Source organism: Variovorax sp. R-27 (genome assembly GCF_049913215.1).
Classification (GTDB): Bacteria; Pseudomonadota; Gammaproteobacteria; order Burkholderiales; family Burkholderiaceae_C; genus Variovorax.
Genome location: NZ_CP183984.1, coordinates 866,791 through 982,133, shown reverse-complemented (window position 1 = coordinate 982,133; position 115,343 = coordinate 866,791). Strand labels below are relative to the sequence as shown.

Here is a 115,343-nt window from a genome sequence, read left to right as displayed (position 1 = left end):
CGAGCCCCAAGGGCTTCGGTGCCAATCACAACCAGGCCTTCGAGCGCTGCGGCACGCCGTGGTTCCTGGTGCTCAACCCGGACATCCGCTTTGACAGCGACGTGCTGACGCCATTGCTCGCGCAGGCCGCGGCCGACGCCGGCCTGCTGACGCCGCGCATCCTGGAGCCCGGCAAGGCCGAGCCGGAGCCGCACCGGGCGATGCTCACGCCTCTTGAAATCGTGGGAAGAAGGAAGCCCGGCTATGTGCGGCCGACGGTGCCCGCGTGGATTCCGGGGCTGTTCATGCTGTTTCGCAGCGAGGTCTACCGGCAGCTCGGTGGCTTCGACGAGAAATTCTTCATGTACGGCGAAGACTTCGACATCTGCGCCCGCACCCGGCTCGCGGGGTGGAAACTGCAGGTCGGCGAAGACCTGGTCGCCCGGCACGACGCGCAACGAGAAAGCCACCGGAGCAAGAAATACCTGTACTGGCACGTGACCAGCCTGCTGAAGGTGTGGCTTTCGGGGTCGTTCTGGCGGTACTGGCGGCTTCGCGGTTGACCGATCAAGTCTGTCAGCCGCGTTCGAGCAAGTCTTGCGCGATGGCGTGCCCGCCGCGGCCGAAACGCGCATAGCGGCCGCGCGCCGCCTCGATCAGGATCGGCAGCAGACGCAGCGCCCGCGCCGCAGGAAGCTCGGCCCGGAACCGCTGATGCTCGACCTTGGCGCGCTGTGCCTCCAGATAAGCCGCCGGCACCTGGGCGCCCAGCTGCTGCAAGCGCAGTAGCAGTGCCTCAGCCCGACGCAACCGCGCCACGTGCTTGTCGCCGCGTTCGGCAAAGGCCTTGGCCATCTTCTCGGACAACGTGAGCCGCCGTGCGCCGATCTGGTTGCTGGCGTGCTGGCGGTAGTCGATGGTCGGCTCGGGCAGCACGTCCACGCGGCCGATGGCTGCCGCCACAGCGGCCAGCCATTCGTCGTGCACCCACTCCGGCGCGAACGGCAGCGCCGTGTCGAGCAGGGTCTTGCGGAACATCGTGGTGGCGCCGGTCACGAGGTTGCGGCGCAGCAGCACACCGAAGGCCTCGCCGTTCGCGATGGCTGCCAATTCGGCCGGCTGCACTTCGAGCGCGTGGAAAAGTGTGGAGCCCAGGGGTTTCAGTTCGGCATCGACGAGGCGCGCGTCGGTGTGCAGCAGCAGCAGGTCGGGCCGCGCCTCGAACTGCGCCACCATGCGCGCGAGCCGGCCTGGGTGCCAGGCGTCGTCCTGGTCGCACAGGGCGATGAGTTCATGGCTGCAGGCCCGCACGGCCTGCTCGAAGTTACGCGTGACGCCCAGGGGCGGCGTATTGCTGAACACGCGCAGCGCGACTTGGTCCGCTACGCCGCACTGCGCGAGGGTGTCGCGCACGACGGCCAGCGTGTCGTCGGTGGAGCCGTCGTCGGACAGCACGATCTCCCGCGGCAGCGGCGTCTGCGTGCAGATGCTGCGGATCTGCTCGGGAAGATAGCGCGCGCCGTTGCGGGTGCAGAGCGCGACGGAAACGTCGAGGGCCATCAGACTGGAGGCAGGCGGGGCGGCCAGGCGTAGCTGAAGTCTTCGCGGGCCAGCATGAGGTTGGGGCTGTAGGCGGGGTCGTTCTGGATGAGGGCGCCCCAGCGCTGGTGCATGTAGGCGGCTTCTTCCTGGAACTGTGCCTGCTTCTGCGACGAGACATCCTTGGCGCGGGTAGCGGACTCGTAGTGGAACAGCTCCGCGTAGGGCGTCCAGACGTTGCGCAGGCCCGCTTCGCGCAACCGGAGGCAGAAGTCGATGTCGTTGAAAGATTCCTTCAGATGCACTTCGTCAAGGCCGCCGACTTCGAGGTAGTGGCACTTCTGGATCACGAGGCAGGCCGCGGTGACCGCGGAGAGCGTCTGGATCAACGCCGCGCGGCCAGCATAGCCTTCGCGGCCCATCGGCATGCGGCGGTGCGAATGCGCGGCGATGCCCCCCACGCCCAGGATCACGCCGGCGTGCTGCAGAGTCTTGTTGGGGAACCACAGCCGCGCCCCCACGGCGCCCACGCCCGGCTGCACCGCAAGACTCACCATTTCGCTGAGCCAGTCCGGCGTGATGACCTCGATGTCGTTGTTGACCAAGGCCACCAGTTCGCCATTGGCCGCGGCAACCGCGCCGTTGTTCAGTGCCGCGTAGTTGAAATCGCGGTCGTCGCGCAGCACGCGGACATTCGGCTTCTCTGCGGCAATGCGCTTGAACCAGGCCAGCGTGTCCGGATCATCGGAGCCGTTGTCGACGATGATGATTTCGTAGTTCGAATAGCTGGTTTTCTCCAGAATCGACTCGACGCATTGCCGGGTCAGCTGCAAGGCGTTGCGTGTCGGGATGATCACGGAAACCAGTGGTAAGACATCGGGCAAGGCGTAATGCACGCGGTACCCGAAATCGAGGTGTTCGGCTGTGGCACGCACGCCTGTGCGCATGAAATGCTCGTTCAGCGCGCGCTCGCCTGCGATGGCCGCATAGGGCTTGGCGCTCATCGAACGGGCCGTGCTCTCGACGTGCACGCGCCAGTGGTACAGCACGCGCGGAATGTGCTGGATCTGGCTGGGCTGTATCCGCTCCATGCAGCGCAGCACCAGATCCCAGTCCTGCGAGCCTTCCATGCCGACGCGGAAGCCTTCGACTGAACGCATCAGTTCGGTCGAAAGCACGCCTAGATGGCTGAACATGTTCTGCGAGCGGAAGAGATCGACGTTCCAGTCCGACTTGAAATAGGGCCCGAACCGGTGCCCCCCCTCGTCGACCTTGTCTTCGTCCGAGTAGATCAGCTTCACGTCAGGATGGGTCGCGATGCAATCGGCCACCCAGAAAAGCGCGTGGGCCGGCAGCAGGTCGTCGTGGTCCATGAGCGCAACCCAGGAGCCCGAGACCAGTTCCAGCGCACTGTTGGAAGCGGCCGAGATGTGACCGTTTTTCGGGCGAAATACCACCTTGATGCGCGGGTCGCTCTCGCTGTACAACTTGAGGATCTCGCGCACCTCGGCCGAAGGCGACGCGTCGTCGGCGATGCAAAGCTCCCAGTTCGGATAGATCTGGCTGCGCACCGACTCGATAGCCTCGCGCAGCCACGCGGGGTTGGGGTTGTAGGTGGGCATCACGACCGAAATCAGCGGCCTGTCTTTCAGGGCAGCCACGCGCTGGGCGATCTTGTCGCGCAATTCGGGAGTCAGGGTGTCATAGCGCTGCACCCACTTCGTATAGTCGTTGTAGCCGCCGAAGCGCCGGCCCAGTTCCCAGCGGATGCCCGCCCAACCCGACTTCTTGAACATTCGCAATGCCCGCTGCACGCGCCCCATCATTCCGGGGCCTTGCCAGAGTCCGGCCAGGCCGAGGATGAATCGATAGACAGATTTCATAGAAATTGCGCACCCGCGAGGCGGATGAGGCGGAGCTTGTGAGGAAATACCTGAAATAGACAGGGCGATGCCGAAACATGGCGTCGCTGGCCTTGCGGGAGGGGATTATCTTCGCAACCAGCCGCCGCAAAGGACGACGGCGGCCGTTTCACTCCTACGCCGGACGTCGGGGGGCTGCCCGTAAAATTGGTCGGTCAAAAAGCTAAAGGAAAACAATGAGGCTACTCTCTGTGGTGCTCTCGGGAGGCGCCGGCTCCAGGCTCTGGCCTGCTTCGCGTCAGGCTTTTCCCAAGCCATTCATGAAAATCGGCGACTCCACGCTGCTTCAACAGGCTGTCGAGCGTGGACAGGCCTGCGGGACCGGTGACCTGATGGTCGTAACCAACAAGGACCATCTGTTCCTCACGAAGGACGTGCTCGGGCAGATGAGCGACCCGCCAACCACCACCTTTCTCCTTGAGCCCAAGGGGCGCAACACCGGTCCGGCCATCGCGCTTGCAGCGCTTCAGTGTGTTCGGCAGTTCAGCGGTGACACGGTGATGCTTGTCCTGTCCGCGGACCACCTCGTGCCGGACGTGGAAGCTTTCGTCGCCAGTGCAACAGAAGCCTTCCGCCTTGCCCAGGAAGGCAATCTCGTGGTTTTCGGAGTGAGCCCGACGAGCCCGGACACGGGCTTCGGCTATATCGAGGTCGAACATGTCTCGCGCGAGAGCCAGGAAGTCAAGCGCTTCGTCGAGAAGCCCGACCTCGGGACGGCGCAGAAGTACCTGGCCACCGGCCGTTACTACTGGAACAGCGGCATGTTCGCGTTCACTGCCGACACCATCATCGCGGCGCTCGAGAAGCACGCCCCCGAGGTGATAAGAGCGGCAAGGCGCGCACTCGAAACCGCCAAGACCTCTGGCGCATCGGTCAATTTCGATCTGCATGCGTTCGGTTTGCAGCCGGACATCAGCATCGACTACGCGGTGCTGGAGCACGCCTCGAATGTCCACGTGGTGCCCGCCAAGTTCAGCTGGAGCGATGTGGGTTCGTGGCCTGCGGTGTCCAATGCGCTGACGCCTGACGCCAGCGGCAACACGCTTCCCGACGATGTCGTAGCCCTCGACACGACGGGCACGCACGTGCAGATCGAAAGCTATGGCCCGAAGGTCGTTGCCACCATTGGCGTTCACGATCTCGTGATCGTCGACACGCCCGATGCGCTGCTGGTGCTTCACAAGGACAGCGCACAAAAGGTGAAGAAGGTCGTCGACGTGCTCAAGGCTCGCAAGCACGACACAGTGCATCTGCCGCCGGTGGTCCACCGTCCGTGGGGCACGTATGCCTCGCTCAAGGAAGAGGAAGGCTACAAGGTCAAGCGCATCACCGTCAGACCCGGCGAAGCGCTGTCCCTGCAATACCATCACCAGCGCGCGGAGCACTGGGTGGTCGTACAGGGGCGCGCCATCGTGCAAATCGGAGACACCGAGCACGAGACGCTCCCGGGCCAGTATCGGTACATTCCCCTGAAGGAAAAACACCGCCTGACCAATATCGGCGACGAGGAGCTCGTGCTCATCGAAGTCCAGTGCGGCGGCTACCTGGGCGAAGACGACATCGTCCGCCTCGCAGACACTTACGGCCGTACATGAGTCAAGTCCATTCCAATCTTCACCGAAGCGCCCTGTCCGACTGGTGGCAAGGCACCCGCCGCACCGATATCTGGTGGACCCTTGCCTGGTTCGACATCGTCCTGCGCTATCGCCGCTCCATGCTCGGCCCGATGTGGCTCACCTTGAGCATGGGCGTGATGATCGGTGGCATGGGGCCGCTGTACAGCTCGCTGTTCGGCACCGAGCTCTCGCGCTTCTTTCCTCACCTGGCACTGGGCATCATCTTCTGGGGCTTTTTCTCCAGCATCGTGACCGATGCCTGCAACGCCTTCGTCGGGTCGTCGAACTACCTCAAGCAGGGTTACTTTCCGATCAGCCTGTTCGTCTGGCGAAGCCTGGCGCGCAACCTGATCCAGTTTGCTCACCAGATCGTGCTCTACATTCCAGTGGCGATCTGGGCCGGCATCTCGTTGTCCTGGTCTGTGCTGCTCGTCCTTCCTGCCTTCGCCATCCTGATCGTCAACGCGCATGCGCTGGGCCTGCTGCTGGGACTGATCTGCACCCGCTATCGCGACGTCACGCAGATCGTCACCAGTGTGATGCAAATGCTGATGTTCCTCACGCCGGTGTTTTGGCTACCCGAAAGTCTTCCTGGACGTGCCAAATACGTACTCTGGAACCCGTTTGCACAAATGCTGGACTTGCTTCGAACCCCATTGATGGGGGGAGTGGCGCACATCCACAGTTGGCTGGGCATCCTGTTCTGGACGGTCCTGTGCCTTGCCGCAGCCACACTCCTGTTCTCGAAGTACCGCCGTCGCGTCGTCTACTGGCTCTGATCCATGGCATTCATTTCACTCAAAAACGTCGCCGTCAACTTCCCGATCTATGGCGCTGGCGCCAACTCCCTAAAGAAAACGCTTGCAGCCTCCGTGACCGGTGGGCGCTTCGGCAAGGAAACCGGCGTGACAGTGGTGCAGGCGCTCAGCGGCATCAACCTCGAGCTCAAGAGCGGTGACCGGCTCGGCTTGGTGGGCCACAACGGCGCCGGCAAGTCGACATTGCTGCGTACGCTGGCCGGAGTCTATGAGCCGTCCTCGGGAGAGTTCGCGCGCCAAGGCTCGGTCGCCAGTCTGATCGATCCGTCTCTCGGCATCGAGATGGACGCGACGGGCGTGGAGAACATCATGCTGCGCGGCCTCGTGATGGGCATGAGCAAAAGCCAGATCGACCGGCTCACACCTGACATCTGTGAATTCAGCGGCTTGGGCGAGTATGTGAACATGCCCGTGCGTACCTACTCAACCGGCATGATGATGCGCTTGGCGTTCTCGATCTCGACCAGCGTCGAAGCCGACATCCTGCTCATGGACGAATGGCTGTCCGTCGGCGATGCCGCCTTTACAGAAAAGGCAGAAAAAAGGATGAAGGACGTGGTGGCCAAATCCGGCATTCTGGTGCTCGCCTCGCACTCGCCGGATCTGATCGCCAAGGAGTGCAACCGGGTGATCCACCTCGAGCATGGACGAATAGTCGAACGATAGTCCTCACTCGCGCGACGCACACCGTCGAAGCACCTCAATTTCATCAAGGCGCCCGGCAATACGACGTCCTGCCGCGTCAAGCGACAGATTGATTTCAGCGCTTTGCTTGCCGCGAGCCCCAATCTCGCGCGCCCATTTCTGATCTTCGTACAAGCGGCGCATCAACCGGGCCGCATGTTCGACCGAAGGTTCGGCCCACTCCAGATCGGCGTCGTACGGTGGGATAGGCCGACCGACCTTCACCCGCTCATAGGGCACCAGAAGACTGTTCTCGTCGTTCATGAAGTCCATGTTTCCCGAGAAGGCCGTTGCAATCACGGGCTTTCCCATCAGCATCGCTTCAGCCATGGTCAACCCAAGCCCTTCGCTGCGATGGAGCGAAACATACGCATCACATGCATTCATGAGCGAAAGCACCTCGTCGGAACTCAAGACTTGGTCAATGATCTTGATCGTCGGGAAATCGGCGGCAGCATCGCACAACTCCTGAAACTGGACGGGATACCGATCCCCGAACGATGTCTTCAACACCAGCGTCACTGCCTCGTCGCCGCGAAACGCCATCTTGAATGCGCGAATGAGTCCGAGCGGGTTCTTGCGCTCCATCACACTCACCATGTGAAAAGTGAAGAGGAAGGTGAAGCGCCTCTCATCCAGGTTGAAGTACGCGCGATCACGAACCTGGAAGGGAGCCAGGGTCACGCCAGGAAAAAGTGTTCGCACGGGCACGGACAACTGCTCGCGCAGACCGCTTGCGATGAACTCTGTCGCAGTCCAGACCTCGTCGACCTGATCAGCGTGAGCACACCATGACTGCGGTATCGAATCGAATTCCCAGTACCAATAGGCGATGCGATAGGTGCGTGGCGTACGTTCAGCCAGGTCCGCCCTGGCGTAGGCTCGTGCAAAGAACGGCTCGGGCTGCACGTGGATGATCGTAATGTCGGCCGACTCAAGTCCAGTGAAGCGCACGTGGCGCGGATCATCGCGCGCATCCGTCCGGACATCGCGCAACGATGTCTGAATGCCAACCCGCGCCATAGCCTCGGTCATGGCCTCTACGGAAACACGCAACCCTGAGGGATAGCAGAAATGGCCAATGACATTGACTCCACCATGAACCAAGCCGGGGATCAGTGTGTCGATATCGAGCCCGGCACACCACGTGTGCGCCTCCGGCGTAATGGATCCCTCCGCGCCGGACGCGAGCCATTCGAGCAACGCCCGAGCGGCAGCGACGCTCGAAAATGCATCGGGATGTGCACGCTGCCATGCAGCTTGCGCCAAATACCCCATACGCACTTGCAGTGCTGGCTCCGGAAACCCAGAAATCTCGGTCGAGCCCGACGGAAACCGGTCAGCGCCATAGGTATTCGCAACCCAGGCCGAAAATCGGGTCCAGCCAAAAACTGTCAGTGCGTCAGGGAAGCGCTGCTGCCATCCCGGTGTAAACAGAAAGGCCCGCACCAACTCGGCTTGCGGGTTCTCCTGCGCCTGCAGGAACAGCCACCAGACTTCTTCGAGCGCCAAGTCACCAGTTTCCAACCCGTGCTGCATGAACCACCGAAAAAGACCACGTCGGCCCGACGGCATCAGCCCGTGTGGCATGACCGCGCGAACATCGTCATTCGCCAGAAAAAACTGCCTCGCCCGCTCGGCAAAGTCTTCCGAAAGAAGTGCAACCAGATGCTGCATGCTCTCGGGGGTCAACTCCAGAGCCTGTTGTCCGTTGCGACTGTGCAGCCATTCGGCAAAGCCATTTCCGCCTGGGGCGGAGAACACGTAGGGAAAACGATCACGAAGATCCCCTCGCTGACGTAGCGTATCCATCAAAAAGCGCGCTGCACTCTTTCGATCTACGACTGACCGGGCGTTCGTCTGCGGCCAGAAAACCTGGTCTCGCGGCAAACCCGCGGCTTCGAGGACGTCGTCGGCACTATAAAGATCGAGGGCGGCCACGAAAGTCCCCTCTCCTTCCTGCTGCAGAGCCTTTTGGCGTGAGTGCTCCTCATCAAACAACAGCTTCAGAGACTGCGCTCTTGCCTCACGGATAGCGCGTTCCCGAAGAAACTGCAGTCGTTCCGGCATGCGCCAAGGCGTCATCAGCCAGTAAGCGGCCTTGGGAACCTTGCGCGCGACTCGGCGCAGCACATCAAGCCTTCGCATAGCGGCACGGCAATTTCGCTAACAAACGTAACTTCATCATGGCGGGTCTTATTCGAGTGCGGTCATCATGCTAATGATCACCTGTTTCCGCCTCGTAAAATGGCGGTATGCGCGAAAGCATGCATTTCCCTGGGAGGACCATCGGCTCAGCCGCAAGTCGCACATGACTCAAAACAACAGTTCCAAGGTTTTTACTTCGTACGCACAGAACTTCGAGGACGTAATGCTCTGGCGGGCGTTGAAGCATGTGCCTGCGGGCGTCTACGTCGACATCGGTGCCCAGCACCCCGTGGTGGACTCCGTCAGCAAGGCTTTCTATGAGCAGGGGTGGCGCGGCGTGCACGTCGAACCTGTTCCGCGCTATGCGGAATTGCTGAGGCAGGATAGGCCCGACGAGGTCGTCCTGCAGGTTGCGCTTTCTGACGCGGCGGGCATCCTTGAACTCCACGTGATCGAGGATACGGGTCTCAGTACGGGTGTGAAGGCCTATGCCGACATCCATCAAGCCGAGCATGGCTTTGCATACAAGACAGTACCGACACCCATGCTGCCGATGAAGACCGCCTTGGCATCGCTGGACGGCCGTCCTGTGCATTGGCTGAAGATTGACGTCGAGGGGCTGGAGGAAGAGGTGCTTCGAGGTTGGGACAGCAAGACGCTGCGGCCCTGGATCATCGTGATCGAGGCCACTGTGCCGATGTCGACCGAACTCCGCTACGACGGCGCTGAACGTATTCTGGTCGACGCAGGCTATCAATTCGCCTACTTCGATGGGCTCAATCGCTTCTACGTGGCTGTGGAACATGCGAATCTGCTGCCAGCACTGAAGATCCCGCCCAACGTGTTCGACTACGCCGAACTCAGCGGGCAATCCGGAACGTGGTGCAACGGCCTCATCGCGCGCCACAAGGAAGAATTGCGCGTGTGTGCGGCTCAGCTCGAAGCCGAGCGTGCCGAACGGGTACAACTCGAACTGAGATTCCACGCCGAACTCCATAGCGCACGCACGGCGCTCGAGGATGCAAAGAATCGGGCCCACGAAGCAGCCATGCGCACCGTCAAGGCCGAGGCGCGGGCAACCATTGCTGAAGCAAGTGCCACTCATGCAAACGAGCGGGCCCTCGATGCCGAGGCGCGCGCGTCGCTAGCGGCGACGACACCGCTGCGGCGGCTGGCTTCCGCTGCGATGGAAGGCCGCATTACCAGTGGCATCAAGCGTCGCATCAAGACTGTCCTTCGCGTTGTGGCGATTACGGTAGGCCGCCACCCTCAGCTCAAGCGAGCGGCAATACTCACCTTAAGCTGTGTCCCACCGCTGAGGCGGCGCCTGCAAGCGATGCTCGCGCCCCCCCCTTCTTCTGCATCGCATAGCCCGTTGGAGAAACCTCTGTCCATGTCTCCCGACACCGCCCTGGTGTACCGGCAGCTGCGTCAAAGCCAGCAAAGTTCGGGGCACGCCTGATGCGGATCCTCATTGACCTTCAGGGCGCCCAATCCACCGGCAACAGACATCGCGGCATTGGACGTTACTCCCTGTCTCTGGCGCAGTCGATGGCGCGGCAAGCGGGAAAGCACGAGCTTCTGCTTGCGTTGAATGGACGTTTCCCAGAAGCGGTGGACGACATCCGAACCGCCTTCAATGGGCTGATCGATCCGGCGAACATCAAGGTTTGGTACCCAGCCGCGCAGTCAGGCGCCGGCGCCCGGGCGCCGAGCGAAGTACTTGCCGACGAGAAACTCTACGAAGCATTCCTGGCCAGCCTTAAGCCCGACGCGGTGCATGTGTCGAGCCTGTTCGAAGGCTTGGGCGATGCCACGGTCACCAGCGTAGGCCGCTTCGCACGCACACCCACGGCCGTCACGCTCTACGACCTCATCCCGCTGATCAACCCGCAGCCCTACCTCGACAACCCGGTCATGCGCGACTGGTACATGGGCAAGGTGGAGGCGATGCGCAAGGCGAACCTCTGGCTCGCCATTTCGGAGTCGTCGAGACAGGAAGGCCTTTCCCACCTGGACCTGGACGCGACACGCTGCGTCAATGTGTCCACGGCCGCGGGCGACCATTTCAGGAAGCTCGACGTGGCTCCCGAGCGCGCACATGCATTGCGTGCCCGGTACAACCTTCACAAGCCGTTCGTGATGTACACAGGCGGTATCGACCATCGCAAGAACATTGATGGGCTGATCCGGGCGTTCGCGTTGCTTCCTCCTGAATTGCGTTATGAGCACCAACTCGCGGTGGTGTGTTCAGCGCGACCCGAGGACCGCGAGGCGTTGATGGCGCTGGCCCGCCAGCAAGGGCTGGCCAAAGAAGACGTCGCAGTCACGGGGTTTGTGCCGGAAGAAGACCTGGTCGACCTCTACAACCTGTGCGCGCTGTTCGTTTTTCCATCGTGGCACGAAGGGTTCGGGCTGCCGGCGCTCGAAGCGATGTTATGCGGTGCCCCCGTGATCGGTGCCAACACGTCCAGCCTGCCTGAAGTCATTGGGTGGGAAGACGCGATGTTCGATCCGCGAGACGACAAATCCATTGCAGCAAAGATGTCGCAAGCGCTCAGTGATGACGCTTTCCGACGCACCCTGGTCGCGCACGGCGAGCAGCAAAGCAAGAAGTTCTCGTGGGATGAGTCGGGACGGCGCGCGCTGCGGGCCTTCGAGCAGTTGCACGATTCGACACACACTGCGAAGCCCGGTGCCATGGGCACTCCAGCCGGTGCAGCGCGCCCTCGTTTGGCGTATGTGTCGCCGTTGCCACCTGAGCGCAGTGGCATCTCGAACTACAGCGCCGAGCTGTTGCCGGAGCTTGCCAAGTTCTACGACATCGAACTGGTGACCGACCTCAAGGCCGTCGACAGGCGCGAACTGAGCAAGTCGTTTCCGCTGCGCAGCGTCGAATGGTTCCGCCACAACGCATCCGCTTTCGATCGGGTCCTCTATCACTTCGGGAATTCCGAGTTTCACCAGCACATGTTTTCGCTGCTGGAAGAGATTCCCGGGACCGTTGTGCTGCATGATTTTTATCTGAGCGGAATCCAGGCACACAGAGAGAGCGTCGGCGGCGAAGCGTTTGCATGGACACGCGCACTCTACGAGTCCCACGGGTATGGCGCCGTCGCCGAGCGTGCAAAGGCAGCAGACACGGCGGACGTGATCTTCAAATACCCGTGCAACTTCGACGTGCTGCGGCTTGCGTCGGGTGTCATCGTTCATTCGCCCTACTCGCTGGAACTTGCAAGGCAATGGTTCGGCAGCAAGAGCACGGACAACTGGACACTGATTCCCCTGCTGCGAGTGATGCCTGAATCGATCGACGAGGCAAGACGTCGCGCACGCAAGGAATTGGGCCTGGACGACTACCAGTTCATGGTTTGCGCATTTGGCCTGCTCGGGCCAACCAAGTTGAACCACCGCCTGCTCGACGCATGGCTGCAATCGTCCCTGGCCACGGACCCAAAATGCCGGCTCGTGTTTGTCGGAGAGAACGACAAGGGACGCTATGGGGCGCAGCTCGAGCAGGTCGTTGCCCGTCGCGACCGAGCCGCGCAGGTGAGCATCACCGGCTGGGTTGACTCCGCAACATTCCAGCGCTACCTGAGTTCGACAGATGTCGCGGTTCAACTGCGAACACTTTCGCGCGGCGAAACCTCGGCCGCCGTCCTGGATGCCTTGGGTCGAGGCGTTGCCACGGTGGTCAACGCCAACGGATCGATGGCATATCTGCCGTCCGACGCAGTCGTGATGCTGCCTGAAGAGTTCAGCGACGAAGCGCTGATCAAGGCACTGGAAAATCTACGCCAATCGCCTCCCACCGCGCGCGCTCTTGGAGAGAAGGGCAAGGAGTTGATCAGCACGGCGCATGCGCCGGCCGATTGTGCTCGGCAGTATGCCCAGGCGATCGAATTGTTCGCATCGCGCGCGAAGTATGCACGCACGGGGCTGATCAAGTCGATCGGGGCAGACACTTCGCTATCCGACGAAAGCTTGACCGAAGCCGCGCAGAGCATTGCACGGGCCCTGCCGATGCCGGCCGCGAAGCGCCAATTCTTTGTCGATGTGTCGGAGTTGGTGCAACGCGACTGGCAAAGCGGCATTCAACGGTTGGTTAGGTCATTGCTCCGATCGTTATTCGACAGCCCGCCGGAGGGCTATCGGATAGAACCGGTCTACGCCCTGAAGGGCGAACCAGGATACAACTACGCACGGAAATTCTCGTTGCGTTTTCTCGGTTGCTCGCCACAGGGCCTCGATGACGCGCCCATCGACGCGCGAGATGGCGACATCTTTGTAGGCTTGGATCTGCAACCACACATCGTCCCGGAGCAAGCCGATTTCTACAAGGCACTGAGGCAACAGGGAGTCCGTGTCGAATTCGTGGTGTACGACCTGTTGCCGGTCTTGTTGAGTCATCGATTTTTCCAGGATGCAAAGGCTGTGCACGAGCGTTGGTTGAAAGTGATTGCCGAGAGCGATGGTGTTCTTGCGATCTCCAACGCAGTCGCGGACGAGTTCACGGCATGGGCTTCCGAGAACGCGCCCGAACGTATCGGGGCAGGTCTCAAGGTGCGTGCCTTCCACCTGGGCGCGGACATTTCGTACTCGTTGCCGACGAGCGGTCTGCCGCTCGCTGCCAAGTCAACGCTGGCCCAGATCGCGGCTGCGCCGGCCTTCCTGATGGTCGGCACAGTCGAGCCTCGCAAGGGGCATGCACAAACGCTCAATGCGTTCGAACAGCTCTGGCGCAACGGCATCAACGTCAATCTCGTGGTTGTAGGCAAGACAGGCTGGATGGTCGAGGAAGTCATCGAGCGGCTGCAACAACACCCGCAGCGGGGCCGACGGCTGTTCTGGCTCGAAGGGATCAGCGACGAATACCTGGAGCGGCTCTACGACGACAGCGCTTGCCTGATCCTGGCCTCCGAGGGCGAGGGCTTCGGACTACCGTTGATCGAAGCCGCTATCCACAAGCTGCCGATCCTCGCGAGGGATCTACCTGTCTTCAGGGAGGTCGCAGCAGACCACGCACTTTACTTCGACGGCATGAAGGGCGAAGACATTGCAGCGGCCGTGATGCGATGGCTCGAACTATTTAAGTTGGACCAGCATCCGCGCTCGGAGACAATGCCGTTCCTGACTTGGCAGCAGAGTGCGGAACAGTTCAAGGCTGCTCTTTTTGACCAGTCTTGCCCCCGGACTGCACCACAACGGTCCAATTGATTTCAATCAGAGGTGCATTGCGCAGATCTTGAATCGGCATCCAAGAGATGTCACCCCAGGCTGCTCATGCACAACCCAGTCATTCAGTTAGAAAAGGAAAGAGGACTTCGATGAAAAAGCGCGCTGTTGTAACAGGCATCACAGGCCAGGATGGTGCCTATCTGGCGGAATTGTTGTTGTCCAAGGGCTACGTAGTCTACGGAACCTATCGCCGCACGAGTTCCGTCAACTTCTGGCGCATTGAAGAACTCGGAATTCAAGGCAATCCCGATCTTCACCTCGTGGAATACGACCTGACTGATTTGGGCAGTTCGATCACGCTGATCAAGGATGCGAATCCTGACGAGATCTACAACCTCGCCGCACAGAGCTTCGTTGGCGTGAGCTTCAACCAGCCTGCCGCAACCGCCCAGATCACCGGCGTCGGCGCACTCCATCTGCTTGAGGCCATTCGCCTAGTCAACCCGAAGATTCGTTTCTATCAGGCATCGACCTCCGAGATGTTCGGCAAGGTTCAGGCCATTCCACAGATCGAGAGCACGCCGTTCTATCCGCGCAGCCCCTACGGCGTGGCAAAGCTCTACGCTCACTGGATGACGATCAACTACCGCGAGAGCTACGACATCTTCGGCTCCAGCGGCATCCTGTTCAATCACGAGAGTCCGCTGCGCGGCCGTGAGTTCGTCACGCGCAAGATCACCGACAGCGTCGCCAAGATCAAGCTCGGCAAGCTCGACGTGCTTGAGCTCGGCAACCTCGACGCCAAACGCGACTGGGGCTTTGCCAAGGAATACGTCGAAGGCATGTGGCGCATGCTGCAGGCCGACGAACCCGACACCTTCGTGCTGGCCACCAACCGCACCGAGACCGTGCGCGACTTCGTCACGCTCGCGTTCAAGGGCGCGGGCATCGATGTCGAGTTCAAGGGCGCCGCGGAATCCGAGATTGCGGTCGACACCGCCTCCGGCAAGACCGTGATGCGCGTGAATCCCAAGTTCTACCGGCCGGCGGAAGTCGAGCTGCTCATCGGCGACCCCTCCAAGGCCAAGGCCAAGCTGGGCTGGGCGCCGGCCACCACGCTGGAGCAGCTGTGCCAGATGATGGTCGAGGCCGATCTGCGGCGCAACGCACAAGGCTTCTCGTTTTGAAGATCCTGCTGACCGGGGCGGAAGGGTTCACCGGTCGCCTGTTTGCCGAGCATGCAGCCGCGGCGGGTCACACCGTGGTCGCGCTGCAGGCCAACCTGACGAACGCGGATGCCCTGCGCGACGAAGTCCTGAACACCGCGCCGGATGCCGTCGTGCATCTTGCCGCGATCAGTTTCGTCGGCCATGCCCACGACGAAGCGTTCTATGCCGTCAACGTGATCGGCACGACCAACCTGCTCAACGCGCTGGTGCAGCTACCGGTTCGCCCGCGGCGCGTGCTGCTAGCCAGCAGCGCCAACATCTACGGCAATACGGCCGAGTCGCCCATTGGCGAGACGCACGCACCGGCACCTGTCAACCACTACGGCATGAGCAAGCTCGCCATGGAGTACATGGCGCGAACGTATGCTGACCGGCTGGATCTCGTGATCACGCGCCCGTTCAATTACACGGGGCCCGGCCAGGACGACCATTTCCTGATTCCCAAGCTTGCGATGCACTTCGCGGCCCGCGAGCCTTCCATCGCGCTGGGCAACCTGGACGTGGAGCGCGAGTTCAACGATGTGCGAATGGTCTGCGACGCGTACCTGCTGCTGCTTTCGCACGGCGAGCCCGGCGAAACCTACAACATCTGCTCCGGCCAGCCCTACGCACTGCGTTTCGTCATCGACACCTTTGCGCGTCTGACGGGATATTCGCCGCGCATCGAGGTGAACCCCGCGTTCGTCCGGGCCAATGAGGTGCACCGGCTTTGCGGCAGTGCGACGAAGCTGCAGGCACTTTTTGCAACGCACGGCGTCACGCTGCTCAGTCCGCCGCTGGAGGAAACGCTGCAGCGAATGCTGCAGGCGGCCGGATCCGGCAAGGCTACTTGAACGTCAGCATCCGGTGGCCGAAGTAGCTCGTGACGACCGGCACGAGAACACCGATCAGGTGCGCCACGGCCTCGGCATGCTCGACGATGCCCAGCTTCGGAAACACCCAGCGGGCAAGAACGAGGCTGATAGCCAGCGTCTGCAGCACAGCGAGCACATTCACGCCGACGAACTTCATGATCTGCGGGCCGAGCGCGCTCTTCTTTGCGTCAAACACATGCTGGCGCATCAGCACGAAGGCGACCACCATCCCCACCAGGTAGGCCAGGACAATGGCCGTGCCGTAGCCCAGCCAAAGACTGAACAGGAAGCGCGACCCATAGTTTGCGGCGGCGGCAATGCCGCCGGCCATGAGAAACCGGAGGAACTGCGGCGTCAGCAACGCGCTATTCATCGGGTTTGCGCGGCCGCGGCCGACTTCGCCAGTTCGCGTCCGAATCCGATGCTCTCCGAGATGCCTCGGTCTTCGGGGTAGTAGTACGACGTATCCGCCACCCACAAACCCTGTACCGGCAAGGCGGCAGGCGGAAGGCGATCCAGATAGCCCGGGTCACAGATCGGCTGCGCGTAACGGTAGCGGCTGGCGCGCATGTCGATGAAGTCGTCTTCCGTCAGCGCCGGATTGATCTTCATGCAGTACCGGCGAACCTTGGCCAGGAAGACTTCGTCCGCGTCCTGGAACTTCGGATGCTCACCCGGCATGTAAAACGGAACGTACAAGACATGAGGGTCCAGGGGCCGCAAATTGCTGTACTCCACCAACCCCGGAATGTCCATCTCGGGGTCGTTAATGTTTAGCCAGAAATTCTCGGTCAGGGGCTTGCGCAGCTTGGCGATGACGCAGACCACGGCGATGTTCTTCAGTGCGGCAAAAGCTTGCAACGTCTGCGCCGGCAGCTCCGGCATCAGGCGCGGCACATAGGGCAAGGGAACGGTGCTGACGATCTTGTCGAAGACCTCCATCCCCGCCGCCGTTTGCACCCCCTTCACGGCGCCATCTTCGATCACCACCTTGGAGGCCGGAGACGCGAGACGGACCTCGCCACCCTTGGCCTCGATCGCCGCCTTCAGCGCATCCAGCAACGTTTGCGATCCGCCGTCCAGGTAGCCGAGCTTTTCCTTGAACAAGCTGTAACGGGAACGCCCGATGCGGCGAATGCGGCTCCAGATCCACGCGGCCGACAGGTTAGAGCTGTGCTCGTAGAACTTGTAGTCGAACAGACGCTTCCACAGCACCTCGTAGGCTTCGGTACCGACCCATCGCTTGATCCAGCCGGTGGCCTCGACGTGGTCGAGCGGCTTCCAGTCGTTTCGCTTGGTTGAAAGAAAAGCGTGCAGGCCGTAGCGGAACTTGGCGACCAACCCCAAGCCTTTGAACGTCAGCAAGGCCATCGGATTTCCCCATGGCTGAAGACGGTTCTGGTACCAGTAGCCCATCTTCGTGGCCACCCAGTGCATCTTCGAGGAGAGGCCGAGTTCTTCGAGCATCTGGAAAAAGGCCGTGTCCGAGGTGCAATGAAAATGGTAGTAGCGCTCGATCTGCAGCCCGCCGAAATCAAAGGCCGCGGTCATTCCGCCCACGCGGTCGTCGGCTTCGAACACGACGGGCCGATGCCCGTCGAGGGCCAGTTGGTAGGCGACAGCCAGACCCATAGGGCCGGCTCCCAGAACGGCGATGCGTTGCCCGCGCGGCGAGCCCGGAGCGACAAGGTTCGATTCCGCCACGTCAGAACTCCAGTGCGATCTTGCTGTAGACCGGATGATTGAACGTCTCCTCGACAGCCTCATTGAACGGCGTGCTGCGCACACCGAAGATTCCGGGCCAGTCGATCACCTCGAACTCGTCGCGCGCCACCAGGGCCTGGAGCTGCTGTGTGGTGAACGGCGGATTGCGATCGAACAACGACCAAGTCCACAGCAAGCCGTAGAACAAGCCATAGGGAATCTTGACGATCCGAGCCTTCGCCTTCGTGGCGCGCTTGATCTCGCGAATGATGTCGATGTAGTCGACCTGCTGATGCCCGGTGATGTTGAAGATCCCGGTGCGGACGGTGTTTTCGATGCAACTGATGATCACGTTGCAGAAGTCGCCGACGTACAGCGGCTGGCGCATGAACTTACCGTTTCCCGGCACGGGAAACACGGGCACCTTCGCCATGAAACGCGACAGCCATCCGAGATGCTTTCGATCGAACCAGCCGAACATCAGGGTCGGTCGCAGGATCGGGCATTCGATGCCGCTGTCCAGGACCATACGCTCCTGGTCCTTCTTGCTGCGGGTATAGAAATCGTCGGCCACGGACTCCACCACCGATGAGCTGATATGGACCAACTGGGGCACCTTGTTCTTCTTGACGGCTTCGAGGATGAGTTCCGTGGAAGTCACGTTGTTGTCCACGAATTCTTGGTAATCGATGCCGCCGATCTGTGCTTGCAGCATGACCACCACGTCAGCACCTTCGAAATGCGCAAGCCAGTCGCCGCGCTTGGAAACATCCGCGTATTCCGCAACCACGTCGGGATGCGCTCGCGCCAGCACCTCGAGGTTGGGACGGTGCTTGTCCAGCACGACGATCTGCGTGAATTTTTCGCGATTCAGGCGGGCAACCAGGTTTTGCCCGACGAGACCGGCCCCTCCAGGAAGAATTATTTTCATACCGAAACCCTAACAAACAAAATGAGGCACATGCTATTGCGCGTAGCGAACGCCAACGCCGAGCAATCCGATGGAGAGGCGCCGGTCGTCGCCGGAAAGACCCAGTTCTTTGGGAGACTGCTTTCCATCGAGCTTCAGCACGACCGTCGTGATGGGAGATCTGTTCCACAGCGACGGGGCGACGCTCACATGCACGACGCCCTGACCTGAAACTTCCTCGCTGCCGATTTCCTCGCCATTGACAAGCACACCCACGTGCTGCGACTTGATCTTTCCGTTGCCCAGATAAGGAAAGACCTCAAAGCTCAGGTCGACTGGCTTCGACGCGCTCTTTGACTTGAATTGCAACGCGATCATGTTGGCGGACAACCATTCCCATTCGTCCGGCCTGCCGGGACGCGCGGACGGTGCAGCAACGATTTCGCATTTCGCTTTCAGCGGATTGAATTTTTCGATCTCGCCGCGGGTGTCCAGGATCGGCGAATCGTCATGGATCCGGCAATAGTCGCTCTCGGTGAACTCGGGAGGAAGATGGTCCACCTTCGCGGTCCAGATTTCCATCGAGTTGTTCTTGTTTCTCAAGAGCTCTTCGGTGTAGCCGGTTCCCCAGCCGAAGACATAGGTCCAGTCGTTCGGGACGAAGTAGGGAACGTTTGATCGGGTCAAGCGCACGGCCAGGCCGGTATTGATGCCCCAATCCTGTCCGTCGATCTGGTTGATAGCGATCCGGCTGCCGGACTTTTCAAAATGAACCGGCTCGCTGCCACCCAGTATCGTCGAGTGCTTGCTGAAAACCTCGAAGTTCGCGTTGTACCGCGGCACGATGAAAAAGGCGGCCGCGATCCAGAGAAGCGAAAAAACCAGCAACACCGGGCGAGGCAGCCGCGCGATGAGGCAGTAGACGACCAGCAATCCCAGCAGGCCGACGATCGAGTACACGAAGAAGGAGTTGAATTCGTAGAGAGGCCCCGTGATCCGAAGCGCCCACAGCGTCGAGAACGCCAAGGCCAGAATGCAGAACAGGGCCAAGCGCTGCAGTTCGACCCTCGACGTCTTCAGGTTCAGCAGCCATTTCGTCGGAAGCACGAGTGCGGCGGCCACCATGAGCAGTTCGAAAAGAACCTTGAGGCTGCCCAGCTTCACGTCTCGGGCCGTGTCCAGCCACTCCGGCTTTCTGTCGAAGATGAAATAGGAAGCGACGTAGTTCATCGCCTGGTTGAATTTGGGCGTCTGACCATGGTTCGACTTCATGTACGTCAGGACTCGCACCGCGTTGCAATCCGGGCAACGGGTCAGGTCGATGATGATAGGAATCAGGAAGATGCCCATGATCACGAACGAGGCAGCAAAAACCCCTGTGCGCTTGCGGCCGGAAGTCCACGCAGGATCGATCACCTGCCGCGCCTTCGCCGCCCATGCAAAGCTCAGGATTGCGGCAAGAAAAACCGGGAACGTGAGCACCGGCTGCGCGATGTGCCCGTGGCACAGGACGCAGACACAGAAGACGCACACGGGCAGGAAGCGGAACCAGCCCAGGCTCAGCGCCGCCGAGGAAATCAGAAGCAGCAGATACGGGCCGAACAGCACATGCGGCGCCCAGATGCTCGATACCGCGATGTAGCCAATGCCCGCGCCCAGGCACGCCACCAGAATCCATGCGAGAAGAATTCTCTTGTCGCGCACCAGAAACAATGAAATGGCGACCGAACTCGCAATGAATCCGCTCTGGAGAATGATGCCGAAGAACACGTGCGCCTGATGCGGCGAGGGAACGAAGTGCAAGAGGTCGACCAGAACCATCTCGCCGAAGGCATACACATAGAAGAAGAACGGGCCCGGATGGTTGAACTGCCATCTCGAGTAGTTCCCGTAGATCTCATGGAAACTCTTGGCGCGGATGATGTTCAGCGCATTGGCCGCAAAATCGCCCACCTCCAGCCTGTAGGGGCCGAAGACGAAGCCAGCCGCAGTTGCCAGGACGATCGCAAAAACGGCAAAAAATACGATCCACCAATATCGCCATTCGACACGGGCCGCAGAATTGCCTCGAACTGACTCACTCATCAGGTTATCCCTCACCCTTACAGCCCAAGTTTCTTGAAAATGAATGTCGGAATCATCTTGATGATCGTCATGATGATTTGCCAGAACCAGGGCACGTAGATGACGGCCTTCCTTGCGCTCACCGCATCGACGATCGTCCGGGCCACGCGCTCCGGCGTCGCGGTCAGCTTCTTGGGCAGATCGAGCCCGGCCGTCATGGGCGTGGCAACGAAGCCCGGCTTGATCAGCAACAGGTTGACGCCGCGCTTGAAAAGCCTTCCCCGCATGCCGGAAGCAAAAGCCTCCACGCTGCTCTTTGCGGCGCCATAAAGAAAGTTGCTCGGCCGGCCGCGATCTCCGGCCACGGAGCCGATCACCGCCAGCGTGCCCCTACCTTGCGCTTCGAACCGAGGCGCCAGCGCGAGCATGCAGACGATCGCGCTTTCGCCGTTGGTACGGAACTGCTCGATGGCATAGTCGAGGTCTACTGCCGCACGCGCCTGATCGGGCAGTGTGCCGTGGGCAATCAGCGCCACGTCGACCTCGCCGAGGTCGCGCCATGCGCGCTCGACGACATCGGGAAACTGCTTTGGCTCGGCCGCGTCCCACACATAGCTGAACACCCCCGTGGCGCCGCGGGCGCTCAGGTCGCTTGCGACGACCTCGAGTTTGTCCTGTGCGCGCGCCACAAGCGCAAAGGTACAGCCTTCGGCGGCATATTGCCGCGCCACGGCCTCGGCGATACCGGAGGTCGCACCGACGATGAGGATCTTTTTTCTTGTTGACATGGAATGGGTCTCAGGGAGTTACACGGTTCCAGAACCGCGATTTCAGGTGCGGGTCGCGAAGCGCTTCGACTTGGGGCCAGGCCGGGTAGGCTTGCTGAAAATGCACCGCGCTCATGTGCGCGTCCTTCGCCGGGTAGAGGCGTCCTCCGGCCTCGTGAATCAATGCATCGAGCTTGGCGAACAACCGTGCGTTGGCAATGTCGCGCTGCGCGAAGTCGAGCGCCAGCGAGACGCCCGGCAAGGGGAAGGACAGAAGTCCGGGCGACGGAACATCGCCGCACCGCTTGAGCACCGCGAGGAAAGATCCGCTGCCGCTGCGCGCGATCTCTGCGAGCACCGCACGAATCGCGTCCCGCGAACTGGCGAATGGCACAACGCACTGGTATTGCTGAAACCCGGCCCGCCCGTACATCCGGTTCCAGTGCAGCAGCTTGTCGAGCGGATAGAAGAACGGGTCATAGCCGACCGCCGCGTGGACCTGCCTGGCTTGCTGCCGGTGGTAGTAGAGCGTGTTGAAGATCCGCAGGCTGGCCGCATTGACCAGCGACACAGGAGGATCGACCGGCATGCTCTTGGGCTTCGCGGAAGAGACCTGCAAGCCACCTTCCTGTGCATGGTTGCCCACGATGTAGTGCCCTCGCCCCGCCTGCCGGCCGGTGGCGAGGCAGTCGACCCAGGCCACGGCATATTCGTGCTGCGCATCGAGCTGCTCGGACAGGTCGAAAAACTCGTCCAATCCACCGAACTTGATCGAGCGCTGCGCCATGTAGGCAGAGGGCACGCGACGCAGCTGGATTTCAACCGACAGCACGATGCCGGTCAGGCCCAGCCCCCCGACGCTCGCACGGAACAGCTCGACGTTGTCCTGCGGCGAGCAGTCGACCACCCCGTCCTGCGTCCTGAACAGCGCCAGCCGCCTGACGTGGCAACCGAAGGTGCCCATCACATGGTGATTCTTGCCGTGCACGTCGTTGGCCACGGCGCCGCCGAGCGTGACGAACTTGGTTCCCGGTGTGACCGGCAGGAACCAGCCCCGAGGCAGCGCGATGTCGATGAGCGCTCCCAGGGTGAGGCCGGCTTGTGCGACGACCACGCCGGTTTCCCAGTCCACTGCGATCACGCGGTCCATGCCTGCCATCGCCACGACATGGTCGGACGCCGCCATACAGGAGTCGCCGTAGCTGCGCCCCATGCCGAACGCGAGCGTGCCACCGCTGCCTTGCGCCAGCGCGGATGCGGCAGCGCCTTCGACCTCGGACGGCCAATGAACGGCGTGCGCCGTTTGCGGGTGGTGGGGATACCGCCCCCACGACAGGCGTGCGGACGAGTTCAAAATGCGGCTGCAACAAAAGTGGCGGCGAACGCAATGCCGATCCAGCGGCTGACACGGTCACGCAGTGCGAAGACGATCGGATCGTCATTCATGCGCCCCCGGTGCGCGATCAACCAGACCCGGCTCAACCAGAACAACAGCAACGGGCACGCCACCCACAGCACCTTCGGGTGTCCATACAGGTGCAGCGAGGCCACGTCGTTGATGTAGAGGGCGAGCACGAGCACCGACAGATACCCCGACGACCCGCCCAGGGACGCCAGAAGCTCGAAATCCTGGACCTCGTAGCCTCGCCCCGGTGCGGCGTCGTCCCGCCCTTGCTCCCTGGCTTCATAGAGTTCGGTGTACCGCTTGACGAAGGCCAGGCTCAGAAACATGAAAATGCAGAACGCCAGGATCCAGAACGTCAACGGCGCGACGATCGCGGCGGCGCCGGCGACGACGCGCACCGTGTACAGCATCGCCAGCGTAACCACGTCGAGCATGACCACGCGCTTGATCCAGAGCGAATACGCCAGCGTCAGGAGGTAGTACACCCCGAGGACCACCGCGAATCTCGCTGGCAGCCACAGCAGCGACGCACCGAACGCGAACACCAGCAGCGCGGGCATCCAGACCATGGCGTGGAAGACCGGAAATGTCCCGGCCGCCAGCGGCCGATTGCACTTCGTGCGGTGCCTTCGGTCGTCCTTGAGGTCGAGCAGGTCGTTCAGCAGGTACACGCTGGAGGCACAAGCGCCGAAGCACAGGAACGCGAGCACACAATCGCCCAGCAGTTGCCAGTGGCTCAACTTGTGCGTTGCCAGCAATGGTACGAACACGAGAAGGTTCTTGGCCCATTGGTGCAGCCGTAGTGCCTTGCGCAACACACGCAGGTATCCCACGCGATCGTCGAACACCTCGCCCAAGCGTCCGAGACGGCGCGCGCGCGCCAACACATTGAACTCGGGGTTCACCACGTGGGCGACGTTCGCGGAACGCCAGACGTCCAGGTCGGCGGTCGAATTGCCGACATATTCGAAGCGCTGTTCGCCGTAGCGGGAAACCAGGGCATCCCGCTTGTGTGCAGAAGCAAGGTTCTTCGCCTCGGTGCCGAGCACCTCGTCGAAGATACCCAGATGGTCGGCCACCTGGCGTGCAAGCCGCGCGTCGGAAGCCGTTGCGAGCACCAGATGCACGTCGCCCAGGGCTTTCTGGCTCTCGAGCCAGGCCACCAGAGGCTTGTTGTAGGGAAGCGTGGCGATGACCGGCGTTGCCACGTCGGCGACGCGCCGCTTGAAATAGGCTTTTCCCTTCAACAGCCAGAACAGCGCCTTCAGGAACAGCAGGGGCTGGTAGCGCAGCATCAGGAAGACGCTCTCGACCAGCAGGTCCGATCGAATCAGCGTTCCGTCGAGGTCGACCGCGATAACCCGGCGGCCCGCAGTGGCGCGGCCCGATCGTGCATCGCCCAGGCTCATCGTTTGCTCAAACGCAGTCATGGGAACAGATCGGCCTTTTCCAGCGAAACGCCGGCGGCATCCTTGGCGGACAGTTGAGGGGACATGTCAGGCCAGGCGATGTTCAAGGTCGGATCATTCCACGCGATGCAGCGCTCGTATGCCGGCGCGTAGTAATCGGTGGTCTTGTAGAGAAACTCGGCCGTGTCGCTCAACACCAGGAACGCATGGGCAAACCCGGCAGGCACCCAGAGCTGCTTGTGGTTTTCGTCCGTCAACTCCACGCCCACCCAGCGCCCAAAGGTCGGAGACGACTTGCGGATGTCGACGGCGACATCGAACACCGCCCCGCGCACGACACGCACCAGCTTGCCCTGCGGCTGTTGGATCTGATAGTGAAGACCGCGCAGCACGCCCTTGGCCGAGCGCGAATGGTTGTCCTGGACGAACTCGACGTGCTTCCCGACGGCCTCGTCGAAGGCCTTGCCGTTGAAACTCTCGAAGAAGAAGCCGCGCGCGTCACCGAAGACCTTGGGCTCGATCACCAGCACGTCGGGTATGGCGGTCGGTGTTGCTTTCATGATTTGTCCAAAACTCAAATGGGTCAGGCCACGCGGCGAAGGTAGCCGTCCGGGGCCACGCTGACGAGAAGCTTGTTGTCGATGGCCCGGTCGATCTCGAACACATGCGCATGCGTTTTGAGGAATTCGTGAACCGCTGTCTTCGGATTGTCGCCGGGGCCCCATGGGCGGTCGGGAAACAGGCTGTCGGGCAGATCTTCCACGATGGTGTCGAACACGACGCAGTAGCTGCCGACGCTCACCAGCGGCGCGTAGGCGCGTAGTTCGTCGAGCACGTGGGCATGGGTGTGGTTGCTGTCAAGGCAGACCAGGACGGACCGCTTGTCTGAAGCCGCGGCCTTGACCTTGTCGATCACGTCCTGCGCGATGCTCGAGCCTTCGATCATGGAAATGCGCTTCATCATGGGATGCGCCTCGATGGCCTTGCGATTGTGCGAACGGATGTCGATGTCGATACCCAGCACCCGTGCATCGGCCGGGCCGCCGCACGCCGCATTCAGCTCCAGCATCGCCGCGGAGAAGATCAGCGAGCCGCCGTGCGCGATGCCCGTCTCGATGATCAGGTCAGGCTGCACACGCCAGATGAGCTCCTGCATTGCCACGATGTCCTGCGGATACTGGATGATGGGGCGTCCCATCCAGGAGAAGTTGTAGGAATAGCCCGCACGAAACGAAGATTCCATCAGTGTCTTCGCATCCGCCTGCAAGGCCGGATTGGTTCCGTTGGCCGCAACGCGCGCGGCTACTTCATTGTCAAACGTCATTTTTTAGTCCACCTTTATGAGTCGAAATTTGCCGTGAAACTGCACCACGACCTCTTCGAAATACTGAAGTTCATCACGAACACAAGCGCGCCCGGCGCCAACGAGTCAATCGCGTTATCGGCAGAGGCTAGCAGTCATCGATGCGCAAGAGTTCACGATGCATCGGCCACCTCGCGCGTCAGTCGAATCAGTTTGGCATTGCTGCCCCAGAACGCCATCGGCTCGTAACTCGGATAGGGAAAGTGTCCCAGGGCGAGCTCGATCGGCGAGCCAAGGGAATCGCGCCAGCCCTCGACGAGCGAGCGCACCGAGGTGGGCCGGCCCGAGCAGATATTGACGATCCCGTGCGCCGCGTGGCCGAGGGCCAGGGCCACGAGGTGCTGCGCCACTTCGGCCACGGGCAGGAAATCGCGCAACTGCTCGCCGCCGGACATCCGGAACTCGGCATCGCCACGCCCGGCGGCCGCCATGAACTGGGTGTACAACGCGCCCGGCGCCTGCCCTTCGCCGTACATGTAGAACAGCCGCGCCCACGTCAGGCGAACCTGGCTGTCCGCGGCCAGGAACTCGAGCTCCCGACGCAATGCATCCTTCGCGAAGCCGTAGGGGTTGCAAGGATCCGTCGGAAGCGATTCGTCGAGCTCGCCGGATTGCATGCCGTATTCGAAGCAGGTGCCGGCACACACCAGCGTTGACAGCCCGGCCTTCACGAGCTGTTCGAGAAACCGGTACTGCTCGCCCAGGTGCGTGTCGAAATGATGCCGCGATTGGTAGTTCGGCAAGCCGCTCCACGCCAGATGAATGAGTGCATCGGGCCGCCCCAGCCATTCGAAGGCGCCTTCGGAAGCCGCGCTCATGTCGACCGCCACATGCGCGACGCCCTCCGGCAGCCAGGCGCCCGCGCCGCGCCTCGACACGGCGACGACGTGGACGCCGGGCAGCAAGGACAACCGGTGAACCACGTGCCGGCCGATGAAACCGCTGGCACCGGTGACTGCGATCTTCATAGGACTTCCAGGCCGGGCACGGCGCAGACGAATTGCCCACCCCACTCGCGGATGTAGGCCAGCTGGCTCATCACTTCCGCCTTGAGGTTCCAGGGAAGGATCAGCACGTAGTCGGGCTTTTCGCGCTGAAGGCGCGCCTCGTCCACGATCGGAATGCGGCTGCCGGGCATGTACTGGCCCTGCTTGGCGGGATTCCTGTCGACGACCCAGGGCAGCAGGCCGGACCGAATGCCGGCGTAGTTGAGCAAGGTGTTGCCCTTGGCCGCGGCGCCATAGGCGCCAACGCGCTTGCCGGCCCTGCGGGCCTCGATCAGGAAGGTGACGAGGCCGTCGCGCACGTCGTCGGCCCGCGACTGGAAGCCTTCGTAGTAGGCCGGGGTCGTCAGTCCGGCATTCAATTCGACGGCCAGCAGGCGCGCCACGGTTGCCTCGACCGCACGCTCGCCCGTGTCGCGACGTTGCGCGAAGACCCGCAGGCTGCCGCCATGCGTGGCGAGTTCCTCGACGTCGAAGACGCACAAGCCATTGGCCTCGAACAGTCGATGCACCGCGCTCAGGGACAGATAGGAAAAATGCTCGTGATAGATGGTGTCGAACTGACAGTCGGCCACCAGCCGCATCAGGTGCGGAAACTCGAAGGTGGCCACGCCATGCGGCTTCAGCAGCTCAGCAAAGCCGGCCACAAAGTCGTTGATGTCCGGCACGTGGGCCAGCACATTGTTGGCAGCGGTTAGGTCCGCGGCCTTACCCTCGGCAACAAGTTGCCGGGCCAATGCCACGCCGAAGAACGCCTCCACCACGCTCAGGCCCTTCTCGCGCGCAGCGCGTGCAGTGCTGGCCGTCGGTTCGATGCCTGTGCAGGGGATACCGGCCTGCTGCACATACTGGAGCAGGTAGCCGTCGTTGGCAGCCACCTCGACCACGTGCGATGCTGGTGACAGTACAAACCGCTGCACGACCTCATCGACGTAGCGCTTGCTGTGCGCGAGCCAACTCGTCGAATACGAACTGAAGTAGGCGTAGTCACTGGAGAAGAGCTCCGCGTAGTGCGCGTAGTCCTCGGTCTGGACGAGCCAGCATTGGGAACAGGCAAGCACGCGCAACGGATACCACTTTTCGGGTGCTGCGAGTTGCGCGGCGCCCAGGTAGGCATTCGAAGGCGGGGATGAGCCCAGGTCCATGAGTTGCAGCGACAGTTCTGCGTGGCAATGGCGGCACTTCATGTCAGACACCGCGGAAGTCGGAAGGGATGAAAGGGTGCGCGGCATCGCGTGCGGACAGGTCTGCGAACGCGAGCGGCCAGGCGATGGCAAGCGCGGGGTCTGCGGGGTTCAGCCCGCCTTCGGCGCCTTGCACGTAGGGAGTGGTATGCAAATACAGCAATTCGGTGTCGTCGGCGAGTGTCTGGAAGCCATGTGCGAATCCCTTGGGGATGAACAGGCTGCGCGCGTTCTCGGCGCTCAATTCTTCGGCGTGCCAGGCCAGAAAGGTCGGCGAATCCCTGCGCAGATCGACCGCAACGTCGAAGACCTTGCCGCGCAGGCAACTGACCAGCTTGTCTTCGGCATGCGGCGGGTACTGGAAGTGCAGCCCGCGCACAGATCCGCGCCGGTGCGTCAAGGTGTGATTCATCTGGACCACCGGCTGCGAAAACCCCGCGCAGGCCAGTTCCTCGGCACAGAAGAAGCGGCTGAAAAACCCGCGCGAGTCTTCCAGCTTGTGCCGCTGTATCAGCTTGAGCCCGTCGAGGCGGGTGGCGGTGACGTCAAACCTCGGCATGCGCTGCCCCGCGTTCGTGCGCCGCGATCTGCCCCAGGCTGACCGCCTGCATATCTTCACCCGCACGCCAGGCACGATCCCATTCGACGATCCTGTCAAGCGCCTCGTCGAGCCTCCAGCGGGGCTGCCATCCCAGTTCGCTGCGTGCCCTGCTGCTGTCGAGCTTGAGGTAGCCGGCCTCGTGCACGGTCTTGGCATGCGTTTCTCGCCACTGCGTGCCTGGCACCTTGCCGACCAGGCGGTCCAAGAGCTGACGCACGGGGATGGCGTCCTCGTCGGCGGGGCCGAAGTTCCAGGCAGAGGCCGCCAGCGCGTCGCCCTGGACGAGGCGCTCGGCCAGCATCAGATAACCCGAGAGCGGCTCCAGCACATGTTGCCAGGGTCGGGTGGCACCGGCATAACGCACATCGAGCGCACGTTGTGCCTGGAGAGCGCGGAAGAAATCGGGAACGAGTCGATCGTCGGCCCAGTCGCCGCCGCCGATCACATTGCCGGCCCGTGCCGTGGCGACCGCCACGCCGGCCTGCGCGAGGAAAGAAGTCCGGTAGGCAGCCGTCACCAGCTCGGCGCACGCCTTGCTGCTCGAATAGGGGTCGGCCCCGCCAAGCGCTTCGCTTTCCCGGTAGCCCCACAGCCACTCGCGGTTGTCGTAGCACTTGTCGGTCGTGACATTCACGACCGCGCGCACGCCCTCGCAGGCGCGGACAGCCTCCAGCAGGTTGACGACGCCCATCACGTTGGTGGCATAGGTCTCGACCGGTTCCTGGTAGGAGTACCGAACCAGGGGCTGCGCGGCCAGATGAAAAACGATCTCCGGCATCGCCTCGCGAACGGCTTGCTTGAGCGCTTGGCCGTCGCGCACGTCCGCAATCGCATGGCCCCGCAGCAGATCGGCGACGCGTGCCTGCGTGAACAGGTTGGTCGGCGTCGGCGGCGGCAGCGAGAAGCCGTGGACTTCGGCACCGAGCGCATGCAGCCACATCGCCAGCCAACTTCCCTTGAAGCCGGTATGCCCGGTTACCAACACGCGGCGGCCCTGCCAGAACGAGGGGGTCACGGCCACACCTTCCACGGCGCCGAATGGGTGGACCAGAGCTGCTCCAGGTGGTTCTTGTCGCGCAGCGTGTCCATCGGCTGCCAGAAGCCGGCGTGTTCGAAGGCCATCAGCTGGCCCTCCCCGGAGATGCGGGCCAGCGGCTGCCCTTCCCAACTGGACTGGTCATCTTCGATGTAGTCAAGGCATCGGGGCGACAGGACGAAGAACCCGCCGTTGATCCAGCCGCCGTCGCCGCGCGGCTTCTCGATGAACCCCCGCACGACATCGCCATCGCGTTCGATCGCGCCGTAGCGCCCGGCGGGCTGCACCGCCGTGACCGTGGCCAGGCGCCCGTGGGCGCGATGAAAGTCGATCAGCTTGTCGATTCGCAGATCGGCCACGCCGTCGCCATAGGTAAAGCAGAAGGCATCGTCGTCCTTGAGGTATTGGCCGACACGCTTCAGACGTCCACCCGTCATCGTCTCGTCGCCGGTGTCGACGAGCGTGACCTTCCAGGGTTCGGCCTTGCGCTGGTGAACGTGCATTTCGTTGCTGCGCATGTCGAAGGTCACGTCGGACATGTGCAGGAAGTAGTTGGCGAAGTACTCCTTGATGACGTAGCCCTTGTAGCCGCAGCAGATGATGAAGTCGTGGATGCCGTAGGCCGAGTACAGCTTCATGATGTGCCACAGCATGGGCTTGGCACCGATCTCGATCATGGGCTTCGGCTTGAGATGCGTCTCTTCGGAAATGCGCGTCCCCAAGCCGCCCGCCAGAATGACTGCTTTCATGCGCTACAGGCCCCGCAAACAACGCTGTTCATCGAAAGAATCGACGAAGGCCAAGCTTCGTCGCCATTTTTACCAAGGGATGGCTGCGCCATCGCTGCACCTTTTGCGCCAATTCCAGGAGTTGGAGCTCCGATGTGTCGGCACGTGCCAGCGCATCCGCCTCGCTGCGCCTGCAGATCGACAACTCGAGTGCCACTTCGTTGCGCTGCCACTCGAGCCGATCGATTTCCGCCGACAGTTGAACGCGCTGCTCGTCCTTCGCCTGTTCCAATCGATCAGCATCCTGTTCCAGTTGCGCGATGGCTTCGCTCGCCTGCTTCATCCACCCGACGACGTGGTCCAGCAACTCATCGGCGTCGGCGGCGGTGCCGGCCACTGACGCGGTCGCCATGCGACCGACGAGCGGAAGCCTGAACACTTCGCGTCCCACACTTCGTGGCTGCACCTTGACGCCCTCGATCAACGAAAACGCCGTCTTCCAGTCACCGAGGCGAAACCCGGCGACCTGGGCTGCAATGACTTTTTCCCGGTCCGGCAGGCTGACGCCGGCCGGCGCGCTCCAGGCTCCCTTGTAACGCTTTTCGGCGATCGCGCGAAGCGACAGATACTCTTCAGGCGAAAAGAGGCCCTTGCGCGCGATCTCGCGATCCAGCCGTGCGAACACCGAATGCCACGAAGTGATGTGCGAGACATTAAACCCTCGGCTGGCCTGATCGGCATGCGCGAAGAAAACGGCGCCGGGCTGATTGCGCAGGTAGACCGGATACTCGCAAAAGATCTGGGCCTGGAAGTCGACGTCGCTTGGCAGGCCCGTGCACAGGTAAGGCGCTCCCAGGCACGCCAGGGTCTCCTGGCGCCAAAGTATGGAAGTCCATACATAGTGGCCGTGGAGCAGCCACTCCGTGAGGTGCTCGCGCGGTTGCAGCAGGCCGAAGCGAAACTGGTCGAGCGGCGAGGGATACGTGCCGTGCAGGACGCCCTCGGCATCTCGCACCTCGGTCACGAACACTGCGGCACCTACCTCGGCACGTGCCTCGAGGATCTGATACGCGTCGTGCAAAAAGTCGGGCAGCAGCCAGTCATCGTCCGCCAAGGGTACGAAATAGGCCGTCGAAACATGCGCCAGCGCGTCCTGGTAGTTGCCGGTGGAGCCGATATTCTCGGGCCGCCTCAGGTAGCGTACGCGAGGGTCCTGCGCCATGAGAGAACACACGTACGCCTCGGTTTCGTCCGTCGAGGCGTTGTCGAACACGTGCACCAGCACCGGCACACGGCGTTCCTGCAGGACGCTTTCAATTGCCTTCTGCAGCTGCACCCGCCGATTGAAGGTGGGAATGATGACCGTGATTGTGTGAGTTGACTCCTTGGTCAGCAACTCATGACCGCTCACGAACGCACCTTGTCCGTCAACAGGTGCCTCAGGTATTTGCCATACCCGCTCTTCTCAAGCGGCGCGGCGAGCTTCTCGAGCTGGGCACTATCAATGAATCCATTGCGCCACGCGATCTCTTCCGGGCAGGCAATCTTCAACCCCTGACGATGCTCCAGCGTCGCAATGAACTGCCCCGCTTCCAGCAGGCTGTCGTGCGTGCCCGTGTCCAGCCATGCATAGCCGCGCTGCATGATTTGCACATTCAGCTGATCGCGATCCAGGTAGGCTTGGTTCACCGCGGTGATCTCCAGCTCCCCACGCGCGCTTGGCTTTACAGCCTTGGCGATGTCGACAACCTGGTTGTCGTAGAAGTACAGCCCCGTCACCGCATAGCTGCTCTTGGGCTTCAGCGGCTTCTCTTCGATGCTGCTCGCCTTGCCCTTGGCGTCGAAGGCCACCACGCCGTATCGCTCCGGGTCCTGAACGTGGTACGCGAACACCGTGGCCCCGGAAGTCTTCGTGTCCGCCTCGGACAGCAGGTGCACAAGGTCATGCCCGTAGAAGATGTTGTCCCCCAGCACGAGCGCGCTGGGATCGTTGCCCACGAACTTGTCCCCGATGATGAACGCCTGCGCCAGCCCGTCAGGACTGGGCTGCACCGCGTACTGCAGGTTGATCCCCCACTGGCTCCCATCGCCCAGCAGTTGCTGGAACCGCGGCGTGTCCTGCGGCGTGCTGATGATCAGGATGTCGCGCATTCCGCCCAGCATCAGCGTGCTGAGCGGGTAGTAGATCATCGGCTTGTCGTACACCGGCAGTAGCTGCTTGCTGAGCGCCAGGGTCGCGGGGTGCAGGCGGGTGCCCGAGCCACCGGCCAGGATGATGCCTTTGCGTTGCGTCGTCTTGGTCATGTTCTTTTTCTCGTGAAAGTTCAAAGAATCTCGCGCAGCATGCGCGCGACGCCTTCCTGCCAGGGCGGCAGGCGCAGGCCGAACGTGGCCTGCAGCTTGGTGGTGTCCAGGCGCGAGTTGTGCGGGCGCTTTGCCGGGGTCGGGAAGGCACTGGTCGGCACGGCCTCGACGGCCTCCGGGCCGGCCTTGAGTTCGACACCCGCCGCCTTGGCTTGCTCGATCACGAAGCGCGCATAGCCGTGCCATGTCGTTTCTCCGCCAGCAATCGCGTGATAGAGCCCGGCCTTCGCCGGATCCTGCAGCGTCGCCCGGATGGCATGCGCCGTCACGTCGGCCAGCAGCTCCGCACCCGTGGGCGCGCCGAATTGGTCGTCGATGACGGTCAGCTTGTCGCGCTCCTTCGCCAGCCGCAGCATCGTCTTGGCGAAGTTGCCGCCGCGCGCCGCGTACACCCAGCTGGTGCGGAAGACCAGGTGACGGGCGCAGTTCTGGGCCACCAGTTGCTCGCCTTCGAGCTTGGTGCGGCCGTACACGCTGAGCGGGCCGGTCGCGTCGTCTTCCTTCCAAGGCCTGGTGCCGCTGCCGTCGAAGACATAGTCGGTGGAGTAATGCACCATCAGCGCGCCGATCTGCTGCGCCGCTTCGGCCACGATCCCCGGAGAGGTGGCGTTGAGCTTGCGCGCAAAGTCCGGTTCGCTCTCGGCCTTGTCGACGGCCGTGTGCGCCGCCGCATTGACGATCACGTCGGGGCGAACCTTCAATACTGTCTCGGCCAGTTGCTCCGGCCGGCTGAAGTCAGCGTTGAAATCGGTGCTGTCGAAGTCGAGCGCGACCAGTTCACCCAGGGGCGCCAGGCTGCGCTGCAGCTCCCAGCCGACCTGTCCGCCCTTGCCCAGCAGCAGCAACTTCATGCCGCAGCCTTCGTCGTGTCGTATTGCTTCTCGACCCACTCGCGATACGCGCCGCTTTGCACGTTGCGCACCCACTCGCCATTGGCCAGATACCACTCGACGGTCTTGCGAATGCCGGTGTCGAAGGTCTCGGCGGGCTTCCAGCCGAGCTCGGCCTCGAGCTTGCGCGCATCGATGGCATAACGGCGGTCGTGACCGGGGCGATCGGTGACGTAGGTGATCTGTTCCTTGTACGGCTTGCCGTCGGCCCTGGGGCGCAGCTCGTCGAGCAGCGCACACACGGTGTTGACGATCTCGATGTTGGGCTTCTCGTTCCAGCCGCCCACGTTGTAGGTCTCGCCCAGCTTGCCGGCTTCGAGCACGCGGCGGATGGCGCTGCAGTGGTCCTTCACGTAGAGCCAGTCGCGCACCTGCATGCCGTCGCCGTACACGGGCAGGCTCTTGCCGGCCAGCGCGTTGACGATCATCAGCGGGATGAGCTTCTCGGGAAAGTGGAAGGGGCCGTAGTTGTTCGAGCAGTTGGTGGTCAGCACCGGCAGGCCGTAGGTGTGGTGCCAGGCGCGCACGAGGTGGTCGCTGGCGGCCTTGCTGGCCGAGTAAGGGCTGTTGGGCTCGTACTTGTTCTCTTCGGTGAAGGCGGGGTCGGTCTTCGACAGCGAGCCGTAGACCTCGTCGGTGGACACGTGCAGGAAGCGGAAGGCCGTCTTCTGCTCGGCTGGCAGCGCGCTCCAGTGGCCGCGCACGGATTCGAGCAGGCGGAAGGTGCCCAGCACGTTGGTCTGCACGAAGTCTTCGGGGCCATGGATGGAGCGGTCCACATGCGATTCGGCGGCGAAGTTGACCACGGCGCGCGGCTTGTGCTCGGCCAGCAGGCGGTCGATGAGGGCGCTGTCGCCGATGTCGCCCTGCACGAAGATGTGTTTCGGGTTGCCCTTGAGCGACGCGAGGGTCTCAAGGTTGCCTGCGTAGGTCAGCTTGTCGAGGTTCACGACCGGCTCGTCGCCGTTGGCGATCCAGTCGAGTACGAAATTGGCGCCGATGAAGCCAGCGCCGCCGGTAACCAGGATCATGAAGTCCCCTGCTGATATATGGAACGATCGCCTTGCGGCAAATCAACAGGCGATTATCCCATTCGGCCAGAGGAGAGAAATCAAAGGTTGGCGCCCGCGCAAGCCCCGCCTACAATCGCCCCACTGCAGGAGAGCGGGCCACCCGGGTGGCCCTACCGAAGGCGCAAACTCCCATAAACGCTCAGGTCGGTCCGAACAAGGGACCTGTACTGCACCAACTGAAACGCCGTCTGGAGAGCCATCACACCGCCCAACGTGGTCGTGATGCACCGAAGGAGCAAACCCTCTGCGGGCGCAGCGGGTGAATCTCTCAGGTACCGAGGACAGGGGGAGCGGCAACTTGGACTACGGTCGTCCGATTGCTTTGCTATTTATTCAATAGCACACCACACCCGTCGTTCAAGCGCTGCAACCTCAAAGGTACTTGAAATGCGCGTGATCGTTCTTGGCGCCGGCCTGCTCGGCGTGACCTCGGCTTACTACCTCCAGCAACTCGGCCACGAAGTGACCGTGATCGACCGGCAGGCCACCCCGGCCGCCGAAACCAGCTTCGCCAATGGCGGGCAGATTTCCGTCAGCCACGCCGAGCCCTGGGCCAACCCCAGCGCGCCGCTCAAGGTGCTGCAGTGGCTGGGCAAGGAAGATGCTCCGCTGCTCTTCCGCGTCCGCGCCGACATGCGCCAGTGGCTCTGGGGCCTCCAGTTCCTGCGCGAATGCACGCCGGCGCGCACCCGCCACAACATCGAGCAGATCGTGCGTCTCGGAACATACAGCCGTTCGATGTTGCAACAGTTGCGCCGCGACACCGGCCTGAACTATGACCAGCGCACGCAGGGCATCCTGCACTTCTACACGACGCAAAAAGAGTTCGACGGCGCCCTCGCGCCCGCCGAGCAGATGCGCGCACTGGGCTGCGAGCGCCAGGTCATCTCGGCCGACGAAGCCGTGAAAATCGAGCCCGCCCTCGCCCACATCCGCCCGAAGCTGGCCGGCGCCACCTACACGGCCGAGGACGAGTCCGGCGACGCCAACCGCTTCGCGCGCGAGCTCGTGGGCCTGGCCACCGCGGCGGGCGTCAAGTTCCTGATGAGCCACACCGTGACCGCGCTGCGCGAAGCCGGCGGCAGCATCGATCACGTCGAAGCCACCGATAGCGAAGGCCGCTTCCAGCGCATCCGCGGCGACGCCTTCGTGCTGGCAATGGGTTCATTGAGCCCGCTGTATGCCGCCCCGCTGGGCATTCGCCTGCCGATCTACCCGGCCAAAGGCTATTCGGTGACGCTGCCCGTCAAGAACGCGTCGAAGGCCCACCAGGTCTCGCTGACGGATGACGAATTCAAGCTCGTGTTCTCGCGCTACACCTCGGAGTCGGGCGACCGCCTGCGCATCGCCGGCACGGCCGAGCTCAACGGCTACGACCGCGACCTGAACCGCGTGCGCTGCGAAGCCATCGTGCGCCGCGTCGAAGAACTGTTCCCCGGCGCCGGCGACACCACGCAGGCCCAGTTCTGGACCGGCCTGCGCCCCGCCACGCCGAGCAACGTGCCGCTGATCGGCAAGACCAGGCTGCCGAACCTGTTCCTCAACACGGGCCACGGCACGCTCGGCTGGACGCATGCCTGCGGCTCGGGCAAGTCGATCGCGCGGATCGTGAGCGGGCTGGCGCCGGAGGTAGATTTCGCGTTCACCGGCATGCCTGCGCCCGCGCCGCGCGCGCTGCAGCCGGCCTGATCGCGTTCAGTCGTTGGCGGTAAACACCGTCAGCACCCCGGTATAGCCATACAGGTGATGCCGGGCAATCTCGCCCGCAGCGAAGAACCCGACCAGCGGCACGTCGCCCAGCGCGTGCCGCACGATCTGCAACTCAGCGCCCGGTGCGCCGAAATGCGGCCCGCCGCGCCCCGAGCAGCTCACGTACACCGCCCCTGCGATGCGCCGTGCCGGATGCGGCGCCGCCTCGGCCTCGCCCGCCGCCACGGCGCGCGCGGTGGCGAGCGTCTGCTCTTCGGGCTCCAGCTCCTCGCGAATTTCCGCGCAGATGCGCATCAGGTCGGCCCGCGCGGCCTGTGCGTTGCGGCGGCAGAAGGTCAGCCGCATGCCGGCCTCGGCCACATCGGCAATGGCGATGCCGCGCCGCGTCGGGTCCAGCCCGATGATGTGGCGCACCAGCACGTCGGCGCCCAGGTCGCCGGTGCGGCGGATGCCGTCGCTACCGGCATCGGCCAGGCCGACCAGCGTGTTGCGCACGGCGTCGATGGCCTCCTGCGGCCGTTCGAGCGACACCTGCAGATCGGCCAGCAGCACGTCGAGCGCCGGCTCGCCGTCGAGCTTCAGCAGCAAATTGCCGTCGGCCTCGGTGATCTCGCGCTCGCGCACCGCCCCCGAGCGCAGCGGCTGGCAGCCCTGCGTGACGCGCGACACCAGCCGTACGCCTTCGCCGAACACCACGCCCGACAGGCCGCCCGAAAACACCCCACCCGCCGCCCCGTGCCCGCGGATGTTGCCGTTGCCGCCGACTGCGAACTGCAGCGCGCTGCCGCGCCCCGAAGACAGCCCGCCGAACAGATAACCCGTGTCGGTGCGCCCCGCCATCTCGGCGATCAGCTCGGCCAGGTCCGGCGTTGCCGGGTCGGCATGCACCAGCGCCGTGTGCGCCTCGAAGCCGCTCATTTCGGAATTGCCCAGCGGCGCCACGCCCGAGAACACGCGGTACTGGTCGCTGGGCAAAGCGCAAAGCATCAGGCTCATGCCGGGTTCGTCGAAGTACTCGGCGTTGTTGGCCGACACGCCGATGCCGACGGTGCCCGACCAGTCGGTCACTTCGGGCAGCTCGGCGCTCAGGTGGTCGAGGATGTCCTGCGCCTCGCTCGCATAGTGGTCGGTGATGTAGAGCAGCCCCAGCGTCGGCGACGAGGCGTAGTCGGGCAGGGCCATCTGTGCCCGCAGCTGGGCCAGCACGAGGCCGGCCGCCATGCGCCATTGCGGATGGGTGGCATGACCGGAGGGAAACAACTTCATGATGCGTGCCAACCCGTTCTCTTCAACAAATGGATGTGTATGACGTCAACGCCGGGCGGAGGTTCGCTTGCGCGCGGCGGTCGACGTCTTCTTTTTGGCAGCCGGCGCTGCAGCCTTCTTGGCCGCAGCAGGCTTGCGGGCGGCCGTTGTTGCCGGCTTGCCCATGACCTTGCCGACCGCATCGGCCAGCGGCTGGGCCATGGCCGGCACCTTCAGCTGGGCCGCGTCCTGCAGTGCCGAGCTGGCGATCTGCTGGAACTGTTCAGTGAGCGAGCCCCACCACTGCATGGGATCGACCACGCCGGCGCCATCGGCTGCCGCGGTCTTTGCCTTGGCCGAAGCCGGCCTGCTGCGCGGCTTCGTCGGTGCTGGAGCCTCTTCTTCGGGCATCTCGTCCTCTTCCTCGACCTCTTCGGGTTCGGGCTCCGGAGCTGCCGCGGCAGGCGCCGGCGCCATCGCGGCTGCCTGCTTGGTGAACGCGCTGGCGATGTCTTCCATCCGCACGTTCATGCCGCGCAGCGTCGACAGCGTCATCTTCTGCACTTCGAGCGCCTGGATCGTGGCCTTCAGGGCATGGCCGTTCTGCTCGAGCCAGTACTGCACCGTCTTGAGCTCCTGGATGCGCTTGTCGACCTCTTCCACGCTCAGCGTGGGAGCCACCCAGCTCGCAAGGCTCGGAATCCCTGGCACCGAACCGGCGCCGGTGCCTGCTGCGGCGCCACCGGCGAGGTTCTTCAGGAAGTCGAATCCGGGGACGAACTGGCTGAAGTCGAAGGGCTTGCTGGCGGTGCTCATGCGGGTGGTCTCCTGGGTGGGTTTTCTTGTGTTGCCAGCTTACTCCAAGCCTCCGGCCTTTTGGCCCGGACCTCCCCGCCTTTTACCTGCCATCAGAGCTCGCTTCGGACCTTGCTGAACACCTTCCAGAAGGTCGCGTCCTGCGACGTGGCGAAGTTGATCCGCATCATCGTGCTCGGCGGCCGGCGCGCATGGAACAGCGAGCCCGGCGCCAGCAGGTAGCCCTGGTCGAGCATGCGCTGCGTGAGCGCGTCGGTGTCCACGCCCGTATCGACCCAGCCGAACAGCCCCGCCGGCTCCGAGGCAAAGGTGCAGCCGTGCGACATCGCCAGCTTCACCGCCCGCCCCCGCGCCCCGTCGAGGCGGATGCGCACGCGCTCCGAATGCCGGCGCAGCTGCCCCTGGTCGATGCACCACGACAACGCCCTCTCGAACAGCGTGGGCGAGGTCAGCGTGGCCAGCAGCTTGGTTTCGAGCAGCCGCTCCTTCAGCGCCGGGGGCGCGGCCAGGAAGCCGATGCGCCAGTTGGGCGCCAGGATCTTGGCAAAGCCGCTCACGTAGATGGTGCGCTGCAGCCCGTCGAGCGCGCTGAGCCGGGTGGCGTGCTCGGGCGCGAGGTGGCTGTAGGTGTCGTCCTCGACGATGTGGAAGTCGTATTCGTTGGCCAGTTTCAGCACCCGGTGTGCGCTGCCCGGCGTGAGGCTGTAGCCGGTCGGGTTGTGCAGCACGCTCACGCTGACGAAGAGCTTGGGTTGGTGCAGCGCGCAGTACTGCGCCATCACCTCCAGGTCGGGCCCGTCGGCGCGCCGCGGCACCGGCAGGATGCGCATGCCCAGCGCCTCCAGCCGCGCGAACTCCAGCGCCCAGCCCGGCTCCTCGACCATCACAGGGTCGCCGGCGCGCAGCAGCGTGCGGCTCACGATGTCCAGCGCATGCGTGGCGCCGATGGTGGTCACTATCTGGTCGGGCGAGGCCGGCACGTTGATGCCCACCAGCTTCTGCGAGAGGCTGCGCCGCAGGCTCATGTCGCCGGCCGGCTCGCCGTACTGGAGCGACAGCTCCTGCAGGGCGGCTGTACTGGTCATGCGCCGCACGGCCGTGGGCATGAAGGTGGACGACATCCAGTCCGGCGGAAACACCCCCATGCCCGGCTGCGGCTTGTCGCTCGGGCGGTGGAACATGCTGCGGATCAGCGAACTCGCGTCGGCCGGTATGCGCGAGGCCATCATCTGCACCGCCATCGCCGCCGGCATGCCGCTCGCGCCACCGGCGTCCGCGCCGTGGTTCGGACGGCCGTCCTGTACCGGTGCCGAATCCCGCACATAGAAGCCGCGCTGCCGGCGGGCCTCGACCAGCCCCTGCGCCAGCAGCTGGTCGTACGCGGCGACGACGGTGTACGGGCTCACGCCCTGCTGCCGCGCGCATTCGCGCACCGAGGGCAGGCGAGCGCCGGGCGGCAGCAGGCGGGTGCGGATGCGCTCGGCCAGGCGATCGGCCAGTTGCCCCGTCAGCGACTGGGTGGAGGTGCGTGTCAGCATGCGTTGTTTTGGGCTGTGCCGGCTTCTGTGTCGAAGGAGTGACCAATACAGATTGCCCGATTGTTCGACCAACTGTACTGGAACTGTAATGGTCTCAAGTTTAGAGTGTGTGTCATGAACTGGCAAGAATTCACCGCGCTGCTGGTGCTGGCCACGGCGATGAGTTTCTCGCCCGGTCCCAACACCACGCTCTCCACCGCCCTGGCGGCCAACGGCGGCCTGCCGCGCGCCATGCGCTTCGTGGTCGCGGTGCCCGTGGGCTGGACGCTGCTGCTGGCGCTGTGCGCCGCCGGCATCGGCGCGCTGGTGGTGGCAATGCCTTCGCTGCGCCTGGCCATCAAGGCGCTGGGCATCGGCTACCTGCTGTGGCTCGCGTACAAGCTCAGCGGCAGCGCCACGCTCGGCCAGGCCGACGGCGCCAAGCTGTCGGTCGGCTTCGGCCAGGGCGTGATGCTGCAGTTCGTGAACATCAAGGCCTGGCTGCTGGCGCTCACGCTGGTGGCCGGCTGGATCGCCGGGCAGCCCGATGCGCTGCGCCGCTTCGCCATCGTGGCGCCGGTGATGCTGACCTATGCCTTCATCAGCAACTTCGCCTACGCACTGGTCGGCGCGCTGCTGCGCGAATGGCTGGCCAAGGGTTCGCGGCTGCTGTGGTTCAACCGCGCGATGGGCCTGGTACTGGTGCTGACAGCCTGGTGGATGGTGAGCGTATGAAGCTCGCCATGAAAGACGAGACGCTGGGCATGTGGCTCGGCGTTGTAGGCGTGGCCATGTTCGCCGTCACGCTGCCGATGACGCGCCTGGCCACCGGCACGCAAGACGCACCGCAGCTGTCGCCGTGGTTCGTCACGCTCGGGCGCGCGGCGCTGGCGGGCGTGCTGTCGGCCATCTTCCTGCTGGCAACGCGCTCGCCGCGGCCTGCAGCGCACCAGTGGAAGCCGCTGGCCTTCGCGGTGCTGGGCAATGCCATCGGCTTTCCGCTGCTGTTGGCCTATGCGCTGCGCGTGGTCACGGCCAGCCATGCGGCGGTGGTGACTGCCCTGCTGCCGCTGGTCACGGCCGCCGTCGCGGCCCTGGTGCTGCACCAGCGCGCGCGGCTCGGCTTCTGGCTCTGCGCCATTGCGGGCAGCCTGCTGGTGGTGGCGTTCTCGGTGCTGCGCGCGAGCCAGAGCGGCCATGGCTTCGGCTTCGAATGGGCCGATCTGCTGCTGCTCGGCGCGGTCATTGCCGCCTCCATCGGCTACATCTACGGCGCGCAGGTCACGCCGTCGCTGGGCGCCGAGCGCGTGATCTGCTGGGTCTGCGTGATGGCGCTGCCCTTCACGCTGCCGGCCGCGCTGGCGCTGTGGCCGCAGCAGCCCGTCGCCACGTCGGCCTGGCTGGGCTTCGTCTACGTCGGCACGTTCTCGATGTGGATCGGCTTCTTCGCCTGGTATCGCGGCCTGGCCCTGGGCGGCGCGCTGCGCGTGAGCCAGACCCAGCTGCTGCAGCCCTTTCTCTCGATCCTCGCGTCGATCCCGCTGCTGGGCGAGCCGCTCGACATGGTCACGCTGGGCTTCGCCGTCGCGGTGGTGGCCACGGTGGTCATCGGCAAGCGCCTCTCGCAGCCGCAAGACAACAAGGCCCGCGTCGTATACCGTGGCGACATCCAGCCGGATTGAGCGCCGCCACGCCTGCCCGCATCATTCGAATCTCACCTCACCGCCTGAAAGAAGAAAGCCATGAACTGGAAACTCGCCGCCCGCGCCGCCAAGATGAATCCCTCGGTGCTGCGCGAAATCCTCAAGGTCACCGAGCGCCCCGGCATCATCAGCCTGGCCGGCGGCCTGCCCTCGCCCAAGACCTTCCCGATCCAGGCTTTTGCCGACGCCTGCGCCGAAGTGCTGCACAACGACGGCCAGGCCGCCCTGCAGTACGCCGCCAGCGAGGGCTACGCGCCGCTGCGCCAGGCCGTGGCCGACATGCTGCCGTGGGACGTCGACGCCTCGCAGGTGCTCATCACCACCGGCTCGCAGCAGGGCCTCGACCTGGTCGCCAAGGTGCTGATCGATCCGGGCAGCAAGGTGCTGGTCGAAACGCCCACCTACCTCGGCGCGCTGCAGGCCTTCGGCCCGATGGAGCCGCACCCCGTGGGCGTGGCCAGCGACGATGACGGCGTGATCGTCGAAGACCTGGTGGCCAAGGCCAAGGACGCACGCTTCGTCTACCTGCTGCCCAACTTCCAGAACCCCACCGGCCGCACCATGACCGAAGAGCGCCGCGCCGCCGTGTCCGCCGCCGCTGCGGCAGCCAACCTGCCGATCGTCGAGGACAACCCCTACGGCGAACTCTGGTTCGACGAAGCCCCGCCGCTGCCGCTGGCCGCGCGCAACCCCGAAGGCGTGATCTACCTGGGCTCGTTCTCGAAGGTGCTGGCCCCCGGCCTGCGCCTGGGCTTCCTGGTGGCGCCCAAGTCGATCTACCCCAAGCTGCTGCAGGCCAAGCAGGCCGTCGACCTGCACACGCCGATCTTCACGCAGCGCATGGTCTCGGCCGTGATGAAGGACAAGTTCCTCGACCGCCACGTGCCCACCATCCGCGCCCTCTACAAGCGCCAGCGCGACGCGATGATCGCCGCGCTCAAGCGCGAGATGGCCGGCCTGGACGTGAAGTTCAACGCGCCCAAGGGCGGCATGTTCCTCTGGGCGCGCCTGCCCGAGGGCATCGACACCGTGACGCTGCTGCCCAAGGCGGTGGAGCGCAACGTGGCCTTCGTGCCCGGCGCGCCGTTCTACGCGGGCGAAGGCGATCCGCGCACGCTGCGCCTGTCGTTCGTGACGGCCAGCGTCGAAGAGATCGACACCGCCATCGCCGCGCTGGCGCAGACGCTGCGCGAAGAGCTGGTGCTGCTCGGCGACAAGAAGCTGGCCGCCGCACAGGCCTGAAAGCACAAACCAGGAGCCTCCCTTGATCGGCCTTGCAACGCTGTCGCTCTTCCTGCTCGCGGTTCTGGCGCTGTTCCTGTCGCCCGGCCCGAACATGGCTTTCGTGCTCTCGCACGGTGTGGCCCATGGCCCGCGCGGCGGTTTTGCGGCGGCCATCGGCATCTCGGCGGCCGACCTGGTGCACACGCTGTTCGCGGCCACCGGCGTCACCGCGCTGGTGGCCGCGTGGCCGCCTTCGTTCGACGTGCTGCGCTATGCGGGGGCGCTGTACCTGGTGTGGCTGGCGGTGCAAGCGCTACGCAACGGTGGCGGACTTCGCATCGGTGCGCAGGCGCAGCCCGCCGGCTTCGGCCGCATCGTTCGCATGGCGCTGCTGAACAACCTCGTCAATCCGAAGGCGCTGCTGTTCTTCATGGTGTTCCTGCCGCAGTTCGTCGACCCCTCGCGCGGCAGCGTGCCGCTGCAGCTGGTGCAGCTCGGCGTGGTGCTGTCGATGGCCGCGCTGGCCTTCAACACGCTGCTGGGCGCGTGCAGCGGCCAGGTCGGCCGCTGGCTGCACAACCGGCCCGGCGCGGCGCGCTTCCAGAGCGGCCTGCTGGCCGCCGTGATGCTGGGGCTGGCCGTACGCCTGCTCTTCCTCGATCGTCCCTCGCCCCGCTGAAGCGGGCAGCAAAGAAAAGATAGAAAGAAACCGACCATGCTCAACATCTGGGGCCGCATCAGTTCGATCAACGTCCGCAAGGTGGTGTGGTGCGCGCAGGAGCTCGGGCTCGACTTCCAACGCACCGAGGCCGGCGGCAAGTTCGGCGTGGTGCAGACGCCCGAATATCTCGCGCTCAATCCGAATGCGATGGTGCCCACCATCGACGACGGCGAAGGCGCCGAGCGCGTGACGCTGTGGGAATCGAACGTGATCGTGCGCTACCTCTGCGCCAGGCATTCGCACGGCAACTTCTACCCGAGCGAGCTGCCCGCGCGCTTCGACGCCGAGCGCTGGATGGACTGGCAGCAGACCACGCTCAACCGCACGAGCCGCGACGCCTTCATCCAGTGGGTGCGCACGCCGCCGTCGGAACGCCAGAGCGCGCTCATCGAGGCGTCCGTCCGCGACAGCGAAGCGCTGTTCTCGATGCTCGACGCGCATCTTGCGAGCCAGCCGTACATGGCCGGCCAGCGCTTCACCATGGCCGACATCCCGGTCGGCTGCGAGGCGCACCGCTGGTTCAACCTGCCGGCTGCCGAATACCGCAGGCCGAACTGGCCGAACGTCGAACGCTGGTATTCAGAGTTGCTTTCCCGCCCGGGCACGCGCGGCGTGCTCGACCTCCCCCTCGAATGAACCCGATGAAATCCCGCCCCTTCAAGCAAGTCGACGTCTTCACCGCCACCGCCTACTACGGCAATCCGCTCGCGGTGGTGATCGATGGCCAAGACCTCGACGACGCCGCCATGCAGCGCTTTGCGCAATGGACCAACCTGTCCGAAACCACCTTCCTGCTGCCGCCCACCGATCCGGCCGCCGACTACCGCGTGCGCATCTTCACGCCCGGCGGCGAGCTGCCCTTTGCCGGCCACCCGACCATCGGCAGCTGCCATGCGTGGCTGCAGGCCGGCGGCAAGCCCAAGGCTGCAGGCCTGGTGGTGCAGCAATGCGGCGCCGGCCTCGTGCCCCTGCGGCGCGACGGCGAGCGCCTGGCATTCGCCGCGCCGCCCCTGAAGCGCAGCGCCCCGAGCCCCGCGCTGCTGGCCAAGGTGGCCGGTGCGCTGGGCCTGAAGGCGCAGCAGGTCATCGCGGCGCAAGTGCTCGACAACGGTCCGGTCTGGTTCGGCCTGCTGGTCAACGACGCCGACGCCGTGCTGGCGCTGCAGCCCGACCACCGCGCCCTGAAGGAGCTGGGCGTGAAGGCCGGCGTGGCGGGCGTGCCCGCGGCGCACGACACCGCGCTGCTCATCGGCCGCTCGAACCGCGAGGCGCGCGCCTTCGGCAACCGGCCCGCGACCCCGAACGAAGACGGCGCGAAGATCGACCTCGAGGTGCGCGCCTTCGCCGAGCCTATCGGCGTGCAGGAAGACCCGGTCACCGGCAGCCTCAACGCCAGCCTGGCCGAATGGCTGATCGCCGACGGCCACATGCCCGAGCGCTACCTTGCCGCGCAGGGCCAGTGCCTGGGCCGCGCGGGCCGCGTCTACATCGAGCGCGACGCCGAAGGAAAGATCTGGGTCGGCGGCGACGCCGTGACCTGCGTCGACGGCCACGTCACGCTGTAAGCACAACGCCTGAGGCCCGCCATGCACGCGCAACTCGACCACCTCGTGATTGCCGCCGCCTCGCTCGCCGAGGGCGTGGCCTGGTGCGAGGCAACGCTCGGCGTCACGCCGGCCCCGGGCGGCTCGCATCCGCTGATGGGCACGCACAACCGCCTGCTGAACATCGCAAGCGACGCCTTCCCCGCGGCCTACGCGGAAATCATCGCGATCGAGCCGGGCAAGCAGCCCTCGCGCCCCAAGACGCACCGCTGGTTCGACCTCGACGACGCCGCGCTGCAGGCCGGGCTCGCACAGCATGGCCCGAAGCTGATTCATTTCGTCGCCCGCGTGCCCGACGCGCATGCGGCAACGCGGGCGCTCGCACATGAAGAGCACGCGCACATCGACCGTGGCCAGTTGCTCGAAGCCTCGCGCGACACGCCCGCCGGCCGGCTCGAATGGCAGATCACCGTGCGCGACGACGGCCAGCGGCTGTTCTATGGCGCACTGCCCACGCTCATCCAATGGGGCCCGGTGCACCCCACCGATGCCATGCCGAAGTCTGGCCTTGCCATGCGCTCGCTGCGCGCCGTGCACCCGCGCGCGCCCACGCTGGTCGCCGCGCTGTCGGCCATCGGCATGACCGGCATGGAGGTCGATGCCGGCCCGCCCAATCTCATCGCCGTGCTCGACACGCCGCGCGGCCCCGTCACGCTCGAATCGCAAGGACTCTGACCCGATCATGCTGAGCCTCACCGAAATCGCCTGGTTCGCCCTCGCCTCGCTGCTGCTGGCGCTCACGCCGGGGCCGAACATGATCTATTGCGTCTCGCGCACGCTGGTGCAGGGTCGACGCGCGGGGCTCATCTCGCTGGGCGGCGTGCTGCTGGCGTTCCTGGCGCATCTGTTCGCCGCGGCGCTCGGGCTCACCGCGCTGCTGCTGGCAGTGCCGCTGGCCTTCGACGCGATCCGCATCGCCGGCGCGGCCTACCTGCTGTGGCTCGCGTGGCAAGCGGTCAGGCCCGGCGGCAATGCGCCCTTCGAGGCGCGCGCACTGCCGGCCGATCCGCCGGGCAAGCTGTTTCGCATGGGCTTTCTCACGAACCTGCTGAACCCGAAGGTGGCGATGTTCTACCTCTCGTTCTTTCCGCAGTTCATCCACCCCGAGCGCGGCTCGGTGCTGCTGCAGAGCATGCAACTGGGCATCGCGCAGATGGCGACCAGCGCCGTGGTCAACACGGTGATGATCGTCGGCGCCGCGAGCATCACGGCCGTGCTGTCGCAAAGCGCGGGCTGGCTGCGCGCGCAGCGCTACATCATGGGCAGCGTGCTGGCCGCGCTGGCCGTTCGCGTGGCACTCACCGAACGCAAGTAAGGACATCCCGTGAAGTTCACCCGCGAAGAAATCGAAGCCGCGCAGCGCACCGTGCATGCGGCCATGCCGCCCACGCCGCAGTACGCCTGGCCGCTGCTTTCGCAGCGCCTGGGCGCCACCGTGTGGGCCAAGCACGAGAACCACACGCCGGCCGGCGCCTTCAAGATTCGCGGCGGCCTGACCTACTTCGAAACCCTGGCGCGCGAACAGCCCGGGGTGCGCCACGCCATCAGCGCCACGCGCGGCAACCACGGCCAGTCGGTCGGCTTCGCCACGCGGCGCCACGGGCTGGCCGCGACCATCGTGGTGCCGCACGACAATTCGATCGAGAAGAACGCCGCGATGCGCGCGCTCGGCGTCACGCTGGTCGAGCATGGCGACGACTTCCAGGCGGCCTCCGAGCATGCGGCCGTGCTGGCCGAACGCGACGGCTTGCACCGCGTGCCCTCGTTCCACCGCGAACTGGTGCGCGGCGTGTCGACTGCGTATGTGGAGTTCTTCGACGCGTTGAAAGACACGCCGCCGGACGTGCTGTTCGTGCCCATCGGACTGGGCTCCGGCTTTGCCGCCGCGGCTGCAGCACGCGCGCATTGCGGCGTGTCGACCAAGCTCATCGGTGTGGTGTCGGCGCATGCCACGGCGTATCGCGATTCCTTTCGCGCCGGCAAGCCCGTCGAGTCGCCCGTCACCACGCGGCTGGCCGACGGCATGGCCTGCCGCGTCCCGGTGCCCGAATCGGTCGAAGTGATCCTGCGCGAAGCCGACGACGTTGTCACCGTCACCGATGACGAGATCGCCGAGGCCATGCGCATCCTCTTCAGCGACACGCACAACGTGGCCGAAGGCGCCGGCGCAGCCGCACTGGCGGCCGCGCTCCAGCAGCAGGAACGCTGGCGCGGCAAGACGGTGGGCGTGTGCGTGAGCGGGGGCAATGTCGATACCGGCATGTTCGCCGGCGTGCTGGGACGCAACGCGTCTTAGCGCCCTCTTCCCTACAGCATCGACTCGGGAATCACGAGCGACTGCAGATAGAGCTTCGCGCGCGTCGCCAGGTCGGCGCCGGGTTCCTCGTCGGTCACCTTGACCGGCTGGTCGCCGTCCACTCGCCACCATTCCAGCTCGCTGTCGCTGCCCGGCTTGAGCCGCACCTGGAAGGCCGAGTGCTGCATGAGTTCGCCGAAGAAGGCGCGCGCCTCCTCGGCCAGCGCGGGGCAATCGATGCGCAGGCCGAACTCGGTGTTCAGCGCATCGGAGCGCGGGTCCATGTTGACCGAGCCCAGGAAGAGGGTCTTCCTGTCGATCACAAGCGCCTTGGTGTGCAGCCGCACCTGCGTGCCAGCGCCGATGCTGCCGACGAACAGCGCCCGGCCCGCGTTCGGGTGGATCTCGTAGATCTGCATGCCGTCGCCCAGCAGCCGGGCTCGGTAGCGGCGATAGCCGGTGTGGACCACTGGCTCGTCGGTCGCGGCCAGCGAGTTGGTGATGAGTGTCTGGCGAATGCCCCGTGCCGCGTTGCGGCGCATGCCGTCGAGTGCCACCGGACCCGGCACGAAGTACGGCGACGACGTGATGATTTCAACCTGCGCCTGTTGCGCCGCCTCGCCCAGCAGGCGGCGGCTGGTGTCGATGAGCGCACCACTCGGCAGGCGCTGCGTCTCCGCCTGGCCCCAGGCCTTGGCCGGCGAATCGGCAAAGGCCTGCGCCGTGCCGAACGCAAGCTTCACGCGGCCCGCCCCCAGTTCGTCGCCGAGGGTGACGCGGCCCAAGGGATCGACGGTGCGGAACGGCACCGGCTCGGGCGTGTCGGCGCCATCCACCCGCGCATCGAAGTCCCGGCGCGCGGCTTCGGTGTCGCCCGACGGGCGCAGCACCGACGCTGCGGTGCGCACCTGCGGCGCATTCCAGTACTCGTCGAAGATGCCTGCCATCTGCGGCAGCACGGCACCGGCCACCAGCACGTCGTAGTCGAAGAAGTTGTCGTCGGTGTCGCGCATGAAGTAGACGTCGCCGAGGTTGCGTCCGCCGGCCACGGCCAGCACGCCGTCCGCCACGAACAGCTTGTTGTGCATGCGGCGGTTGACGCGGACAAAGTCGAACAGGGCGAAGCCGAAGCGGGTGGCCATGCCGCCGCGCGTGGGAAAGGGATTGAAGATGCGCACTTCCACGTTCGGATAGGCGCCCAGGCCCTCGAGCAAGGGGCCGATGTCTTCCGTGTACAGATCGTCCACGAGCAGCCGCACGCGCACGCCGCGCTGGGCCGCATTGCGCAGCTCCCGCAGCACCAGCCGGCCGGTTGCGTCGTCGTGCAGGTGGTAGTACTGCAGGTCGAGCGAGCGTTGCGCGCCGCGCAGCAGCACAAGACGCGTGTCCATGCTGGCAAGGCCCAGCATCAGGCGAAAGCCGCTGGCTCCGGGCTCTGCCCCCTCCATCGACGCGGTGGCGATCCGGTCGAGCGGCGTGGCGGGGCCCTGTACGGGCAGCGAGGTGCTGGCGGCGCGCGGCCCTTCGTCGGGAAGCGTTGCGCATCCGGCGAGCGACAGGGCAACGCAGGCTGCAGCGGCCAGCAGGAGCTTGCGAGTCAGTGCGACAAAAGAGACTGCGGCAGGCATGGCGGTGCCATTCAAGCACGCATCGGCAGCCCGGGCAGCAGTTTGTCGAGCGTGATCGGGTAGTTCCGCACGCGCACGCCGGTGGCGTTGTAGATCGCGTTCGCCACCGCCGCGCCCGAGCCGCAAGTACCGAGCTCACCGATGCCCTTCGACTTGATCGGGCTCGCGAGATCGTCGGCGTCCTGCAGGTAGATGGCGTCGATGTCCGGAATGTCGGCGTGCACCGGCACCAGGTACTCGGCCATGTCGTGGTTGACGAAGTAGCCGTGATGCACGTCGACCACTGCCTCTTCCGTGAGCGCCGCGCCCACGCCGAACACCATGCCGCCGATGGCCTGGCTGCGCGCGGTCTTCATGTTGAGGATGCGGCCCGCCGCGAACACGCCGAGCATGCGGCGCACGCGCGTCTCGCCGGTGTCGATGTCCACGCCCACCTCGCAGAAGTGGGCGCCGAACGCGGCCTGCGCGTAGCGGCGGTGCAGGTCGCCGGGCTCGACGTTTCCGAGCACGCTGAGTCCTTCCGCGCCGGCCAGCTCCCCGAGCTCGTGCGAGCGGCGCCCAAGGGCGATGCGGCCGCGCTCAAAGCGCGCCTTCTGCGCGTCGAAGCCGGCACGCTCGGCGAGCAGGCGGCACAGCTGCTGGCAGCCATCGAACACCGAGGCACCGGCGCTCGACGCGCCTATCGAGGCGATCGAGCCCGCGCCCATGGGAAACGCGGTGTCGCCCAGCCGCACGCCGATGCGGTCCATCGGAATGCCCGTCGTCTCGGCCGCGATCTGCGCCAGCACGGTGTAGGTGCCGGTGCCGATGTCGGTCATCGACGTCTCGATCAGCAGCCGGCCCTGCGCGTCGAGGCTCAGCTTCGCGCTCGACGGCCGCACCGAGTGGTGATGGATGGCGCTGGCCACGCCCATGCCGACCAGCCAGCGGCCGTCGCGCACCCGCCCCGGCACAGTGCTTCTCTTCGCCCAGCCAAAACGCTGCGCGCCTTCTCGCAGGCATTCGACCAGCTTGCGCCCCGAGTAGGGGCGCGAAGGTCCGCGCTCGGGGTCATGTTGGCTGTCGTTGAGGATGCGCAGTTGCACCGGGTCGATGCGCAGCTTCTCGGCGAGTTCGTCGAGCGCCACCTCGAAGGCCAGCTGGCCGCTGGCGGTAGCCGGTGCGCGCATGGCCGCGGCCTCGGGCAGGTCGAGCGCGGCCAGGCGGTGCGCCGTCATGCGGTTGGGGGCGGCATAGAGCAGGCGCGTCTGGCGCGATGCGCCCTCGTAGTAGTTGCGGCCCGGCAGGTTGCTGGTCCAGGTCTCGTGGCCGATGGCGGTGAGCCGGCCGTCGGGCGTGGCGCCGAGCCGCACACGCTGGATGGTCGCTGCGCGACGCGTCGTGTGGTTGAGCAGCTGCTCGCGCGCCAGCGCCGTCTTCACCGGCCGGCGCAGCTCGCGCGCCGCGAAGGCAGAGAGCACCGCGTCCGCATGCGTGCGCAGCTTGGAGCCGAAGCCGCCACCCACGAAGGCCGAAACCACGCGCACCTGCGCGACCGGCACATCCAGCATGGCGGCCACGTCGCCTGCGGCCCAGTTCGGCATCTGGTGCGAGGTGTAGAGCGTGAGCCGGTCGCCGTCCCAGCGTGCGGTGGTGGCCTGCGGCTCCATCATCGCGGGATGCTGGTCGGGCGTGGTGTAGTTCTGGTCGAGCGTGACGGGCGCGGTGTCGAATGCGCCCTGGAAGTCGCCCACCGCCGTGTCGGCCGCGCTCTCGCTGCCGGCGCTCGGGTCGTCGCCGGGCTTGGGAGCGCTCGCCTGCGCGGCCGCAAGATCGAAGCGCCCTGCGCTGCGCTCATAGTCGATGCGGATCATGAACGCGGCCGCGCGCGCCTGCTCGAAGGTCTGCGCCACCACGAAGGCCACTGCCTGGCCGTGCTGCTGAACTTCCGGCCCCGAAAGCTGCGAGACCACGTTGGCACGCCCCTTCGGCACCATGCGCGGAACGTTGGCGTAGGTGTAGACCAGCAGCACGCCCGGAGCACGCTGCGCCTCGGCGGTGTCGATGCGCGTGATGCGGCCCTTGGCGATGCCGGCGAGCACGACCCAGCCGTAGACGGCATCGGGTACTTCGTCGTGGCACTCGTAGCTGTAGTGGGCGCGACCGCTGACCTTGAGCGGCCCGTCGATGCGGTCGAGCGGGCGGCCCAGCACGCGCTCGCGATCCAGGGCGCTCGGCCCTGCGGCTTCGGTGAATTGCATGGTGCCTGCTCCCTTCAGGTGGTTTCGATCGCCTGCGCCAGCGTGGCGTGCAGGGTGCGGCGCAGCAGTGGAATCTTGAAATCGTTGTGCCCGTGGCCGCGCGCATCGGCGAGCAGCAGGTCGGCAACCGCATCGCGTGCCTGCGTGCCGCCGTCGGTGCCTATCAGTCGCCGCTCGGCTTCCTCGTTGCGCCACGGCTTCGCGGCCAGGCCGCCGAAGGCCAGGCGCGCGGCGGTCACGGTACGGCCCTCGCGCACCACCACGGCCGCGACCGAGACCAGCGCGAAGGCATAAGACGCGCGGTCGCGCACCTTGCGGTAGAGCTGCACGCCGCCCAGCGGTGGCGGCAGGGTCACGCCGGTGATCAGCTCGTCCGGTGCCAGCACGGTCTCGACCTCCGGCGTGCTACCCGGCAGGCGATGCAGTTCGGCGATGGGAATACGGCGCACGGCACCGCTGGCCGACACGGTTTCCACCTGCGCATCGAGCGCGCGCAGCGCCACCGCCATGTCGGACGAATGCACCGAAATGCACTGCGCGCTCGCGCCGAGGATCGCGTGGATGCGGTTGAAGCCTTCCATGGCTGCGCAGCCACTGCCCGGCGTGCGCTTGTTGCAGGGCTTGGTCGTGTCGTAGAAGTAGAAGCAGCGCGTGCGCTGCAGCAGGTTGCCGGCGGTGGTCGCCTTGTTGCGCAACTGCGCGCTGGCGCCGGACAGCAAGGCGCGCGACAGCAGCGGATGGCCGCGACGCACGCGCGCATCGGCGGCGAGGTCGCTGTTGCGCACCAGCGCGCCGATCTTCAGCCCGCCGTCGGGCAGGGCCTCGATGCGGTCGAGCCCCAGGCGATTGACGTCGATCAGGTGCGTGGGCTGCTCGATGTCGAGCTTCATCAGGTCCAGCAGGTTGGTGCCGCCCGCGATGAAGCGCGCGCCCGGATGCTGCTGCATCGCCAGCGCCGCGGCGGCCGGCGTCGACACGCGTTCGAAGGTGAAGGCCCTCATGTCGCAACTCCCGCCACTTCGCGGATGGCCGCGATGATGTTCGGATAGCCCGCGCAGCGACAGATGTTGCCGCTCATGCGCTCGCGCATTTCCTCGCTGCTGAAGACCGTTGGCGCCGAGAGGTCGTGAGTTACATGGCTCGGCATGCCGCCGCGCATCTCGCCGAGCATGCCGACCGCCGAACAGATCTGGCCCGGCGTGCAGTAGCCGCACTGGTAGCCGTCGTGCTTGACGAAGGCGGCCTGAATCGGGTGCAGCTTCTTCGGCTCGCCCAGGCCCTCGATGGTCGTCACCTGGTCGCCCTCGTGCAGCACCGCCAGCGTGAGGCAGCTGTTGATGCGCCGCCCGTTGACCAGCACCGTGCAGGCGCCGCACTGGCCGTGGTCGCAGCCCTTCTTGGAACCCGTGAGCTGCAGCCGCTCGCGCAGCAGGTCGAGCAGCGTGACGCGCGGGTCGATGGAGAGGGCGTGCAGTTGGCCGTTGATGCGCAAGCTCACATCCGTTGTCGGGCCCTGCGCGGCGGCGTCATGCGCCACCGGCTCGGCATCCACCGCCAGCGGCAACGCGGCAGCCGCCACACCGGCCGCGCCGGTCACCAGCACCGTGCGGCGGGTGTAGCCGTCTGGGGTTTCGGGATTCATCGTGGGTTCCCCCGGTGTTTTTGCTTCAGAGTCGGCTGTCGTTCACAGCGCTTGCGGCAGACCGCGCGGGCGGCATCGTGGAGATGACGACGCTGTTGACGCGCGAGCCGCTGGTCACGTTCTGGTCGGGCGCATTGGCGGCCGCCACCGCGACCTGGCGCATGGCCTCGCGCGAGACGGTGGAGGTGAAGGGATCGGGCCCGCGCGAGCCGCGCGTCACGTTCTGGTCGGGGGCGTGGGCCGTGGCCACGGCCTGGGCCGCCACGTCGTCGCGCGAGAGCAGGCCAGGGCCCTGGTGCACGCCGTCGTAGCTCTCTGCATGGGCCGCACCGGCCAGGGTCAGGATGGCCAGGAGGCCGAGGGTCTTTCGCATGTGAACTCCTTTTGAAGACCGGGTTGGCGCCTTGCGGCGCGACCGCTTTCGCGGCTGGAGTCACTGTAGGAAGCCCGCTTTATGCGACCTTTAAGCGAGAGTTACCTGAGCGTTAAGCCGCGCGGCCCACCCCGTGATCGCGCAGGTGGACGCGCGCCTGCAGCCCCGCAGGCCGGCCCTGAGCGTCATGGCGGTTGGCCAGCACGATGCGCAGGCCGTTGCGCAGCGCGGCCATGCGCGCAATGGCCAGGCCCAGGCCACTGCCTTCGGTCGGGTTGCCCGGCACCCGGAAGAAGCGGTCGAAGGCGCGGTCGATCAGCTCGGGCGGAATGCCCGGCCCGTTGTCCAGCACATCGACCACCGGCCGCCCTTCCACCTCGTGCAGCCGCACGTCGACCACCCCGCCCTCGGGCGAATGGCGCAACGCGTTGTCGATCAGGTTGTCGAAGACGCTGCGCAGCTCGGCCGGGGGCGCGGTCACCGTCGCGGAGGTCTCGCCCTCGAAGCCGATGTCGATGCGGCGGCGGTCGGCCACGACCATCAACTGGGCCACGCTGTCGCGCAGCACCGAGGCCACGTCGAGCGACTCCGACGCCTCGGGCTCGGTGCTGCTTTCCTGGCGCGACAGGCGCAGCAGCTGCTCGATCAGGTGCTGGGCACGCGTCACGCCGCCCTTCAGGTGCGTGTAGTGCTCGGCGATGCTCTCGGCCGGCACTTCGGCGCGCATGTTGTCGAGTTGCAGGCCGATGGCGGCGATGGGCGTGCGCAGCTCGTGCGCGGCGTCCTGCACGAAGCGGCGCTGCGCGGCAAAGGCCTGGCGCAGCCGCCCGAGCAGGCTGTTGAAGGCCTCCACCAGCGGCGCGATCTCGTCGGGCACGCGCGACACCGACAGCTCCGAGAGGCTGCGCTCGTCCTGCGCCGCGACGTCGAGCACCACGCTGCGCAGCTTGCGCGACGAGGCCCACACCACCAGCCACAGCACGGCCAGCGACAGGGGCAGCAGCAGCGCGATGGGCGCCGTCGAAGACAGCGCGCGCTTGGCCACCAGCCGGCGCACGAAGCCGCCGTTCTGGATCACCTGCACCTGGAAGCGGTCGGCGTCGGCCACCGGTGCGGTGGAATAGATGCGCCAAACACCGTCGTCGCCGGAGCCCATGCGCACGGTGCTCAGCCCCTCCGCCGGCTGGCGGGCCACGGCCAGCGCGGGCCATGAACTGACCAGCAGCTCACCCCGCCCGTTCCAGATCTGGATGACGAAGGCGCCGCGACCGAAGATGCTGCGTTCGTCCGCCGGCCTGAGTTCGGGCACTGCCACGTTGCTGGCGTAGGAGTCGGCCAGCATCTGCATCTGGTCGTCCTTGAAGGTGACGATGAGCCTGTCGTAGCTGGCGTAGGTGAACCACGCGACGCCGGCCGCCGCGAGAAGATGCACCACCACCAGCCACATCAGCAGCCTGTTGCGCAGCGAACTCGGCGAGTACCAGGGCCGGCCTGGCGCGGCGGTCATTGGAGAACTCATGAATCCACCACGCGCCAGCCCAGGCCGCGCACGTTGCGGATGGTGTCGGCACCGAGCTTGCGCCGCATGTTGTGGATGATCACGTCGACGGCGTTGCTCATCACCTCCTCGCCCCATCCGTAGATGCGGTTCTCCAGCTGCTCGCGCGACAGGATCGCACCGGGGCGCTCGAGCATGGCGTGCATCAGCGCGAACTCGCGGGCCGAGAGTGTTTCGCGCGTGCCCTGGTAGAGCACCTCGCGCGTGGTGAGGTCGAGCTGCACCTTGCCGCTGCCGATGATGGAGTTGGAGGCGCCGTGGCGGCGGCGCACCACCGCACGCATGCGCGCCAGCAGTTCGGGCAACTCGAAGGGTTTGAGCAGGTAGTCGTCGGCGCCGAGGTCGAGCCCTTCCACGCGCTGGCCGAGGCCGTCGCGCGCGGTGAGGATGAGGATCGGCGTGTCGTTCTTGAGGCCGCGCGCGTGGCGCAGCACCTCGATGCCGTCCATTCCGGGCAGGCCCAGGTCCAGCAGCACGCAGGTGTAGTCGCCATCGGCCAGAGCGCTGCGCGCGAGCAGGCCGTCGCGCACCCAGTCCACCGCCCAGCCCGATCTCTCGAGGCCGCGCAGCAGGCTCTTCCCGATCATTTCGTCGTCTTCGACAAGCAGCACGCGCACGCCGTCTCCCGTTGTTTGGTTGGTGCGCCGCGAAGGTAGCGCAGAACCGTTAGGTCAACGTTAACGCCACGGGGGCGCCATCAACTCAAGGCAGTGGGCCGGTATTTGCCGTGCTCAGCGGCAGCCGCGACACCTCTGCCAGCAGCAGCGCCAGTTGCCTCGCTGCCGCATCGATCACCGCCTGGCCATGCTCTGCCGTGGCCGCAGCCGCGTTGCCGGCGGCGCCATGGGCGTTGTAGTCCTCCATGGCCCAGCCGAGCTTGGCACTCTTGCCGTTGCCCAGGATCGCGTAGTCGGCCGCGCGTTGCTCGGAAGTGGAGCGGAAGTCTTGCGCCTCGCCCATGCGCACGAGTTGCGGCGTCAGCGCCAGCATCATCGAAGTCTCGATCTCGCCCGCGTGCACGCCGAAGCGGTGCTCCTGCGCACTGAACTGCGCGCCCGCGTCGCCCAGCGGCAGGTTGAACCAACTCACGCTGTAGACAATAAGCCCGTGTGCCGCGCGCAGCTCGCGCGCCACGATGTCCATCGCGCCCACATGGCCGCCGTGTGCATTGAACAGCACCAGCTTCTTCACGCCCGCGCGTGCCACGCCCGCGCCGATCTCGTTCCACAGGCGGATCAAAGTCTCGGCCGACAGCGTGAGCGTGCCCGCGAAGCGCGCGTGCTCGGGGCTCAGGCCGATCTGCTGGGTCGGCAGGAAGAGCACCGGCAGTTCGGCCGGCAGCAGGGGCAGCGAAGCGGCGACGATGCCGTCTGCCAGCACCGTATCCACGCCCAGCGGCAGGTGTGGGCCGTGCTGCTCGGTCGCGCCCAGCGGCAGCACCGCGACGGTGGTTGCCGCATCGAGCGACGCAAAGTCGCGCGTGGTGAGGCGGGACCAGAAGCGGGGAAGTAGCGAAGGCGAAGGGGCCTGGGTAGCAGCGTTCATCGCGCGATCTTAGGCCGGTCGCGAGCCGGCATCGATGGCTTCCGGACCACAAAAGTAAACGACGGGGATGCCAAAAACGCGAATCTGTTCACACATACAACCAGTTCGTGACACTTTGGTTTGCCATTGTTAATGATCCTCTCTAGAGTGATTCCCAAGTGAGTTTTCAAGGTTGCCGGCCTGTCACATACGCTGGCGACCCGGTTTTCGCTGCGGCTTCGGTCGCCGGAAACCGCCGTCCGAATTCAAGGGAGCAGAGTGTTCATCCAGAAAAAAGCTGGAGGCACGGTCATGGCCGGGCGCAAAGCTGCGCTCGCCTGCTCGTTGTCTCATCGCCTTGCACATACATCACAAGGATTTCCACCTCTAGCAGCCTGCGCACTGGCCCTCGTCACGCCCGCAGTGCTCGCGCAGCCGTCTGCCGCTATCGCCGCCACGACCTACGACGTCCGGCAGCACGATGCGCTGATCGTCGCGCGGCGCGAAGGCCGCGTTACCGCGACCCAGGCGCTCCAGCAATTGAAGGCCTGGCTCGCGGCGCCCATCGGCGACGACGCCCGCCAGCGCGTGGCTTCCGATGCCATCGCGATCGCCGCTGGCGACGGCCAGTTCGCCGAAGCCGTGGCGCTGGGCCGCCAGTTCGCACCGTCGAAGCTGAGCGACTACGCCCTGGGCCCGCTCGCGCTTGCCGCGCGGCGCACTCATGAGCTCGCCCTGCAGGGCGAGGCCGTGGCCGTCTGGCGCGCCCGGCAACCCGGAGCGCGCGAGCCCCGCCTGCACGAAGCCTGGTGGCGCATCGACAGCGGCGACGTCGCGGGCGCGCAGGCGCTGTACCGCGCGCTGTCGCAGCCGGCGCCCACGCAGATCGAAGACCGCGTCGCGCTGCTGGAGCTGCGCGCCGCCCTGGCGCGCGCGGCGAAAGACCCGCTGCAGGCGCTCGCTGCCTACACCGAGGCCGGTGCGCTGCGGCCCGAACGCCGCGACATCCGCCGCGAGGCCGACTTCCTGCTCGCCAGCGCCGGCGCCGCATCGAGCGCCTTCGAAGACGCAGAGGCGGCGGAGCGTGCCGCGCCGGGCAGCTTCTCGCCGCTGGCGCTCTCGACCCTGCAGCAGGAGGCGCTGGCGCAGCGGCTGCGCTGGGCGATCCAGGCGCGCGACCAGCGACTGGGCGCGGAGCGCCTCGTCGCGCTCGACCGCGTGCTCGCCGACCAGGAGGCCGCGATGGCACGGGCCGATGCCGCGGCCCTGAAGGCGGACGCCAGCGACGCCGATGCATGGCGCACCGTGCGCGTGCGCCTGCTGTCCGACCGCCTGCTGGCGCTGGTCGAAAGCGGCCGCCCGGCCGACGCCATCGCGCTCTACGACACGGCGCGCGCCACTGGCATGGAGCTGCCCTTCTACGGCCTCGGGGCCGCGGCACGCGCCCTCGCGCAGGAGCGCCGCTCGGCCGAGGCCGTGCCGGTCTACGAGGCGGCCGTGGCACGCGGCGGCGCCGAGCTGCAGACGCCCGACCCGCTCTACTTCGGATTGCTCTACGCCTACCAGGACACAGGCCGCTTCGAGGACGCCGAGGCGCTGCTGCAGCGGCTGGAGCACGGCACGCCGGCTCTCCTGCGCCTCACGCCCGAAGCCGGCCGACCCAACGGCGAGTACACCGACGTGAGCGGCCTGCGCGGCCTGACGCAGCTCTACACAGACCGGCCGGCGCTGGCGCAGCAGAGCTTCTCGGTGCTGACGCGCGAAGCGCCGCTCAACCCGGGCTATGCCTACGGCGCAGCCCTCACCGAGCGCCTGCGCGAACACCCCGAAGCCGCGCTCGCGCGCTTCGAGGCGCTGGCGGCCGACTCGCCCTACGACATCGGCGCGCGCACCGGCCATGTCGAGGCCCTGCTCGATGCTGGCGAATTCGCCGAAGCCCGCCGACGCGCCGAATCGCTCGCAGCCGACCTGCCGGACTCGGTGCAGGTGCGCGACATGGAGCGCAAGCGCCGCGCCCAGGTCGGCCCGCGGCTCGACGTGGACGCCGAAGCCTCCTCCGGCGGCGCGGCCATCGCCAACCGCGAATGGCGCATCGACAGCCGGCTCAGCTCCGGCCTCATCGACGACCAGTGGCGCATGTTCTACGACCAGTCGCTGGGCCGCGGCGTCACCGACATCGGCAACGCCAACTGGGCGCGCGGCGGCCTCGGCCTGGGCTGGCAGCGCGGCCGCTGGTTGGCCGAAGGCGCGCTGCAGCACGCCAACAGCGGCCCCTACCGCAACAGCGTGGCCGGCCGGCTCGACTACCGCGCGGGCGACGCGTGGCGGCTGTCGGCCACCTATGACGGCGACAGCAAGGAGCTGCCGTGGAAGGCGCGCGTGGCCGGCATCGGCGCGCGCGAAGCCGGCGCGAGCGTGGGCTATGTGGTGAACGAGTCGCGCCGCTTCGACCTGAAGTGGCAGCAGCTGGACTTCAGCGACGGCAACCTGCGCAACGGCTTCGACATCGGCTGGAGCGAGCGCTGGGTCAGCACGCCGGGCTTCCAGCTCGAGACGAAGCTTGGCGCCGACGCGAGCCGCGGCCGCGCCATCGACACCGCGCCCTACTTCAACCCCTCGAGCGACAGCAGCGTGCAACTCAGCGTGCGCGCGCAATGGCTCAACTGGAAGAGCGACGACCGCCAGTTCTTCCAGGCCGTGGAGCTCGGCGGTGGCAGCTACCGGCAGGCCGGCTTCGGCAGCGGCCCGATGTGGACCCTGCGCTACGAGCACCGCTGGAACCTCGGCCCCAAACTCGCGCTGCGCTACGGCCTGAGCATTTCCAGCCATCCCTACGACGGCGTGCGCGAACGACAGCGCGGCGTCTTCCTGAACCTCTCGACGCCCCTGCCGTGATGCGAAGAACGACGAAGAACCCTTTCACCTTCCTGCGCGCAGCCCTGCCATGGCTGCTGCTGGCGCTCTGCCTGCCGGCCCTCGCACAGCCGCTGCCGAGCGCCGACCCCGACGACGGCCTGAGCTTTCGCGTGATCTCCTTCCACGACGTGCGCACCAACGTGCGTGCGAGCTTCGAGACCTCGCCCGACGAGACTGCCGTGGACGAGCGCACCTTCGCCGAAGTGTTCGCCTGGCTGCAATACAGCGGCTACCACCCGGTGAGCCTGCAGCAGATCGTCGACGCGCGCGCCGGCGGCAAGCCGCTGCCGCCCAGGCCCGTGCTGCTGACCTTCGACGATGGCTACCGCAGCGCCTACACCAAGGTGTTTCCGCTGCTCAAGCGCTACAACTACCCCGCGCTGATGGCGCTGGTGACCAGCTGGCTCGAAGTGCCCCAAGGCCAGCAGGTGCACTGGGGCGACAAGCCCGCGCCGCGCGAAGACTTCCTGCTGTGGAGCGAAGCCGCCGAGATGGCGCGCTCGGGCCTCGTCGAGTTCGCGAGCCATACCGACGCAATGCACACCGGCATCCTCGCCAACCCGCAGGGCAACATGTTGCCGGCCGCGGCCACGCACCGCTACGACCCGAAGACCGGCCGCTACGAGAACGACGCCGCCTACACCCGGCGCATCGAGACCGACCTGCGCCGCAGCCGCGAGCTCATCGAGAAACGCACCGGCGCGAAGGTGCGCGCCATGGTGTGGCCCTACGGCGCCTACAACGACGCGGCGCTGAAAGCCTCCGCGCGCGCGGGCATGCCCATCACCTTCACGCTGGACGACGGCTCGAACACGCCCGCCGTGCCGCTCTCGCGCATCCGCCGTGCGCTCGCTGCCTACGACAACGAGGCACCCGAATACGCGCAACTGCTGCGCAGCCCCGTGGGTGGCGAAGTGCGGCCCGTCAACCGCGTGATGCACGTCGACCTCGACTACGTGTACGACCCCGACCCGGCCCAGCAGGAGCGCAACCTCTCGGCGCTGATCGACCGCGTGGCCGCCGTGCGCCCGCGCGCGGTGTTCCTGCAGGCCTATGCCGACCCCGACGGCGACGGCGTGGCCGACGCGCTGTACTTTCCCAACCGCCATCTGCCGGTGCGCGCCGACCTGTTCGGCCGCGCTGCGTGGCAACTGCGCAGCCGCACCGGCGTGAAGGTCTACGCGTGGATGCCGGTAACGGCCTTCCGGCTGCCGGCCGCGAACCCGCTCGCCACGCACACGGTGACGGCGCAGGGCGGTACGATGCCGGCCGACCGCTACCAACGGCTCACGCCCTTCGACCCCGCGGTGCGCGCGCTGGTCGGCGACATCTACGAAGACCTTGGCAGCCACGCCTTCTTCGAAGGCCTGCTGTTCCACGACGACGCGACCCTGTCGGACGACGAGGACGCGAGCCCCGCCGCGCTGGCCACCTATGCGCAATGGGGCCTGCCGGCAGACGTGGCCGCGATCCGCGCGAACCCGGAACTGATGGCGCGCTGGACCACCGCCAAGACCCGCTACCTGATCGCGTTCACGCAGGAGCTCGCCGCGCGCGTGGGTGCCTGGCGGCCCGCGCTGGAAACTGCGCGCAACCTCTACGCGCGCCCGGTGCTGGAGCCCCAGGCCGAGCAGTGGTTCGCGCAGAACTACGAAGCCTCGCTCGCCGCCTACGACTACGTCGCGTTGATGGCGATGCCGCGCATGGAGCGCGAGACCGATGCGGACGCGTGGCTGGGCCGGCTCGCGCGTCGCGTGGCCGATACGCCGCGTGGCCTCGACGGCACGGTGTTCGAGCTGCAGGCGCGCGACTGGCGCACCGGCAAGCCCGTGCCCGACGCGGAGCTCGCGCGCCAGTGGACGCTGCTGCAGCGCGCCGGCGTGCGCCACCTGGGCTACTACCCCGACGACTTCCTCGATAACCAGCCATCGCTGGAGACCGTGCGCCGCGCGATCTCGGTGCGCACGCTGCTGCCGCGCGCATTGCGCACGCCTTCCGCCGCGGAAACTCCCGCACAGCCCGCGCAAGCCGCGCCAGGAGAACGGTCGCCATGACCACCACACAGTTCCTCGCGCAGACGCTGCCCACGCTGCTGTTCGGCTTCGTCTTCTACTACCCGTTCTTCATGGCCTATGTGTGGATGGCGGGCGGCCTCTCGCATGCGTGGGTGTTCGAGCGCAAGCGCGACGTCGACGTGAACCCGCTCACCCTGCTGCCCTCGCACCCGCTGGTCACGGTGGTGGTGCCATGCTTCAACGAAGCGCCGCACCTGCGCGAGGTGATCGAGCAGCTGATGCGCACGCGCTACCCGCACTACGAGGTCATTGCCGTGAACGACGGCAGCACCGACGGCACCGGCGAGCTGCTCGACGAGATGACGAAGGAGTACGGCCGCCTGCGCGTGATCCACAACGCCAGCAACCAGGGTAAAGCAGTCGGGCTCAACACCGCCTGCCAGCTCGCGCGCGGCGAATACATCCTGGGCATCGACGGCGACGCGCTGATCGACGAGGACGCCATTGCGTGGATGCTGCAGCCGATGCTGGCGTCGGAGCGCATCGGCGCGGTCACCGGCAACCCGCGCATCCGCACCCGCACCACGCTGCTGGGGCGCATGCAGGTGGGCGAGTTCTCTTCGATCATCGGGCTCATCAAGCGATCGCAGCAGCTGGTGGGCACGTTGTTCACGGTGTCGGGCGTGATTGCCATGTTCCGCCGCCGCGCCGTGCTGGAAGTGGGTTTCTGGAGCCCCGACGTGCTCACCGAGGACATCGACATGAGCTGGAAGCTCCAGCTCGGCGGCTGGCAGCTGCGCTTCGAGCCGCGCGCGCTGTGCTGGATTCTGATGCCTGAGACCTTGCGCGGTCTCTGGAAGCAGCGCCTGCGCTGGGCCGTCGGCGGCATCCAGACCATGCTGCGCTACACCTCGAAGATCCTGCGGCCGCGCCACTGGCGCATGTGGCTCATCTACTTCGAGTACATGACGAGCGTGGTCTGGGCCTATGCGATGGCCGGGGTGCTGCTCGTCAGCCTGGTGCGGCCGTTCCTGCCGGCCGACTCGTCCTGGCACTCGGCATTGCTGCCGCACTGGCAGGGCACGCTGCTGGCCATGACCTGCATCCTGCAGATGCTGCTGAGCCTGTGGATCGACCGCCGCTACGACCGCGACCTGATGCGCTATTTCGCCGGAACGATCTGGTATCCGATCGCTTTCTGGACCATCACGATGGCGAGCACCGTCGTCGCCCTTCCCAACGCTCTGATACGCCGCCGCGGCAAGCGCGCGGTGTGGACGAGCCCTGACCGAGGAGTTTCCGATGCACCTTGAGACCCATGCCCACAGCCGCCCGCACGACGACAAACCGCCGCCGAGCCGCCAGCGCTCCTGGGGGCAGCCCGCCGTGGACGAACCGATCATCGACGCCGCGCGCATCTCGCTGCGCGCGTTCGGCAGCGGCCGCTCGCCGCAGCGCACGCTGGCCATGTACCTGTGGCTGCGCGTGCTGCGCCCGGCCATCACCATCGCGATCTGGTTCTGCGCGGTCTGGTATGCGTGGCCCTATGTGCTGGGCGCGCGCTCGCAACCCGAGGTGCTGCACCTGCTGGGCCTGTATGCGGTGGTGATCGGCGTGATCCTGGTGTCGATGCTGGCGATGGCGCCGTGGCGCCGCCGCCAGCATCGGCGCGAGGCCCCGCCGGAGCAGGAGCAGTCGTCGCTGTTCGCGCTGGCTTCGTACATCGAGGTGCCGCCCGCGCGGCTGTCGGCCTGGCAGCGCACGCGGCAGCTGCTGGTGCACCACGACAACAACGGCCACCTGCGCGACGCCACCGACACCGCGCCGGGCGCGCTGGAGCCCGAGCCGCTGCAGCGCGCGGCCGCGCGGCGCTGAGGGCACAGCCGCGTCCGTGCAGGGGTTTCGAGGCGGTGCTTCAATCGCCGATTCACACCACTCATCACGGCAAGGACTCTTTCATGGACCTCCAGCTCCAGGACCAGCACGTACTCATCACCGGCGGCAGCAAGGGCATCGGCCTGGCCTGCGCACTGGGCTTTTTGCGCGAAGGCGCGCGCGTGAGCCTCGTGTCACGCGACATCGCCAACCTGGAGCAGGGCCGCAAGACGCTGATCGAGACCTTCGCGCAGGCCGAAGGCCGGGTCTCCGTGCATGCGGCCGACCTCAAGGACCCGGCCAGCGCAGTGGCCGCGCTCGATGCGGCAGAGAAAGCCTTCGGCGCGGTCGACGTGCTAGTCAACTCGGCCGGCGCCGCGCGCCGCACCCCGCCCGACGATCTGACCGCCGCGTCGTGGCACGACGCGATGGACGCGAAGTACTTCACCTACATCCACATGATCGACCCGGTCGTGAAGCGCATGGGCCAACGCGGCCGCGGCGCCATCGTCAACGTGATCGGCCAGGGCGGCAAAGTCGCGAGCCCCGTGCACATGGCCGGCGGCGCGGCCAATGCGGCGCTGATGCTGGTGAGCGCCGGCATGGCCGCTGCCTACGCCGCCAAGGGCGTGCGCGTGAACGCGGTGAACCCCGGACTCACGCTGACCGAGCGGCTGCAGGAAGGCATGAAGGCCGACGCGAAACTGCAAGGCATCGGCACCGACGAAGCACTGCAGCGCGCCAAGGCCCGCTTGCCGCTGGGCCGCATCGCAACGCCCGAAGAGATCGCCAACACGGTCGTATTCCTGGCATCGCCGAAGGCGAGCTACGTGACCGGCGCCATCGTGGCGATGGACGGCGCCGTCACCCCAATGATCTGAGGGCAAGTCGCCCGCCGGGGCGAGTCCCGGCCCCGGAAAAAACCTCACCCCAAAGCCAGCAAAGTCTCGAACTTCAAAGCAAGAAAGTCGACAAAAGCCCGTACCCGCGCAGGCACGAAGCGCCCACTCGGCAACAGCGCATGCAGCGGGTAAGGCTCGGTCTCCCATTCAGGCAGCAGCCGCACGAGGCGCCCTTCACGAATGTCGTTACGCACATCAAGCGCCGACTTGAGCGACACGCCATACCCCGCCACCGTCCATTCGCGCGCCAGCGAGGCGTCATCCACGCTGCGATTGCCGTTCACTCGCACCTCGGTCCACTGCCCGTTCTGCGCAAACCGCCAAACGCGATGCCGCCGCCCCGAGCGATTGAAGGTCAGGCAGTTGTGGTGCACCAGGTCTTGCGGCACCTTCGGCGCGGAATTGCGGCGCAGGTAATCGGGCGAGGCGGTGAGCACCGGGTTGGTCAGGGCGAAGGGCCGCGCCACCAGCCGCGAATCGGCCAGCGCGCCGTAGCGCAGCGCCACGTCGACCTCGTCTCGCATCACGTCCAGCGGGCGGTCGCCCACCGAAAGCGACAACTGCACGCCGGGGTGCAGCGCCAGGAATTCGTCGAACCACGGCATCAGCGTGCTGCGCGTGAGATCGGACGGCGAGGCCACGCGCAGCGTGCCGACCAGCTCGCCGCGGTCGGCCGTGACCAGCGATTCGCCCTCGTCCAGCAGCTCGAACGCACGCACCGCGTAGTCGAGCAGCGTCTGGCCCTGCGGCGTGAGGCGCATGGCGCGGGTGGAGCGCTCGAACAGGCGCGCGCCGAGCTGGGCCTCCAGCCTTTTGAGCGTGGCGCTGGCGGCCGCGGGCGTGATGCCCAGCGCATGCGCCGCCGCCGTGAGCGTGCCGCCACGCGCCGTGTGCACCAGCACCTGCAGGTCGGAGAGATTTTCAATCTTCATTTGAAAGTGTTGCTGGTTTGAGCCACCTTATCAAACCAGTCTTGCGATCCTACATTCGAGGCATCGTTACTGAAAGGTTCCCGTCATGAAAGCCGTCGGCTATTACCAGCCCCTCCCCATCGACAACCCCGAATCGCTGCAGGACATCGAGCTGCCCGCCCCCGTGGCGGGCCCCCGCGACCTGCTGGTGCGCGTGAAGGCGGTGTCGGTCAACCCGGTGGATACCAAGGTCCGCAAGAACGCCGCGCCCGAGGCCGGCCAGGCCAAGGTGCTGGGCTGGGACGCCGTCGGCACGGTCGAGGCCATCGGCAGCGGCGTGAAGAACTTCAAGGTGGGCGATCGCGTGTACTACGCGGGCTCGATCATCCGGCCAGGCGCGAATGCCGAGCTGCACGCGGTGGACGAACGCATCGCCGCCCTCGCGCCGAAGAGCCTGGACGACGCACAGGCCGCCGCGCTGCCGCTGACCACCATCACCGCGTACGAGCTGCTGTTCGACCGCCTGCAGGTGCCCAAAAACGGTAGTGCTGGCGGCGGCGAAGGCCAGACGCTGCTGATTACCGGTGGCGCGGGCGGCGTGGGCTCCATCCTCATCCAGCTGGCGCGCCAGCTCACCAAGCTGCGCATCGTCGCCACCGCCTCGCGTGCCGAAACGCGCGCATGGTGCCTGGAGTTGGGTGCACACGTGGTCATCGACCATTCGAAGCCGCTCGCGGCCGAGCTCAAGGCGGCCGGCATCGGCGAAGTCGACATGGTCGCCAGCCTCACGCAGACCGAGCAGCACTACGCGCAGATCATCGAAAGCCTCAAGCCCCAGGGCCAGCTGGCGGTGATCGACGACATGAAGGTGTTCGACGCGATGCCGCTGAAGACCAAGTGCATCTCGCTGCACTGGGAAATGATGTTCGCGCGCTCTCGCTTCGAGACGCCGGACATCGCCGAGCAGGGCGCGCTGCTGGCGGAAGTGGCGGCGCTGGTCGACGCGGGCCGGATCCGCACGACGGCGAACGCGAGCTTCGGCACCATCAACGCCGCGAACCTTCAGCGTGCACATGCGCTGGTCGAAAGCGGCAAGGCGCAGGGCAAGGTGGTGCTGGCGGGGTTCTGAGTCAGCACAATCGGTCGCATGACCGATAACGCTGCCCGTCCTCGCCTCATCATCGAATTCGAAACCGAACGCCTGCGGATGCGCCAATGGCGCGAGAGCGATCTCGCGCCATTTTTTGCGCTTGCCTGCGACCCGCAGGTGATGGAATTTCTGCTGCCGCTGGCCACGCAGGCCGACAGCGATGCGATGGTCGAGCGCATCAGGACGCGTATTGCCGGGAACGGCTGGGGCTTCTGGGCCGTGGAGCACAAGGCGTCCGGCGAGTTCATGGGCTTTACCGGGCTGAACTCGCCGCTGGCCGACCTGCCGTTTTCGCCATGCGTCGAGATCGGCTGGCGCTTCGCTCGCAAGTGGTGGGGCCAGGGGTTTGCGAGCGAGGCAGCGCGCGGTGCGCTGCAGGTCGGCTTCGAAAAGCTCGGGCTCGCCGAGATCGTGGCATTCACCGCCTGGAACAACACCCGATCGGCAGCGGTCATGGAACGCATCGGCATGAAGGAAGACGTGGCCGGTGCATTCGATCACCCGCTGGTGCCCGAGGGGCATCCGCTGCGCCGGCACCGCCTCTACCGAATCCAGCGCTGAAGAAGCGTTACCTCGCCTTCGACACACGCCATACGGCGTTGCCCACGTCGTCCGCCACGATCAGCGCGCCGCCCTTGTCCAGCGCCACGCCCACCGGCCGGCCCTGCGCCTTCTCGTCGGCCGTCAGGAAGCCGGTCAGCACGTCGACCGGCGGCCCGCTGGGCTTGCCGCCGATGAAGGGCACGAACACCACCTTGTAGCCCGACTTGGGCTTGCGGTTCCACGAGCCGTGCTCGCCGATGAAGACGCCGCTGGCGAACTGCTCGGGCATGCCGCCCGCGCGCGAGAACGCCAGGCCCAGCGGCGCGACGTGCGAGCCCAGCGCGTAGTCGGGTGCGATGGCCTTGGCCGCCATCTCGGGGTTCTGCGGCGTCACGCGCGCATCGACGATGCCGCCGTAGTAGCTCCAGGGCCAGCCGTAGAAGGCGCCGTCTTTCACCGAGGTGAGGTAGTCGGGCACGAGGTCGCTGCCGATTTCGTCTCGCTCGTTCACCACGGTCCAAAGTGCCTTGGTGTCCGGGTCCCAGCCCATGCCGTTGGGGTTGCGCAGGCCGCTGGCGAACAGGCGCTTCTCGCCGGTCTTCGTGTCGACTTCCCAGATGGCGGCGCGGCCCTCTTCGGCCGCGAGTCCGTTCTCGCCGATGTTGCTGTTGGAGCCGACCGTCACGTAGAGCTTGCTGCCGTCGGCATTGGCGATCACGTTCTTGGTCCAGTGATGGTTGATGCCGGCGGGCAGCGGCGTCACCAGCGTGGGGTTGGCGCTGATGGAGGTCTGGCCTTCTGTGTAGGGCACCTTCACCAGCGCATCGGCATTGGCGATGAAGAGTTCGTTGCCGACCAGCGCCATGCCGTAGGGCGACATCAGGTTGGTCATGAACACCTGCCTGACTTCGGCCAGGCCGTCGCCGTTGGCGTCGCGCAGCAGGGTGATGCGGTTGGCGCTGGGCACGCCGGCGCCGGCGCGGCCCATGACCTTGCCCATGACCCAGTTGCGGATCTTGGCCATGAGGCCATCGCCGCCATCGGTGGCGGCGCCGCCAGGCTTGGGCGGCTTGTTGCTCTCGGCCACGAGGATGTCGCCGTTGGGCAGGGTGTAGACCCAGCGCGGGTGGTCGAGGCCGCGTGCCAGCGCCGTCACCTGCAGGCCTTCGGCCGGGGTGGGCGAGGCGGTGTCGGTCCAGCCGACGGCGGTGGCCACGTTGACGGTGGGAATCAGGGTCTTGTTCGGCTCGGCCAGCTGTGGGCGGGGGCCGGTGGTCAGCTCGGGCGCCAGCTTGGCGGCCTCGCCGCAGCCGGCGACCAGCAGTGCGGCGACCAGGGCCCGGGCGGTCGTCTGCCAGGGAAACACTGTGCGGGTGGGTGCTTGCTGCGGTTCATTCATGCATGGTCCTTGCGCGGCCGGGGGCCGCATGCACCGGATCATCCACAGCCGGGCGGCCCCGGGGTTGTCGGTCGTGGGCGCTTTCTGGCGTGGGCGCACCTCATTTGCGCATCGCCGCTACCATCGCCGGATGACCGACGACCTGTTCCGTGCCGACGCCTACCTGCGCACCTGCGAGGCCCGCGTGCTGCGCATCGACGACACCGGCATCGTGCTGGACCGCACCGTGTTCTACCCGCTGGGCGGCGGGCAGGCTGGAGACAGCGGCGTGCTGGCCCTGGCCGACGGGCGTGAACTGGTCATCGCCGACACCCGCAAGGCCAAGGATGCGGAGGGCCTGCCGACCAATGAATTCGTCCACGTGCCGGCCCCCGAGCAAGCCGAGCTGCTGGCCGCGCTGAAGCCCGGCGACACCGTCACCGCCCGCCTCGACTGGGAGCGCCGCCACCGGCTCATGCGCTTCCACACCGCCACCCATCTCCTGTGCCATCTGGTGCCGCAGCCGGTGAACGGCTGCTCCATCACCCCCGAGTACGCACGGCTCGACTTTCACATGACCGACCCGCTGGACAAGGAAGCGCTGACCGCCGGCCTCGCCAGGCTGGTCGAAGCCTCCCACCCGCTGACCGTGGGCGCCATTACCGACGAAGAACTCGACGCCAACCCCGCGCTGGTCAAGAGCATGAGCGTGCAGCCGCCTCGCGGTACGGGCACGGTGCGCACCATCCGCATCGGCGGAACGGGCGAAGGCGACGCGCAGATCGACTTCCAGCCCTGCGGCGGCACGCATGTTGCAAACACTTCGGAAATCGGGGCGGTAGTGGTCACCAAGATCGAGAAGAAAAGCGCCAACAGCCGGCGCGTGGTGCTGGGCTGGGCCTCATCAGCCGATTTGGCCGCCTGAAACACCCGGAACTTCGCCCCCACTGAATGCTCCGACTGACGGCATGATCTTTTCGCGCATCCATTTCGCTACGCTTCTGATAGCAACAGCCGCAGCCAGCATGCCGGCTGCGGCGCAATCGACCTCCAGCCTGCCATCCAAGCCGGGCGCGGTTGTAACCACTCCCCACGTACGCGCCGAACTGATCGCCCACGCCCCCGACGGCGTGACGCCCGGCGCCCCGGTGTGGGTCGGCCTGCAGATCACGCACCAGCCCGAGTGGCACACCTACTGGAAGAACGCCGGCGATTCGGGCCTGCCCACCGAGATGACGTGGACCCTGCCGGCCGGCGTGTCCACCGGCGAAATCGCCTGGCCGGTGCCGAAGAAGATTCCGGTCGGCAGCCTCGCCAACTACGGCTACGAGAACACCGTGCTGCTGCCGGTGCCGCTGGAGGTGTCCACGCTCTACAAGCCGCCGGTGGCGCTGGGCGGCACGCCAGCGATGGACATCCAGCTCAAGGCCTCCTGGCTGGTCTGCCGCAAGGAATGCATTCCCGAAGAGGGCACGTTCACGCTGGCCCTGCCGCTGCAAGGCTCGACCGCGCTGCACAAGGCCGATTTCGACACTGCCGCGGCAGCCCAGCCCCAGCCGCTGGCCAAACCCGGCACCGTCGAAGTCGACGGCCACAACCTGAAGGTGCGGCTCGAAGGCCTGCCGGCCGCAGTGCAGGGCAAGACACTGGGCTTCTTCCCCGAGACTCCCGAGGTGATCCGCACCGCGGCCGTCTCCGGCAAGGACTGGACCCAATCCTGGCAGGGCGGCATCTGGACCGCGACGATGCCGTTGGCCGACCAGCGCAGCGCCAGCCCCACGGTGATGCCGGTGGTGGTGGCGCTGGCCGAGGCCGACCGGCAAGCCGGACAGCCGGTGGCCTGGCGCGCCGAAGCGCCGGTCACGGGCGCCTGGCCCGCGGGCGCGGCGCCGCGCGCCGAGGTGTCGCCGGCGCTGCAGGCCGCGCTCACCGCCAACGCTGCCAACAACGGCGCAGCAGCAACGCCGGCCGGCGAGCTGCCCGCCCCCTCCTCGACCACCTTCATGGCCGCCCTGCTTGGCGCGCTGCTCGGTGGCCTGCTGCTCAACCTCATGCCCTGCGTGTTCCCGATCCTCGCGATCAAGGTGCTGGGCTTCGCGCGGCAGGCGGGCAACGCCAGCGCGCACCGCAAGGCCGGGCTGGCCTACACGGGCGGCGTTATGCTGTCCTTCCTCGCGCTGGGCGGCGGCATGCTCGCGTTGCGCGCGGCCGGCGCCGGGCTGGGCTGGGGCTTCCAGCTGCAGTCGCCGGGCGTGGTCGCGGCGCTGGCGGCGCTGTTCACGCTGATCGGGCTCAACCTCGTGGGCGTGTTCGAGTTCGGCCGGGCCGCACCCTCGTCGGTGTGCAGCGCGCAGGCCAAGCACCCGCTGGCCAACGATTTCCTCTCCGGCGTGCTCGCCGTGGTCATCGCCTCACCGTGCTCCGCGCCGTTCATGGGCGCGTCGATGGGTTTCGCCATCGGCCTGCCGGCCGCCCAGGCGCTGCTGCTGTTCGTTGCGCTGGGCTTCGGGCTGGCGCTGCCGTATCTGCTGGCCGGCTTCGTGCCCGCCGTCGCGCACCTGCTGCCCAAGCCCGGCCCGTGGATGCACACGCTGCGCCGCCTGCTCGCATTCCCGATGTTCGCCACCGTGGCGTGGCTGGTGTGGGTGCTGGGCCAGCAAAGCGGCATCGATGGCGCGGGCACGCTGCTCGCGCTGCTGGTCTGCCTGGCCGCCATCGTCTGGGCGTTCACGCTGCGCGGACGCACGCGGGTCGTGATCGCGACGATGCTGATCGGCTTCACCGCCGTGCTCACCGCCACCATCGGCCGCAATGTGTTGCAAGTGGTGGAGCCGGCCAGACTGGCATCTGCCCAGGGCACCGCCAGCCAGCGCTGGCAGCCATGGTCCGCCGAGCGCGTGGCCGAGCTGTCGGGCGCCGGCCATCCGGTGTTCATCGACTTCACCGCCGCCTGGTGCGTGACCTGCCAGTACAACAAGAAGAGCACCCTGGCCGACACGCAAGTGCTGGCCGACTTCGACGCCAAGAAGGTCGCCATGCTGCGCGCCGACTGGACCCGGCGCGACCCCGCCATCACCGCGGCGCTCACCGCGCTGGGCCGCAGCGGCGTGCCGGTGTACGTGCTGCAGGCGCCGGGCAAGCCGCCGGTCGTGCTGACCGAAATCCTCGGTAAAGACGAGGTCCGCGCCGCGCTCGCCGCGCTTTGACCACCGCCGTGACATGGGTTGTCACATGCACTTGAAGAAACCGTTCTAAGCTGCACTCGTTGTTTGGAATTTTGTTTTGGAGTTCAAGCTGGCCATGTCTCTTTCGCCATCCACCGACTCGCGTTCCCGTCGTGCCGCGCGTCATGCCCGCGCCGCCCTGAGCCGGGCCTCCCGCCGTGCCGTAGTCGCCGCCGCCGTGGCGCTCGGCGCCACCTTCCTGATGGGCAGCAATGCCGCCGCCGCACCCGCCGTGGGCCAGCAGGCGCCCGATTTCGTTGCCGTAGACACCAGCGGCGCCAAGCACAAGCTTTCGGACTTCGCCGGCAAGTTCGTGGTGCTCGAATGGACCAACCCCGGCTGCCCCTTCGTGCGCAAGCACTACGGTAGCGGCAACATGCCCGCCACGCAGAAGGCCGCGACCGACAAGGGCGTGGTGTGGCTGGCCATCAATTCCACCGAGCGCGCCGCCACCGACTACCTGAAGCCCGATGCGCTCGACGCGTGGATGAGGTCGCAAAAGGCCGCGCCCACCGCCGTGCTGATGGACGAAGACGGCCTGATCGGCCAGGTCTACGGCGCGCGCACCACGCCGCACATCTTCATCATCGACCCCAAGGGCACGCTGGTGTACGCAGGCGGCATCGACAGCATCGCCTCGGCGCGGGCGGACGACATCAAGACCGCGACCAACTACGTGAACCAGGCGCTGGGCGAGGCCTTCGGCGGCAAGCCGATATCGGCCGCCAGTACGCGGCCCTACGGCTGTTCGATCAAGTACAAAACCTGAAGTCCGTCCGCGCGACGCAACGTAACGCAATGCGCGCGTGACAGCTACCTGACCTGCGCAGTCAGGTAGCGGTCGGGGAGTCCGGCCTACCCTTGTGCGAGCACATCGCCAATACAGCCCAAGGGGACAAAAAGATGAATCCTGCGCCCAACGCTGCGCAATCGGGCACGGCCGCCCACGCCTCCACTGCCTCGTCCTCCAAGGTCGCCACCGTCCTGCGCGTGACGGGCGGCAACTTCATGGAGATGTTCGACTTCTTCCTGTTCGGCTTCTATGCCACGCAGATCTCGAAGGCGTTCTTCCCCGCGGGCAACGAATTCGCCTCGCTGATGCTGACCTTCATGACCTTCGGCGCAGGCTTCCTGATGCGGCCGCTGGGCGCGATCTTTCTCGGCGCGTATGTCGACCGCGTCGGCCGCCGCAAGGGCCTGATCGTCACGCTCGCGCTGATGGCCGTGGGCACGCTGCTGATCGCCTGCGTGCCGGCCTACGCCACCATCGGCCTGGCGGCGCCGCTGCTGGTGCTGATCGGCCGGCTGCTGCAGGGCTTCTCGGCCGGCGTGGAGCTGGGCGGCGTGTCGGTGTACCTGTCGGAAATGGCGACGCCGGGCCACAAGGGCTTCTACGTGAGCTGGCAGTCGGCCAGCCAGCAGGTGGCCATCGTCGTCGCGGCGGCGCTCGGCTACTGGCTCAACGTGACCTTCACGTCGCAGGAGATCGGCGACTTCTACTGGCGCATTCCCTTCTTCGTGGGCTGCCTGATCGTGCCGGTGCTGTTCATCATCCGCCGCTCGCTGCAGGAAACCGAGGAGTTCATGGCGCGCAAGCACCGCCCCGACGCGCGCGAGATCTTCCAGTCGATGGTCGCCAACTGGGGCCTGGTGGTCGCCGGGATGATGCTGGTGTCGATGACCACGGTGTCGTTCTATCTGATCACCGTCTACACGCCCACCTTCGGCAAGGCCGTGCTGCACCTGAGCACAACCGACGCGCTGATCGTCACGCTGTGCGTGGCCATCTCCAACTTCATCTGGCTGCCGATCATGGGCTCGCTGTCGGACCGCGTGGGCCGCAAGCCGCTGCTGATTCTGTTCACGGTGCTGACCATCCTCACGGCATACCCGTCGCTCAAGTGGCTGGTGGGCGCGCCGAGCTTCGCGCGCATGCTCGAAGTGGAGCTGTGGCTGTCGTTCCTCTATGCGAGCTACAACGGCGCGATGGTCGTGGCCCTGACCGAAGTGATGCCGGTGAATGTGCGCACCGCCGGCTTCTCGCTGGCGTACAGCCTGGCGACGGCGCTGTTCGGCGGCTTCACGCCGGCAATTGCAACCGGGCTGATCGAGATGACCGGCGACAAGGGCGCGCCAGGCCTGTGGATGACGGCAGCCGCGATCTGCGGGCTGATCGCGACGCTGGTGCTGTACCGGCGCAACGTGAGTCCGGCGGACGCACGTCGCGTGCCGGCGGTCTGATCCTCCGTCTTCTTCACACCAGCCGCAACCCGCCGTCGCACTCGATCACCGTGCCCGTGGTGTAGCCGTTCTCGATCAGGAACTGGATAGCGTGCGCCACGTCCTGCGGCTGCCCCACGCGGCCGACGGGAAGCGTCTCGACCTGCTGGCGGAACAGGTCGTCCTTCATCGCGGTTGGCACGCGGTTCCACCACGGCGTGTCGATGAGGCCGGGTGACACGGCATTCACCCGGCTCGGCTTCAGCTCGCGCGCCAGGCTGCCCACCATCGCTTCGAGCGCGCCGTTGATCGCGGCCAGTCCCGCTGTGCCGGGCAGCGAATTGCGCGCGGAAATCGCCGTCACGAAGGTCAGGCTGCCGCCCTTGCGCAGCACGCGCGCGCCGGCTTGCGCCGCTTCGAGCTGCGGCCAGAACTTGGCCTCGAAGCCGCGGCGCAGCGACTGAAGATCGAGCTGCGCGAATTCGCCCGCGCCCTCGCCGCCGCTGAGCGTGAGCACCAGGTGATCGACGGGCCCGGTCTTCTCGAAGAAAGCATCGAGCGCACCGCGATCGCAGGCGTCAAAGGCCGCGCCGCTCACGTTCCTGCCCAAGCCGCCGATCGCTTCCTGCAGCTTGCCGCTGTCGCGCCCAGTCGCGATCACGCGGGCACCGGTTGCCGCAAGCCGCCGCACGGTTTCGAGCCCCACGCCCGACGAGCCGCCGACCACCACCACTGTCTGTTGTTCCAAAGCCATGTCGACTCCTTTGAATGCCTGATGAAGAAAGTGCCTTCAGGTTAGGGAGCGGCGCCCTATCATTCAAATCGTTTGAAACCATGGAATACATCAACGAAAGTGATTTCAGGCGGCTCGACCTGAACCTGCTGCTGGTGTTCCACGCGCTGCTGCACGAACGCAGCGTCACGCGTGCGGCGCAGCGCCTGTTCATTGGCCAGCCGGCCCTGAGCGGCGCGCTCAAGCGCCTGCGCGCCGCGCTGGGCGACGAGCTGTTCGTGCGCACCTCGCACGGTATGACGCCGACGCCGCGCGCGCTCGAACTCGCGCGCGTCATCGAGCCGCTGCTGCTGTCGCTGCAGCAGGCGCTGCATGCACAGCCGGCGTTCGACCCCGCCACGGCCAAGCGCGTGTTCCGCATCGGTTTGAGCGACGCGCTCGAGGTGGCGCTGATGCCGCAGCTCATGCAGCGACTTTCCGAACAGGCGCCGGGGGTGCGGCTCATCGCACGCGCGGCCGACCGCACCAATGCGCCCGGCATGCTCGATGCGACCGAAATCGAACTGGCGGTGGGCGTGTTCATCGAGTGCGCCGCATGGCACCGGCAACGCGCGCTGTTCGGCTGGCACTTCGTCTGCGTCTACAACGCCGCGCTCGTGAAGACACGCGGCAAGCGGATCACGCTCCAGGAATACCTGCACCACCCGCACCTGCTGACCTCGTTCAGCGCCGACCTGAGCGGGCTCGTCGACGATCTGCTGCGCGAGCAGGGGCATGCGCGCCAGGTCGTGTTCTCCAGCCGCAACTTCGCGACCAGCCCCTTCATCGTGCGGCAGATGCCCGCCATCACCACCGTGCCCACCTTCGCCGCCGCCACGTGGCGCGACGCGCTCGGGCTGGCCGTGAGCCCGCTGCCTTTCGAAACACCGGCCTACGAGGTGTCGCTGCTGTGGGCGGCAGCGCGCGACGGCGATCCAGGCCTGCAGTGGCTGATCGGCCTCATGGCCGAGGTGTTCGGCGAGAAGCCCGTGTGTTGATCCAGCGCGCACCGTACGTTGACCGGGAGCGCAGCATCCACGGTGTCCCGGGTGGAAACACCGATGATGTCGCGCCCCCGCGTGCCTATCCTGCGGAAGCGCTTCCGGGCGCCCTCCACGGAACCCACGGCATGAACGCACACCATTTCAGCACGCTGCTCGAACACCCCGCCGACCGGCAGGCCTGCTGGGGCCGGATCAACACCACCTACTTCGGCGCGCTGAACGTGCAGTGCCTGGACACAGGCACCTTCGACGCGCGCATGGACGCCTACGAACTCGGCCCGCTGGGCATGTTCATGATCGAGGCGCCCTCGCACCGCGTGGCGCGGCCCGACATGCGCAGCGAGATCGCGCTCGACGAGCACTACAAGCTGGTGCTGCAGCTCGAAGGCCACGGCCACATCTCGCAGCGCGACCGCGAGTTCCACCTGCACCCCGGCGACTGGAGCCTGTACGACCCACGCGTGCCCTACGCCATCACCAACCCCGAGCGCTCGCGCCTGCTGGCCATCACCATCCCGCGCCAGCAGTTCAAGGGCATGAAGATCCCCGACCTGCACACCTGCGAGGCGCACACGCCGGCCATGCAGGGGCTCTACGCGGTGCTCGGCTCGTTCCTCACCTCGCTGGCCGACCAGCTGCCCTCGCTGCCCAACGCAGTCGGCCGCTCGGTCAGCGACACGGTGCTGGGCCTGCTGGCCTCCACGCTTGCCACCCACTCCGACGAGCAGTTCGGCGCGCACCCGGTGCCTGGCGTGCTGAAGGTGCGCGTGAAACAGTTCGTGCACGCGCACCTCGCGGACCCGACCCTGTCGCTCGACCTCATCGCGCAGCAGCTGCGTTGCTCCAAACGCTACCTGCACCGCGTGTTCGAGGACGAGGAGCAGACGCTCGACCGCTTCATCTGGCAGATGCGGCTCGAGCGCTGCAGCGAGGCGCTGCGCAACGCGGCGGGCGGTCGCACGTCGGTGTCGGAGATTGCCTTTGCCTGGGGCTTCAACAGCAGTGCGCATTTCTGCCGAGTGTTCAAGGCGCAATACGGCGTGTCGCCGCGCGAGTTCCAGCGGCGCGAGGCCGGGAGCGTCGCCGCCTCGGCCATGCTGACGCACTAGCGCCCAGGTAAGCCGCGCCTTCGCGCTCCCGTCGAACCTTCGTCAAGCCGCCGCGAGATAGCTGCTGTGCAGTATCTCCGGCCGGCTACGCAGTTCCTGCGACGAGCCCGCGAAGGCCATGCGACCACGCTCCAGCACATAGGCGCGGCTCGACACCGCGAGCGCCACCGTGGTGAACTGTTCGATCAGCAGCACGCCCACACCTTCGCGCGCGACCTGTTGCACCACCTCCACCAGCCGCTTGACCACCGTGGGCGCGAGCCCCAGCGAGAGCTCGTCGATGGCCAGGTAGCGCGGCTTGCCGATCAGCGCCTGCGCGATGCAGACCATCTGCTTCTGGCCGCCCGAGAGCGAACGCGCGGGCAGCGCGAGCTTCACGCGCAATTCCGGAAACACCGCGAGCACCTGCTCCACAGCATCGGCCACGCGCGCAGCGGGCAACGCAGTGGCGGCGGCGCGCAGGTTGTCGAGCACCGAGAGATCGCCCAGCACGCGGTGGCCCTCAGGCACCACCGCCACGCCGAGCGCACGCACGCGCTCGGGCCGCTGGCCGTGCAGCGCATGGCCCTCGACCTCGATGCGTCCGCCCGCAATCGGCAGCACGCCGCCGATGGCCATCACCGTGCTCGACTTGCCCGCGCCGTTCGCACCCAGCAGCGCCGTCACTTCGCCGGGAGGCACCTGCAGGTCGATGCCGTGCAGCACGGCCTTGCCGCCGCGCTGCAGGCGCAGATCGTTCACGCTCAGCATGTGCTTGTCACTCCGTTCCGAGGTAGGCCTTGCGCACGGCCGGGTCGTCGAGCACCTGGCGCGTCGGGCCGAGCGCGAGTCGGCGGCCGAAATCGAGCACCAGGGTCTGCGTGCAGGTGGCCGCGATCAGGTCGACGTCATGGTCGATCAGCAGCACCTGCGCGCCGCAGAAAGCGTGCACCGAGCCGATCACGCGGCGCAGCGCGCCGGCCTCCTGTTCGGTGAGGCCCGCGCCGGGTTCGTCGAGCAGGAGCAGCTTGGGCGCGCCGACCAGCGACTTGGCGATCTCCAGCATGCGGCGCTGGAACAGGTTGAGCAGATGGCCCGGCACCGTTGCCGCATCGAGCAGGCCGGTGTGCGCCAGCGCGCGCGCGACCTGCGCCACCGCATCGCTGCGCGCATGCGGCACGTGGTCGAGCAGGGCGCGCACGTTGTCCCACACGCTGAGGTCCTCCACCACCTGCTCGGTCTGGAACGACCGGCGCAGGCCGAAGCGCACGCGCTCGATGGGATTCAGGCCCAGCAGATCGGCGCCGTTCACCGCGACGGTGCCGCTGCGCGGCAGCACGAGGCCGCTGAGCACGTTGACCAGCGTGGTCTTGCCCGCGCCGTTGGGGCCGATGAGGCCGCACACCGGCGCATCGAGTTCGGCGCTCAGCGCGTCGATGGCCTTGACGCCGCCGAAGGCGACGGTGAGATCGCTGATGCGGATCATGGCGGAGCATCCTTGCCGCCAGACAGCCGCTGGCGCACTGCTGCGAAGGCGCCAGCCAGTTGTCCGGCGATGCCGCTGGGCGCGGTGATGAGGGCATGCAGCAACGCGACGCCGAAGAAGATCATCGCCAGATAGCCATTCACCCCGAAGTCCGTCAGCAGCGCCGGCACCGCGCGAAGCAGCAAGCCGGCAATCAGCGCGCCCGCCCAGTTGTAGGCCCCTCCCACCACCGTGAGCGCGAACAGCATCACCGAGTCGCCCGCGGTGAAGGCGCGCCCGTCGAGCTGCCCCACGCCGCCCGCAAGCAATGCGCCCGCCACGCCGGCGCAGAAGCCCGCGAGGCCGAAGGCCCAGGTCTGGTAGCGCAGGATGTTCACACCGGCCGCCACGGCCGCCGCCTCGCCGCGCCGGATCAGCGCCCACGAGCGCCCGGCGCGCGTGCGTCGGTGAAGCTCGATCAGCGCCAGCACCGCCGCCAGCCACACGGCCACGTAGCGGAAGTACGCCGCGTCGGAAAGCGCCAGCGTCGGTCTGGGCATCATCAGCCGCTCGCTGCCGAACACGCGGCCCAGCCATCCCGCGCCGCCGTCGGGAAAGCCTGTGACGTTGATGAGCACCTGGAAGCCGCCCGCCATCATCATCGTGACGAGCGCCAGGTACAGCCCCTTGAGCCGCAGCGCCGGCAGCCCCGCGAGCATGCCCACCACGCACGACAGCAACCCGCCCGCGAGCACCGACAGCTCGAAGGGCCAGCCCATCCCGTGCCCCGCGCGCAATGCGATCCAACCGCCCACGCCGAGCAGCGCGTACTGGCACAGCGATACCAGCCCCAGCTGGCCGTAGAGCAGAGCCACGCCGGCCGCCGCGATCGACAGCGCGAGCGAGGAGGTCAGCGTCTTGATCCAGTAGGCATTGGCCAGCCACGGCACAACGAGGCCGATGAGCAGCACGCAGCCCACCATCACCGCCAGCGAGATGCGCGCGCGGCGCGATGCTTGCGCGAGCGAAGCCGGCGGCCCCTGCACGTCGTGCGCCGGCACAGCCCCGACGATGGTCGAAGAGGCGCTCATGCCTGCCGCGTCCCGGTGCGATAGAACACGATCATCGCCAGCGCGATCAGAAACGGCGTGGCAGTGCGGAACGCCGCGAAGCCCGGCACGGTGATCGCCAGCGCCTCCAGTACGCCGATGGCGATGCCGCCCGCCACCGTGGCCGGCAGCGAGTGCAGGCGGCCGATGATGGCGGCGGCAAAGGCCGGAATCACCAGGAAGGTCAGCAGCGTGGCCTGCAGCCGCACGATGTTCGCGAGCAGCAGGCCGCACACGCCGGCGAAGGCTCCGCTGAGCACCCAGGCCACTGTGTCGACGCCCAGCACGCGGATGCCGAGCAGCGCGCTCAGGTCGCGGTCGTTGGCCAGCGCGCGCATCTTCAGGCCCACGCGCGTCTTCGACAGCAGCAGGCCCACGCCGCCCATCATCAGCACGGCCAGCGCGAGCCCCAGGGCGCGGGTATGGGTAAGCCGCACCTCGACCTCGCCCAGCACGAAGTCGATGGCGCCCGCGTCGGTAGGCAGCACCAGCCGGCGCGGCTGTTCGCCCCAGTACCACTCGGTGAAGCCCACCACCACCAGCGCGAAGCCCAGCGTCGCGATGCTGCGGATGGTCGGATCGCGGTGCGACAGCCGCGGCGCCAGCAGCCGTCCGTAGGCCAGCGACAGCAGCATCGAAGTGACGATGGCCGCGCACCACGCCAGCCCCTGCGGCCAGTCCGCCTCGAGCATCGACCAGGCCACGTAGGCGCCGATCGCGCCGATGGCACCGAAGGCGAAGTTCAGCACCCCCGACGAGCGGTAGAGCACCACCAGCCCCACGCCGGAGAGCGCATACACCGCGCCCAGGCCCAGGCCCGAGATGACGAAAGGCAGGTATTCGTCCATGGCCGGGCGCGCTTACTTCAGGCCCATCTTCTGCTCGTCGGCGCGGATGTCGACCAGCTCCGGGTCGTCCGCCGTCAGGCAGCCGCCGGGGGCGAAGCGCCAGCCGTTGCCGTCGGGGCTGGCTACCGGGCCGCTGTTGTTGGCGTTGTGGCGGTTGCCGTTGCCCACGTAGAAGGGCTTGCACAGGATGTCGCTCCTGAAGTCGCTCACCTTGCGCAGCGCATCGGTCACGCCTGCACGGTCGATCTTCTTCGGGTCCATCTTCAGCAGCGCCTGCGTCACGATGCGCGCTGCCACGTAGCCGCCTTGCGAGAAGGTGTCGCGCGGATCGCTCTTAGCGCCGTACTTGTCCATCACCGCAAGCCAGTTCTTGTTGTCGGGGCCTGCCGATTCGAGCGGGTTGAATTCGAGGTTGACGTCGAAGTTGCCCTTCCAGTAGGGCCCGATGGCCTTGGGCACGTCGGTGTTGTAGGCCGGCGCGGACGACACGAAGTGGATCTTCTTGCCGATGTTCTGCTGCTCGGCGGCCGCCAGCATCGGCACCAGGATGCCCTTGGGCACGTTCATGATGATGGTGTCGGGCTTCTTCGCGGCCGCCTGCAGCATGGTGGAGGTGGCGTCGGCCGAGCCGGGGTCGATGGCGATGGTCTCGACCTCCACGCCGTTCTTTCTGCCCCACTCCTTCGGCCCTTCGCAGGCCCAGTTGCCCAGGCTGGGGATGTTCGGAATGATGCAGACCATCTTCTTCGACTTGTACTTCTGCGCGGCGTACATGGCGGCGATGGTGGCCGACACGCGCGGCCCCGCGTTCACCGGCACGTAGTTGCGCGCGTTGAAGCACTCGCGCGGCACGCCGGTGCCGGCGATGACCATCACGCCCTCGTCGGCGTACATCTTGGCGTTGGCGCCGCACTCCACGAAGCTGGTGCTGCCCGCGAGCGCCACCACCTTGCGGTCCTTCACGAGCTTGGAGGCGACCTGCGCGGCGGTCTCCGGGTTCCACTGGTCGTCGACCACGATGTAGTCGACCGGGCGGCCGTTGATGCCGCCGTTGGCGTTCACGCACTTGAAGTACGCGGCCGCCGCCTGGCCCGAGGCGCTGAAGTCGTCGGGGCCGGTCTTGCCGACCACCGCGCCGATGGGAATGGGCTCGCCCGTTGCGGGCTTGCCGGTGTTGAGGCCGCAGTCGGGGGCCGACTGTGCCCATGCACCGCCCGCACCCGCGATACCCATGGCGCCGACCGCGAAGGACAGCGAAATCTTCTTCTGGATCTTCTTCATGATGGATGTCTCCTTTTCTGGTGATCGAAACCCGGCGGCTACACCGCCATGCACACGCTCTTGAGCTCGGTGAAGCTCTCGACCGCCGCGCGCCCCAGGTCGCGCCCGTAGCCCGACTGCTTCACGCCGCCCAGCGGCAGTGCGTTGTCGAGCACGTTGTGCGCGTTGACCCAGACCACACCCGCCTGCAGGCGCGGCACGATGCGGTGCACGGCCGAGAGGCTGTTCGACCACACGCTGGCGGCCAGGCCGTAGGCGCTGTCGTTGGCCATGCGGATCGCGTCTTCCACGTCGTCGAAGGGCACGACCGTCGCGACCGGGCCGAACACCTCCTCGCGCACGATGCGCATCGAGGGCTTCGCGTCGACGAACACGGTGGGCTTCACGAAGCAGCCGCCATCGAAGGCTCGGCTACCGCCGGTGACCAGCGTCGCGCCCTCGGCCACCGCACCGTCGATGTGCGCCATCACGCGGTCCATGTGGCGCCTGGAGACGAGCGGGCCGAACTGCGCCTGCGGGTCGAAGCCCGAGCCGATGTGCAGCCCCTCGGCGGCCTGCGCCAGTTGCGACACCACCTTGTCGAAGATGCCGCGCTGCACATACACGCGCGAGCCCGCGGTGCACACCTGCCCCTGGTGGAAGAAGATGCCGTTGGCCGCACCCTGCGCCGCCGCGGCCGGGTCGGCGTCGTCAAGCACGATCAGCGGCGACTTGCCGCCCAGCTCCAGCGTGAAGCGCGCCATGTTGTCGACGGCGGCATGGCCGATCTGCCGGCCCACGCCGGTCGATCCGGTGAAGCTGATCTTGCGGACGTCCGGATGCTGCGCGAGCGCCGCGCCGGCCGTAGCGCCACGCCCGCACACCACGTTGAGCGCGCCCGGCGGAAAGCCCGCCTCGATGGCCAGTTCGGCCAGCCGCAGCGCGGTGAGCGGTGTTTCTTCCGAAGGCTTGAGCACCACGGTGCAGCCTGCCGCGAGCGCGGGCGCGACCTTCCACAGCGCGATGGCCAGCGGGAAGTTCCACGGCACGATCGCGCCCACCACGCCGACCGGTTCGCGCCGCGTGTAGGTCACCCACTGCGGACCCGGAATACCGATGGAGTTGTCCAGCGTCTGGCCTTCGAGCTTGGTGGCCCAGCCCGCCATGTAGCGCACAAACTCGGCGCCCGCGCCCACGTCGACCATGCGGGCGATGCCGCGCAGCTTGCCGCTTTGCAGCGTCTCGAGCGCACTGAGTTCGTCGGCGTGCGCTTCGATCAGCGTCGACAACGTGTAGAGCATGCGCTCGCGGTCGGCAGGGCGCAGCGACCTCCATGCGGCGCTCTCGAAAGTGCGGCGCGCGCTGGCGACGGCGATGTTCACGTCAGCCGCGTCGCTGTCGGGTGCCTCGGCCACGGTCATCTCGGTGGCGGGGTCGACCACCGGCAGGTAGCTGCCGCTGGCGGGGGGCGCCTCGCGGCCGTCGATGTGGTTGCCACGCCGGCGCTGTGCCAGCAGGCCCACCTGGCCGAGGTGTTCGATCGACAGGTCTCGCAGATTCATGAAGGGGCTCCGGGGCGATGCGTTGAAGAAGAGAAAGAAGAAAGTGCTGTCACTGCATGGCGCGCGCCACGAGCAGCGTGTCTGTGAACTGCTCGAAGCGCCGCACCTTGCCGCCCTGCACCTGCCACACATGGGTGACGCGCGCGTGCATGGTCTTGCCGGTGGCGCGGTTGCGGCCGTGGTAGTCGCCAATGCCGACCACGGTGTCGCCGCCGTCGACCAGCCGCTCCAGCACGAAGCGGTAGCCCTCCCACTCGGCGCCCAGCGCCTTGAAGACCTTCTCGATCACCTGCGCCGGGCCGACGTGCGTGCCGGCGCAGGGAAAGCCGGCCATCTCGGTCCACTGCACGTCGTCGGACACGTCGGCGAACATGGCGTCGATGTCCTGCCGGTCGGAGGCGGCGTAGTGATCGGCAACGATCTGGTGGGGCGTGCGCATGAAGTGAAGCTCCTGGTGTGACAGCTAAGAAGGGAAAGATCAGACCGGCCCGAACTCGGGCGGATAGAAGGTCTGCGAGGCCTTGCGCATGAAGGCGCCCGCGGGGTTGTTGGCGACTTCGCCGGCACCGGTGACGCCGAGGAACTTGCCAGTCGAGCGGCCGCGCGCAAAGTCGAAGAGGAACACCGACGCCACCGGAATCAGGAACTCGCGGAAGGTGAAGACGTACTGCTCGTCGTCGAACTTCCAGTAGCTCGCCAGGTCGACGTCGCCGTGGCCGCGCTGCACGCCGACCAGGCACTGCCAGGCGTAGCGCTCCGAGCTCAGGTAGGTGTGCTCGTAGGTGTGGTTGGGGCTGTAGGTCTGCCAGGTGCGCAGGCCGATGAGGTCGCGCGTAGCGTGCGGGACAAGGCCGGTGGCATCACCGCCTTCGAGCGTGCCGACCCAGAAGTCCTGCGGCACGCGCGGCTGGCCGGCGGCCTCCTCTGCACCGACGATGCGGCAGCGGATGGCGAGCACGCGGCGCGTGCGCGTGTTGAGCACCACGGTCACTGCCTCGGTGGGCCGGCCGGCCTGCGTGATATCGAGGAAGAAGGTGTCTGGCGCGACCTCGATGGCCTCGTACCAGTCGCCCTGCGCCTGCCCGCCGCGTGCCCCCTCTTCCTGCCAGTCGATCGTGTGCTGCGTGCGCGGCTTCAATGCGAGGCGGAAGTCGGGCAGGGCCAGCACCAGCGTCCGGCCCGCAAGCGCGTCGGTGGGCGGCAGGCGGTTGGTGGCAATGCCGAGTGCGAACTGGTCGTAGGTCTTCCAGTCGGCGGGCTTGGTGGTGTCTGTGCTCATGGCGTCGTTGTTCCTTGTTCAGGCGTCGTGCGCGAAGGCGATGGTGGGAAGGTCCACGGCGCAGGCGCCGCCATCGACCATCAGCGAGCTGCCGGTGACCATCGCGGCCAGCGGCGAGGCGAGGAACATCACGGCATTCGCCACGTCCCCGGGGCTGGCGGCGCGGCCCATGGGCACGTCGCGCGTGACGAGGTCGTAGGCCGCATCGGTGCCGGCCAGGCGGTACTTGTCGACGAGCACCTGCATCTGTTCGTCGGCCATCTCGGTGCGCACCCAGCCCGGGCACACCGCGTTCACGCGCACGCCCTGCCTGCCGTAGTCACGCGCCAGCGAACGCACCAGGCCGATGAGCGCATGCTTCATCGTCACGTAGCCGACCACGCCCGGCCCTGCGAAGTGGCCTGCGAGGGAAGACAGCACGACGATGTTGCCGCGCCGCTCGATCAGCTCCGGCAGCAGTTCGCGTGCGCAGACGAAGGCGGTGTCGAGGTTCAGGCGCGTCGAGAGCGCCCACGAGGCGTCGTCGGTGGACAGCGCATCTCCCACGCCGTGGCCGCCCGCGTTGGCGACGAGCACGTCGACACGGCCGAGCTTCTCGCGTGCCTGGGTCAGTGCCCGGCGCACGTCTTCTGTGCTGGCGGCGTCGCCTGCCACCGCGAGGCCGTCGAGCTTCGAAGCGACGGCCTCGAGCTGCGCAAGGCGCCGCCCCATCAGCACGACACGGCCGCCCGCCGCGGCGAACTGCGCAGCGACCGCCGCACCGATGCCGGTGCCGCCGCCCGTGATGAACGCGACCTTGCCGGCCATGGAATCTCTCGTGGAACTCATTTGCTCTGTCTCCTTGTCGGGATCGACTCTAGGTTTCGGCGCGCATCGGCGATTGACCGAACGCGCAGAGTTAGTTGCCCGACAGCGCGAAGTCGGCGCAGCGCTCAGCCAGCATCACCGTGGGCGCGTTGGTGTTGCCGCTGACCAGCGATGGCATTACCGAGGCGTCGCACACGCGCAGCCTCGCCACGCCGTGCACGCGCATGCGCGCATCGACCACGGCCAATTCATCGCGGCCCATGCGGCAGGTGCCGCTCGGGTGGTAGACGGTCTTGGCGCGCTGGCGCACGTAGGCCTCGATGGCATCGTCGGCCAGGTCCTCAGCGGCGGACGGCGCGAGTTCCTCCGACACCAGCTCGCGCAGCGCCGGCGCGCGCAGGATGCGGCGTGCCAGCTTCACGCCGCGCACCAGCGTGGCGACGTCTTCCGGCGCCTGCAGGTAGCCGCCGTCGAACAGGATCGGTGCCATCGGATCGGCGCTGCGCAGCCGCACGCTGCCGCGCGATCGGGGCCGCAGGAAACAGGGGTTGATCGAGATGCCGTGGCCGGCCAGCGGCTCGCGGTCGACGTCGCCCACCAGCACCGGCAGCACGTGGAACTGCAGGTCGGGCCGACCTTCGCCGGTGGTGTCGACAAAGCCGCCGCTCTCGACCACGTTGGAGGTGAGAAGGCCGGTGTTGAAGAGCGTCCATTGCAGGCCGTGCTTCAGCGCGGCCAGGCCGCGGTCGTTGCCCAGCAGGCTGATCGGCTCGCGCGTGCGGCCGTAGACCGACACCTCCAGGTGGTCCTGGAAGTTCTCGCCCACGCCGGGCAGGTCACGCGCCACGGGAATGCCAAGCGCCTGCAGCTGCGCGCCGGGGCCGATGCCCGACAGCATCAGCAGCTTGGGCGATGCCAGCGCGCCGGCCGAGAGGATCACTTCCTGGCTTGCCGTGGCCACGATGTCCTCGCCGGTGCCGCCCTGGCCGGTGCGGTAGACCACGCCCGTGGCGGCGCCGTCTTGCGTCAGCACACGCATCACATGGGCGCCGGTGACCACCGTGAGCTTCGGGTTGCCGCGCACGGCCGCGAGGTAGGTGGCCGCGGTGCTCGCGCGCCGGCCTTCGAAGGTGGTCGTCTGGTAGAAGCCCACGCCGGCCTGGTCGGCGCCATTGAAGTCGTCGTTGTAGGCCAGGCCGCTTTGCTGCGCCGCGCGCAGGAAAGCCAGGCTCAGCGGGTGCCGGAAGCGCGTGTCGCTCACCTTCAGCGGCCCGCTGGTGCCGTGCAGCTCGCAGGCGAAGCGCGCGTTCGACTCGGCCTTGCGGAACCACGGCAGCACGTCGCTCCAGCTCCAGCCTTCGCAGCCCTGTGCCTGCCAGCCGTCGTAGTCGGCCGGCGTGCCCCGGATGTAGACCATGGCGTTGACCGAGCTGCCGCCGCCCAGCGTGCGGCCCTGCGGCACGAACATCCTGCGGCCGCCCGCCGCGGGTTGCGGCTCGCTCTCGTAGGCCCAGGTGCGCTCGGTGCCGATCACGCGCACGAAGGTGGCGGGCATGTGGATGAAGCGGTCGTTGTCGGGCGGGCCGGCCTCCAGCAGCAGCACGCTGCGCCCCGCCAGCGCCAGCCGGTGCGCGAGCACGCAGCCCGCCGAGCCGGCCCCCACCACCACGAAATCGAAAACCTGTTGCGCCATGTTCGTCCGGAGTTGTTGTTCCGCCCGGATGCTCGGCGCTGCGGCGCGCCATGGATCACCGAGGCGGGTTGGTGCAACTCAAAATGCGCTGTCGGTCAATGCCGGGGTGCCCTGCGACAATCGGGAAATGCCTTTCGCCCCATTGCAAAACGACACTTTCCTGCGAGCCTGCTGGCGCCAGGCCACCGACCACACGCCCGTCTGGCTCATGCGCCAGGCCGGCCGCTACCTGCCGGAGTACGTCGCCACCCGCGCCAAGGCGGGCAGCTTCATGGGGCTGGCCACCAACACCGACTACGCCACCGAGGTCACGCTGCAGCCGCTGGAGCGCTATCCGCTCGACGCGGCCATCCTGTTTTCCGACATCCTGACGGTGCCCGACGCGATGGGCCTGGGCCTGTCGTTCGAGGCCGGCGAGGGTCCGCGCTTCGCGCGCCCGGTGCGCGACGAAGCGGCCGTGGCCGCGCTCGAAGTGCCCGACATGGACAAGCTGCGCTACGTGTTCGATGCCGTGGCCTCGATCCGCAAGGCGCTGGACGGCCGCGTGCCGCTGATCGGCTTCTCGGGCAGCCCGTGGACGCTGGCCTGCTACATGGTGGAAGGCGCGGGCTCCAGCGACTACCGCCTCGTGAAGAGCATGCTCTACGGCCGCCCCGATCTCATGCATCGCCTGCTGGCCGTGAATGCCGACTCGGTGGCCGCGTACCTCAATGCCCAGATCGACGCCGGCGCGCAGGCCGTGATGGTGTTCGACAGCTGGGGCGGCGTGCTGGCCGACGGCGCGTTCCAGGAATTCAGCCTCGCCTACACGGCCCGCGTGCTGGCCGGCCTCAAACGCACCGGCGCCGACGGCCAGCCCGTGCCGCGCATCGTGTTCACCAAGGGCGGCGGCCTGTGGCTCGACGCCATGCGCGAACTCGACTGCGAGGTGCTGGGCGTCGACTGGACCGTGAACCTGGCCTCGGCGCGAAAGCAGATCGCCGAAGGCTCGGACGGCAAGGCCAAGGCCCTGCAGGGCAACATCGACCCCAACGTGCTGTTCGCGCCGCCCGCGCAGATCGAGGCCGAGGTGGCGAAAGTGCTGCAGGCCTTCGGCAAGCCCCACGCCGACCGCAGCACCCAGGGCCCGACGCACATCTTCAACCTGGGCCATGGCATCAGCCAGTTCACGCCGCCGGACCACGTGGCGGCGCTGGTGCAGGCGGTGCACGCCCAATCGCGCGCGCTGCGCAGTTAACACTGCAGTCTTCGGGAGCGGGCCGGCGGGGCACCGAGGCGCCCCGTAAAGTTGGTACGAAGCCGTTTGTCAAGCGCAAAAACGGCATATCGGTCTGACTTATGCACAAAACCCGTGTTGCACTGCGCAAGATTTTCCGGGGGACCTCCCTCTTTGCTCCTAAAGAGATAGCGACGCTAAGTTATTGATTTATATAGGATTTGAACTTTGCTTTTTTTCCGGGCATTCCAGCCAGAGCCTTGATTTTCAAGGCCCCGCAGCGAATCGAGCCGGCTTGTCAACAAAGTTATCCACAGAAACTCTGGACGGCCTCCAAAGCTCTGAAAAATCAACGACTTAAGCGCTCTTGCTCAAAGTCTCCTTAACAAACCTTTCCAAGAAGGACCGCTCATCTCCACAGCCGGCCTCCCCTTAGACAGCGCTTCCCAGCCGACGAACGGTGCGCCGCCAGCACTGCCGTGGCGACTCGACATCGCGGTGCAGACGCCCGCGCATGCCGCGCTCGGCGACCTGCTGAGCTACGCCAGCGCCGAGCCGATGCCGCCCGGCACGCTGGTGCGCGTACCGCTGGGCAAGCGCGAAGTGCTGGGCGTGGTCTGGAACGAGCCAGTTTCGCTGGTGGGTGCCGAGCCCGACATGGCGCTGAAGCCTGTGGGCGCGGCGCTCGACGCGCTGGCCCCGCTGGGCGAGGCGTGGCGCGACCTCGTGGCCTTTGCAGCGCGCTACTACCAGCGCTCGATCGGCGAGATCGCGCTGGCCGCCCTGCCGCCGCAGCTGCGCGACCTGTCGACGACGCAGCTGGCGCGCCGGCTCAAGCGCAAGACGACGGCCGGGCCGGTGGCCGAAACAGCCGAGTCGGCGAACCTGATCGCGCTGAGCGCGGAGCAGACGGCCGCCCTGGCGCGCATCGAGACCGAAGCAGGTACTTTTTTGCTGGTCGGCAGCACCGGCAGCGGCAAGACCGAGGTCTACCTGCGCTGCGTGGCCGACCTGCTCGCGCGCGACCCCGAGGCGCAGGCGCTGGTGATGGTGCCCGAGATCAACCTCACGCCGCAGCTCGAAGCCCGCTTCAAGGCCCGCTTCGGCGAAGAAGCGGTGGTGTCGCTGCACAGCGGCATGACCAACCCGCAGCGGCTGGCGAGCTGGCTGGCGGCGCACAGCGGCGCGGCGCGCATCGTGCTGGGCACGCGCATGGCGGTGTTCGCGTCGATCCCGGGGCTCAAGCTCATCGTGGTCGACGAAGAGCATGACCCGAGCTACAAGCAGCAGGAAGGCGCGCGCTATTCCGCACGCGACCTCGCCGTGTGGCGCGGCCAGCGCGAAAAGGCCAAGGTGATCCTGGGCTCGGCCACGCCCTCGCTCGAAAGCTGGCACCAGAGCCGGCCCGCCGAAGGCGAAGACCCGGGCGGGCGCTATGTGCGGCTGGCCATGCCCTCGCGCATCGGCGCGGGCGAGTTGCCGGCCGTGCGGCTGGTCGACATGAACCTGCAGCCGCCGAAGACGGTGATTTCGGGCGCGCTGCTCGACGCCATCGGCCAGCGCATCGCGCGCGGCGAGCAGAGCATGATCTTCTTGAACCGGCGCGGCTACGCACCGGTGCTGGCCTGCGGCGACTGCGGCTGGAAGAGCGAATGCCCGCACTGCAGCGCCTACCGCGTGTTCCACAAGATCGACCGCACGCTGCGCTGCCACCACTGCGGCTTTACCGAGCGCGTGCCGCGCGCCTGCCCGGCCTGCGGCAACCCCGACATCGCGCCCGTGGGCCGCGGCACCGAGCGGCTCGAAGAGCACCTGGCCGAGCTGTTCTCGGCCGTGAAGCACCCCGATGGCAGCGCGGTGCGCATCGCACGCATCGACGCCGACAGCACCAAGAAGCAGGGCGCGCTCGAATCGCAGCTCGCGGCCGTGCACGCGGGCGAGGTCGACGTGCTGGTCGGCACGCAGATGATCGCCAAGGGCCACGACTTTCGCCGCATCACGCTGGTGGCGGCGGTGAACCCCGACGGCGCGCTGTTCTCCAGTGACTTCCGCGCGCCCGAGCGGCTGTTCAGCCTGCTGATGCAGTCGGCCGGCCGCGCGGGCCGCGATGCCGCGTATCTCGCGGCGCAGGGCGCCAAGGCCGAAATGTGGATCCAGACGCACCATGCGCAGCACCCGCTGTTCATGGCGCTGCGCAAGCACGACTACGCCAGCTTCGCGCAGCAGCAGCTCGACGAGCGCCGCGCGGCCGGCATGCCGCCCTTCGCGTTCCAGGCGCTGCTGCGGGCCGACGCGCGAGAGCAGTCGGTGGCGCAGGGCTTCCTGAACATCGCAGCCGATCAGGCCGAGGCGATACCGGGCTCCGACCTCGTCACGCGCTACCCGGCGGTGCCGCTGGCGATCCAGCGCGTGGCCAATGTGGAGCGTGCGCAGATGCTGATCGAAAGCCCCTCGCGCGCCGCGCTGCAGCGGCTGCTTGCGAGTTGGCAGCCGCTATTGCACGAACTGCGGCGCACGCCGGAGGGCAAAGGCGTGATCCGATGGCTCGTCGACGTCGATCCGCACAGCATCTGACTGGCGGCAATCAACCTGAGACCGCGGTTTCAGTGGTAGCCAGTGGGCTCCTTGCCCATGTCCACATAACGCAGCTCGTTGTGCCTGCGCCGCGCGATGCTCACGGGCCAGGCGAACACCACGAGGCTCAGCGCGGCGAGCGCGAGCCCGGTGGCGGTGCCGAACTTGCCGGCATGCCAGAACCAGCCGACGCCGGCGAGACATACCAACCACAGCAGGATGCGAAAAAGAATTGCCATTGCGCGCCCCTTCACACCTTTGACTTGCAAGCACTGTAGCAGCGCATCTGCAAACTCAAGCATTCATCTGAAGTCATAGCGATATCTATGTCTTACGGCCTGCCTCGGCCTACCCGAAAATTTGTGAAAAAAGAGTTGACGACATGCCTCGTCGCTGTTCAAGCTGTAACAGCGCGCGAACTCCTCGCGGGTTTCGCGTTCCAAACTGGCTCGCTCATCGAAGGCAAAGGGTAGGTCGCCGTGAAACCGCCGTCTTTCTCAGGTTGGGTTCTCTCGCTCGCGTCGTGCCTCGCCTGCGTTTTTGCCGCACCCGCCGCCTCGGCGGCCGAGCTCGATCTGCAGGGCAGCCGCCTGGTGGTGTCGGGCATGCTCGACGGCACCGCGATCAAGGAATTCACCGACCAGCTGGGCAGCGGAACAGTCCATACCGTGGTCTTCGAAGACTCATTCGGCGGCACCGCCGAAGCAGCGGGTGCATATGCCGACGCCATCCGCGCGAGCGGCGTGCAGACCGAAATACGAGGCCAATGCATGGCCGCCTGCGCCTATGCCTTCCTGGCCGGCAAGACACACCGCTTCGGCTATGGCCTGCAGGTCAACGGCATCCTGCTGCCGGTCGCGTCGCGCCCCACGGCTGCCGAGCTGGCAATACGCTGGCGCGGCGACGAGGCCCACAAGACGCTGGCCGACTTCACGCCCACCGCCACCTCGGCAGCCAAGCCGGTGGAAGCCAGCGCCCCGCCCGTCGTCAAGGACAACTGGCAGCCCGACCACGGCGTGCTCTTCACCGCGAGCCCGACGCTCTTCGGCCGCATCTACAACACCTACTACTGCGACGGCACGCAGGGCCGCGACTTCTCGAAGTGCGAGCGCCTTGCCGATGCCGACCCGTACAAGCTCGGCGTCCTAACCCCGTAGCACGCTCACCGCGAGCGGAAAGCTGAAGAAGGCGATCGCCGTCGTCCACAGGATGATGCGCGCGATGCGTCCGTTGTCCGCACCGAAGCGCTCGGCCAGCATCGACACATTGCTCGCGCTTGGCAGCGCCGCGACCAGCACGATCACCACCAGCGCCTCGTGCGACAGCGGCAACCCGAGCGCCATGGCGCCCAGCCCCAGGCCCCACACCAGCAGCGGATGCGCGAGCAGCTTCACCGCCACCACCGGCAGCACGTCGCTCCACGGTGCCTTGATCGCAGGGCTGCGCGCCGTGGTGCCCATGGCCTCGGCCACCGCGGCGCTGGCGCCATGCTCGCGCGCCAGCAGCGCCGAACGGGCCAGCACCGCCCCGATGGTGAAGAGCGCCACCGGCGAGGCCGCATCGGCCAGCATGGCGATGGTGCGCTCGATGGGCCCGGGCAGCGGCCAGCGCGCAGCCGACAGCAGCACGCCCAGCAGGATCGACCACGGCATCGGGTTGACGACGATCCCGCGCAGCGCCTTGCGCGCGGCCTGCGTGGCACCGTGCCGCCCCGAGCCACCCGCACCGTCGAGGCGCGACAGCGCAATGCACAGCGACGAAGTCACCACGAGGTCGAACGCGATCGTGATGATCATCGGCCCCGCTGCCTGAGCCCCAAGAATGGCCACCAGCAGCGGCACGCCCATGAAGCCGGTGTTCGGAAACGCAGCCACCAGTGCGCCGAAGGCCGCGTCGTTCCAGCCGATGCGCGCATTGCGCGTGAACGTCACCACGCCCGCCACCACGGCCAGCGCGCTGATGCCCCAGACCAGTGCGACGCTGCCGTCCAGCAACTGGCCGATGGGCGTGCCCGCGCCGAAGCGCAACAGCATGCACGGCAGCGCGAAATACAGCACGAAGGTGTTGAGGCCGGGAATCGCGTCCAGCGGCAGGATGCGGGCGCGGGCCGCGCCATAGCCGGCCGCGATTAACGCGAAGAAAGGGAAGGTAACAAGGAATACAGGCAGCACCGGACCATTGTCGTTGCCCACCAGCAGGCTGCATCGGCGTGTCCGGCCTACAACCCCGCGGGGGGCCGGCCCCGTATCATTGCCCGCTTTGCGCCTGCCGTTCCCCACGGCGTTCTCCACGGCCTTTTTCCGGTTCTCTTTTTCTCCAATGTCTCACGGTCTCAATCCCGCGCAGCTCGAAGCTGTCAACTACATGTACGGTCCCTGCCTGGTGCTTGCCGGTGCGGGCTCGGGCAAGACGCGGGTGATCACTCACAAGATCGGCCGCCTCATCCAGTCGGGCATCGCGCCCCAGCGCATCGCGGCCATCACCTTCACCAACAAGGCAGCCGCAGAAATGCGCGAGCGCGCAAAAGACCTGATCGGCAAGGACGCACGCAAGGTCGTTGTCTGCACCTTCCACGCGCTGGGCGTGCGCATGATGCGCGAGGACGGCGCCGTGCTCGGCCTGAAGAAGGCCTTCAGCATTCTCGACAGCGACGACGTCACCAAGATCCTGAAAGACGCCGGCGGCACCACCGACGCGGCCACCGCCCGCATCTGGCAGTGGACCATCAGCAAGTGGAAGAACATGGGCCTGAACGCCGCGCAGGCCGAGGCACAGGCCGCGGACGACAACGAGCGCATCACCGCAAAGATCATGGGCCGCTACGAAGAGCGCCTGGCGGCCTACCAGAGCGTGGACTTCGACGACCTGATCGGCATGCCGCTGAAGCTGCTCTACGAATTTCCCGAGGTTCGCGCCAAGTGGCAGGCCGCGCTCGGCCACATCCTGGTGGACGAGTATCAAGACACCAACGCTACCCAGTACGAAGTGCTCAAGGCCCTGGCCGGCGAGCGCGGCCACTTCACCGCGGTGGGCGACGACGACCAGTCCATCTACGGCTGGCGCGGCGCCACGCTCGACAACCTGCGCAAGCTGCCGGTCGACTATCCCAAGCTCAAGGTCATCAAGCTGGAGCAGAACTACCGCTCCACCAGCGCCATCCTGCGCGCGGCCAACAACGTGATCGGGCCCAACCCCAAGCTGTTTCCGAAGACGCTGTTCTCCGAACTCGGCGAAGGCGAGCCGGTGCGCATCGTCGATGCCGACAGCGAAGTGCACGAGGCCGAGCGCGCAGTGGCGCGCATCGTGAGCATTCGCGCAGGCGACGCCATCACGCAGGGCAAGCAGCACAAGGAGTTCCGCGACTTCGCCATCCTGTACCGCGCCAACCACCAGGCACGCGTGTTCGAGCAGGCGCTGCGCAAGGCGCAGATTCCGTACAAGGTCTCGGGCGGCCAGAGCTTCTTCGACCGCGCCGAAATCAAGGACCTGTGCGGCTGGTTCCGCCTGTGGGTCAACAACGACGACGACCCGGCATTCCTGCGCGCCATCACCACGCCCAAGCGCGGCATCGGCCACACCACGCTCGCGAGCCTGGGCACCTTCGCAAGCCAGTACAAGCTGAGCCTGTTCGAGGCGCTGTTCAGCCCCTCGCTGCCGAGCGTGATGCCCAAGCGCACGCTCGAAGGCATCCACGAGTTCGGCCGCTACATCAACGACCTGGAATACCGCGCGCGCCGCACCATGGGCGCGGAAGACTCGCGCACCTTCATGCTCGACTGGCTGAAGGAGATCGACTACGAGAAGCACCTCTACGACGGCGAGGACAGCGAAGCCGCCGCGGCCTCGCGCTGGACCAACGTGCTCGAATTTGTCGACTGGATGTCGCAGCGCGCCGGCGGCACGCTGGACGACGCCTCGGGCGCCAACGACAACATCGAAACCGAACGCAAGAGCCTGCTCGAAGTGGCGCAGACCATCTCGCTGCTGTCGACCATCAGCGAGCGCGAGCAAGACCAGGACGTGGTCACGCTCTCGACGCTGCACGCCTCCAAGGGCCTCGAATGGCCGCACGTGATGCTGATCGGCGTGAGCGAGGGCCTGCTGCCCTTCAAGCTCGACGACGACAACGGCCGCCAGCAGAAGGTGAGCGAAGACACGCTGCAGCGGCTGCAGGAAGAGCGCCGCCTGATGTACGTGGGCATCACGCGCGCGCAACGCAGCCTGGCCGTAAGCTGGACCAAGAAGCGCAAGCAGGGCCGCGAAATGGTGCCCTGCATACCCAGCCGCTTCATCGCCGAGATGGGCCTCGACAAGGAAACCATCAAGGAAGACCCGCGCGAAAAACTCAAGGCGCTGCGCGCCGAGTTCGCGCGCAAGGCGCAGGACAGCGCGGCAAAGGCGGCGGCAGCCGCAGCGGCGCCATGAGGACGACCGCCACTGCCGCGCTGCTGGCCGGCGCCCTCCTCGCACTGTCGGGCTGCGCCTCCACCCGGGGCAGCGCCGACTGCCCCGCCGACGCGCGCGACCTGCCGGTGCAATCGCTCTACGGCCGCTGGGAAGCTCGCTTCGACAACCTGCCGGCCGTGGCCGCCGTGCAGCTCGGCAAGCACCCCGACTACGACGGCGTGCGCGGCACCATCACGCGCAACGGCGCCAACCCGGCGAAGGCCACGGTCGCGCAGCTCGCGGGCGATGTGGACGACGAAGGCGCGCTCTCCATCGACGAATCGCAGGACGGCCGCGCCATCAGCGGCGTGTGGTCGGGCAAGCTGCAGGCCGGCTCCTGCGGGCGCGAATTCAGGGGCACGTGGCGCAACGCCGCGGACGAAAGCACGCATCCCTTCGTGCTCAGCAAGACGGTTGCCCAGGAAGGAAAGCAATGATGACGACGACACGACGACAACCCCGTTTCAACCTCCGCGCGCTCGCGGCCGTGGCCGCCTGCCTCGGCGGCGGCGCCGCGGTGCACGCACAGGCCGTGGACAAGCCAGCGAGCCCGCTGGCCGACTCCCAGCTCACCTGGCAGCAGTGCGCCGCGCTCGGCGCCAACAACGAAGCGCGCCTGGCCTGCTTCGACCGCTGGGCGCAACAGCAGACGCTGCCTTCGGTGTCGGTGCCCGTGGCGCCGCCCGTGCTGGCGACCACGCAGCCGCCGGTGGACTCATCGATCCCGGCCACGCGCATCGTCTCGGTCGCCACCACCGAAGGCTGCCGCGACCGCCAGTACTCGGCGCTCTCGCGCTTCTGGGAACTGGAGAACGCCACCGACTGCGGCACCTTCGGCTTCCGTGGCTACCGCCCGCTCAACGTGTCGGTCTCGGCCGCCACCAAGAAGCCCGAGACGCCGACCTCGCCCTCGGCCGGCCACACCGCCGACCCGGTGGCCTACCAGGCCAACGAGATGCGCATCGGCCTGTCGGTGCGTACCAAGCTCGCGCAAGGCATGCTCACGCAGGACGACCCGACCAAGAAAGACTCGCTGTGGTTCGCCTACAGCCAGCAGTCGACCTGGCAGCTGTTCAACGGCGCCATCTCGCGGCCCTTCCGCACCACCGACCACGAACCCGAGCTGATGTATGTCTACCCGACCGACTTCAAGCTGCCGGGTGGCTGGCGCTGGCGCTATTCGGGCCTTGGCATCGTGCACCAGTCGAACGGCCAGACCCTGCCGCTGTCGCGCAGCTGGAACCGCGTGTACCTGATGGGCGGCGCCGAGCTCGACGACCGCTTCACCATCACCGGCCGCATCTGGAAGCGCATTTCCGAGAATGCCGCCAAGGACGACAACCCCGACATCGCCGACTACTACGGCCGCGCCGAAATCACCGGCCGCTGGAATCTCAACCGCGACAACCAGCTCGCAGTGACCGTGCGCAACAACCTGCGCGATAGCGGCCGCGGCTCGGTGCGCCTCGAATGGCTCAAGGCCATCGGCGACCCGACCAAGAGCAACCTGCGCTTCCACACGCAGCTGTTCTCGGGCTATGGCGACACGCTGGTGGATTACAACCGCAAGCGCACGGTGCTGAGCATTGGTCTCAGCCTCGTCGATTTCTGATTCACTTCACACGTCGTATCCCACAATGAGCGCAGACCTCACTCCCGTCGACGACACGCAGCGCGAGATCATCGCGGCGCTGCATGTCGCGCCCGTCTTCGATGCCGCCCACGAGCTGGAGCGCCGCACCGACTTTCTCGCCAGCTACCTGAAGCGCACCGGCCTGAAGACGCTGGTGCTGGGCATCAGCGGCGGCGTCGATTCGCTGACCGCCGGCTGCCTCGCGCAGCGCGCCGTCGAGCGGCTGCGCGCCACGGGCTACGACGCCACCTTCATCGCGATGCGCCTGCCCTACGGCGTGCAGAAGGACGAAGCCGAAGCGCAGGCTTCGCTCGCGGTGATGAAGCCCGACCGCATCATCACCGTCGACATCCGCCCCGCCGCCGACGGCATGCTCGCCGCCCTGAAGGCCGGCGACCTGACCTTCCGCGACGCGGCACATGAAGACTTCGTGCTCGGCAACATCAAGGCGCGCCAGCGCATGATTGCGCAGTTCGCGGTGGCCGGCGCGCACGACGGCATCGTCATCGGCACCGACCATGCGGCCGAGGCGCTGATGGGCTTCTTCACCAAGTTCGGCGACGGCGCGGCCGACATCACGCCGCTCACCGGCCTCAACAAGCGCCGCGTGCGCGCGGTGGCACAGCTGCTGGGCGCGCCCGACGCGCTGGTCTACAAGGTGCCCACCGCCGACCTCGAATCGCTGGTGCCGGGCAAGCCCGACGAAGATGCCTTCGGCGTCACCTACGAGCAGATCGACGACTTCCTCGAAGGCAAGCCGGTGTCGGCCGCGGCCCGCCAGATCATTCTTGCGACGCATCGCAAGAGCGCCCACAAGCGCGCGCTGCCCGTCGAGCCCTTCTGACGACGGCGGCCGTGGAGTGCGCGGCGGCAAGGTGCAGGATCGCTGGCCGGTGTATCAACAAGCGGGCTTAGGCCTTCGCAAAAAACCATGACACACAACGACATGCGACAGACCTTCGACACGATGCGTGCCGCGAGCCTGCGCGCACAGACGCCGCCGTGGAACGAGCGCGCCGACCGCCTGAAGCGCCTGCGTGCGCTGGTGAAAGACAACCGCCAGGAAATCGCCGCCGCCATCAGCGCCGACTTCCATCACCGGGCTGCGCAGGAAACCGAGCTTGCCGAAGTGTTCCCCAGCATCGAGGGCCTGCAGCACGCGCTCGCGCACGGCAAGGCATGGATGCGCCTGCGCCGCCGCTCCACGGGCCTGTGGTTCAAGCCCGCGTCGTCGCGGATCATGCCGCAGCCGCTGGGCGTAGTGGGCATCGTGGTGCCGTGGAACTACCCGCTGTACCTGGCGGTGGGCCCGATGACCGCGGCGCTGGCGGCGGGCAACCGCCTGATGGTGAAGCAGTCGGAGTTCACGCCGCGCTTCGCCGAGCTGTTCGCCGCGCTGGTGCGAAAGCAGTTTTCCGAAGACGAGATCGCCATCGTCAACGGCGACGCAGAAACCGCGCGCGCCTTCTCCAGCCTGCCCTTCGACCATTTGCTGTTCACCGGCTCGACCGCTGTCGGCCACCACGTGATGCGCGCCGCGAGCGAGCACCTCACGCCGGTGACGCTGGAGCTGGGCGGCAAGTCTCCCGCGATCATCGGGCCCGATGCCAACTTCGACAAGGCCGTCGAACGCATCCTCGTCGGCAAGACGCTCAACGCGGGCCAGACCTGCATCGCGCCCGACTACGTGCTGCTGCCCGAAGGCCAGCAGCAGCGCTTTGCGGACAGCGCCCGGCGCGTGTTCGCCTCGATGTACCCGGCGCTGGCCACCAACACCGACTACACGAGCATCGTGAGCCCGCGCCACTTCGCACGGCTGCAGGAGCTGTCGGCGCTGGCGCAGGAGCAGGGCGCCTCTGCCCTGCCCTTGTCCGACACGGCACCCGACCCTGCGACGCGCCGCTTTCCGCCGGTGCTGCTGACCGGCGTGAACGACGGCATGCGCGTGATGCAGGAAGAAATCTTCGGCCCGCTGCTGCCGGTGCTGACCTACAAGGGCATCGACGAAGCCATTGCGTACGTCAACGCACACCCTCGCCCGCTCGCGCTGTACCTGTTCGAGAAGAACAGCGCGACCATCGAGCGGGTGATGGAGAACACGGTGACCGGCGGCGTGTCGATCAACGAGACCCTGCTGCATGTCGCACAAGACAACCTGCCCTTCGGCGGCGTAGGCGCCAGCGGCATGGGCGCGTACCACGGCGAGCACGGCTTCGAGACCTTCTCGAAGATGAAGCCGATCTTTCACCAGTCGGCGCTGAACGGCCTGGGCCTGTTCAAGCCGCCCTACGGCAAGACCTTCGAACGGATGATGAAGCTGCTGGTGCGCTGAAGGATCAGCGCCCAGGGTCAGCGGGTCACGACCTTCCAGCGCCCCGCCGCGATCTCCGCGGCGTAGGGTGCAGGAATGCTCGCGCCGTAGCCGTTGTCGCGAACGACGGCGTCGTAGCTGCAGACGGCCTGCCCTGCGGCGTCGTACAGGGTCCATCGCACTTGCGTGCCATCGGGCGCTTCATGCACCACCTGCATCGAGGGCGCGCCGATGTTCGCGCCCACGTGGGCATAGCACGCGTCGACGGTCATGGGCACATGGGGCGGAAAGGGCTGGTTGCCGGGCAGATCGAACCATTCGTCATGCGCGAGCATGCTGCGCTCGGCGACCTTCCAGACGCGATGCCGCAGGAAGTGCTGGTCGGCATAGCGCGCGGAGAACGGCCGGCTCTTCAGGTACGCGCGCATGTCGCCCGCGATGTCTGAGAAGACGCCCTGGCACGCGCCCCACATGCCGGCAAGTATCAATTCGGTGTGCGAGTGGTAGTCGCGCATGACGTGGAACCAGCGGTCCGACGCGCACCATGCACGCACGGCAGCCTGGTCGCGCGTGGACAGCAGCGAGTCGGCGTCGCGGAACTGCACGCGGTCGATATCGCGGTCGTCGAGCGCGAGAAAACGCCACATGGTGCCCGGCAGGTCTTCGCCGCCGACCGAACGCACGTCGACCACCGACGCGCCCGCATGCGCCAGTCGCTCGCACACTGCCTCCGGCACCGAGGCATCGACGTAGAAGCGACAGACCCATGCCGGGAAGAACTCGTGCGCGGCCCGCACATTGAGCAGCGCCATCTCGCAGTAGCGCGGATTGCTGCCGAACAGGCTGAACGCGATGACGTTGCGATGGCGGCTTCTTTCGTCGAAGCACCGTGGCGCGGGCGAATCGACCGTGGCAGCGGCTACTTCCGTTGCAGCCTCCTGCAGCTTGAGCCACAGCGACACCGAGCCGAACTCGCCCGCCTCGTCCCGCTTGCCCAACTGCCCCGCCGCTTCCGCCAGTCCGTCGTAGGTGTTCGCGGTCTTCAACTCGCTGGCGACGCGGCAGTAGAGGTGGTAGGCCTGTTGCGGCTGGTCGAGCCGCATCAGGCACAGCGCAACGTCGGCCAGCGGCTGCAGGCTGTGCGTGGCCTGCCAAGCCTGCATTGCGAACTTGTGCGCCTGCGCGTAGTCGCCCTGCGAGAAAGCGGCGCGGAATTGCTCGCCCAGCGCATTCAGCGCCTGCTGCGTAAGCGCAGGCCTGCGGCCCGGAATCACCGGTTGTCTTCTCTTCACACGCTGCTCCTCAGCGCTCGCGCAAGGCTTCGCGCGCCTTGTTCAGCGGCTTGACCAGATAGTCGAGCACCGACTTGCTGCCGGTGTGGATGTCCACCGTGGCGATCATCCCGGGCACGATCGGGAAGTTCTTTTCGCTCCCGTTCTTCAGGTGGTCCGCGTCGGTGCGGATGTACACGCGGTAGTAGTACACGTCGCGCTTCACGTCGTCCTGGATGGTGTCGGGCGAAATGGTCGTCACCTTGCCCGGCAGGCCGCCGAAGATGGCGTAGTCGTATGCCGTGACCTTCACCGTCGCGTCCTGCCCCGGGTGGATGAAGGCCACGTCGCGCGGCGAGATGCGCGCTTCAACCAGCAGTTTCTCGTCCAGCGGCACGATCTCCATGAGCTTGCCGCCCGGGGGCAGCACGCCGCCCACGGTGGTCACGGCGATGTCCTTCACGATGCCGCGCACCGGCGAGGCGAAGGTCAGCCGGGTGAGTGAGTCGGAGCGCCCGCGCGTCACCGAGCGCTGTGCCTCGATTTCGGCATTGGCCTTGGCAAGCTCTTCGCGTGCCTTCACGTAGTACTGGCTCTTGATGTCGGCGGCCTTGGTCTCGGCCTCATTGATCTGGCGCTTGAGGCGCAGCACCTCCACATCGCTCGCGGCGCCGCGCGACACCAGCGGCTCGGTCAGCGCGAGTTCGCTGCGCATCAGCGCCAGCGCCTGCGTCACGCCGGCGAGGCTGCTCGCAAGCTGTTCGCGGCGCGAGCGGTAGAGCGCGGTCTCGGTGCGCACGAGGTCGTCGTCCGACTGCACCTCCGGCGGAAACGCCAGCGGCATGCCGCCCACCTCGGCCGCGAGGCGCGCCGACATGGCGAGCGCGGCGCGCACGCGCGAGGCGCTTTCCTGCACGGTCGACTCGGTCTTGGTCCTGTCGAGCTGGGCGAGCACCTGCCCGGCATCGACGATGTCGCCCTCGCGCACCTTCAGGTCCACCAGGATGCCGCCTTCGAGCGACTGGATCATCTGCTCCTTCGACGAGGGCACCACCTTGCCCGTCCCGGTGGACACCTCGTCGAGCTTGAAAGACCACGCCCAGGCCAGCAACGCGACCAGCGCCGTCCCGACGATCCACACGACCAGCGAGGCGCGCGGCAGCGGCGGCTCGGCTGGCGAATAGCTCACTACGGGAGGCGTCTTCGGGCGCGGAAGCTGTGCTCCCTGTTTGCCCTGCCCGACCTGTGTTCCCTTTGTGCCTTGCGGGTCAGCAACCCCGGCCGCGGCACCGGCCACCACCGCCACGCTGCGGGCGCCTCGTGGGCGGGTTGTCTCAGGCATTGTTGCCATGCGAAAGCTCTCCAATAATCCGGTCCCTCGGCCCGTCCATCACGATGCGGCCGCTGTCGATCACGATGATGCGGTCCACCCAATGAAGCACCGGCATGCGGTGCGTTGCCACCACCAGCGTGCGCGACCCCAGCCAGGCGCCCACCGACTCGATCACCTGGCGTTCGGTGACTTCGTCGAAGTGCGCGGTCGGCTCGTCCAGCAGCAAGACGGAAGGCTGGCGTATCAGCGTGCGCGCGAGCAGCAGCGCCTGCCGCTGGCCGCCCGAGAGTCCGAGTCCGCCTTCGTGGATCAGGTCGTCCAGCCCCTCGGCGCGCGACTGCACGAAGGGCAAGGCGCCCGCCATCGTGATGGCCTCCAGCACCTGCGCATCGGTCGCCAGCGGCATGCCCATGGTGACGTTTTCGCGGACGGTGCCGTAGAAGAGCCGCGCGTTCTGCGTAAGCAGCCCCATGTCGCGGCGCAGGTCGGCCGGGTCGATCAGCGCGAGGTCGAGCGAATCGAGCGCCACGTTGCCGCGCTGCGGTGCCTGCAGGCCGGCCAGCAGCTGCAGCAGCGTGGACTTGCCCGCGCCCATGCGGCCCAGCAGCGCGACCTTTTCGCCGGCCTGGATCTGCAGCTGCGCGCACGAGAATGCCGGGCTCCTGTCGTCCTTGCCGTAGCGAAACTCGACGCCCGTGACGTTGTAGCGACCCTGCAGCGCCGGCACGTGCACCAGCCGCGCGCTCTCGGGCTGGTCGACGGGGCGCTGCATGAGCTGGTCGAGCCCGGCGCGCGCCACCTTGGCCTGCTGCCAGCGCGCGAACACGCCCGACAGCTGCGCCAGCGGCGAGATCATGCGCGACGCGAGAATCGACGAGCCGACCAGCGCGCCGGTCGTCATGTCGCCCCGCATCACGAGGAAGCAGCCCGCGAGCAGCATCACCGCGTAGACGATGGTCTGCACCTCCTGTGTCCAGGTCATGAGCAGGCCCGTGAGAAAGCGCTGGCGCATGCTGACGCCGGCCGCGACGTCGTTGGCATGGTTCCACTGGTTCTGGAAGCGCGGCTCGGCGCGCATGAGCTTGATGTCCTCGATGCCCTCGACGGCCTCGACCAGCAGCGCGTTGCGCAACGCCGATTCGCGCATGCCTTCATTGGCCAGCCGCGCGAGCGGCTTCTGGATCAGCAGCCCCGGAATCACCAGCAGCGGCACCGCCGCCAGCGCCACCAGCGCGAGCGGGCCGGCCACCATCCACAGCACGACCAGGAAGAGAAAGAAGAACGGCAGGTCGGCCACCGCACCGATGGTGGTGGAGGTGAGCAGCTCCCGCACCTGCTCGACCTCGCGCACCTGCGCGATGAAGGAGCCGGTGGACTTGGAGCGCGCGTCGGTGCGCACCCGCAGCGCATGGCCGAAGACGAGGTCGGACACCTTGAGGTCGGCGCGCTTGCCGATCACGTCGGAGATGTGCGTGCGCGACATGCGCAGCAGGAACTCGAAGGCCACGGCGAGCATGACGCCGCCGAACAGTACCCACAGCGTGGGTTCCGACTGCGCGGGCACCACGCGATCGTAGATCTGCATCGAGAAGATCGTCGAGGCCAGCGCCAGCACATTGGCGAAGACCGAGGCCAGCACGATGTCGCCGTAGCGGCGCCAGTCGCGCAGGGCGATGGCCCAGAACCAGTTGGGCTTGTAGGGCTTGACGTAGTCGTCCACACGCGCGTCGGGCACGGCGGTGTTGGGCCGCAGGATGGCGACGCGCTTCGCGCGCCGGCGCAACTCATCGATGGGCAGCGCCGTCTCCAATCCGTGGTCGCCGCCTAGCAGCACGCCCAGGCTGCCCTTGCCGTCGGAAGTGCGCACGACACCGATCTCGCCGTTGTCGAACTCCACCACCAGCGGCAGCCGCCACGGGTCGATCTGCGCGTTGGAGAACGCGTCCAGCCGCAGCGCCAGGCCAAGCTGCCGCGCCATGTGGTCGAGCAACGTGTCGAACGGCGCGCCGCGCTCCCATGCAAGCGAGACGCGCACGCTCTCTTCTGAAGCGCCAATGCCGTAGTGGCGGGCGACGAAGAGCATGGCGTCGAGCCAGCTCGTGTACTGCGGGGGCAGACTCATGGAAGCAGTTCCATTCCTTGGACGGTGGTGTTGTTGAGGCCGTAGTACGTGCGGCCCTGGCCGGTGGCGCCGATGTAACCAATGCGGCTTGCCCAGAGGTCGTGCAGCACGCCCTCTTGCTCAGCTGCGGCCTGGTGGATCTCCTGCTCGGCATTGAGCAGGTCGAGGATGGAACGGGAGCCGAGCTTGTATTGCTCGCGGTAGAGGTCGCGCGCCTCGCCGATGCTTCGGCGCCTATCTGCGAGCACGCCCAGGCGCTCCCGCGCGCCGATGACCTGTTCCCGGAAATTGCGCGCCAGGTCGCCCGCGTTCAGGCGGGCGGTTTCGACGCGCATGCGCGCGGCCTCTTCGGCGGCGACTGCTGCGCGCACCTGGGCGTCGAGCGCGCCGCCCTGGTAGAGCACGCTCGAAAGATTGAGCATGACCGAGTGGTACATGCCGTTGCGTTCCAGCGTGCTGGGGTTCACTCCGCCCATGGCCTTGTTGGCGGAAACGTCGAGGCTGATGGTGGGGTAGCGCTGGGCCCTGGCAACTTCGACCTGGGCCGAGGCCACGCGCCGCTCTGCCTCTGCAGTCAACACATCGGGCATGAGGCTGGCGTCGGGTAGCTGGTCGATGCGCAACTCGCTGGCCAGCCGTTCCGGCAGCGGAGCCACGGCCGGCGGTACCGACTTGCCCAGCAGCGTGCCCAGACGCTCCCTCCACTGCGCGAGCTGTGACTTGACCTGCAGCAGATTGGCACGCGCGCTGTCGACGCGCGACTCGGCCTGGATCGGGTCGGCCTTGGTGCTGATGCCCGCGCCGGCGCGCAGCCGTGCCGTCTCCAGAACCTTCTCGACGGCATTGACCTGCTCCTGCGCGATCGCGACCAGCGACTGGTAGCGGTGCGTCATGACGACGGCCTCGGCCGCCTGCTGCGCGACGGTATCGATCTGCTTGAGGATCGCGGCCTGCTGGCGCCGGACCTGTGCCTCCGACTGGTTGACTGCGCCGTCGACCTTGCCGAAGTCGTAAAGCATCTGGGATACGGAGGCCGTGGCCAGTGTGCCGGCGCCGCGCCCCCGGCCAGCGCCGGATGCACCGTTGTTGGCGCCCCCGCCCATGCCCACGCGCACCGCCGGGTAGTAGCCGGCGCGCGCCACGTCGACGCCGCCCGACTGCTGCGCCAGCGCGGCGATGGCGTCGGAGATGGACGGATGGCGCGCCACCGCCTGGCGCACCGCATCGGTCAGCTCCAGCGGCGTCGTGGTCTCGGGCGCCGAGGGCAGCTCGGGGCCGGGCCGCACGCCCATGTCCCGGGCCAGCGCGCTCGGTGCGAGCCGCCGCGCCACCGTCAATCCGCCGGAGATGATCTGCGCAGCGGCCGGCATGCTGGCGAAGGCCAGCCATGCGGCTGTGGAGGCCGCGCAGAAGGCGGTAGGGCCTGGTTTCACTCGGGTCGCTCCTCTTTGGAAATGCTGTCGGCCGCGCCAAGCTCGCGCAGCCGGTTCATGTAGATGGCCACGCGCTGGCGGCTGGCGGCCGGAAGGCTCGCCAGTTCGGCAGCGGCGGCCTCGGGTGGCACCACGCCCAGCGGCGCGGCCACGAACAGCCAGTTGATGACGTGGAAGATGCCCTGCCATCCGTGGATGGCGTAGTTCTGTACGTCGATGAGCCGCGGCGTGCGCTGCTGGAAGCACTGCCGCAGCTCGGAGTAGCTGGGCGGCAATGGCAGGGCCGCCACGTCGCGCCAGAAGGCTGTGTCGCGCCGCGGGCAGTCGTAGTGCATGCGCAGGAAGTCGCGAATGCCCGACCAGCACCGCGCATTGGCTTCGTTGAAGCCATCAATCAGGTGGCCCGACACCACGCCGTCGCCGGCGGTGACGATGCGCTCGAAGTTGCGCAGCTGCTCCAGCATCTGGCCGATGGAGGTTGCCTCCAGCGGCTCCACGAAACCCGAGGCCAGCCCGATCGCCATGACGTTGCCGACCCACACCTGCTCGAAGTGGCCGGGCTCGAAACGCAGAGTGCGCATCGGCTCGACATCAGGGCCGATGCAGCGATGGATCTCGTCGATGACCTGCGTCTCGTCGGTGTGGGCGCTGCTGAAGACATAGCCGGCGCCGACGCGCTCGACCAACGGGATCTGCCACATCCAGCCGGCCGGCATCGCGATCGCGCGCGTCACCAGCGACGGGTTCTGCTGCGGATGTGGCATGTGAAACGGCACGGCGCGGTCGAGCAGCAGATGCTCGGAAAACGAGCGCCAGCGAATGCCGAGCTTCTTGCCGATGCCCAGACGTGCCAGCCCCGAGGCGTCGATGAGCAGGTCAAGGTCGATGATTTCGCCGTCATCGATGCGCACGCCGCGCGCCATGTCCTGCGCGTCGCACATCAGCTCCTCGACGTGGGCTTGCTGGTGCACCACGCCGCGCGAGACGGCCACGCGGCGCAGGTAGTCCGCCAGCTTGTGGCTGTCGAAATGGAACGACGCCGACAGGCCCGACCTTGCTCCGAGCTGCAGCATCGCCGCCGCCTCCTGCTGCGATGCATTCGACGCGATCGCGGCAAAGCCGGGGATGTAGCGGTGAAGTTCGACGCCCTCGCGCACCATGCCGGAGAACAGCGGACGGAAGCCGCCCTCCATCCAGTCGGTTTCCTGCAGGCCGGGCCGGCCGAAGAGGTGGTAGTAGCGGTCGTCCTCGGCGCCGGTGCGCCAGCCTTCGTAGGAGAAACCCAGCTTGAAGGCCGCGCCAGTTTCGCGCACGAATTCGTTAACGTCGATGCCGTTGCGGCGCAGCGCGTCGATGAGGTTGAGCAGTCCGCCCTCCCCCACGCCGACGATGCCTATTTCGGGTGACTCGATCACCCGGATCTCGACCTGTGGTGCGAACACGCGGCGCAAGGTCAGGGCCGCGAACCAGCCTGCGGTGCCGCCGCCGATGACGACGGCGCGGGTGGCATTGCGAAGATTGAGCATGTGTATGTTTCCCTGGGCCGGACCGGGAAAAAGGGGCACACCGGGTGCGCCCCTTTTCTTTCATCCAGTGATGCGCGTCAGGCCAGGACGAGCTGGTGGTTGGCCAGCAGCGTGGCGAGGTCGGTGGTCACGCCGTTGAGGGTGATCAGCGCCGTTGCCGAATAGGCACTCCCCGATCCGTCACGGTCGATGTTCAACGTCGTATTGCCACCGCTGACCGTCACGCTCAGGTAGTTGCCGATGGCATCCCCCGAATCGATGGTGGCCACGCCATTGATGTAGCGCGCCGCGCCATCCGCGTCGGCGGTGTAGCCCACCAGCAGATCCTTCAGCTCGATGCGGTCTGCATTGGCCGTGGCTTCGAAAGTCCCGACCTCGAACGAACTGACCGCGTCCGCACCGTTGCCGCCCGTGGCATCGGTGGTTGCGAGCAGCTTGTACAGCAGCGTGTCCTTGCCCCCGCCCGTGAGCTTGAAGGTGTCGTTGCCGGCACGCCCCTCGAACACGTTGTCTCCCGCGTTGTCGGTGAAGGTGTCCGCGCCGCTGCCGCCCGCCAGGCCTTCGATGTTCTTGAAGGTCGCCGTGCCGAAGCCGGTGTTCTGCGCGCCGGTGTTGCCCAGGTCGATCGTGAGCGACGCACTGTCGGCGAGCTTGTAGTCGACGATGTCGATACCGCCGGTGTTGCTCCAGGCCCTTACGCCAGACACCGTTACCGCGCCGCCACCGCCTTCGAACTTGTCGTTGCCGCGGGTGGCGAAGAAGGTGTCGTTGTACCCGGTGCCGACGATGCCGTTGCCGATGTTGGCATCGGCAACGTTGCTCCCGGATTCAGTCGTCAGCACAAAGGCGTGGTTCGCCTCGCCGGCCTTCAGTCCGGTCCAGGCGGCATTCACGTTCTCGATCGTGTTGCCGCCCAGGTTGCCCATGCCGCCGACGTCGGCCGCAGCACCGTTGACGATACGCAGAAGCGCCAGCGTGTAGGTTTCCTTCGGGTCGAGCCCGTAGAAATCGACGATCGCCGAGCTGTCGTTGGTCTGGTTGCCGGACTGCGGATTGATCATCTGCGTGGCCACCCGCTTGCCCGACGAGTCGAACAGCTGGACGGTGTTGCCATACAGCGCGTTGATGCCCTGCGCATCGAAGATGCGGAAGTGCAGCGACGTGCCGTCGGCCACCGTGCTGGTGTTGGCGATGAACTTCGTGTTGCCCTTCTGGGTGAACGCCAGCAGATCCCTGTCGCCATCCCAGTCGATATCGGCTGCGATGGCGCCGGTCACGGCGTTGTTTGTCAACGGGTCGCCGGTCCAGTTGCCGATCGTGCTCGACCCGCCAAGCAGATTGACCCTGCCGAACTCGATCTTTCCAGCCGAACTGTTGTTCGTATAGAGATTGATCTGGCCGGTGTTGCCGATGGCCGTCAAGCCGCCGGTGGCGCCGAAGCCCGGCAGTTCGATGGCGTCCATCTTGCCGTCGCCGTTCCAGTCGACTGCGAGCGAGGGGCCGCCCTGCTGCCAGGGAGGGGTGCCGCTCCCGCCCCAGTCGGCGAAGGTAAACATGTTCGTCGGCGTTTTGCCGATCTTGTCGCCATTCCAGTCGTCCATCGCCAGCTTGCCGGTGCCGTCGTTGAACAGGAGGCGGCTCTGATACTGAGAACCGACCGCCGGGCTGTAGCCACGACCCATGAACAAGTCCATGTAGCCGTCGCCGTTGAAGTCGGCCCAGGTCATGGAGATGCCGTTGCCGTAGCTCGGGTCGTCGTCGGCGCGCTGGAACGTCTGCTCGATGATCTGCGTGTTTTCCCAGGTGCCGTCGCCCTTGTTGGTCGCGACGACCAGGCGATACGGATCGGAGCTCTTCGCCGTGGATGCCAGGGCCGGATCAGCGGAAGGCCCGCCGATTTTCGTGAGGCCCGCCGTCGCGTGATAGACGATATCGACCTTGCCGTCGTTGTTCAGATCGACGCCCGACAACTCCATGTCGAAAGTGGCGTTCTGGTAGTTGCTCGAATTCGCAGGGCCGGGAGTGGCTGCCTGGTCATCGGTGTAACCGCTGTCCTTGGTCATGCCGAGGATGCTGCCGTCGACATTCAGCACGACCTGGGAGTCGTACCCTCCTCCGCTCGTGGAGTCGTTGGGCGTCTGGTCGCCATAGGCCAGGTCGATAAAACCATCGCCCGTCTTGTCGAAGGCCATCACGCCGCCGTACCAGCTGAACGTGTTTGCGCTGCCCAGGGTGAGCTTGTCGCCGCCTACGGCGGACGGCCCACCGACCTGCACCGCGGTGTAGCCGCTGCCATTGAAGATGAAAGCCTGCTGACCATCGTCATAGGTGCTGTCTTCAGCAAACAGGTCCATGTGCCCGTCGCGGTTGAAGTCCATGAACGTGGCGTTCTGAACGTAGTTGCGTCCGGCATATCCCGAGTCGTACCCCAAGCTCCCCGCTTCGTTGGTGTTGCTCCACAGATGGGTTTGATTGAAGTTGCCAAGCGAAGCGCTGTCGGTTCCGCTGGCATCCAGCATCGTCTGGTTGGTGTGGATGCGCCACATGCCGTTCTCGCCGAGCGTGTAGGCGGTTGCCTTCTGGTTCGGGTCACTGGCCGCGGAGCCGACCGTCACCGTAGGCGCGGCAGAGACGATCAACTCGCCCTTGGTATCGTCGGAAGCGATCAGCACACCGGAAGCGCTCTTGACAACGGCCTTGACGTCGTAGGTTCCAAGCGCGATCGCCGACGGCACCTGCACATACCAGGTGTTGTGCTGCGAATCGACGACCACTGCGCCATTGGCCGAGCTGTAGGTCTTGCCGTCAATGGTGACCTCGATGAACTCGCCGTTGGTCAGCTTGAAGGGCATCGTACCGGTGACGAGTGGCGTCGTGTCCACGGTCACCTGGCTGTTGACCGTCACGGCATAGTCGACGGTGATCGTGAACGTAGCCCAAGCGCCCCCCCGGTTGCTCACCGCGTCCTCGACGCGGGCGGTGTAGCTGTAGGTCTTGCCATCGGCCAGACCCGCGTCCTCGAAGGTCCATGTCGCGCCGCCGGTCATGGTGGCGTTACCCAGACGGGTGCCGTCGCGATAGACAGCCACAACCTCGCTCGCGCCGAGCGAGCCTGCAAGCGTGCCGTTGAGCACCGGATTGGCGTCGTCAGTCGTGGTGCCGCTGCCGAAACTCCCCTTGGACGAGCCCTGGTCGTCGGTGTAGCTCGTGATCGCTACCGTCTGGGTTGGCGCCTGTTGATTGCCGCCCGAGTTCACGACGACCGTCACTCCCTGCTGGATCCAGATGTCTCCAAGCGTGTTTTCGGCTGGCAGCGTGCTGTTGTGATAGATGCTGTAGCTCACCCCACCAACGTTCGTAGTTCCCGTGTTGCTCCAGCTGTCGGTCCCGCGGAGCAACTCCACCGTGTCGCTGGCATCCCCGGTCACACGCAAGTGGCCTTGGCCCGCGCCATTGCCGGTACCGGTGCTGCTCTGCTGGCTCAGGACATCGGCGATCCGCAACTTCAAAACGTTGCCCGTGTTGCCCGCGCCCCGTCCCAGATCGAAGTTCTCGAAGCCCTTCACCTTCAGGCCCAGTTGCGACAGGTCGAGCGTGACGTTCGAGCTGTCGATGGCCAGGGTGTCGATCCACAGGCCGCCGTCCACGCGGACCACGCCATTGATTTCGTTGATGTGGATGCTGTCGTTCCCCGCGCCGCCATACGCGCTGTCTCCTGCCTGCACACCGGTGATGACGTCGTTGCCGGCGCCGCCGGAGAGTCTGTCTCTGCCAGCCGTCGCCTTGATGACGTCGTCGCCAACAGTCATCAAGTTGGTGAAGTTGAATGCGTCGGCATAGACCACTTCCAGGTAGCCCGCCGCAGGCGTCCAAGGCATGCCCTGGTATGCGGAACCGAGGGCCAGGTCAGCCTGGCCATCACCGTTCAGATCGGACAACGCCACGTTCACACCGAGCATCGATCCGGAGTTTGCATCGCCATTCTGTCTATAGGTGAAGCTCGCGCTATTCGCCAGCTTGGCACCCGAATAGGTTGCTGCGACGCTCATCGTCCCCGAGTAGCCGCCTTGCTGGCCATACACGATATAGACCGCGCCGTTGTTGATGCCTCCAATGTCGGCCAATGGTGCGCCAATGGCGATGTCGTCGATACCGTCGCCGTTGAAGTCGCCCACCGAAGTCCCGTTGCCGAACATCGCATCCGGCGTGCTGTCCGATGCCGTGATGACGAAGCCATCGGCAGACGAGAGGTTGGCGAGGTTGATGTTGGACTTCACGCCACCGGCCTTGCCGTAGACCACGTAGACGCGACCTGGCCCACTTTGCTCTCCCGCATCCGGTCCGAATTGCGGCGAACCGATGATCAGGTCCTCAATGCCGTCTCCATTGACGTCGCCAGAGGAAGTGGGCATGCCGGTGTTCGACAGATACCCGTACGGCTCCGGATCGATGTAGGTGCCGAGGAACTGGCTTGCCTGCTCGCCATAGACGCGGAAGCCATTGGCGATGTTCGTGTAGTCGGTCTGCAGGCTGTAGTCCTGCGGGAAGCCTTTCGCCGTGCCATAGATCACCTGAATGGCCCCGGCATCGCCCAGGTTGGCCACGGGGTTCCTGGCGTTGTACAGGCTGTAAGCAAAGTCCGAGTACCCATCCCCATTGATGTCCCCGATGTTCACCACGTTAACGGGATAACCGTTCGTGTTGTCGTTGTAGATGACAGTGTGGGGTCGCGAGCTTTCCGTGGACGAGCCGCGACTGTCCGAGACATAGCTCGACGGGCTTGAGCCGGTAAAGCCGACGTAGTAGTTGGCCCACGCTGCAGTGCCCGCTGCCCCGGCATGCCCATAGATGATGGCCGTGCCCGAGGAGCCAGTTCCCCGCTGCCAGTCCTGCATGACGATGTCGGCATACCCGTCGCCGTTCACGTCCACGAGCGCGCCGCCCGCACCGAACCAGGTCGATCCCCCCTCGCGCTGCACGATGGCAACACCGTCGCTGTCGCCGCCAGACGAAATGATTGTGCGGACATCCACGTTCACCGGCGTGGAAGTGGCGCTCGCGGAAGACCTCCCGAAGATGACCCAGTCGCTGTTCAGGTTGTCGTCGTAGACGATCACGTCCGAATAACCGTCGCCATTGACGTCGCCATAGCCCTGCACGGCGGTCAGGATGTTGGAGTCGGAAATATCCCCCGACGTATATATCTTCAGCCCGTCGGTTCCAGGCAGGTGTGCAATATCGCTCAGGTCTGGCAGCCCTTGCTTGCTGCCATAGAGAATGTTGACGCTCCATTTGTTCGCGCTGCGTTGGGCGGACGATCCATGAGGTGCCACGACCGCGAAGTCGTTGTAGCCATCTCCGTTGAAATCGCCGATTGCCTGCACGTCGTAGCCGAAGTTGTCATGGCTGGCGCTACCGGAAATCTTGCTTGTGCCGCCACCCACGGTCACCGTTGCCGGTGCCGAAAGGTTGCCGTTGTAGTCTTGCGCCACAGCCGTAACGATCGCGCCGACATTCACCGGCGCGCTTTTCGCGTCGATGCCCCATGTGCCGTCAGCGGTGACCGTGGCCGTGAATGGAAGCACGTAGTCGACCACGCCATCGGCGTTGCTGTCGACGCTGAGTCTCACGGTGATCGGCCTCGTTGCGGTGGGGGAAACCACCGGCATGTCGGCGTCCGAGGTCGTTCCCGAGAAGCTGTTGCCATCGGATTTCTGGATGGTGACCGCAGGCGGCGTTGTGTCGGCAGCCTGCGTTCCCTTGCTCGAAGCATTGCCGGCAAGGTCGTAGGCAACGGCTGAGACGACCGTGTTGGCCGCGATGGGCGTCGACGAAGTCCAGGTCCAGTTGCCGTTGGTATCCGCCGTGACGCTCGCCTCGACAGACCCGTTGTTGCCCACGTCGATCGCGACAAGTGCATAGGCTTCAGTTGTGCCTGCAACCAGGGTGCTGCCGACGCGTTGCAGGTCGAGCCCAGGGCTGGTCCGGTCCACCGTTACCGCGATGTTGTTGGCCGCCGCCGTGCTGTTGCCCGCCGCATCCGTGAGGGTCGCGCGGAAGAGATATTTGCCGTCGGACAGGTTGTTCTGCGCGGCGGTCGTTGCCTTCCAGACCAGACCGCCGTCGGTGGATACCTCATAGCTTGCGGTCGAGGCGTCGGCACCGGTCAACACGAGATCGAAAGTGTTGTCGTTGCTGTTGTGGTCAGACGATTGATTGGCTGCCAATGTGCCCGCCGCGGGGAAGCTGTCCGAGTAGTTGCCCAGGCTCAGTGTTGCAATGGGCGGCGCCACGGTGTCGACGGTGAAGGTCAGCGGTGTCGACTTCGGCCCCTCGTTGCCGGCCGCATCGACGTTGCTCGTCGTCAGGCTGTGTGCGCCGTTGGCCAGCTCCTTGCCAGGCTCGGGCGTAAAGCTCCAATTGCCCCTGCCGTCCGCCGTTGCGGAGCCGATCAGCGTGCCGTTGTCGTAGACCCTGACGATGCCGTTGGGCTCTGCTCCCGCTCCCTTGAGTGCAGGGTGGGTTTCGTTGGTCGTGCTACCCGAGGTGATCGGACCGCTGACCGGATCGATGTTGTCCATGACGCTGTCTACGGAAGGCGCCGTGGAGGGCGCGACCGTGTCGACCGTGAAGGCCAGCGGTGCCGACCTGGGCCCTTCGTTGCCAGCCGCATCGACGTTGCTCGTCGTCAGGCTGTGCATGCCGTTGGCCAGTTCAGAACCCACTGCGGGCGTGAAGCTCCACTTGCCTGCGCCGTCCGCCGTTGCAGAGCCGATCAACGTACCGTTGTCGTAGATCCTGACGGTGCCGTTCGGCTCTGCTCCCGCGCCCTGCAACACAGGGCGGGTTTCGTTGGTCGTGCTGCCCGAGGTGATCGGGCCGGTGACCGGTGCGGTGTTGTCCATGACGCTGTCGATGGAAGGTGCCGCAGACGGTGCAATCGTGTCGACTGCGAAAGTCAGCGGTGTCGACTTCGGACCTTCGTTGCCAGCCGCGTCGACGTTGCTCGTCGTCAGGCTGTGCGCGCCGTTGGCCAGTTCCTTGCCGGCCTCGGGCGTGAAGCTCCACTTGCCCGCGCCGTCGGCAGTTGCAGAGCCGATCAGCGCGCCGTTGTCGTAGACCCTGACGGTGCCGTTGGGCTCTGCCCCTGACCCCTGCAGTGCCGGACGGGTTTCATTGGTCGTGCTGCCCGAAGTGATCGGGCCGATGACCGGTGCCGTGTTGTCCATGACGCTGTCGATGGAAGGCGCTGCCGTAGGCATGCTCTGGTCGACGGTGAGGGTGAAAGCAGCCGAGGTGGCGCCTCGGTTGCCCGCCGCGTCCTCGACGCGGGCGGTGTAGCTATGGCTGGTGCCGTTGGCGAGACCGGCGTCCTGGAAGGTCCAGGTCGCGGCGCCGGTCACGGTGGCAGCGCCAAGGCGAACGCCGTCGCGATAGACCACCACCTCGCCCGCGCCGAGCGTGCCGGCAAACGTACCGTTGAGCTGCGGCGTTGCATCGTTGGTCGTGCTGCCTGACGTGAAGGTGCCTTGCTGCGGGTCCTGGTCGTCGGTGTAGCTCGTGATCGCCACCGTCTGGGTCGGTGCCGTCCGGTCGAGCGTGATCGCGTAAGCCGCACTCGGAGCGCCCTGGTTGCCGCCCGAGTTCACGACGCGGGCGGTGTAGCTATAGGTCGTGCCGTCGGCAAGGCCCGCATCGCTGAAGCTCCAGCTGGTGTTCGTCACAGTGGCTGTGCCGACCACCGTGCCATCGCGCAGCACCTGGACCACGTCGCCTGCGTTCAGGGCGGTCGAGATCGAGCCGCTGAACGTTGGCGTGGTGTCGTTGGTCGCGCCACCGTTGGCCACATTGCCCTGCACCGGATCTGTGTCGTCCTGCACCTGCAGGATCTGCACCGTCTGGGTGACACCCGAGGTGTTGACGGTGAAGCTCAGGCTGTTCGAGGCGGCACCGGCGTTGCCGGCAGCGTCCATTACTCTGGCCTCGTAGGTGTAGGTCGTGCCGCTCGAGAGGCTTGCGTCCTCGAAGGTCCAGGCCGTGCCGGTCACCTTCGCGGTGCCGACGTGCGCGCCGTTGCGGAACACATGCAGCTGCTCGGTGCCATTCAGCGCCGCCGAGAGCGTGCCCTCCAGCGTCGGCGTGTCGTCGTTGGTGCTGCCGTTGGCCGCGATGTCGCCCGAAACCGGGTCGACGTTGTCGATGGCGCGGGTGAGAACCACCCTTTGCGTCGGCGCCGTGGTGTCGATGCGGATGGTGTAGGCGTTGGAGTCGGCACCCGGATTGGCGGCCGCATCCTGGATGCGGGCGGTGTAGACGTAGGTGCCGCCGCTGGCGAGGCCGCTGTCGGCATAGGTCCAGTGCGTCGCATCCGTCATGGTCGCGGTGCCGACCTCCTTGCCGTCACGCAGCACGACGACCTTCTCGCCGGCCTGCAGCGCTGCGGTGATCGAGCCCGTGATCTGCGGCGCCGTGTCGTTGGTGTCGCCGTTGTTGGCCACGGTGCCTTGCTGCGGATCGACATCGTCGATCACTGCCGTGATCGTGGCGGTGGTGGCCGAGCCGGTGGTCTGCAGCGTGATGGCATAGGGCGAAGAGGCCGCACCGGCATTGCCGGCTGCGTTCTCGACCCGGGCGGTGTAGCTGTAGCTCGACGCGTTGACGAGGCCGGTTGCGTCGATGAAGGACCAGCTGGTGCCGAAGACCGATGCGTTGCCGATCCTGGCGCCGTCGCGATAGACCACGACCACTTCGGTGCCGCCGAGGCCAATCGACAGCGTGCCTCGCAACTCGGGCTGCGAGTCGTTGGTGGTGCCGCCGTTGGCGATGTTGCCCTGGCCCGGATCGACGTTGTCGAACACGGTCGAGATCGTTACCACCTGCTTCGGCACCGAGGTGTCGATGTTGATGGCATAGCTGCCCGAGATGGCGCCGCGGTTGCCGCCCGCGTCCTCGACGCGGGCGGTGTAGCTGTAGGTCTGGCCATTGCTCAGGCCTGCATCATTGAAGGTCCAGTTGGTCGCATCGGTCATCGTCGCGGTGCCGACCACTGCGCCATCGCGCAGCACCACCACCGTCTCGCCGGCATTCAGCGCGACCGAGATCGTGCCCGCCACCTGCGGCGTCAGGTCGTTGGTGTGGCCGTTGTTGGCCACCATGCCCCGCTGTGGATCGAGGTCGTCGTTGACCG

The 115,343-nt window shown here is 66.5% G+C and carries 91 protein-coding genes, 1 pseudogene and 2 riboswitches (2 of these 94 only partly in view); of the genes and pseudogenes, 39 read left to right on the top strand and 53 right to left on the bottom strand.

Translation table 11 applies throughout. The features are described 5' to 3' along the window. Positions 1-542: the 3' portion of a glycosyltransferase gene (locus ACN9MV_RS04340; RefSeq protein ID WP_093057277.1), read on the top strand. It extends 205 nt beyond the left edge of the window; only the last 542 of its 747 coding nucleotides appear in the window; the start codon falls outside the window, past its left edge; the stop codon is at positions 540-542. A 13-nt stretch (positions 543-555) separates the two neighbouring features. Here ACN9MV_RS04340 and ACN9MV_RS04335 read toward each other — a convergent pair whose 3' ends face one another. Both ACN9MV_RS04335 and ACN9MV_RS04330 read right to left on the bottom strand, forming a co-directional pair. Then, entirely contained in the window at positions 556-1,539 is a 984-nt protein-coding gene (locus ACN9MV_RS04335; protein ID WP_426391415.1) for a glycosyltransferase family 2 protein, read from the bottom strand. Beyond that, a complete protein-coding gene (locus ACN9MV_RS04330) occupies positions 1,539-3,401 on the bottom strand; it encodes a glycosyltransferase family 2 protein (protein ID WP_426391414.1) in 1,863 nt (620 codons plus the stop codon). Before ACN9MV_RS04330 ends, ACN9MV_RS04335 begins: the two co-directional genes overlap by 1 nt. 215 nt (positions 3,402-3,616) lie before the next feature. Between ACN9MV_RS04330 and ACN9MV_RS04325 the strand changes: the two genes are divergently transcribed. The 3 genes from ACN9MV_RS04325 to ACN9MV_RS04315 are packed head-to-tail and all read left to right on the top strand — an operon-like array spanning position 3,617 to position 6,540. Beyond that, complete coding sequence (locus ACN9MV_RS04325) at positions 3,617-5,035, top strand: mannose-1-phosphate guanylyltransferase/mannose-6-phosphate isomerase (RefSeq protein WP_426391413.1); 1,419 nt, start codon at positions 3,617-3,619, stop codon at positions 5,033-5,035. Then, complete coding sequence (locus ACN9MV_RS04320) at positions 5,032-5,835, top strand: ABC transporter permease (RefSeq protein WP_426391412.1); 804 nt, start codon at positions 5,032-5,034, stop codon at positions 5,833-5,835. Before ACN9MV_RS04325 ends, ACN9MV_RS04320 begins: the two co-directional genes overlap by 4 nt. Positions 5,836-5,838: 3 nt before the next feature. Then, on the top strand, positions 5,839-6,540 hold the full coding sequence (locus ACN9MV_RS04315; RefSeq protein ID WP_258351348.1) for an ABC transporter ATP-binding protein: 702 nt from the start codon (positions 5,839-5,841) through the stop codon (positions 6,538-6,540). A gap of 3 nt (positions 6,541-6,543) precedes the next feature. On the opposite strand, the gene ACN9MV_RS04310 is transcribed toward ACN9MV_RS04315, so the two are convergent. After that, positions 6,544-8,706 carry a glycosyltransferase family 4 protein gene (locus ACN9MV_RS04310; protein WP_426391411.1) on the bottom strand — a complete coding sequence of 721 codons (2,163 nt, stop codon included), beginning with the start codon at positions 8,704-8,706 and terminating at the stop codon, positions 6,544-6,546. A gap of 163 nt (positions 8,707-8,869) precedes the next feature. On the opposite strand from ACN9MV_RS04310, the gene ACN9MV_RS04305 reads away from it, so the two are divergent. The 4 genes from ACN9MV_RS04305 (at position 8,870) to ACN9MV_RS04290 (ending at position 15,946) form a co-directional block, all read left to right on the top strand. Continuing rightward, positions 8,870-10,168 (top strand): FkbM family methyltransferase, encoded by a 1,299-nt coding sequence (locus tag ACN9MV_RS04305; RefSeq protein WP_426391410.1) that lies wholly within the window; start codon positions 8,870-8,872, stop codon positions 10,166-10,168. Further along, on the top strand, positions 10,168-13,923 hold the full coding sequence (locus ACN9MV_RS04300) for a glycosyltransferase (RefSeq protein WP_426391409.1): 3,756 nt from the start codon (positions 10,168-10,170) through the stop codon (positions 13,921-13,923). The genes ACN9MV_RS04305 and ACN9MV_RS04300 overlap by 1 nt, the downstream gene beginning before the upstream one ends. A gap of 110 nt (positions 13,924-14,033) precedes the next feature. Beyond that, positions 14,034-15,071, top strand: a complete 1,038-nt coding sequence (gene gmd, locus ACN9MV_RS04295; protein WP_426391408.1) for a GDP-mannose 4,6-dehydratase — start codon at positions 14,034-14,036, stop codon at positions 15,069-15,071. Continuing rightward, positions 15,068-15,946 (top strand): NAD-dependent epimerase/dehydratase family protein, encoded by an 879-nt coding sequence (locus tag ACN9MV_RS04290; RefSeq protein WP_426391407.1) that lies wholly within the window; start codon positions 15,068-15,070, stop codon positions 15,944-15,946. Before gmd ends, ACN9MV_RS04290 begins: the two co-directional genes overlap by 4 nt. Here the strand turns inward: ACN9MV_RS04290 and ACN9MV_RS04285 are convergent. The 18 genes from ACN9MV_RS04285 to rfbB form a co-directional block, all read right to left on the bottom strand. After that, on the bottom strand, positions 15,939-16,340 hold the full coding sequence (locus ACN9MV_RS04285; RefSeq protein WP_426391406.1) for a GtrA family protein: 402 nt from the start codon (positions 16,338-16,340) through the stop codon (positions 15,939-15,941). The two genes, ACN9MV_RS04290 and ACN9MV_RS04285, sit on opposite strands and share 8 nt — an antisense overlap. Beyond that, entirely contained in the window at positions 16,337-17,599 is a 1,263-nt protein-coding gene (locus tag ACN9MV_RS04280; protein WP_426393144.1) for an NAD(P)/FAD-dependent oxidoreductase, read from the bottom strand. Before ACN9MV_RS04280 ends, ACN9MV_RS04285 begins: the two co-directional genes overlap by 4 nt. 73 nt (positions 17,600-17,672) lie before the next feature. Further along, the gene (locus tag ACN9MV_RS04275; RefSeq protein WP_307616821.1) at positions 17,673-18,602 is read right to left on the bottom strand and encodes an NAD-dependent epimerase/dehydratase family protein; all 930 of its coding nucleotides are present in this window, start codon (positions 18,600-18,602) and stop codon (positions 17,673-17,675) included. 33 nt (positions 18,603-18,635) lie between these two features. Continuing rightward, the gene (locus ACN9MV_RS04270; RefSeq protein ID WP_426391405.1) at positions 18,636-20,666 is read right to left on the bottom strand and encodes a hypothetical protein; all 2,031 of its coding nucleotides are present in this window, start codon (positions 20,664-20,666) and stop codon (positions 18,636-18,638) included. 17 nt (positions 20,667-20,683) lie between these two features. Next, complete coding sequence (locus tag ACN9MV_RS04265; protein WP_426391404.1) at positions 20,684-21,433, bottom strand: SDR family oxidoreductase; 750 nt, start codon at positions 21,431-21,433, stop codon at positions 20,684-20,686. Between the two features lie 10 nt (positions 21,434-21,443). Further along, the gene (locus tag ACN9MV_RS04260) at positions 21,444-22,766 is read right to left on the bottom strand and encodes an FAD-binding protein (protein WP_426391403.1); all 1,323 of its coding nucleotides are present in this window, start codon (positions 22,764-22,766) and stop codon (positions 21,444-21,446) included. After that, complete coding sequence (locus tag ACN9MV_RS04255) at positions 22,763-24,226, bottom strand: UbiA family prenyltransferase (RefSeq protein ID WP_426391402.1); 1,464 nt, start codon at positions 24,224-24,226, stop codon at positions 22,763-22,765. The genes ACN9MV_RS04260 and ACN9MV_RS04255 overlap by 4 nt, the downstream gene beginning before the upstream one ends. A 17-nt stretch (positions 24,227-24,243) precedes the next feature. Then, the gene (gene rfbC, locus ACN9MV_RS04250) at positions 24,244-24,786 is read right to left on the bottom strand and encodes a dTDP-4-dehydrorhamnose 3,5-epimerase (RefSeq protein ID WP_258351361.1); all 543 of its coding nucleotides are present in this window, start codon (positions 24,784-24,786) and stop codon (positions 24,244-24,246) included. Positions 24,787-24,809: 23 nt separating this feature from the next. Next, positions 24,810-25,550, bottom strand: a complete 741-nt coding sequence (locus tag ACN9MV_RS04245) for a cephalosporin hydroxylase family protein (RefSeq protein WP_426391401.1) — start codon at positions 25,548-25,550, stop codon at positions 24,810-24,812. A 152-nt stretch (positions 25,551-25,702) separates the two neighbouring features. Further along, a complete protein-coding gene (locus ACN9MV_RS04240; protein WP_426391400.1) occupies positions 25,703-26,557 on the bottom strand; it encodes an NAD-dependent epimerase/dehydratase family protein in 855 nt (284 codons plus the stop codon). Then, complete coding sequence (locus ACN9MV_RS04235) at positions 26,554-27,780, bottom strand: methyltransferase domain-containing protein (RefSeq protein WP_426393143.1); 1,227 nt, start codon at positions 27,778-27,780, stop codon at positions 26,554-26,556. Before ACN9MV_RS04235 ends, ACN9MV_RS04240 begins: the two co-directional genes overlap by 4 nt. 1 nt (position 27,781) lies before the next feature. Continuing rightward, positions 27,782-28,336, bottom strand: coding sequence for a dTDP-4-dehydrorhamnose 3,5-epimerase (rfbC, locus tag ACN9MV_RS04230; protein ID WP_426391399.1), 555 nt, complete (start codon positions 28,334-28,336; stop codon positions 27,782-27,784). Then, positions 28,323-29,393 carry a CDP-glucose 4,6-dehydratase gene (rfbG, locus tag ACN9MV_RS04225; protein WP_426391398.1) on the bottom strand — a complete coding sequence of 357 codons (1,071 nt, stop codon included), beginning with the start codon at positions 29,391-29,393 and terminating at the stop codon, positions 28,323-28,325. The genes rfbC (ACN9MV_RS04230) and rfbG overlap by 14 nt, the downstream gene beginning before the upstream one ends. Further along, positions 29,390-30,163: a glucose-1-phosphate cytidylyltransferase gene (gene rfbF, locus ACN9MV_RS04220; protein ID WP_426391397.1), complete on the bottom strand. Its 774-nt coding sequence runs from the start codon at positions 30,161-30,163 to the stop codon at positions 29,390-29,392. Before rfbF ends, rfbG begins: the two co-directional genes overlap by 4 nt. 28 nt (positions 30,164-30,191) lie before the next feature. Further along, a complete protein-coding gene (locus ACN9MV_RS04215) occupies positions 30,192-31,553 on the bottom strand; it encodes a glycosyltransferase (RefSeq protein ID WP_426391396.1) in 1,362 nt (453 codons plus the stop codon). After that, positions 31,550-32,446, bottom strand: coding sequence for a glucose-1-phosphate thymidylyltransferase RfbA (rfbA, locus tag ACN9MV_RS04210; RefSeq protein ID WP_426391395.1), 897 nt, complete (start codon positions 32,444-32,446; stop codon positions 31,550-31,552). Before rfbA ends, ACN9MV_RS04215 begins: the two co-directional genes overlap by 4 nt. A 20-nt stretch (positions 32,447-32,466) precedes the next feature. After that, positions 32,467-33,357: a dTDP-4-dehydrorhamnose reductase gene (gene rfbD, locus ACN9MV_RS04205; RefSeq protein WP_426391394.1), complete on the bottom strand. Its 891-nt coding sequence runs from the start codon at positions 33,355-33,357 to the stop codon at positions 32,467-32,469. Then, positions 33,354-34,427, bottom strand: a complete 1,074-nt coding sequence (gene rfbB / locus ACN9MV_RS04200; RefSeq protein ID WP_426391393.1) for a dTDP-glucose 4,6-dehydratase — start codon at positions 34,425-34,427, stop codon at positions 33,354-33,356. The genes rfbD and rfbB overlap by 4 nt, the downstream gene beginning before the upstream one ends. A gap of 116 nt (positions 34,428-34,543) precedes the next feature. Next, positions 34,544-34,644, top strand: a riboswitch (glycine riboswitch). Positions 34,645-34,647: 3 nt separating this feature from the next. Next, positions 34,648-34,764, top strand: a riboswitch (glycine riboswitch). A 92-nt stretch (positions 34,765-34,856) separates the two neighbouring features. Between rfbB and ACN9MV_RS04195 the strand changes: the two genes are divergently transcribed. Next, positions 34,857-36,158, top strand: coding sequence for a D-amino acid dehydrogenase (locus tag ACN9MV_RS04195; RefSeq protein ID WP_426391392.1), 1,302 nt, complete (start codon positions 34,857-34,859; stop codon positions 36,156-36,158). A 6-nt stretch (positions 36,159-36,164) separates the two neighbouring features. Here the strand turns inward: ACN9MV_RS04195 and ACN9MV_RS04190 are convergent, their stop codons facing one another. The 3 genes from ACN9MV_RS04190 to ACN9MV_RS04180 all read right to left on the bottom strand — a co-directional run bounded on the left by ACN9MV_RS04190 (position 36,165) and on the right by ACN9MV_RS04180 (position 39,778). Continuing rightward, positions 36,165-37,445 carry an FIST signal transduction protein gene (locus ACN9MV_RS04190; protein WP_093079433.1) on the bottom strand — a complete coding sequence of 427 codons (1,281 nt, stop codon included), beginning with the start codon at positions 37,443-37,445 and terminating at the stop codon, positions 36,165-36,167. A gap of 45 nt (positions 37,446-37,490) precedes the next feature. Beyond that, the gene (locus ACN9MV_RS04185) at positions 37,491-38,240 is read right to left on the bottom strand and encodes a PhaM family polyhydroxyalkanoate granule multifunctional regulatory protein (RefSeq protein ID WP_426391391.1); all 750 of its coding nucleotides are present in this window, start codon (positions 38,238-38,240) and stop codon (positions 37,491-37,493) included. Between the two features lie 92 nt (positions 38,241-38,332). Beyond that, positions 38,333-39,778, bottom strand: coding sequence for a PLP-dependent aminotransferase family protein (locus tag ACN9MV_RS04180; protein WP_093079220.1), 1,446 nt, complete (start codon positions 39,776-39,778; stop codon positions 38,333-38,335). Between the two features lie 114 nt (positions 39,779-39,892). On the opposite strand from ACN9MV_RS04180, the gene ACN9MV_RS04175 reads away from it, so the two are divergent. The 9 genes from ACN9MV_RS04175 to ACN9MV_RS04135 are packed head-to-tail and all read left to right on the top strand — an operon-like array spanning position 39,893 to position 47,305. Continuing rightward, on the top strand, positions 39,893-40,492 hold the full coding sequence (locus ACN9MV_RS04175) for a LysE family translocator (protein ID WP_426391390.1): 600 nt from the start codon (positions 39,893-39,895) through the stop codon (positions 40,490-40,492). 8 nt (positions 40,493-40,500) lie between these two features. After that, positions 40,501-41,439 carry a DMT family transporter gene (locus ACN9MV_RS04170; protein WP_426391389.1) on the top strand — a complete coding sequence of 313 codons (939 nt, stop codon included), beginning with the start codon at positions 40,501-40,503 and terminating at the stop codon, positions 41,437-41,439. Between the two features lie 60 nt (positions 41,440-41,499). Continuing rightward, positions 41,500-42,702: a PLP-dependent aminotransferase family protein gene (locus tag ACN9MV_RS04165; protein ID WP_093178303.1), complete on the top strand. Its 1,203-nt coding sequence runs from the start codon at positions 41,500-41,502 to the stop codon at positions 42,700-42,702. Positions 42,703-42,724: 22 nt separating this feature from the next. Next, positions 42,725-43,363: a LysE family translocator gene (locus ACN9MV_RS04160; RefSeq protein ID WP_093079227.1), complete on the top strand. Its 639-nt coding sequence runs from the start codon at positions 42,725-42,727 to the stop codon at positions 43,361-43,363. Positions 43,364-43,399: 36 nt separating this feature from the next. Continuing rightward, positions 43,400-44,041, top strand: coding sequence for a glutathione S-transferase family protein (locus ACN9MV_RS04155; RefSeq protein WP_097200242.1), 642 nt, complete (start codon positions 43,400-43,402; stop codon positions 44,039-44,041). 5 nt (positions 44,042-44,046) lie between these two features. Next, positions 44,047-44,970, top strand: coding sequence for a PhzF family phenazine biosynthesis protein (locus ACN9MV_RS04150; RefSeq protein ID WP_176928856.1), 924 nt, complete (start codon positions 44,047-44,049; stop codon positions 44,968-44,970). A gap of 21 nt (positions 44,971-44,991) precedes the next feature. Beyond that, complete coding sequence (locus ACN9MV_RS04145) at positions 44,992-45,684, top strand: VOC family protein (protein ID WP_426391388.1); 693 nt, start codon at positions 44,992-44,994, stop codon at positions 45,682-45,684. Between the two features lie 7 nt (positions 45,685-45,691). Continuing rightward, a complete protein-coding gene (locus ACN9MV_RS04140) occupies positions 45,692-46,324 on the top strand; it encodes a LysE family translocator (protein ID WP_093178298.1) in 633 nt (210 codons plus the stop codon). 9 nt (positions 46,325-46,333) lie between these two features. After that, positions 46,334-47,305, top strand: coding sequence for a threonine dehydratase (locus tag ACN9MV_RS04135; RefSeq protein WP_426391387.1), 972 nt, complete (start codon positions 46,334-46,336; stop codon positions 47,303-47,305). An 11-nt stretch (positions 47,306-47,316) separates the two neighbouring features. Here ACN9MV_RS04135 and ACN9MV_RS04130 read toward each other — a convergent pair whose 3' ends face one another. The 8 genes from ACN9MV_RS04130 to ACN9MV_RS04095 form a co-directional block, all read right to left on the bottom strand. Continuing rightward, complete coding sequence (locus ACN9MV_RS04130; protein ID WP_426391386.1) at positions 47,317-48,933, bottom strand: phospholipase D family protein; 1,617 nt, start codon at positions 48,931-48,933, stop codon at positions 47,317-47,319. Positions 48,934-48,944: 11 nt separating this feature from the next. Next, positions 48,945-51,173, bottom strand: coding sequence for a molybdopterin cofactor-binding domain-containing protein (locus ACN9MV_RS04125; protein WP_426391385.1), 2,229 nt, complete (start codon positions 51,171-51,173; stop codon positions 48,945-48,947). A 14-nt stretch (positions 51,174-51,187) separates the two neighbouring features. Beyond that, the gene (locus ACN9MV_RS04120; protein ID WP_426391384.1) at positions 51,188-52,174 is read right to left on the bottom strand and encodes an FAD binding domain-containing protein; all 987 of its coding nucleotides are present in this window, start codon (positions 52,172-52,174) and stop codon (positions 51,188-51,190) included. Next, complete coding sequence (paoA, locus tag ACN9MV_RS04115; protein WP_426391383.1) at positions 52,171-52,815, bottom strand: aldehyde dehydrogenase iron-sulfur subunit PaoA; 645 nt, start codon at positions 52,813-52,815, stop codon at positions 52,171-52,173. Before paoA ends, ACN9MV_RS04120 begins: the two co-directional genes overlap by 4 nt. Before the next feature lie 25 nt (positions 52,816-52,840). Beyond that, positions 52,841-53,188 (bottom strand): DUF4148 domain-containing protein, encoded by a 348-nt coding sequence (locus ACN9MV_RS04110; protein WP_426391382.1) that lies wholly within the window; start codon positions 53,186-53,188, stop codon positions 52,841-52,843. A 112-nt stretch (positions 53,189-53,300) separates the two neighbouring features. Next, positions 53,301-54,695: a sensor histidine kinase gene (locus tag ACN9MV_RS04105; RefSeq protein ID WP_426391381.1), complete on the bottom strand. Its 1,395-nt coding sequence runs from the start codon at positions 54,693-54,695 to the stop codon at positions 53,301-53,303. An 8-nt stretch (positions 54,696-54,703) separates the two neighbouring features. Then, on the bottom strand, positions 54,704-55,363 hold the full coding sequence (locus ACN9MV_RS04100; RefSeq protein WP_093057238.1) for a response regulator: 660 nt from the start codon (positions 55,361-55,363) through the stop codon (positions 54,704-54,706). Between the two features lie 85 nt (positions 55,364-55,448). After that, positions 55,449-56,291 carry a creatininase family protein gene (locus ACN9MV_RS04095; protein ID WP_426391380.1) on the bottom strand — a complete coding sequence of 281 codons (843 nt, stop codon included), beginning with the start codon at positions 56,289-56,291 and terminating at the stop codon, positions 55,449-55,451. A 402-nt stretch (positions 56,292-56,693) separates the two neighbouring features. Here ACN9MV_RS04095 and pgaA point away from each other — a divergent pair, with 402 nt between their 5' ends. From pgaA to ACN9MV_RS04070, 5 genes are all read left to right on the top strand, one after another. Next, complete coding sequence (gene pgaA, locus ACN9MV_RS04090) at positions 56,694-59,165, top strand: poly-beta-1,6 N-acetyl-D-glucosamine export porin PgaA (protein ID WP_426391379.1); 2,472 nt, start codon at positions 56,694-56,696, stop codon at positions 59,163-59,165. Next, positions 59,165-61,240, top strand: coding sequence for a poly-beta-1,6-N-acetyl-D-glucosamine N-deacetylase PgaB (pgaB, locus tag ACN9MV_RS04085; protein WP_426393142.1), 2,076 nt, complete (start codon positions 59,165-59,167; stop codon positions 61,238-61,240). Before pgaA ends, pgaB begins: the two co-directional genes overlap by 1 nt. Then, entirely contained in the window at positions 61,237-62,514 is a 1,278-nt protein-coding gene (gene pgaC / locus ACN9MV_RS04080) for a poly-beta-1,6-N-acetyl-D-glucosamine synthase (RefSeq protein WP_093057234.1), read from the top strand. Before pgaB ends, pgaC begins: the two co-directional genes overlap by 4 nt. Next, complete coding sequence (pgaD, locus tag ACN9MV_RS04075) at positions 62,504-63,076, top strand: poly-beta-1,6-N-acetyl-D-glucosamine biosynthesis protein PgaD (protein ID WP_093057233.1); 573 nt, start codon at positions 62,504-62,506, stop codon at positions 63,074-63,076. The genes pgaC and pgaD overlap by 11 nt, the downstream gene beginning before the upstream one ends. An 83-nt stretch (positions 63,077-63,159) precedes the next feature. Next, on the top strand, positions 63,160-63,957 hold the full coding sequence (locus ACN9MV_RS04070; RefSeq protein WP_093057232.1) for an SDR family oxidoreductase: 798 nt from the start codon (positions 63,160-63,162) through the stop codon (positions 63,955-63,957). 44 nt (positions 63,958-64,001) lie between these two features. Here the strand turns inward: ACN9MV_RS04070 and ACN9MV_RS04065 are convergent, their stop codons facing one another. After that, positions 64,002-64,910, bottom strand: coding sequence for a LysR family transcriptional regulator (locus ACN9MV_RS04065; protein WP_426391378.1), 909 nt, complete (start codon positions 64,908-64,910; stop codon positions 64,002-64,004). A gap of 85 nt (positions 64,911-64,995) precedes the next feature. Here ACN9MV_RS04065 and ACN9MV_RS04060 point away from each other — a divergent pair, with 85 nt between their 5' ends. Continuing rightward, entirely contained in the window at positions 64,996-66,018 is a 1,023-nt protein-coding gene (locus ACN9MV_RS04060; RefSeq protein ID WP_426391377.1) for a zinc-binding alcohol dehydrogenase family protein, read from the top strand. Between the two features lie 18 nt (positions 66,019-66,036). After that, entirely contained in the window at positions 66,037-66,600 is a 564-nt protein-coding gene (locus ACN9MV_RS04055) for a GNAT family N-acetyltransferase (protein ID WP_426391376.1), read from the top strand. A 7-nt stretch (positions 66,601-66,607) separates the two neighbouring features. On the opposite strand, the gene ACN9MV_RS04050 is transcribed toward ACN9MV_RS04055, so the two are convergent. After that, positions 66,608-67,981 carry a PQQ-dependent sugar dehydrogenase gene (locus ACN9MV_RS04050; protein WP_426391375.1) on the bottom strand — a complete coding sequence of 458 codons (1,374 nt, stop codon included), beginning with the start codon at positions 67,979-67,981 and terminating at the stop codon, positions 66,608-66,610. A 130-nt stretch (positions 67,982-68,111) separates the two neighbouring features. Here ACN9MV_RS04050 and ACN9MV_RS04045 point away from each other — a divergent pair, with 130 nt between their 5' ends. The 4 genes from ACN9MV_RS04045 to ACN9MV_RS04030 all read left to right on the top strand — a co-directional run bounded on the left by ACN9MV_RS04045 (position 68,112) and on the right by ACN9MV_RS04030 (position 73,425). Next, positions 68,112-68,885 (top strand): alanyl-tRNA editing protein, encoded by a 774-nt coding sequence (locus ACN9MV_RS04045; protein ID WP_097200261.1) that lies wholly within the window; start codon positions 68,112-68,114, stop codon positions 68,883-68,885. 43 nt (positions 68,886-68,928) lie between these two features. After that, complete coding sequence (locus ACN9MV_RS04040; RefSeq protein ID WP_426391374.1) at positions 68,929-71,166, top strand: protein-disulfide reductase DsbD family protein; 2,238 nt, start codon at positions 68,929-68,931, stop codon at positions 71,164-71,166. Positions 71,167-71,260: 94 nt separating this feature from the next. Next, positions 71,261-71,953, top strand: a complete 693-nt coding sequence (locus ACN9MV_RS04035) for a thioredoxin family protein (RefSeq protein ID WP_176928854.1) — start codon at positions 71,261-71,263, stop codon at positions 71,951-71,953. Between the two features lie 134 nt (positions 71,954-72,087). Beyond that, positions 72,088-73,425, top strand: coding sequence for an MFS transporter (locus ACN9MV_RS04030; RefSeq protein ID WP_093178278.1), 1,338 nt, complete (start codon positions 72,088-72,090; stop codon positions 73,423-73,425). A gap of 13 nt (positions 73,426-73,438) precedes the next feature. On the opposite strand, the gene ACN9MV_RS04025 is transcribed toward ACN9MV_RS04030, so the two are convergent. After that, entirely contained in the window at positions 73,439-74,158 is a 720-nt protein-coding gene (locus ACN9MV_RS04025; protein ID WP_426391373.1) for an SDR family oxidoreductase, read from the bottom strand. Between the two features lie 80 nt (positions 74,159-74,238). On the opposite strand from ACN9MV_RS04025, the gene ACN9MV_RS04020 reads away from it, so the two are divergent. Beyond that, complete coding sequence (locus tag ACN9MV_RS04020) at positions 74,239-75,174, top strand: LysR family transcriptional regulator (RefSeq protein WP_426391371.1); 936 nt, start codon at positions 74,239-74,241, stop codon at positions 75,172-75,174. A 131-nt stretch (positions 75,175-75,305) separates the two neighbouring features. Further along, positions 75,306-76,289: a helix-turn-helix domain-containing protein gene (locus tag ACN9MV_RS04015; RefSeq protein WP_093178273.1), complete on the top strand. Its 984-nt coding sequence runs from the start codon at positions 75,306-75,308 to the stop codon at positions 76,287-76,289. 42 nt (positions 76,290-76,331) lie between these two features. On the opposite strand, the gene ACN9MV_RS04010 is transcribed toward ACN9MV_RS04015, so the two are convergent. From ACN9MV_RS04010 to ACN9MV_RS03965, 10 genes and pseudogenes are all read right to left on the bottom strand, one after another. Further along, positions 76,332-77,039: an ABC transporter ATP-binding protein gene (locus tag ACN9MV_RS04010; protein WP_093178272.1), complete on the bottom strand. Its 708-nt coding sequence runs from the start codon at positions 77,037-77,039 to the stop codon at positions 76,332-76,334. A 7-nt stretch (positions 77,040-77,046) separates the two neighbouring features. Next, positions 77,047-77,754 carry an ABC transporter ATP-binding protein gene (locus ACN9MV_RS04005; RefSeq protein ID WP_093178270.1) on the bottom strand — a complete coding sequence of 236 codons (708 nt, stop codon included), beginning with the start codon at positions 77,752-77,754 and terminating at the stop codon, positions 77,047-77,049. Further along, positions 77,751-78,824, bottom strand: a complete 1,074-nt coding sequence (locus tag ACN9MV_RS04000) for a branched-chain amino acid ABC transporter permease (protein ID WP_426391370.1) — start codon at positions 78,822-78,824, stop codon at positions 77,751-77,753. The genes ACN9MV_RS04005 and ACN9MV_RS04000 overlap by 4 nt, the downstream gene beginning before the upstream one ends. Then, entirely contained in the window at positions 78,821-79,690 is an 870-nt protein-coding gene (locus ACN9MV_RS03995) for a branched-chain amino acid ABC transporter permease (RefSeq protein WP_093178267.1), read from the bottom strand. Before ACN9MV_RS03995 ends, ACN9MV_RS04000 begins: the two co-directional genes overlap by 4 nt. 12 nt (positions 79,691-79,702) lie before the next feature. Beyond that, positions 79,703-80,971 carry an ABC transporter substrate-binding protein gene (locus tag ACN9MV_RS03990; RefSeq protein ID WP_426391369.1) on the bottom strand — a complete coding sequence of 423 codons (1,269 nt, stop codon included), beginning with the start codon at positions 80,969-80,971 and terminating at the stop codon, positions 79,703-79,705. 38 nt (positions 80,972-81,009) lie between these two features. Further along, positions 81,010-82,512: an aldehyde dehydrogenase family protein gene (locus ACN9MV_RS03985; protein ID WP_426391368.1), complete on the bottom strand. Its 1,503-nt coding sequence runs from the start codon at positions 82,510-82,512 to the stop codon at positions 81,010-81,012. Between the two features lie 49 nt (positions 82,513-82,561). Next, the gene (locus ACN9MV_RS03980) at positions 82,562-82,951 is read right to left on the bottom strand and encodes a nuclear transport factor 2 family protein (RefSeq protein WP_426391367.1); all 390 of its coding nucleotides are present in this window, start codon (positions 82,949-82,951) and stop codon (positions 82,562-82,564) included. Positions 82,952-82,990: 39 nt separating this feature from the next. Further along, positions 82,991-83,791 (bottom strand): MoaF C-terminal domain-containing protein, encoded by an 801-nt coding sequence (locus ACN9MV_RS03975; protein WP_426391365.1) that lies wholly within the window; start codon positions 83,789-83,791, stop codon positions 82,991-82,993. Between the two features lie 18 nt (positions 83,792-83,809). Next, positions 83,810-84,619 (bottom strand): SDR family NAD(P)-dependent oxidoreductase, encoded by an 810-nt coding sequence (locus ACN9MV_RS03970; protein ID WP_177142409.1) that lies wholly within the window; start codon positions 84,617-84,619, stop codon positions 83,810-83,812. 79 nt (positions 84,620-84,698) lie between these two features. After that, positions 84,699-86,291 (bottom strand): annotated as a pseudogene (locus tag ACN9MV_RS03965) (GMC family oxidoreductase); the annotation flags it as partial. 127 nt (positions 86,292-86,418) lie between these two features. Between ACN9MV_RS03965 and hemE the strand changes: the two are divergent. After that, positions 86,419-87,528: a uroporphyrinogen decarboxylase gene (hemE, locus tag ACN9MV_RS03960; RefSeq protein WP_426391363.1), complete on the top strand. Its 1,110-nt coding sequence runs from the start codon at positions 86,419-86,421 to the stop codon at positions 87,526-87,528. A 477-nt stretch (positions 87,529-88,005) separates the two neighbouring features. Continuing rightward, positions 88,006-90,081, top strand: a complete 2,076-nt coding sequence (gene priA / locus ACN9MV_RS03955; protein WP_426391362.1) for a replication restart helicase PriA — start codon at positions 88,006-88,008, stop codon at positions 90,079-90,081. 29 nt (positions 90,082-90,110) lie between these two features. Here priA and ACN9MV_RS03950 read toward each other — a convergent pair whose 3' ends face one another. Then, complete coding sequence (locus tag ACN9MV_RS03950; RefSeq protein WP_093057220.1) at positions 90,111-90,320, bottom strand: hypothetical protein; 210 nt, start codon at positions 90,318-90,320, stop codon at positions 90,111-90,113. Positions 90,321-90,560: 240 nt separating this feature from the next. On the opposite strand from ACN9MV_RS03950, the gene ACN9MV_RS03945 reads away from it, so the two are divergent. Continuing rightward, a complete protein-coding gene (locus ACN9MV_RS03945) occupies positions 90,561-91,238 on the top strand; it encodes a hypothetical protein (RefSeq protein ID WP_426391361.1) in 678 nt (225 codons plus the stop codon). Here ACN9MV_RS03945 and ACN9MV_RS03940 read toward each other — a convergent pair. Further along, positions 91,227-92,252 (bottom strand): AEC family transporter, encoded by a 1,026-nt coding sequence (locus ACN9MV_RS03940; protein ID WP_426391360.1) that lies wholly within the window; start codon positions 92,250-92,252, stop codon positions 91,227-91,229. The genes ACN9MV_RS03945 and ACN9MV_RS03940 overlap by 12 nt on opposite strands. Positions 92,253-92,400: 148 nt before the next feature. Here ACN9MV_RS03940 and ACN9MV_RS03935 point away from each other — a divergent pair, with 148 nt between their 5' ends. From ACN9MV_RS03935 to ACN9MV_RS03915, 5 genes are all read left to right on the top strand, one after another. After that, positions 92,401-94,506: an ATP-dependent helicase gene (locus ACN9MV_RS03935; protein WP_093057218.1), complete on the top strand. Its 2,106-nt coding sequence runs from the start codon at positions 92,401-92,403 to the stop codon at positions 94,504-94,506. After that, positions 94,503-94,964 (top strand): hypothetical protein, encoded by a 462-nt coding sequence (locus ACN9MV_RS03930; protein WP_093057217.1) that lies wholly within the window; start codon positions 94,503-94,505, stop codon positions 94,962-94,964. Before ACN9MV_RS03935 ends, ACN9MV_RS03930 begins: the two co-directional genes overlap by 4 nt. Further along, positions 94,964-96,139, top strand: coding sequence for a phospholipase A (locus ACN9MV_RS03925; RefSeq protein WP_093057216.1), 1,176 nt, complete (start codon positions 94,964-94,966; stop codon positions 96,137-96,139). The genes ACN9MV_RS03930 and ACN9MV_RS03925 overlap by 1 nt, the downstream gene beginning before the upstream one ends. A gap of 25 nt (positions 96,140-96,164) precedes the next feature. Then, positions 96,165-97,004, top strand: coding sequence for an ammonia-dependent NAD(+) synthetase (gene nadE, locus ACN9MV_RS03920; protein ID WP_426391359.1), 840 nt, complete (start codon positions 96,165-96,167; stop codon positions 97,002-97,004). An 87-nt stretch (positions 97,005-97,091) separates the two neighbouring features. Further along, positions 97,092-98,492 (top strand): coniferyl aldehyde dehydrogenase, encoded by a 1,401-nt coding sequence (locus ACN9MV_RS03915; RefSeq protein ID WP_426391358.1) that lies wholly within the window; start codon positions 97,092-97,094, stop codon positions 98,490-98,492. 17 nt (positions 98,493-98,509) lie between these two features. Here ACN9MV_RS03915 and ACN9MV_RS03910 read toward each other — a convergent pair whose 3' ends face one another. The 6 genes from ACN9MV_RS03910 to ACN9MV_RS03885 all read right to left on the bottom strand — a co-directional run. Beyond that, positions 98,510-99,763, bottom strand: a complete 1,254-nt coding sequence (locus tag ACN9MV_RS03910; RefSeq protein ID WP_426391357.1) for a tetratricopeptide repeat protein — start codon at positions 99,761-99,763, stop codon at positions 98,510-98,512. Positions 99,764-99,773: 10 nt separating this feature from the next. Beyond that, complete coding sequence (locus tag ACN9MV_RS03905; RefSeq protein ID WP_093178248.1) at positions 99,774-100,931, bottom strand: HlyD family type I secretion periplasmic adaptor subunit; 1,158 nt, start codon at positions 100,929-100,931, stop codon at positions 99,774-99,776. A gap of 145 nt (positions 100,932-101,076) precedes the next feature. Further along, positions 101,077-103,197 (bottom strand): type I secretion system permease/ATPase, encoded by a 2,121-nt coding sequence (locus ACN9MV_RS03900; protein ID WP_426391356.1) that lies wholly within the window; start codon positions 103,195-103,197, stop codon positions 101,077-101,079. Continuing rightward, positions 103,194-104,630 (bottom strand): TolC family outer membrane protein, encoded by a 1,437-nt coding sequence (locus ACN9MV_RS03895; protein WP_426391355.1) that lies wholly within the window; start codon positions 104,628-104,630, stop codon positions 103,194-103,196. The genes ACN9MV_RS03900 and ACN9MV_RS03895 overlap by 4 nt, the downstream gene beginning before the upstream one ends. Further along, complete coding sequence (locus ACN9MV_RS03890) at positions 104,627-106,156, bottom strand: tryptophan halogenase family protein (RefSeq protein ID WP_426391354.1); 1,530 nt, start codon at positions 106,154-106,156, stop codon at positions 104,627-104,629. Before ACN9MV_RS03890 ends, ACN9MV_RS03895 begins: the two co-directional genes overlap by 4 nt. Positions 106,157-106,233: 77 nt before the next feature. Beyond that, positions 106,234-115,343: the 3' end of an Ig-like domain-containing protein gene (locus ACN9MV_RS03885; protein ID WP_426391353.1), read on the bottom strand. It continues 12,313 nt past the right edge of the window; 9,110 of the gene's 21,423 nt are visible here — the last part of the coding sequence; the start codon falls outside the window, past its right edge; it ends in the stop codon at positions 106,234-106,236.

Excerpts from the sequence above, each read along its gene's own strand:
- ACN9MV_RS04335 (WP_426391415.1), bottom strand. The coding sequence starts at position 1,539 with ATGGCCCTCGACGTTTCCGTCGCGCTCTGCACCCGCAACGGCGCGCGC.
- ACN9MV_RS04330 (WP_426391414.1), bottom strand. The coding sequence starts at position 3,401 with ATGAAATCTGTCTATCGATTCATCCTCGGCCTGGCCGGACTCTGGCAA.
- ACN9MV_RS04325 (WP_426391413.1), top strand. The coding sequence starts at position 3,617 with ATGAGGCTACTCTCTGTGGTGCTCTCGGGAGGCGCCGGCTCCAGGCTC.
- ACN9MV_RS04320 (WP_426391412.1), top strand. The coding sequence starts at position 5,032 with ATGAGTCAAGTCCATTCCAATCTTCACCGAAGCGCCCTGTCCGACTGG.
- ACN9MV_RS04315 (WP_258351348.1), top strand. The coding sequence starts at position 5,839 with ATGGCATTCATTTCACTCAAAAACGTCGCCGTCAACTTCCCGATCTAT.
- ACN9MV_RS04310 (WP_426391411.1), bottom strand. The coding sequence starts at position 8,706 with ATGCGAAGGCTTGATGTGCTGCGCCGAGTCGCGCGCAAGGTTCCCAAG.
- ACN9MV_RS04305 (WP_426391410.1), top strand. The coding sequence starts at position 8,870 with ATGACTCAAAACAACAGTTCCAAGGTTTTTACTTCGTACGCACAGAAC.
- ACN9MV_RS04300 (WP_426391409.1), top strand. The coding sequence starts at position 10,168 with ATGCGGATCCTCATTGACCTTCAGGGCGCCCAATCCACCGGCAACAGA.
- gmd (WP_426391408.1), top strand. The coding sequence starts at position 14,034 with ATGAAAAAGCGCGCTGTTGTAACAGGCATCACAGGCCAGGATGGTGCC.
- ACN9MV_RS04285 (WP_426391406.1), bottom strand. The coding sequence starts at position 16,340 with ATGAATAGCGCGTTGCTGACGCCGCAGTTCCTCCGGTTTCTCATGGCC.
- ACN9MV_RS04280 (WP_426393144.1), bottom strand. The coding sequence starts at position 17,599 with ATGGGTCTGGCTGTCGCCTACCAACTGGCCCTCGACGGGCATCGGCCC.
- ACN9MV_RS04275 (WP_307616821.1), bottom strand. The coding sequence starts at position 18,602 with ATGAAAATAATTCTTCCTGGAGGGGCCGGTCTCGTCGGGCAAAACCTG.
- ACN9MV_RS04270 (WP_426391405.1), bottom strand. The coding sequence starts at position 20,666 with ATGAGTGAGTCAGTTCGAGGCAATTCTGCGGCCCGTGTCGAATGGCGA.
- ACN9MV_RS04265 (WP_426391404.1), bottom strand. The coding sequence starts at position 21,433 with ATGTCAACAAGAAAAAAGATCCTCATCGTCGGTGCGACCTCCGGTATC.
- ACN9MV_RS04255 (WP_426391402.1), bottom strand. The coding sequence starts at position 24,226 with ATGAGCCTGGGCGATGCACGATCGGGCCGCGCCACTGCGGGCCGCCGG.
- rfbC (WP_258351361.1), bottom strand. The coding sequence starts at position 24,786 with ATGAAAGCAACACCGACCGCCATACCCGACGTGCTGGTGATCGAGCCC.
- ACN9MV_RS04245 (WP_426391401.1), bottom strand. The coding sequence starts at position 25,550 with ATGACGTTTGACAATGAAGTAGCCGCGCGCGTTGCGGCCAACGGAACC.
- ACN9MV_RS04240 (WP_426391400.1), bottom strand. The coding sequence starts at position 26,557 with ATGAAGATCGCAGTCACCGGTGCCAGCGGTTTCATCGGCCGGCACGTG.
- ACN9MV_RS04235 (WP_426393143.1), bottom strand. The coding sequence starts at position 27,780 with ATGAAGTGCCGCCATTGCCACGCAGAACTGTCGCTGCAACTCATGGAC.
- rfbC (WP_426391399.1), bottom strand. The coding sequence starts at position 28,336 with ATGCCGAGGTTTGACGTCACCGCCACCCGCCTCGACGGGCTCAAGCTG.
- rfbF (WP_426391397.1), bottom strand. The coding sequence starts at position 30,163 with ATGAAAGCAGTCATTCTGGCGGGCGGCTTGGGGACGCGCATTTCCGAA.
- rfbA (WP_426391395.1), bottom strand. The coding sequence starts at position 32,446 with ATGACCAAGACGACGCAACGCAAAGGCATCATCCTGGCCGGTGGCTCG.
- rfbD (WP_426391394.1), bottom strand. The coding sequence starts at position 33,357 with ATGAAGTTGCTGCTGCTGGGCAAGGGCGGACAGGTCGGCTGGGAGCTG.
- rfbB (WP_426391393.1), bottom strand. The coding sequence starts at position 34,427 with ATGATCCTGGTTACCGGCGGCGCTGGCTTCATCGGCGCCAATTTCGTA.
- ACN9MV_RS04195 (WP_426391392.1), top strand. The coding sequence starts at position 34,857 with ATGCGCGTGATCGTTCTTGGCGCCGGCCTGCTCGGCGTGACCTCGGCT.
- ACN9MV_RS04190 (WP_093079433.1), bottom strand. The coding sequence starts at position 37,445 with ATGAAGTTGTTTCCCTCCGGTCATGCCACCCATCCGCAATGGCGCATG.
- ACN9MV_RS04185 (WP_426391391.1), bottom strand. The coding sequence starts at position 38,240 with ATGAGCACCGCCAGCAAGCCCTTCGACTTCAGCCAGTTCGTCCCCGGA.
- ACN9MV_RS04180 (WP_093079220.1), bottom strand. The coding sequence starts at position 39,778 with ATGCTGACACGCACCTCCACCCAGTCGCTGACGGGGCAACTGGCCGAT.
- ACN9MV_RS04175 (WP_426391390.1), top strand. The coding sequence starts at position 39,893 with ATGAACTGGCAAGAATTCACCGCGCTGCTGGTGCTGGCCACGGCGATG.
- ACN9MV_RS04170 (WP_426391389.1), top strand. The coding sequence starts at position 40,501 with ATGAAAGACGAGACGCTGGGCATGTGGCTCGGCGTTGTAGGCGTGGCC.
- ACN9MV_RS04165 (WP_093178303.1), top strand. The coding sequence starts at position 41,500 with ATGAACTGGAAACTCGCCGCCCGCGCCGCCAAGATGAATCCCTCGGTG.
- ACN9MV_RS04155 (WP_097200242.1), top strand. The coding sequence starts at position 43,400 with ATGCTCAACATCTGGGGCCGCATCAGTTCGATCAACGTCCGCAAGGTG.
- ACN9MV_RS04150 (WP_176928856.1), top strand. The coding sequence starts at position 44,047 with ATGAAATCCCGCCCCTTCAAGCAAGTCGACGTCTTCACCGCCACCGCC.
- ACN9MV_RS04145 (WP_426391388.1), top strand. The coding sequence starts at position 44,992 with ATGCACGCGCAACTCGACCACCTCGTGATTGCCGCCGCCTCGCTCGCC.
- ACN9MV_RS04140 (WP_093178298.1), top strand. The coding sequence starts at position 45,692 with ATGCTGAGCCTCACCGAAATCGCCTGGTTCGCCCTCGCCTCGCTGCTG.
- ACN9MV_RS04130 (WP_426391386.1), bottom strand. The coding sequence starts at position 48,933 with ATGCCTGCCGCAGTCTCTTTTGTCGCACTGACTCGCAAGCTCCTGCTG.
- ACN9MV_RS04125 (WP_426391385.1), bottom strand. The coding sequence starts at position 51,173 with ATGCAATTCACCGAAGCCGCAGGGCCGAGCGCCCTGGATCGCGAGCGC.
- ACN9MV_RS04120 (WP_426391384.1), bottom strand. The coding sequence starts at position 52,174 with ATGAGGGCCTTCACCTTCGAACGCGTGTCGACGCCGGCCGCCGCGGCG.
- paoA (WP_426391383.1), bottom strand. The coding sequence starts at position 52,815 with ATGAATCCCGAAACCCCAGACGGCTACACCCGCCGCACGGTGCTGGTG.
- ACN9MV_RS04110 (WP_426391382.1), bottom strand. The coding sequence starts at position 53,188 with ATGCGAAAGACCCTCGGCCTCCTGGCCATCCTGACCCTGGCCGGTGCG.
- ACN9MV_RS04105 (WP_426391381.1), bottom strand. The coding sequence starts at position 54,695 with ATGACCGCCGCGCCAGGCCGGCCCTGGTACTCGCCGAGTTCGCTGCGC.
- ACN9MV_RS04095 (WP_426391380.1), bottom strand. The coding sequence starts at position 56,291 with ATGAACGCTGCTACCCAGGCCCCTTCGCCTTCGCTACTTCCCCGCTTC.
- pgaB (WP_426393142.1), top strand. The coding sequence starts at position 59,165 with ATGCGAAGAACGACGAAGAACCCTTTCACCTTCCTGCGCGCAGCCCTG.
- pgaC (WP_093057234.1), top strand. The coding sequence starts at position 61,237 with ATGACCACCACACAGTTCCTCGCGCAGACGCTGCCCACGCTGCTGTTC.
- pgaD (WP_093057233.1), top strand. The coding sequence starts at position 62,504 with ATGCACCTTGAGACCCATGCCCACAGCCGCCCGCACGACGACAAACCG.
- ACN9MV_RS04070 (WP_093057232.1), top strand. The coding sequence starts at position 63,160 with ATGGACCTCCAGCTCCAGGACCAGCACGTACTCATCACCGGCGGCAGC.
- ACN9MV_RS04065 (WP_426391378.1), bottom strand. The coding sequence starts at position 64,910 with ATGAAGATTGAAAATCTCTCCGACCTGCAGGTGCTGGTGCACACGGCG.
- ACN9MV_RS04060 (WP_426391377.1), top strand. The coding sequence starts at position 64,996 with ATGAAAGCCGTCGGCTATTACCAGCCCCTCCCCATCGACAACCCCGAA.
- ACN9MV_RS04055 (WP_426391376.1), top strand. The coding sequence starts at position 66,037 with ATGACCGATAACGCTGCCCGTCCTCGCCTCATCATCGAATTCGAAACC.
- ACN9MV_RS04050 (WP_426391375.1), bottom strand. The coding sequence starts at position 67,981 with ATGAATGAACCGCAGCAAGCACCCACCCGCACAGTGTTTCCCTGGCAG.
- ACN9MV_RS04045 (WP_097200261.1), top strand. The coding sequence starts at position 68,112 with ATGACCGACGACCTGTTCCGTGCCGACGCCTACCTGCGCACCTGCGAG.
- ACN9MV_RS04040 (WP_426391374.1), top strand. The coding sequence starts at position 68,929 with ATGATCTTTTCGCGCATCCATTTCGCTACGCTTCTGATAGCAACAGCC.
- ACN9MV_RS04035 (WP_176928854.1), top strand. The coding sequence starts at position 71,261 with ATGTCTCTTTCGCCATCCACCGACTCGCGTTCCCGTCGTGCCGCGCGT.
- ACN9MV_RS04030 (WP_093178278.1), top strand. The coding sequence starts at position 72,088 with ATGAATCCTGCGCCCAACGCTGCGCAATCGGGCACGGCCGCCCACGCC.
- ACN9MV_RS04025 (WP_426391373.1), bottom strand. The coding sequence starts at position 74,158 with ATGGCTTTGGAACAACAGACAGTGGTGGTGGTCGGCGGCTCGTCGGGC.
- ACN9MV_RS04020 (WP_426391371.1), top strand. The coding sequence starts at position 74,239 with ATGGAATACATCAACGAAAGTGATTTCAGGCGGCTCGACCTGAACCTG.
- ACN9MV_RS04015 (WP_093178273.1), top strand. The coding sequence starts at position 75,306 with ATGAACGCACACCATTTCAGCACGCTGCTCGAACACCCCGCCGACCGG.
- ACN9MV_RS04010 (WP_093178272.1), bottom strand. The coding sequence starts at position 77,039 with ATGCTGAGCGTGAACGATCTGCGCCTGCAGCGCGGCGGCAAGGCCGTG.
- ACN9MV_RS04005 (WP_093178270.1), bottom strand. The coding sequence starts at position 77,754 with ATGATCCGCATCAGCGATCTCACCGTCGCCTTCGGCGGCGTCAAGGCC.
- ACN9MV_RS04000 (WP_426391370.1), bottom strand. The coding sequence starts at position 78,824 with ATGAGCGCCTCTTCGACCATCGTCGGGGCTGTGCCGGCGCACGACGTG.
- ACN9MV_RS03995 (WP_093178267.1), bottom strand. The coding sequence starts at position 79,690 with ATGGACGAATACCTGCCTTTCGTCATCTCGGGCCTGGGCCTGGGCGCG.
- ACN9MV_RS03990 (WP_426391369.1), bottom strand. The coding sequence starts at position 80,971 with ATGAAGAAGATCCAGAAGAAGATTTCGCTGTCCTTCGCGGTCGGCGCC.
- ACN9MV_RS03985 (WP_426391368.1), bottom strand. The coding sequence starts at position 82,512 with ATGAATCTGCGAGACCTGTCGATCGAACACCTCGGCCAGGTGGGCCTG.
- ACN9MV_RS03980 (WP_426391367.1), bottom strand. The coding sequence starts at position 82,951 with ATGCGCACGCCCCACCAGATCGTTGCCGATCACTACGCCGCCTCCGAC.
- ACN9MV_RS03975 (WP_426391365.1), bottom strand. The coding sequence starts at position 83,791 with ATGAGCACAGACACCACCAAGCCCGCCGACTGGAAGACCTACGACCAG.
- ACN9MV_RS03970 (WP_177142409.1), bottom strand. The coding sequence starts at position 84,619 with ATGAGTTCCACGAGAGATTCCATGGCCGGCAAGGTCGCGTTCATCACG.
- hemE (WP_426391363.1), top strand. The coding sequence starts at position 86,419 with ATGCCTTTCGCCCCATTGCAAAACGACACTTTCCTGCGAGCCTGCTGG.
- ACN9MV_RS03950 (WP_093057220.1), bottom strand. The coding sequence starts at position 90,320 with ATGGCAATTCTTTTTCGCATCCTGCTGTGGTTGGTATGTCTCGCCGGC.
- ACN9MV_RS03935 (WP_093057218.1), top strand. The coding sequence starts at position 92,401 with ATGTCTCACGGTCTCAATCCCGCGCAGCTCGAAGCTGTCAACTACATG.
- ACN9MV_RS03930 (WP_093057217.1), top strand. The coding sequence starts at position 94,503 with ATGAGGACGACCGCCACTGCCGCGCTGCTGGCCGGCGCCCTCCTCGCA.
- ACN9MV_RS03925 (WP_093057216.1), top strand. The coding sequence starts at position 94,964 with ATGACGACGACACGACGACAACCCCGTTTCAACCTCCGCGCGCTCGCG.
- nadE (WP_426391359.1), top strand. The coding sequence starts at position 96,165 with ATGAGCGCAGACCTCACTCCCGTCGACGACACGCAGCGCGAGATCATC.
- ACN9MV_RS03915 (WP_426391358.1), top strand. The coding sequence starts at position 97,092 with ATGACACACAACGACATGCGACAGACCTTCGACACGATGCGTGCCGCG.
- ACN9MV_RS03900 (WP_426391356.1), bottom strand. The coding sequence starts at position 103,197 with ATGAGTCTGCCCCCGCAGTACACGAGCTGGCTCGACGCCATGCTCTTC.
- ACN9MV_RS03890 (WP_426391354.1), bottom strand. The coding sequence starts at position 106,156 with ATGCTCAATCTTCGCAATGCCACCCGCGCCGTCGTCATCGGCGGCGGC.